The sequence below is a fragment of the Mesorhizobium sp. B2-3-6 genome (assembly GCF_006442305.1).
Classification (GTDB): Bacteria; Pseudomonadota; Alphaproteobacteria; order Rhizobiales; family Rhizobiaceae; genus Mesorhizobium.
The window spans coordinates 676,114-787,240 of the sequence record NZ_VFVW01000001.1 but is presented as its reverse complement, the minus strand read 5'-3'; the positions used below and the strand labels follow the sequence as shown (position 1 = coordinate 787,240).

The window sequence follows — 111,127 nt, the reverse complement described above, 5'->3', positions numbered from 1 at the left end:
TTTTGTCTTCTCCAGCGATTTCGTTTCCGCCGCACGGGCCGCGCTTGCCGCCGGCGCGCCGATCTTCTGCGACGCCGAAATGGTCTCGCACGGCGTCACCCGCGCCCGTCTGCCTGCCGGCAACGAGGTGATCTGCACCTTGCGCGACCCGCGCACGCATGAAATCGCCAGGACGATCGGCAACACACGTTCTGCCGCCGCGATCGACCTGTGGGGCGAGCGCATCGCCGGTTCGGTGGTGGCCATCGGCAATGCGCCGACCGCACTCTTCTATCTTCTGGAGAAGCTGCGCGACGGTGCGCCGAAACCGGCCGCCATCATCGGCATGCCGGTGGGCTTCGTTGGTGCCGCCGAATCGAAGGACGCGCTGGCGCAGAATTCCTACGGCGTACCCTATGCAATCGTGCGCGGCAGGCTTGGCGGCAGCGCCATGACCGCGGCAGCCCTCAATTCTCTCGCGAGGCCCGGCCTGTGAACGCGCTCCCCAAAACCGGCTCGAGGGGCCGCCTGGTCGGCGTCGGTACCGGTCCCGGCGACCCGGAACTGTTGACGCTGAAGGCCGCGCGTGCGCTGGCCGAGGCCGATGTGGTGGCGTATTTCGCCAAGCGCGGCAACAACAGCAATGCGCGCGCCATCGTCGAGACGCGCTTCCGGCCCGACATGCTGGAGCTGCCGTTGCTCTATCCCGTGACCACGGAGATCGACAAGGATCACGACGATTACCGCGCGCAGATATCGGCCTTCTACGAGGAGTCCGCCGAGACCGTTGCCGGTCATCTGGATGCCGGTAGGATGGTCGCCGTGCTGTCGGAAGGCGATCCGCTCTTCTATGGCTCCTACATGCATCTGCATGTGCGCCTCGCCCATCGTTTTCCGACCGAGGTCATTCCCGGCGTTACCGCCATGTCGGGCTGCTGGTCGGCGACCGGCCTGCCGATCGTTCAGGGCGACGACGTGCTGACCGTGCTGCCGGGCACGATGAGCGAGTTCGAACTGACCCGGCGCCTCGCCGACACCGATGCCGCCGTCATCATGAAGGTCGGCCGCAACCTGCCCAAAATCCGGCGGGCGCTGGAGGCCACCGGCAAGCTGACACGCGCCGTCTATGTCGAGCGCGGCACCATGCCGGGCAGCGTCTCGATGCGGCTCACCGACAAGCCGGACGACAAGGCGCCCTATTTCGCCATTGTGCTCGTCGCCGGCTGGTCCGGACGCCCTGTCGCGTCGGCGGGTGGCGCATGAGCGGCCGCCTCACTGTCATCGGGCTCGGACCTGGCAACGCCGATCAGGTGACGCCGCAGGCGAGCCACGCCGTCGCCGAGGCAAGCTTCTTCTACGGCTACAAGCCCTATCTCGACCGGCTGGAATTGCGCCCGGACCAGACCCGCATCGCCTCCGACAATCGCGAAGAGCTTGCCCGCTCCAACGAGGCGCTGGCGAAGGCGGCCGAAGGTCACAATGTCGCCGTCGTCTCCGGGGGCGATCCAGGCGTCTTCGCCATGGCGGCGGCCGTCTGCGAGGCGATCGAAGCCGGCCCCTCCGAATGGCGCGCCATCGACCTCGCAATCGTGCCTGGCGTCACCGCCATGCTCGCTGTCGCTGCCCGCATCGGGGCACCGCTCGGCCATGATTTCTGCGCCATCTCGCTGTCCGACAATCTGAAGCCATGGGACTTGGTCGAACTGCGCCTGCTGGCGGCCGCCGGCGCCGGCTTCGTCATCGCGCTTTACAATCCCATCAGCAAGGCGCGCCCCTGGCAGCTTGGCCGCGCCTTCGAATGTCTGAAGGCCATTCTGCCGGGCACCACGCCCGTTATATTCGGCCGTGCCGCAGGCCGGCCCGATGAGCGCATCGAGGTGTTCCTGCTGGCGGATGCCGATGCCGACAAGGCGGACATGGCAACCTGCATCATCATCGGTTCGCCGGAAACCCGGATCATCAGGCGCGGTAACAGGCCGGCGCTGGTCTACACGCCGCGCTCTGCGGCAGGCTCGACAAGATGATCGACCATGTCGGCAAGCTGATCGACGGTCGCAGCCGAAGGGATCTCCGGCAGCACAGGCCTGCGCACCATGACGACGTCGAGGCCAAGCGCCCGCGCCGCGGCGATCTTGCCATAAGTCGCCGCGCCGCCGCTGTCCTTGGATACAACGATGTCGATGCCGTGCCGCTGGAGCAGCGTGCGTTCCTCCGCCTCGCGAAACGGCCCGCGCGCCAGGAGATAGGTGGCATTGGGCACTGCCAGCTTCGGCTCGACCGGATCGACGCTGCGGATGAGATAGTGGTGCTGGGGCGCGGCTTCGAAAGCCGCGACCTCCTGCCGGCCGAGAGCCAGGAATACACGGCGCGGCGCCGGTCCAAGCGCCTGCACGGCATCGCCTGTCGTATAGACCTGCGTCCAGCGATCGCCCTCGACAGGCTCCCAGCCGGGACGGCGCAGAGCGACGATCGGCACCCCAGCCATGCGCGCGGCCTGCGCCGCATTGGCGGAAATTCGCGCCGCGTAGGGATGCGTGGCGTCGATCAGCAGCTCGATGCTTGTCTCCTTGAGATAGGCGGCCAGACCATCGGCGCCGCCGAACCCTCCACTGCGTACCGGCACGCCCTGCGTCACCGGGCTTTCGGTGCGGCCCGCCAGCGACAGCATCACCGAGTAACCGGCTGCCAGTTTTCCAGCCAGTTGCCGGGCTTCGGTGGTTCCGCCGAGGATCAGAATGCGGTGGGTCATCATGCCTGCTAAGAGTCTACGCGGCGCCAACCAAAAATGGCTCACCATCGTTGGCATAGGCGAGGACGGTGTAGCCGGTCTCGGCGACGAGGCCAAGCAGCGGATCGCCGACGCTGAAATCATCTTTGGCGGCAAGCGGCATCTGGCGCTCGTCTCATCATTCGCCAAGGGCGATCCGCGCCCATGGCCGGTTCCCTTCGATGCCAAGATGCACGACGTGCTGTCGCTCGCCGGCAAGCGCGTTTGCGTTCTTGCCTCCGGCGATCCCTTTTTCCACGGCGTCGGCGTCACCCTCGCCCGCAAGGTCATGCCGCGGGAGATGCATGTCATTCCCGCGCCGTCGGCCATTTCGCTGGCGGCCGCTCGCCTTGGCTGGGCGCTGCAGGACATCGAAACCGTCTCGCTGCATGGCCGCCCCATCGACCTGATCCGGCCATTGCTGCAACCCAACGCACGCATCCTGGCCCTGACATCCGATGCCGATGCACCGGCGGCGATCGCCCGCCTGCTCACCGAGCTTGATTTCGGCGCCTCGCGGCTGACGATCCTGGAGGCATTGGGCGGGCCGAACGAGAACCTGCGCACGGCCCGGGCCGATGCCTTCAACCTCGAAACCATCAATCCGCTCAATGTGCTGGCGCTCGAAATTCAATCTGGTCCGGATGCGCGTATCCTGCCTTTGACATCAGGCCTCGCCGATCATCTGTTCGACCATGACGGCCAGATCACCAAGCATGAGATCCGCGCCATCACGCTGTCGGCGCTGGCGCCGAGGCGCGGCGAACTGCTGTGGGATATTGGCGCCGGCTCCGGTTCCATCGGCATCGAATGGATGCTCACCCACCCTTCGATGCGCACTGTTGCCATCGAAGCCGACCCGATCCGCGCCGCCCGCATCGGCCACAACGCTGCTGCCTGCGGCGTTCCCGGACTCATCGTAGTCGAAGGCAGCGCACCCAAGGCGCTTGCAAGGCTCGATACGCCAGACGCGATTTTCATTGGCGGCGGCGGCAGCGACGCCGGCGTGCTGGCCGCCGCCATCAAGGCGCTGCGCACCGGCGGCCGCCTCGTTGCCAATGCGGTGACGCTGGAAATGGAGACGCTGCTTCTTGCCCGTCATACCGAGCTCGGGGGCGATCTGACCCGCATCGCCATATCCCGCGCCGCGCCTGTCGGTTCGATGCAGGCCTGGCGGCCGGCGATGCCGGTTACCCAATGGAGTTGGATCAAGCCATGATGGTCGCGGGCATCGGCAGCCGAAAGGGTGTAAGCGTCGAGGACGTGCTTGCCGCGATAGAAACCGCGCTCGAAGCGCACGGGCTGGCGATGACGGCGCTCTCGTCGCTCGCCACCGCCATGCTCAAGAAAGATGAACAGGCGATCGCTGCCGCAGGTCGCACACTCAACCTTCCCGTCATCGTCGTCGATGAGGCAGCGCTTAAAGCAGCGTCGACGAAGGCGCTCAGCAACTCCAGCCTCTCGCAGGATCTGGCCGGCACAGCATCGGTGTCCGAAGCATCGGCGCTGGCCGTCGCCGGCGAAGGCGCCAGGCTGCTGGGACCACGCATCGTACTCGGCCCGGTCACCTGCGCCATTGCCATCAGCGGAGACGCGGCATGACCGTGCATTTCATCGGCGCCGGTCCGGGCGCCGCCGACCTCATTACCCTGCGCGGCGCGCGGCTGCTGGCAAGCTGCCCGGTCTGCCTCCATGCCGGCTCGATCGTGGCGCCCGAATTGCTGCAGCATTGCGCCCCGGGAACGACGCTGATCGACACCGCGCCGATGTCGCTCGACGAGATCGAGGCCGAATATCTGGCCGCCCACAAGGCCGGCCATGATGTCGCGCGGCTGCATTCCGGTGACCTGTCGGTATGGAGCGCGGTTGCCGAACAGATCCGCCGGCTGGAAAGGCACGGCATTCCCTACACGCTGACGCCGGGCGTTCCCTCTTTCGCTGCCGCGGCGGCTGCTCTGCGGCGCGAACTGACCATCCCTGAAGTTGCGCAGAGCCTGGTGCTGACCCGCGTCTCCGGCCGCGCTTCAAAAATGCCGCCTGGCGAAACGCTGGCCGGCTTCGGCCGCACCGGCGCCACGCTTGCCATTCATCTTGCCATCCACGCCATCGATCGCATCGTCGCCGAGCTGACGCCGCTCTATGGCCGCGATTGCCCGGTGGCGGTCGTCTTCCGTGCCTCCTGGCCGGACGAGCGCGTGCTGACCGGCACGCTGGAAACCATCGAGGCACAACTGGCCGCCGACCCGATGGAGCGTACGGCCATCATCTTCGTCGGCCGCTCGCTGGCGGCGGAAGGCTTTGGCGAGAGTTCATTGTACGACGCGCACTACCAGCGGCGTTTTCGCGGACGGGACGGATTGTGAGCGACAGCACCAAAAATAAGGGCGAGAACGCCGCGCTCCAACAGGCGCTTGCCCGGCTGAACTTCAAGCCGCGGACGCTTGAGCCCGGCCATGTCTGGCTCGCCGGCGCCGGCCCCGGCGATCCCGGCTGCCTGACGCTGGAAGTGCTGGCGGCGCTGAGTGAGGCGGATGCGCTGGTCTACGATGCGCTGGTCTCCCCGGACGTCGTCGCGGTTGCCGAAAACGCCGAGCTTTTCTTTGCCGGCAAGCGCGGCGGAAAACCCTCGATGAAACAGGACGACATAACCGCCCTGCTGGTCCGGCTGGCGCGCCAGGGCCGCCGCGTCGTCAGGCTGAAGGGCGGCGACCCCTATATTTTCGGCCGTGGCGGCGAAGAGGCGCTGGCGCTGGCGCGGGAAAACATCCCGTTCCGCGTCCTGCCCGGCCTCACCTCGGGCCTCAGCGCGCTGGCCGCCACCGGCATCCCCGCGACCATGCGCGGCATCAACAAGGCGGTAATCCTGGCGACCGGCCATGCCGCCGGCACCGATGACGATCTCGACTGGGCCGCGATCGCGCGCACCGGCCAGCCTGTCGTGGTCTACATGGGCATGGCCAATCTGCCTGTGATATCGGCCGCATTGCTCGACGGCGGGCTGGCGCCATCGACGCCGGCGGCGGTGATCGTCGCCGCGACGACGCCGCAGGAGCGCATCGTCGTCGCCACGCTGGCCACCATCGCCGAGGAAGCCGCCGCCGCCGGCCTGTCCGCACCGGCGCTGATCGTCGTCGGCGGCATCGTCGCCATGCGCGCGGCGCTGGCGGGTGCATCGTGAGCGCCCGCGCGATCATCGTCGGCGCGCCGCGCTCCGGCTCGGGCAAGACCAGCGTCACCATCGGCATTTTACGCGCACTCACTCGGCGCGGCCTGAAAGTACGCGGCGCCAAGTCTGGCCCCGATTACATCGATCCCGGCTTCCACACCGCCGCCACCGGCCTGTCCGGCGTCAATCTTGACAGCTGGGCGATGTCGCCGTCGCTGCTCAACGCACTGGCCGTAAATGCCGCCGACGACGCCGATTTTGTTATCCTCGAAAGCGCCATGGGCCTGTTCGACGGCATTCCGGCCGCGCCGGGCCGCAGCGGTTCGGCGGCCGATCTCGCGCGGCTCTACGGCCTGCCGGTGCTGCTGGTGCTGGACGTTTCCGGCCAGTCGACCACGGCAGCGGCCGTCGCCAAGGGGTTCGCCATCTACGATCCGGAGGTTCGCATGGCGGGCATCGTGCTCAACCGGCTGGGCAGCGAGCGCCATCGCCGGCTGTCCGGCGACGCCATCGAGGCGATCGGCCTGCCGGTCGTCGGCGCCATCCTGCGCGATCCCACGCTCAACTTGCCCGAGCGCCATCTCGGCCTCGTCCAGGCCGGTGAATATGATGACCTGATGGCGCATCTCGACCGGTTGGCCGACATGGCGGAAAAGTCGCTCGACCTCGACGCCGTCATGGCGCTGGCAACACCTCTCGCCCCGGAGCCCGGCAGCTTCGACGATGCGCTGCAGCCGCCCGGCCAGCGCATCGCACTTGCCGAGGATGCCGCCTTCACCTTTCTCTATCCGCACGTCGCGGCCTACTGGCGCAAGGCCGGCGCGGAGATCGTTCCGTTCTCGCCGCTCGCGGACGAGGCGCCTGACGACAGCTGCGACGTCTGCTGGCTGCCTGGCGGCTATCCCGAGCTTCACGCCGGCCGTCTCGCCGCCGCTGCGAATTTTCGGAAAGGAACGGCAAGGTTCGCCGGGACGAAGCCCATCCATGGTGAGTGCGGTGGCTTCATGGTGCTTGGCGAAGCTCTGGAAGATGCATCTGGCGAAACGCACAAAATGCTCGGCCTGCTCAGCCATTCAACCAGCTTCGCCAGGCGCAAGATGAACCTCGGCTATCGCGAAGCGCGGCTGCGCGCCGACTGTCCGCTCGGCCCGCGGGGCGCGCTGATCCGCGGGCACGAATTCCATTATGCGCAGATGACGGCGGCCGGCGATGACGAGCCCCTGGCCGACCTCGCCGACGGGCAAGGCAATCCGATCGGCGCCTCGGGCTACCGGCGCGGCCAGGTCAGCGGCACCTTCTTCCATGCCATCGCAAGGGGCTGAGGCATGAAGTTCCCGAAGGTCACCCTTTCGCCCCGGCAAATCCCCAGCGATGTTGCCCTCTGCCTGGTCTTCTTCACCAGGCTGCCCTTGCCCGTCATCGACTTTCGCGGCCGCAGCCTTGCCGCCGCGATCTGGGCCGCCCCGGTCGCCGGCCTCGTCGTCGGCCTGATCGGCGCCATCGTCTTTGCCACGGCGGAACGGTTTGGCCTTGCCATCGGGTCGGCGGCAGCCCTTGCCCTGGTTGCAACCGCGGTCACCACCGGCTGCCTGCACGAGGACGGGCTGTCCGATGTCGCCGACGGTTTTGGCGGCGGCAACACGCGCGGTCGAAAGCTGGAGATCATGCGCGACAGCCGAATCGGCGCCTACGGCGCCATGGCGCTGGCGCTGTCGCTGCTCATCCGCTGGAGCGCGCTGTCGGAATTCGTCGATCCCACACAAGCTCTCTTCGCGCTCCTGGCCGCCCATGCGGCCTCGCGCGGCGTATTCGGCACCTTCATGCATCTCTTGCCCCCGGCGCGCGACGATGGCCTCTCGGCCGGCGCCGGCACCGTCTCGCGGGAAATTGCCCTCGCCGGCGCCGTGCTCGGCGCCATCCCGCTCCTCCTGCTCGGGCTTGGCGGCGCCATCGCGGCGCTTATCCTGCTCGGACTGCTGTTTGCCGCCTTCCACGCGCTTTGCCTCAACCAGATCGGTGGCCAGACCGGCGACACGATCGGCGCTATGCAACAGGTGAGCGAAATCGCGGTGCTGCTCGTCGCTTCCGTAGCCCTTTCCTGACTCTGTTTCGGAGAATTTCCTTCGATGGCTTTCAAATCCCTAGATGAACTGCGCGCTGCTTGCCTCGACCTGCCTGATGGCGATGACGCCGCCGCGAGCGCGGTCGCTCGCCGCCAGGACACGTTGACCAAGCCGCAGGGCAGCCTCGGCCGGCTTGAGTCCATCGCCGCGTGGCTGGCGCGCTGGCAGGGCCGCGACATGCCTAGGCTCGAGCGGGTGAAAGTTTTCGTCTTCGCCGGCAACCACGGCGTTACCGCCCAAGGCGTGTCGGCCTATCCTTCGGAAGTCACGGTGCAGATGGTGGCGAATTTCGCCGGCGGCGGTGCGGCCATCAACCAGCTCGCCCGCATCGCAGGCGCCGAACTCGATGTCATTCCGCTCGATCTTGACCATCCGACCGGCGATTTCACGCAAACGCCGGCGATGGACGACAAGGCATTTCTTGCCGCCGTCTCGGCCGGCTACGATGCGGTGACTGATGATCTCGATCTCGTCTGCTTCGGCGAGATGGGTATCGGCAACACCACGCCGGCCGCCGCGATCTCGGCGGCGCTGTTCGGCGGCGGTGCCGAAAAATGGACCGGACGCGGCACCGGCGTCGACGATGCCGGCCTCGAGCGCAAGGTGGTCGCCATCGAATCGGGCCTGGAGCGCCATGCCGCTGTTCTTGCCGATCCACTGGGGATTGCCATGGCGCTCGGCGGCCGCGAACTCGCCGCCATCTTCGGCGCCACGCTTGCCGCCCGTCACATGGGCATACCGGTGCTACTTGACGGCTTCGTCTGCACCGCAGCCGCAGCACCTTTGGCAAAGCTGCACTCCACAGGCCTTGCTCATACGATCGCCGCCCACGTCTCGGCTGAATCGGGTCACCGCGGCCTGCTCGAAGCGCTCGACCTGCCGCCGCTGCTCGACCTCGGCATGCGGCTCGGCGAAGGCTCCGGCGCTTGCCTCGCCGTCAACATCGTCCGCTCGGCGCTGGAGTGCCATGCGAGGATGGCGAGCTTTGCCGAGGCCGGCGTGTCGGAGAAGTAACATCTTCCGGTTGTAGCGATTCTCGAATAGATCTGGTGGATGAAAAAGCTTCACCCGGCTGCCGCTGCTATGACTATCGCCGTGCTGCTTGCTGGTGTGCTTCGGCACAGTGGATATTCAACTTACGGCCCGATCGACACCGCAATTCTCGTTGTTTTTCTGGTTTTCTTCTGGTGGCTCATCAGCGATTTCTCAGGCGGAAAGGCCGCCATTGATGCCGACGACGGTCGGAGCGCGGACAACGGCATGGCTTTTCGGTTCGGCAGGTTTCTGAGCCGCGTTTTTCGGCGTGGCCAATCGTAGTCTTTGACCAAGCTGCAAAGTCCCGCGTCTCACCTGGCCAACGGCGGCCGGGTTGCGAAGGCAGCCAAACACTGATGAACGAGCGCGGCAATTGAACCGGCCTATTCAGGGTCTTTCCACCAAGTCTTTGAAGAATTTGGTGGGTGCGCACAGGATTGAACTGTGGACCCGCTGATTAAGAGTCAGCTGCTCTACCAACTGAGCTACGCACCCACTCGACCGGCAAAAACCGGCGTTGGCGGGCATATAGCCGCCGATGCCGGTCCTGTCCAGCCCTGCCGGAATCATTTCCCGACAAATCGCCGAAGTGACGCAGATGGTCAGACGAACAGCTTGCCTTCCGCCACCTTGACCGCGTTGCCACCGATGCGCGCCGAGACCAGTTTTCCGCCCTGTACACTTAGTTCCAGGCGGATACGCGAGGGCCGCCCCATCTCCAGCCCCTGTTCGATCCACAGCTGCGAAACGCCATCCGTCGGAGCGTCGAAATGCATGACGGCGCCGGCGAAAGCCGCCGCCGCCGAGCCGGTCGCCGGGTCCTCGTAGGAAGGCGTGCCGGGCACGATCATGCGCACATGGAAGGCGCTCTCGTGGTTCACCGTCTCTCGGCAATAGACATAGGGACTGGCAAAGGCCCATTCGCTCTTGCGGGGCGCCAGTTCCGACCAGGCCTGGTTGTCGAGCCGGATCCGGCCGGCCGCCTCCAGATTGGCCACCGGTATGGTCACATAGGGCACGCCGGCTGACCAGAACGCGACGCGGTGATTCTCGAAACCGATCTCGTGCGGCGCCAGGCCAAGGGCGGCGCCGATCGCCACCGGGTCGGCTTCGAGCTTCAGCGGCTCCGGCAGCTTCGCCAGGTCGAATTCGGCGAAGGTGGCGCCATCGTGCTTGCTGACGGCACAGCGCACCGGGCCGATGTTTTCCTCCAGCACGAAAATGCTCGCAGCGCCGTCATTGTCGGCCATTTCAGCGAGCGCGATATCGGCCAGTTCGGCCAGCGCGATCGCCGAGCCCACGGTCGGGTGGCCGGCGAAAGGCATTTCATAATCGGGCGTGAAGATGCGGATACGGGCGCGGTGCTTGGGATTGTCCGGCGGCAGCACGAACACCGATTCCGACAGGTTGAACTCTCGTGCGATGGCCTGCATCGCAGCCGTGTCCAGTCCGCCGCTGTCCAACACCACCGCCAGCGGGTTGCCGGCCAGCCGATCGGTCGTAAACACATCGTAAAGCAAGTAATCGCGTCTCATGGAGGAAACCTTCCGCTTTGATCCGAATTTCTGCCTCAATCCCAACATGAGCGAAATTTAATTTGATATTCGAACCATTAGCACTGATCTGTGCACTCATAGGGACTTATTGCGCTTCAGGGGGTCCGGCGTGGACCAGATTGTCAATCTGCCAAAGACGGAATCGGATTCCGCCATCGAGACCGCGCTCGGGCTCGACCAGACGGGGCGGCGCAAGAATCGCCGCCGCGGCTGGCTCTATGCGCTGCTGGCGCTGATCGTCCTTGTCGCGGCTTTTGCCGGCTACCAGTGGTATGCCGGCTCGCCGGTCAAGATCGACTATACGACGGCGCCCGCCGCCAAGGTCGACCTCACTGTCGAGGTTTCGGCGACCGGCACCTTGCAGCCCCTCACCCAGGTCGACATTTCCAGCCAGCTCTCGGGCATCATCCGTTCAGTCTCGGTCAACGAGAACCAGCAGGTCAAGAAGGGCGATGTGCTGGCCGCGCTCGACACCGCCAAGCTGCAGGTGCAGATCGAACGCGCCGAGGCATCCGCCAAGGCGGCCGCCGCCAATGTCGCGGACGCCACCGTGACGCTGGCCGAGAATGAAAGCGCGCTCGTGCGCGCCGCCGCCCTCACCAAGCGCGGCATGGCCACCGACCAGTCGCTCGAAGCGGCGACCGCGACCCGCGACCGTTCGAAGGCAGCGCTCGATAGCGCCGAGGCCAATCTCGCCATCGCCAACGCCGACCTGAAATCGCAGCAGACCGACCTTGCCAACAGCACCATCTATGCGCCGATCGACGGCATCGTGCTGACGCGCTCTGTCGACCCCGGCCAGACGGTCGCCTCCTCCTTGCAGGCGCCGGTGCTGTTCATCATCGCCGCCGATCTCAGGAACATGGAACTGGTGGCGGCGGTCGACGAAGCCGATATCGGCGCGGTGAAGCCGGGCCAGCATGCCCGCTTCACCGTGGACGCCTTCCCGGAGCGGCCGTTCGACGCCGAGATCCGCGACATCTCCTACGCCTCGGTCACCACCGACGGCGTCGTCACCTACAATGCGCGGCTCGAGGTCGACAACAACGAGCTGTTGCTGCGCCCCGGCATGACCGCCACTGTTTCGGTCGTCACCCGGCAGGCTAAGGACGTGCTGACCGTCCCCTCCTCCGCCTTCCGCTATCGTCCTGCGCAGCAGGCCGCCCGCGGCTGGAGCCTGAGCGACCTGTTCACCGGCCGCATGGGACGTCCCGGCGGCAATCGCCAGCGCCAGGCGGCAGCGCCGCCGACCGACGGCTCACGCATGCTCTACGTGCTGGAGAAAGGCCGTCCGCATCCGGTCAACGTCAGGATCGGCTCGACCGACGGCGAGCTGACCGAGATCACCTCGGGCCTGTCAGAGGGGGCGCAGGTCATCACGGCCTCGCAGCAGCGGAGCTGACTTCGTGGCGATGGGCGCCCCCCTCATCACCTTCGACAAGGTCTGGAAGAGCTACGGCCATGGCGAAGCCAAGGTACACGCGCTGGCCGGCGTCGACCTGGCGATCCGGCGCGGCGAATTCGTCGCCATCATGGGCCCGTCCGGCTCCGGCAAATCGACGGCGATGAACATCATCGGCTGCCTCGACACGCCGACCGCCGGCACCTATTCCTTCATGGGCGTCGATGCTGGCCGGCTCGACCGCAACCGCCGCGCCATGCTGCGCAACCTCTATGTCGGCTTCGTCTTCCAGGGCTATAATCTGCTGGCGCGCACCACGGCGGCGGAAAATGTCGAACTGCCGCTGATCTATCGCGGCGTGGCCAGCCGCGAGCGCCGCGATCTTGCCATGCAGGCGCTGGCGCAAGTCGGCCTTGTCGGTCGCGAGCATCACACTCCGGCCGAGCTTTCCGGCGGCCAGCAACAGCGCGTGGCGATCGCGCGCGCCATTGTCACGAGGCCGACGCTGCTCGTCGCCGACGAACCGACCGGCAATCTCGACACTGCCCGCACGCACGAGATCATGGAGTTGCTGACGCAACTGAACAAGGAGCTTGGCCTGACCATCACCATGGTCACCCACGAGGCCGACGTCGCCGAATATGCCGAGCGCACGGTGCGCTTCCTCGACGGCCATGTCGCCTCCGACACCATGACCGTCGAGGTGGCCTGACATGCTCTGGGAAACCGTCCGCCTCTCCTTGCGCTCGATCCGCCGCAACATGCTGCGCTCGTTCCTGACCTTGCTCGGCATCGTCATCGGCGTCGCCGCGGTCATCGCCATGCTCACCATTGGCGCCGGCACCACCGCCAAGGTCAAGGACGACATCGCCAAGCTCGGCAGCAATCTTCTGGTTGTGCGCTCCGGCCGCCCGGCCGGTCCCGGCGGCCCGGGCGGGCTCGACCAGGTCGTCCGTCCGCTCACCGAAAAGGATCTTGCCGCGCTCATTGCCCATCTGACAGGCGCACGGGCCATTTCGCCGGCCTCGCAGAAGCAGGTCCGCGTCATCTTCGGTACCGAGAGCCTGACCTCCGGCGTCACCGGCACCGACAGTGCCTATCTCGATGCTCGCGACTGGAAACTGGTCTCAGGCCGTTCGTTCAGCGAGTCCGAGACCCGCTCGGGCACCGGCGTATGCCTGATCGGCGAGACGGTGCGCCAGCAGTTCTTCGGTGCCGGCGACCCGGAGGGCGAAATCATCCGCGTCAACCGCACCTCCTGCAAGATCATCGGCCTGCTCGAGCCGAAGGGCTATACCGGCTTCGGCCAGGACCAGGACAATGTCGTGTTGATGCCGCTGCATGCCTATCAGCGGCGCATTGCGGGCAACCGCAACATCGACAACATCTACGTCGCCGCCGACGACCGCACCCCGACCAGCGAGCTGCAGCCGCGCGTCGAGGATATTCTGCGCGACGCCAGACGCCTCACGCCCGACCGCGAAAGCGATTTCGCGATCCGCGACATGACCCAGATCGCCGATGCCATGGCCAGCGCCACCACCACCATGACCGGCATGCTGGGCGCGGTCGCCGGCGTCAGCCTGCTGGTCGGCGGCATCGGCATCATGAACATCATGCTGGTGTCGGTCACCGAGCGCACCCGCGAGATCGGCATCAGGCTCGCCATCGGCGCGCATGAAAAGCACATCCTCATCCAGTTCCTGGTCGAGGCGACGGTGCTGTCGCTGCTCGGCGGCATCATCGGCATCCTGATCGGGCTCTCGCTGGCCGGTCTCGCCTCGGCGACGCTGGCCATTCCCTTTGCGCCGAGCCCGGCAGTCATCCTGCTCGCCGTCGGCTTTTCCGCGCTGATCGGCATGGTCTTCGGCTTCTTCCCGGCGCTGCGCGGCGCCAGGCTCGACCCGATCGACGCGCTGCGGCATGAATAAGGCGATTGGAAAGCAAAGGCGCGGCTACGACGCTGTTTCCCAGGGATTAATCGTATTCAATCCGGCGGCCGCGAATGGACTGGTGTCGCGGGTGGCGACCGTAAGACCGTTTGCTGCGGCCGTGGCCGCGATGTAGGCATCCGCATTGCCGATCGCCTTGCCTGAGGCTCTCGCCTTTACCATGAGGTCGGCATAGGCGCGCGACGCGTCGAGGTCGAAAGGCAGAATGCGGCCTGCAAACAGTGGCAACACATCCCGATCGAGACGATTGTCCGCGCACGCACCCGATGTTTGGGGTTGCAGGCAGCCACTCAGACCTTCGTATGCCGGCATTGGCGATCAGCACGGAAGGTAAGGTTTAGTCCGCGTTCGCAAAATGCCACTCGATCAGCGGCTTCATGTGCGGCATCAGCCCGTGCGGCAGGTCGGCGGCGTGGCGGATGATGACCGGACCGACGATCTCCGGTTCGGCCTCGGTTGCGACGAAGGCCGAGATGCGCCGCGCGATCTCCTCGGCGGGCTCGGGAACCCGGTATCGGCGGAAGATCACCGTGCCGCTTTCCGTCGACAGGGCATGGTAATGCAGGCCGCGTGCGGCGCCTGAAATGTCGAGGCCGGTTTCTTCCCGCACCTCGCGGATCATATTGAAATCGACATCGACGAGGCCATCGCGAAAATCGGCCGGTTCGAAGGAACCGGCGGCGAAATAGACGCGGCCGGCAGTAACGGTGTGGGCGGCCATGCGAATCGCCACCAGCGCATTGTCGCCGGCCACGAGCATGGCATGGGCATAGGCGTGCTCGGCGCCCGAATTCTCGCGCCGCTTCCGCCAGAGCATGAAGGTGGAGTAGTTGACCGCGTGGCACCGGCCGACGAGGCGATTGTCGCGCCAGGCAAGTCGCGAGAGCAGCACCACGGGACCGTCGAACAGCGCGGGGTTGGCCGCGATCTCGTGCTGCCAGTTCGCGGCGATCGCCTCGGCATTGTCCAGCGCGAAAGGATGCGGGCCGGGGTCGAGCCTGACATCGACGGCGTCGACCGGCAAAATGACATTGCGCGGCAGGTCGAAGCTCACGGTTCAGGCCATGTCCAGCGTGATCGCCACCGGACAATGGTCCGATGCCTTCGGCCGGTCCCAGCCGGCGCGCGGAAAGCGCTCCACTTCCTGGCCGGCAGGAAAGATCGTGCGCCAGGGCTGGCCGTTGCGGATGATGTCCGGGACGGCGGTGGCGTTCTTAGCCGCCAATCCCTTGGACAGCAGGATATAATCGAGCTGGCACAAATGCCGCTCTTGCGGCCCACGCGTGTGGTAGAAGGTCCAGCGGTTCATTTCCGGCCGCCTCTCGACCACGTTTTCGCAAAAACCGCCGGCCGTCAGCACGTTGATGCAGGACAGGTTCTCGTCGACCACCTCGAAACGATAGCCGTCGAATTCGTCGCCGGCGATCTTCACGCGCTGGCGGTAATCGTTCATGTCGCCGCAGATCGCCCAGCGCTTGTCGGCTGCATGATCCGCCCCGAAGCGCTCCTCGATGATCCGGCGCACCGCCTGCGCCTCCGCGATGCGGATCGGCATCGTCGCTTCACGCCCGTCGAGCCCGTTGCGGGGCGAGCCCATCGACTTGAAGTGCACGAGATAGAGCGTCAGCGGCGAGCCGCCCACGGTAATGTCCACTTCCAGGCAGTCGCGCCGGAAGATACGTTCATTGGGCTGGTTGCCGAGCGCCGCCAGCTCCGGCGTGTGCAGCCCGAACTGTTCATAGGTCACATAGGCGTGGCTGGTCATGCGCACGAATTCGATGGGCTGGCCCTGCGCGGTCTCGCTGCGCATCATCACGGCGACGTCGATGCCGCGCGAATCATTGCCGGCAGCGGTGTACTTCTGGCGGTAGCCCTGCCCCACCATCTTGAAAAGATAGCCATATTCGAACGCCTTGAGGGCTTCGATATTGTCGACCTCCTGCATGCAGATGATATCCGCGCGCGTGGCCGCTATGGCCAGCGCCGTCAGCTGCCGCATGTCGTCCGACTGCGCGATGGCGCGGGCCTGCTCCAGCATCTTGTACTCGGCCTCGCTCTGGATATCGAAGAGAGCCAGCGTCCGGTCCTCGTTGAGCTGGTTGCGGTATCCGGAGAAATCGAACCTGTTCATCAGGTTCTCGACATTGAAGGTTGCAAGACGCAGCGACATATCATGACCTTTGCCCGCAAGCGCGGCAGAAAACAAGGCCGGGCAACCACCAGCTGGAATCGATTGATCCTGGCGCGCCTCGCGCCATGGTTGAGGGAACCTTTCCGTTCATCCGCCGTTCAGACGCAAAGACCCACAGTGGGCCCATCCCAGGGTCGGCGTGGGGCCTGTTCTCTTGGAGAAGTGCAATGAACGCGCTCTTTTCTTCCACAGTCAAATCCGGGCTGATAGCGCTCGGTATCTTCTCCGGCATCACGGCACCATCCGCTGCCGGACCAATCCTTCAGCCGGAGCTGTCGATCCCAGCCAGCACCGCGGCGCCGACGGTCACGCCTGTGCGTGACAGCTGGGCCGGCGGCAACAACCGGAGCTTCAACAACGACTGGAGATGGCGCCGGTCGGGCGGGTGGAACCACGGCAATTGGAACCGCGGCGATTGGGGCGGCCGTCACTGGAGCGGTCGTCACTGGAACGGCGGCGATGATTGGCGTTGGCGCCGCCACCATTATCGCGGCCGCTACTATGATGACAGCGCCGGCGCCGCGATCCTGGGGCTTGGCTTGGGGCTCGGCCTCGGCAGCATGTACAACAACTACAATTACTACGATGCACCGCCGCGCCGCTACTATCGCGCCGGCCGGCTGTCGAGCGCCCATGTCCGGTGGTGCTACAACAGATACCGCTCGTATCGCGCTTACGACAACACCTTCCAGCCCTATAACGGCCCACGCCAGCAGTGCTACTCGCCCTATCGCTGAGCCAGGCCGCACAATCCTGCAATAAAAAACGGCGCCGCGCGGCGCCGTTTCTTTTGGAGCGTGGATCGCTCAGTTCTTCGCCTTGTCGACCAGCTTGTTCTTGGAGATCCACGGCATCATCGCGCGCAGCTTGGCGCCGACTTCCTCGATCTGATGGCTGTCGTTGTTGCGGCGGATGCCCTTGAAACGCGACAGGCCGGCACGGTATTCCTGCATCCACTCCGAGGTGAACTTGCCGGTCTGGATATCCTTCAGCACCCGCTTCATCTCGGCCTTTGTCTCTGCGGTGATGATGCGCGGCCCCGAGACATATTCGCCCCATTCGGCGGTGTTCGAGATCGAGTAATTCATGTTGGCGATGCCGCCTTCATAGATCAGGTCGACGATCAGCTTGACCTCGTGCAGGCACTCGAAATAGGCCATTTCGGGCGCATAGCCGGCTTCCACCAGCGTCTCGAACCCGGCGCGGATCAACTCCACCAGGCCGCCGCACAGCACGACCTGCTCGCCGAACAGATCGGTCTCGCATTCCTCGCGGAAATTGGTCTCGATGATACCCGAACGGCCGCCGCCGACGCCGCAGGCGTAGGAGAGCGCGAGGTCGAGTGCGTTGCCCGAAGCATCCTGGTTGACGGCGACCAGGCACGGCACGCCGCCGCCCTTCTGGTATTCGCCGCGCACCGTATGGCCGGGCCCCTTCGGCGCGATCATGACGACGTCGACCGTCGACTTCGGCTCGATCAGGCCGAAATGCACGTTGAGGCCATGCGCGAAGGCGATTGCCGCGCCGTCGCGGATGTTCGGCGCGATCTCGTTTTTGTAGATGTCGGCCTGCAATTCGTCGGGCGTCGCCATCATCATCAGGTCGGCCCATTTGGCGGCGTCGGCCACGCTCATCACCTTGAGCCCGTCGGCCTCGACCTTCTTGGCGGTCGCCGATCCGGCCTTGAGGCCGATGGCGATCTCCTTGGCGCCGGAATCCTTGAGGTTGAGCGCATGCGCCCGGCCCTGGCTGCCATAGCCGATGATGGCGACCTTCTTGCCCTTGATCAGGTTGAGATCGGCATCACGATCGTAATAGACGCGCATTTTTGTCTTCCTTCCCGTTTGAAGATCAGAGGCCTTGCGGCCCGGTTTTTGCTCCGAAAAGAGCGAGAAACTGCTGCGTCGCGCGGACGGCATCACCGCCGATCGCCGCCTCAGTCAATTCCAGCCGGTCGCCAAGCAAGAGACGGATCTGCACGTCGCGGGCGACCAGCCCGAAAAACGTACGGAACGCCGTCTCGGCGTCCGAGAAATCGAGCAGCCCGGCCTGGCGGCCGGCCTCCAGCACCGGCTTCAGGCGCTTGGCGAGGGCAAAGCGCCCGTTCTCCAGCACCACCGCGCCAAGATCATCCTTGCCCGAACCGGCATGGCCGACCGCCACCCGGTTGAGTGCGATCGAAGTGTCGCTGGAAATGACCTTCAGCCAGTCGGAAGCAAATCGCTCCAGGCTCGCGGCCAACGACGCAAGGTCGAGCCCCCTGCCGTCGACCGCCGTCACCCGCACCTTCGAGGCCTGCCATTGCACCGTCGCCGTCAGCAGTCCGTCGCGGTCGCCGAACCATTTGTAGAGCGTTTCCTTGGAGCAGCTCGCCCGCCGCGCCACTGCGGTCATGGTCAGATTGTCGCCCTCTTCGACCAGCAGGCGGAGCGCTGCATCCAGGACCGCCTTCTGACGCTCCGTCAGCGCTTCGCCGTTGTCGATATCGGCATTTGCCTGCAACACGCTCTGTTCCCGTTTGATGGTAGAGCTGTAGATCGCCCGAGCTCAGTACCGTACGTTACGGTTCGGCATATTGCGCAATCCGAAGATCGGCGCAAGGCCAAAATGACGAAATGTCTTTCCCGTGTCCCCGCAGCCGCGCAACGCGTATGTTCAGTCGCCGGCTGGCGGATCGCGCAACCGCCCGAGCAAGGCCGATACCGTGTTCAGTTCTTGCGGCGAGAGCTTGTCGCCAACCAGCTCCGCGATCGACCTGCCATAGACGGCCCACATACGGCGGCGCGTCTCTCGTCCCTTGGCCGTGATGCGGACGGTTTGGCCGCGGCCGTCATCAGCCACCGGAAGCTTCTCGACAAACCCATCGGCTTCAAGTCGGGCCAGCAGCCGCGAAATATTGTACTGCGCGAACAGGGTTCGTTCGATCAGTTGGAACGGCCGCAAGCCGCCCTCGCCCGCCTCAGCGAGTTCGTGCAGCACGTCATACCAGGCAAGCGGCGGCAGGCCGCCTTCCTTCAGCGCGTCTTCGGCACGTTCCACCAGTTGGCGCGATACCCGCATCAGGCGTGCCCAGGTCTTGATGGCCTCCGGCGAAGGCATGGCTGTCTCGATCATGACGGCACCATAAGAGATAGATGCAATTGCATCAAGCTTGACGATAAATGCATTTGCATCTAGATAGATGCGAATGCATCGATCGAGAGGCAAATCCGATGAAACATGCCAACACCCTCATTCTCGTCAGCCATCCCCTTTGCCCCTATGTCCAGCGTGCGGCGATCTCGCTGGCCGAGAAAGGCGTGCCGTTCGAGCGCGTCGACATCGACCTCGCCAACAAGCCGGACTGGTTCAAGGCGATCTCGCCGCTCGGCAAGGTGCCGCTGCTGCGCGTGCAGCGGGGGAACGATGAAACGGTGATCTTCGAATCCGCCGTCATCCTCGAATTCCTCGAAGAAACTGAGGCCAATCCTCTCCACCCCGCCGACCCCTATGCCCGTGCCCGGCATCGTGCCTGGATCGAGTACGGCTCAGCCATCCTCAACGCCGTCGGCCGGTTCTATTCGGCGTCGACCGAGGCAGGATTCCTTGCCGAGTCTCGGACGCTGTCGGAAATGTTCGATCGTGTGGAGACCGAATTGGCGGGCGAAGCCGGCCGGACTGGACAATGGTTCGAAGGCGGGCGCTTTTCGCTCGTCGACGCAGTCTACGGCCCTGTCTTCCGCTACATCGATACCTTCGACCGGATCGGCGATTTCGGCATTCTGGACGGCAAACCGCTCGTCCAGGCCTGGCGCCAGGCATTGAGTGGACGCCCGTCCGTCAAGCATGCCGTGGCGCAGGACTATCCACTGCGCCTGCATGCCTTCCTGCGGGCGAAGGGATCGTATCTTTCGACGGTCATTCGCAAGAACGATCCGGCCAGCGCGCTTCCGCCAGCCCAGTTCGCCTGAACGGATGGACCACCGTGCCGGCCACCATTGAGGCGAGGAACTGCGGCGAATGCGCGGCGTCGCGGCGCCACCCCGCGGCTTATGCCTGGGCGGCATCAAAATCCGCACGCGCTTCGCGCACCGCATCATGGTTGAGTTCGGCCCATAGGATCAGTTGATGAAAGGCGCCGAACATCGAGCGCCCGAGATCGGTCAGGCTGTATTCAACGCTCGGTGGTTTGGTCGGGAACACTTCACGATGCACATAGCCGTCGCGCTGCAAATCATGCAGTGTCTGGGTCAGCATGCGCTGCGAAATGTCGGGCACCAGCCGCCGCAACTCACCGAAGCGATACGGCCTTTCAGCCAGCGCCATCACCAGCAGCGATCTCCATTTGCCGCTGACGCCCTGGATGACATTGCGAACCGGACAGTCGGCAAAATTACCGCCCCCGCTCATCGCTTTGTAGGTCTCCAGCTTCGATTTCAGATTGGTGACCTTGCCGTCCATCGCTGGTTCCCTGGATGTGCCTACCTCCCGAAAAACTGCCTCCTTTACGGTGGCAGGTCAATTCCTATTTTAGTGCTAGTCTCTTTCTGAGACCACTAGAGCACCCACCGCTTCGGCACAAATCAGGATCTCCGATGACCGAAACCCTTCTCGTCACCGGCGCCTCCGGCCAGCTTGGCCGCGGCGTCATCCGCTATCTCCTGGACGCGCATAAAACTCCGCCTGCAAAGATCATCGCCACCACGCGCAATCCCGAAAGCCTGGCAGATTTGGCGGTGCGCGGCGTCGTTGTCAGGGCCGCAGACTTCAACGACTCCGCTTCGCTGGAAACCGCGTTCAAGGGTGCCGACAAGGCGCTGATCATTTCGACCGGCGATCTCGATCTCAAAAGCGGCAAGCGCCTGAAGCAGCACGAGAATGCAGTCGCGGCGGCCAAAAACGCCGGCGTTTCGCACTTGCTCTACACCTCGATGCCCAACCCGGAACCGGTGTCGCCGGTCCTGTTTGCCGGTGACCACTACAGCACCGAGCAGGCAATCAAGGCGAGCGGCATCCCCTACACGATCTTCCGCAACGGCTGGTACCAGGAGAACCTGTTCATGGCGCTGCCGCACGCGATCGCCTCGGGGCACTGGTACACGTCCGCCGGCGAAGGCCGCATCGCCCATGGCGCACGCGACGACATGGCAGCGGCGATCGCCGCCGGTGTCGCTTCCGGCTCGACCGACAGCAAAACGTACACGCTGACTGGCCCGCAAGCGTACACGACGGCCGAGATCGCCGCCCTCGTCAGCGAAGTCACCGGCAAGCCGCTCGATGTCATGCAGGTTTCGGATGATGTCCTGACGGAAGGGGTAAAGGCATCAGGCGTTCCCGAGGATTTTGCCGGCGTCATCGTTTCCTTCGACGTCAACACGCGTGCCGGCCGCATCGCCATGGTGACGGACGCGATCGAGATGCTTTCCGGCAGGACGCCAAGGACGTTGAGACAATTCCTCGAGGCGAACAAGGCTGCCCTGGCAGGTTGAAATCCACGCGGCGGGAAGTCTGTTCTCGACTTTCCGCCCCTACTTCGATGTTTTGATCAGGCCGTGCCGAATAAGGCTCTCTCCGGTCGCAGCCAGCGCGTCTTCGCGCGAACGCGGCTTCCAGCCGAGCATGCGAACCGCCTTGGCATTGGTGGCATTCTTGACCTTGCCCAGCTCAGGCACGAGCTGCGCGACTTCCGGATTGAACAGTCCCACCATGCGCACCAGCCAATCGGGAAGCTCTCTGGTCGAAACGCGCTTCGCCGCGTTGCCGAGCCGCTTTCTCAAGGTTTGCGCGATTTCCCGCACGGTCATGAAATCGCCGGCCACCGCCAGGAAGCGCTCGCCATTGGCAGCTGGATCGGTCATGGCGCGGACATGCAGGTCCGCCACGTCGCGTGCATCGACGGCGCCGAAGGACAGGCGCGGCAGCCCCGGCATGGCTCCATTCATCATGCGTTGGACAAATTCGGTGGAGGTCGAATGGTCGGAGCCAAGCACAGGCCCGAAGATGCCGACGGGGTTGACGGCAGCAAGCTCCAACCCGCCACCCTCGGCGGCGATAAAATCCCAGGCCGCGCGCTCGGCGAGCGTCTTCGACTTCACATAGGCGCTGACCCTTCCCATCGGATCGGTCCAGTTCTCCTCGGTGAACGGACGGCCGTCGGGCGGCATCTTGCCGTAGCCGACAGCCGCGAAGGAGGACGTCAGCACGACGCGTCTGACGCCGGCATCTCGTGCCGCCCGCAGCACCCGCAACGCGCCTTCACGGGCCGGAATGATCAGCTCGTCATCATGCTTGGGCACGCCGGGCGGGAACGGCGAGGCGACATGCAGGACATAGTCGCAGCCTGCAGCGGCTAGCGGCCAGCCGGCATCGCTCATGAGATCGGCGATTGCAAAGGAGAGCCTGTCATCCGGCTCGACGCCACCTGCCTTGAGCATGGCCAGGACATCGGCTTGCCGCCCGGCCGAGCGCACGGTGGTGCGCACGCGGTAGCCCGCCTTCAGCAGTTCAAGGATACAGCGGGCGCCGAGAAAGCCAGATCCGCCGGTGACAAGCACCAATTCGCCGCTCATGCCCGTCCCCCGAAGCGTCAGCCCAAGGCGATCGAGACAGTCAGATCGCCACCTGCGTGCCGATCTCTACCACACGGCCGGTCGGTATCTGGAAATATTCGGTGGCGTCGGCCGCCGTGCGCGCCAGCCCGATGAACAGCCGGTCCTGCCACACCGGCATGCCGGAATTGGGCGAGGCTTTCAGCGAGCGCCGGGACAGGAAGAAGGACGTCGTCATGATGTCGAACTTCCAGCCTTGCTTGCGGCAGATCGCCAGCGCGCGCGGGATGTTGGGCTGCTCCATATAGCCGAAGGTCAGCGTCACCCGCATGAACAGCTCGTTGACCGTCTCCATCTTGACCCGGTCGCTGTCAGGCACCACCGGCTGCGGCGCGGTTACCACCGAGAGGATCACATTCTGCTCGTGCAGGACCTTGTAGTGCTTCAGGCTGTGCATCAGCGCGGTCGGCGCGCTGAGCGGATCGCTGGTCAGGAACACCGCGGTGCCGGATACCAGCTGCGGCTTCTTCTTCAACAGATTGCCGGCCAGGAAATCGAGCGGGATCTCGTTGCGGCGGGTCTTGTCGAAGAGATAACGGCTGCCGCGCACCCAGGTCCACATCGCCAGAACGATGGTGAAGGCCACCGCCAGCGAGGCCCAGCCGCCTTCGAACACCTTGACGATGTTGGAAGCAAAGAAACCGACATCGATGAAACCGAACAAGGCTGTCATCGCGACCGCCACCCACAGCCGCCATTTCCAGATGCGGGTCATGACGACAAACAGCAGCACCGTGGTCACCAGCATGTTGCCGGTCACCGAGATGCCGTATGCCGAAGCCAGCCTGCTGGATTCGCCGAAGCCCACCACCAGCATCATCACCACCAGCGCCAACAACAGGTTGACGCGCGGCATGTAGATCTGGCCGGACTGTTTTTCCGACGTGTGCAGGATTTCCAGCCGTGGCAGCATATTGAGCTGAACCGCCTGCCTGGTCAGCGAGAATGCGCCTGAAATCACCGCCTGGCTGGCGATGACCGTCGCGGCGGTCGCCAGCACCACCATCGGGATCAGCGTCCAGCCTTCGTTCATTTCGAAGAAGGGATGCCCGACCACGCCGTTCTTGGCCAGCACGAAGGCGCCCTGGCCGGCATAGTTGAGCAGCAGGCAAGGGAACACGATCGCCAGCCAGGCGAGCACGATCGGCTTGCGGCCGAAATGGCCGAGATCGGCATAGAGCGCTTCGGCGCCGGTGACCGCAAGGAAGATGGCGCCGATGGTGACGAAGGCGACATCGGGCGAATTGATCAGGAAGGCGACGATATAGTGCGGGCTGATCGCCCACAGGATTTCCGGATCGGCGATGATATGGTTGAGGCCGGACAGGCCGATAGCCAGGAACCAGACCGCGGTGATCGGGCCGAAGATCAGCGCCACGCCGCCGGTGCCGAAGCGCTGCACCGAAAACAGAACCGCCAGGATGACCAGTGTCAGCGGCACGACATAAGGCTGGAAGGTCGGCGTGACGACATTCATGCCCTCGACCGCCGAGAGCACCGAAATTGCCGGGGTTATGACGGCGTCGCCGAAGAACAGCGAGGCGCCGACGATACCGATGCCCAGGATGATCGCCGAGCGCTTCGGGAAACTGCCGCGCGCCAATGCCATCAACGACAGCACGCCGCCTTCGCCGCGGTTGTTGGCGCGCAGCACGAACATGATGTATTTGATGGTGACGATGATCGTCAGTGACCAGATGATCAGTGAGAGAACGCCAAGAATGTCGCCACGGTCGGCCACTTCGCCGCCCGACGACGCCACCAGCGCCTCGCGGAACGCGTAGATCGGGCTGGTGCCGATATCGCCGTAAACAACGCCGAGCGCGCCGAGCATCAACACCTTGGTGCTGTGCTGCTCGATTTCAGGATGGCTCGATTGTTCGACGGTTTCTGCCTCACTACCAGTGTTGGCAAGGGCCATGAACGACACTCCGATAAGCGGGCGGTGCTCTACGCTTGCTGCGATGCAATATCAAGTACCGTCGCGTTATGGCTGCCATGCTTTGCACGCGAGGCTGCCACCATTACCACCCGCAAGCCCTGAGAAAGCGGCCCACCGTGCCGGCCATGCCATACTCCAACGCGTCGGCTGTCAACCCATGTCCGATCGACACTTCGGCCAATGCCGGAACGCGTCGCGCCAAGGCCGGCAGGTTGCTCACCGTCAGATCGTGCCCGGCATTGACCTCAAGGCCCGCAACAAAGGCCGCATCGGCCGTTTTTCCCAGTCTTTCCAGCTCCTTGGCCGCCTTGGCGGAATCGGCATGGCAACTGCCATAAGGTCCCGTGTAAAGCTCGATGCGGTCGGCGCCGGTATCGCGCGCGGCGTTTATGCCGGCAGGATCCGCATCGGAGAACAACGAGACCCGGAAACCGCCCTTCTTCAGGCGTCTCACGATCGGTGTCAGGAACGCTGCATCGGCGATGAAGTTCCAGCCATGGTCCGACGTTGCCTGGGAGGGATCGTCGGGCACCAGGGTCACCTGTTCCGGCTGGTGCTTTTCCACGAGCGCCAGGAAATGCTCGGTCGGATGGCCCTCGATGTTGAATTCGGCCCGCGGGAACTCATCGTCGATCAAGGCCCTGATCTCAGGCAGGTCTGAAAGGCGGGTATGGCGCTCGTCCGGGCGAGGATGCACCGTCAGCCCATGCGCTCCCGCCGCAAGCGCGATGCGGCCAAGCCTGATCACATCAGGCCACGGCAGGTCGCGCCGGTTGCGCAGCATGGCGATGGCGTTGAGATTGACGGAAAGCTTTGCGGGCATGGCTTCGGATCCTGCTCGATTTCGGCGCATCTATACCGCCTTTGACGGGAACAGATAGGGGGTTTCCGGTGTTCCAGAAGATCGGATGACGTTTGTGAAAGGATACGATCCCTTGAATTTCCTCGAAGCCGTGCCGGCAATCCGGCGCATCGATACGGACCGTGAGGATCTCTTCGCCATCGATATCGTCGGCCATGTCTCGGCGGCCGACGCGGAAAACCTGTTCGGCCTGCTCGAAGCGGCTTACGCGCTTCACCCGCGAATCGATGTGCTGGTGCGCGTGATCGATCATGACGGCGTCGACTGGAGCGACATATCGGACGAGACGCTGCGACAGGGCGCGGTCCAGGCCGCAGAGCATATCGGCCGTTGTGCCGCGATCGGCGAGCCGGACTGGACGGCGCAGGCGCGAGACTTCCTCCCTACCCCGCCGCCGGTCGAACTCAGGCATTTCAAAGACGAGGCCGATGCCTGGCAATGGCTCGGCGCCAGGCAACTGGGCTCCGCTACCTGACGATCGTCAACCGTTCGGCCGCCCGGGTGATCGCGGTGTAAAGCCAGCGCTGGCGCGTTTCCTTGAACGCCCAGCTTTCGTCGAACAGCACGATCTCGTTCCACTGCGACCCCTGCGCCTTGTGCACGGTCAGGGCATAGCCATAGTCGAAATCATCGAACCGCTTCTTCTGCTGCCACGGGATATCGGCGTCGGGATCCTCGAACGCCGCCTTGAGCAGCTTGATCTTGGCGACACCGCGGTCCGGATCATCCTCTTCGGGCGACACCAGAAGGTTGATGCCAGGTTTCACCGTCTCGCGCGACGAGGTCATCACCTTCCACAGCGAGCCGTTGAGCAGGCCCTTGGCCGGGTCGTTGCGCAGGCACACCAGCTTGTCGCCGGCCTGCGGATAGTCGGCATTGAACCCCTTGAGCTCGCGCAGGCGCTGGTTGTAGCGGCGGCGCGTGCGGTTGGTGCCGACCAGCACCTGGTCCGCCCTCAGCACTAGGTCCTGGTTGACGTCTTCCTTGCCGATCACCTGCGCCGTGCCGTAGTCGCCGCGCATGAATTCGCGCCCCTCGCGCACGTCGAGCGCCAGCCGCAGGATCGGATTGTCGCGCGCCTGCCGGTGGATTTCGGTGAGCAGGAAATCCGGCTCGTGGTCGGTGAAGAAGCCACCGCCCGAGATCGGCGGCAACTGGCCGGGATCGCCCAGCACCAGGATCGGCGTGCCAAAGCTCAAGAGGTCACGGCCAAGCTGCTCGTCGACCATCGAGCATTCGTCGATGATGACCAGTTTCGCACGCGAGATCGGGCTCTGCCGGTTGAGCGAAAAAGTCGGCGACATCGACGTCTTGCCAGTCACCTCGTCTTCGACCGATTCCTCCCCCTTCGGCCTGTAGATCAGCGAATGGATGGTGCGGGCATTGACCGCGCCCTTGGAGCGCAGCACCTGCGCCGCCTTGCCGGTGAAGGCGGCGAACTGCACCTGGCCGTCGACATGTTCGGCGAAATAGCGCGCCAGCGTCGTCTTGCCGGTGCCGGCATAGCCGAACAGCCGGAACAATTGCGGCTTGCCGGTCTTGAGCCAGCGCGCGACCGCCTGCAGCGCCTCGTCCTGTTGGGGTGAAAATTCCATCTGATCGTGTGACCGGATTCGCAAGGGAAAGACAAGATGGCGGCCACCGCCATCGAGGCAGCCGGCGGCAAACAAGGTTATCAGGCGAGGACGGGAACGTAAAGGGAACGGGCGGCGTGTCCGCACGATCACCTGACGGCGTGCGGATCGTTCTCCAGCAGGATCGGCTTGCCGTGCGGCGTGGCATGCGCGGCGCGCTCCCAGGCCCGTGCCATCGCATCGACATCGGGCTTGGCGGCCAATCCTTTCGACGCCAGCAGCGTTTCCAGCGCCGCCAACCAATGTTCGTAATAGTCATGGCCGTCAGCCCCGGCGCCGGGTTTCTTCACTTCGGCCGACAGTGCCTGCGCCCACTCGCTCCACGAAAACAGGCCCTTGTCGTGCAGCGCCACCGTCATCGCGAAGGCTTCGGCCTGCCAGGGCTCGGCGAAGACGGGCGCATCGAGGCCGGCGGGCAGACCGGCAGGCCCGTTCGCCTCAGGCCGGTTCAAGATAGTTCTCCCAGGCATCGATGGACACGGTCAGCGTCGGATCGGCCCCGTCGCCCCAGATCTCGGCCCCGTCGAAAACCACCGTATAGACCCATTGCGGGTTCTCGCCCTGCCCATGCGCGTTGGTGTCGGGGAATACAAAGCCGTCGCGCACCGCTTCGATCCTCCCATGCTTGCCACGCGCGTAGCGCGGCAGCCTGGTGTGGCCGGTCGGATTGAAATTCCTGGTCCGCACGCGGTCGCCGGCCCTGAACCGCGGCGCCGTTTCGACCGGCCGGTTGCACGGAGCGCCCTTGGCCAGCACGGCCGGAACGTCATCGGTCTTCAGCACTCTTTTGGGCGTCGCCGCCGCATCGATCGCCTCGCCTGCCTTGAGATCACGCTCGCTGACGAAACCATGGCGCTTGAGCAGGGTTTCCAGCGCCTTGATCCAGATCTGGTAGTAGCTGGAGGCATAATAGTCGGCCGGATGCAGCGATTCCCGCGCATGCCGGCTCTCATCGATATTCCAGGCGCCCATGGCGCCGGCGGTGAGCGTCACGCCGAGCGCCCGCCGCTCCCAGTCGGTATGGAAATACGGCTCGTCCCGTTCCGGCGCCACCGGCCCGAATCCCATCTGTCCGCCGACATCCTGCGGGCCGTTCATGCCGGATCCCCCGTTTTTTCCGGTTTTTGGGCTAGCACAGTGCCGATCATCGCATCGCGGCTTACCAATTCGGACAAGCGCTCCTCACTCCAGCCTTCGGTTCCTTGAGGCCGCATCGGGACGACGAGATAGCGTAACTCCGCGGTCGAATCCCAGACGCGTATCTTTGTCGAGGCCGGCAGCGTCAGCCCGAATTCCTCAAGCACGCCGCGCGGATCGATGACCGCGCGCGAGCGATAGGGCGGCGCCTTGTACCAGACCGGCGGCAGGCCGAGCACCGACCACGGATAGCAGGAGCACAGCGTGCAGACGACGAGATTGTGAGTCTCTTCGGTGTTGAACACCGCCTGCATGTGCTCGCCTTGCCGGCCGGTATAGCCCAGCGATCCGATCGCCGCCGTAGCATCGCGCTTCAGCCAGTCGGCAAAAGCGGGATCGCTCCAGGCCTTGGCCACCACCCTCGCGCCGTTGCGGGGACCGATCTTAGTCTCGTAGGTATCGACGATGACATCGATCGCGGCCGGATCGATCAATCCCTTGCGGGTGAGAATGGTTTCCAGCGCGCGCACGCGAGCGGCAAACGGATCGAGTTCGTTGTCGTGGTCATGATCGTGGGACATGGCCACAAACTACGGCTGCGATCCGCCGGCCGCAAGCATGACGACTTGGGCCAGTGGGCGCGACGCGGATACACTACTCCGCGGCCGTCTTTTGCGGCTCGCCTCGGATTTCGTCATCATCGTCGAACAGCGAAGGCTGATCCCCCGCTTCGACCAGATGCAATTCGGGCTTGCGCTTCGGCATCAGCCCGACCAGCCAGCCCGAGAAATTTTCCATGTAGACATAGATTACCGGTGTGACGAACAGCGTCAGCGCCTGCGAGGCGAGCAGACCGCCGACAACGGCGACGCCCAGCGGCTGGCGCAGCTCCGCGCTGGCGCCCGTGCCGAGCGCGATCGGGAACGTGCCCATCAAGGCGGCCAGCGTCGTCATCATGATCGGCCGGAACCGCATCAGGCAGGCCTTGTGGATGGACTCGGTGGCCGACATTCCTTCTCGTCGCAATTCGAGCGCGACGTCGACCATCATGATGCCGTTCTTCTTGACGATGCCGATCAGCATCAGGATGCCGATCACCGCGATGACGGACAGGTCCATGCCGGCGAAGCGCAAGGCGACAACCGCTCCCAGCACAGCCGATGGCAAGCCTGTGAGGATCGTGAGCGGATGGATGAAGCTCTCATAGAGAATGCCAAGCACGATATAGATGGTCAGGATCGCGCCGCCGATCAGCAGGCCCTGGTTGGCGAGCGAATCCTGGAAGGTCTTGGCTGTGCCGGCAAAGCTGGTCGAGATCGTCTCCGGCATGCCGATCTGCTCCTTGAGCGCGTCGATGCGGCTCACGCTGTCGCCGAGCGCCACGCCTTGCGGCAGATTATAGGAGATCGTCACGGCCGGAAGCTGGCCGAGCTGGTTGACCGTCAAGGCGCCCGCCGTGCGATCGACCCGGGCGAAGGCGCCAAGCGGAACCAGGGAGCCGCTCGCCGTCCTCATCTGGATGGCCAGCATCCGCTCCGGCGACCACTCGATCGTGGGATCGAGCTCGGTGATGACTTCGTAGCTGTCGGCGGAGCCGAAGATCGTCGAAACCTGGTCGGTGCCGAACCCGCCATAAAGCGCCGAGCGCAGTGTGTCGGTGTCGATGCCGAGCTGGGCCGCCTTGTCGCGATCCACCACCAGCGTCGCCTGCAGCGCATTGTTCTGCAAATCGCTGGTAACGTCGGTGAAAGTCGCATGATCGGCCGCCATCGCATCATTCAGTTTCTGCGCCCAGATGTCTGTCTGGCCGGTGTCGAGGCCCTGAACCACGAGCTGGTAGGCGCTGGCAGCCGAGCGCGAACCCAGCCTCAGATTCTGCACAGGCTGCATGTAGGTCTCGATGCCCGCGACGCCGGCCAATTGCTTGCGCAGATCCGCAAGCACCTTCTCGATATTGGGCCGCTGGTCCTTGCCCTTGAGCTGGACGAAAAGCTGCCCCTGGTTGAGCGCATTGTTGCCGCTGCCCGCCGACCACGCAACATGGTCGACATAGGGCGAATGCGAGAACACGCTGGCCACCTGCCCCTGCAGCTTTGCCATGGCGTCGAACGAGATGTCCTGGCGCGCAATGGTCGTCACCGATATCTGGCCGATATCCTCCTGCGGGAAAAAGCCCTTCGGCGAGACCTCGATCAGCCACACCGACGCCGCCGCGGTGCCTATGAAGACCAGGAACACCAGGAAAGTGTGCCGCAGACAGAAGCTCAGGATCCGGTCGTAGCCGCGGGTGATGAAATCGCGCCTGTGGCCATCGCCATGCGCCTCGCGGTCGGCCTTGGTCACCGACAGCAGCCGCGAGCACAGCATCGGCGTCAGCGTCAGCGACACGAACATCGACGCCAGGATGGCGACCGTCACCACGACGGCGAACTCGTTGAAGATGCGCCCGATGACGCCGCCCATCAGAAGCACCGGGATGAACACGGCCACCAGCGAGATCGAAATCGAGATAATGGTGAAGCCGATTTCGCGCGCGCCCTTCAGCGACGCATCGAAAGCCGACAATCCGTCCTCCTCCATGTGACGGAAGATGTTTTCCAGCATCACGATGGCGTCGTCGACGACGAGGCCGACCGCAAGCGTCAGGCCCATCAGCGAAATGTTGTCGATGGAAAAGCCGAACAGGAACATCGCGCCGAGCGTGGCGATCAACGAGATCGGCACCGCCACGGCCGGGATGATGGTCGCCGTAACGCGGCGCAGGAACACGAAGATCACCATGACCACCAGTGCGATGGTCAACAGCAGCGTGAACTGCACGTCGTCCACGGCCTGGCGGATCGAGGTCGAACGATCGTTGAGCAGCTTGATCTGGGCGGCGGCCGGCATCTGGTCCTGGAAGGACGGCAGCATCGCCTTGACCTTGTCGACGACGTCGACAGTGTTGGCGTCGGGCTGGCGCTGCACCGCCATGATGATCGCGCGCGTGCCGTCATACCAGCTCGCAGTCGTCGTGGTCTGCACCGAATCAACGACGCGCGTCACCTCGCCCAGCCGCACCGGATGACCGTTCTTGGTGGCGATGATGAGGTTGGAGAATCCGGCGGCGTCAGTCAGCTGCGTATTGGCCGTGATCGTCAACTGCTGTTTGTTGTTCTTCAGAACGCCCAGCGGGGTGTTGGAGTTGGCGGATGCGATCGCCGCCTGCAGCTGGTCGATCGAAATGCCGCGCGCGGCAAGCGCGGTCGGGTCGATCTGGATGCGGACTGCATATTTCTGCTGGCCGAAGATGGAGACCTGCGCCACGCCGTCGATGGTCGACAGCGACGGCGAGATGACGTTTTCGGCGAAAGCATCGAGATCGGTCAGCGGAACCGTATCGCTGACCAGCGACATCAAAAGGATCGGCGCGTCGGCCGGATTGACCTTGCGATAGCTCGGCGGCGAGGTCATCTGCGGCGGCAGCGATCTTTGCGTGCGCGCGATCGCTGCCTGCACGTCCGCGGCCGCGGCATCGATGTCGCGGTTGAGCACGAACTGGATGGCGATCGAGGTCTGGCCGAGCGAGTTAGTGGTCGAGATCGAATCGATTCCGGCAATGGTGGCGAATTGCTTGATCAGCGGCGTCGCCACCGACGTTGCCATCGTTTCCGGCGAGGCTCCGGGTAGCTGAGCCGAGACGTTGACGACAGGGAATTCGGCACTGGGCAGCGCGGCCACCGGGAGGAACTTGTAGGCAAAAAGCCCGCCCAGAACGAGGGCGAACGACATCAGGAGGGTGGCGACAGGCCTGCGAATGCAGAACTCGGAGATCATTGGGCCGCCTCGCCGGCCTTGTCCGCTTGCGCGATCTTGGGTGCTGCCTGGTCGCCGGATCCGGCGGATGCCTTGCCTTCGTGCACGGCAGCCCCGTTCTTCAGTCGCGTCTGGCCTTCGATAACAACCTTCTCGCCGCTTTTCAGGCCATCGCTGATGGCGGCGCTCTGACCCACGGTCAGCGCCACTTGCACCGGCCGCATTTCGACTGTGTTGTCAGGCTTGACCACATAGACGAACGGCCCCTTCTGGCTGGGCTGCACCGCGACCGTGGGGACGGACGTCATCTGCGGCATGATGCCGGCGTCGAGCACGACATTCACATATTGGCCCGGCCACAGCGACAGATCGGCGTTGGGTATGCTGGCTCGCGTTGCAATGGTGCCGGAAGCGGTATCGACGCTGGAGTCGACGAAATCGAGCGTGCCCTTGCCAATCGGTGTCGGGTCCCCGTCCTGGGTCAGGGTCACTGCCCCTTGCTGTGGCTTTGCCAGTGCCTTGTGCAGCAGCGCAAGGTTGCTTTCGGGCAGATTGAAGTTCACCTGCAGCGGATCCATCTGGGTGATGGTGACGAGCGGGGTCGAGGTGCTGCTGCTGCCATTGCTCGTGGTCACGAGATCGCCCACGGCAACGTTGACCGCGCCAAGCCTGCCGGAAATCGGCGCGGTGATCCTGGCAAAGCCAAGCTGGACATTGTCTGCATCGATTGTCGCCTTGTCGGCATCGACAGTCGCTGCCGCCGCCTTCTGCGCGGCAACGGCCTGGTCGTAGGTCTGCTGCGTACCGGCCTGCTTGGCGACAAGATCCTTGGCGCGCTGAAGATCGGAATTCGAACTGGCAAGCAGCGCCTGATCCTTGGCGAGCGTCGCCTGATCCTTGGCGAGCTGCGCCTTCAAGGCACGGTCATCCACCGAAAACAGGAGATCGCCGGTTTTCACCATCTGCCCGTCCTTGACGTCGATCGACACGATCTGGCTGGACACGCGCGCGTTGATGCTGACCACGGCGGGAGAGGAGACGAAGCCGATGGCGTAGCGCCGGACCGGGAAATCGGCCGTCGTTGCCGTGGCCGAGATGATCGAGGCCGAACGGGCGCCAGTGCCGCCGGCCGCCTGCTTGGCCCCTGCCTGCGGATCCTGCCTATCCGGCGTCGGCTTGTCCGACGCGACCTGCTTTGCACCGATGATCTGCCGGGCCCTGCTCAGCGTGTCGGGAGACAGATAGAGACAGGCCGCGCCTACGCAGGCGACCGCAAGCAATGAAAGAATGACTTTTCCACGCATCGACAAAAGACCCTCTCCGTCCGACACGCCATAGCCAGGTGGTCGTATTCTAGCTCAAATCACGACTGCCTGCCGCGATTTCGCTGAATAGATAGGACAGGGCTTTGGCGGAAAAGGGCCAAAACACGGCATTACGAAGATTTAATGTGCACTGCACAATGGATGGGCTGGCCACCATGATCGCGTGCAAAAGGCGGATCGCGAACCTGGACAACTCACCGCAGCATCGGCCAAAGCGTCGCGGCCAGCAACACGCCCATGGCGATGTTGAACCACTTCAGCCGCACTGGATCGGACAGGAAACCGCGCAGCGCCGTGCCGAATCCCGCCCACACTGAAACGCTCGGCAGGTTGACGATGGTGAAGGCCACCGAGATCAGCGCCACCGACAGGAACGGATGCTCCGGATTGGAGTAGACGGCCATGGCGGTGATCGCCATCACCCAGGCCTTGGCATTGACCCACTGGAACGCCGCCGCCTCGATGAAACGCATCGGCCGCGCCTTCGTCTCGCCTTTGCCGCTGAGCGAGCGTGACATGGCGATTTTCCAGGCAAGGTAGAGCAGATAGGCGGCGCCGGCGATCTTGAGCGCGGTGTGCAGCGCCGGGAACGCCGTCAGCACGGCGCCAAGACCAAGGCCTACCGCCAGCAGCAAGACAAGAAACCCGATGCTGATGCCGAACATATGCGGCACGCTCCTCACCAGGCCGAAATTCACACCTGAGGCGAGCAGCATCAGATTGTTAGGCCCGGGCGTGATCGAGGTCACGAAGGCGTAGACAAGCAAGGCGAGGAATGCGTCGAGCGACATGATATCCTCCCAGATAAGCCAGTATTATTGTCTCTTCCAACGACCGCACAAATGCCACCCTCGGCCGGTGGCCGATCCCGTCGTCACGCTGTGGAGAAACTTACCGGTGCTACATCCCCTGCGGGCCACGGTTCATCGCCGCCACGCCGGTGCGGCAGATCTCTACCAGGCCGAGCGGCTTCATGATGGCGATGAACTGGTCGAGCTTGGAGCCCTTGCCGGTGATCTCGAAGATGAAATGCTCGGTGTTGGCGTCGATGACGCTGGCGCGGAAGGCATCCGCCAGGCGCAGCGCCTCGACGCGGGCCTCGCCGGTGCCGGCGACCTTGACCAGCGCCAGTTCCCGCTCCAGCGGCCGCTCCTGGCCGAACTCCTGCGAGCGCACGGTGAGGTCGACGACGCGGTGGACCGGCACGATGCGCTCGAGCTGGTGCTTGATCTGCTCCAGCACATGCGGCGTGCCGCGCGTCACGATGGTGATGCGCGACAGATGTTTCTCATGCTCGGTTTCCGAGACTGTCAGGCTCTCGATGTTGTAGCCGCGCCCGGAAAACAGGCCGATGACCCGGGCAAGCACGCCCGGCTCGTTGTCGACCAGCACGGAAAGCGTGTGGTTCTCGGGCTTTTCCGTTTCCTTGGCGATGAAATAGGCGGAGCCGGTCGGTTGTAGCTGTGCGTTCATGATGTGAATCTCGACTTCAAACTCTTGGATCTAATCTCTGTTTACGCACGGCTTCTCGCGACAGCCCTGCCTCTGTCCGCTGCTAAACCAGTTCCCTGCCCTTGGCGTCGATGGCGTTGGCCACCGCTTCGTCCGTCGCCTCGTCCGGCAAGAGCATCTCATTGTGCGCCTTGCCCGACGGGATCATCGGGAAGCAGTTGGCGAGCGTCGCCACGCGGCAGTCGAACAGCACCGGCTTTCTGACCGAGATCATCTCCTTGATGGCATCGTCCAGCTCGTCCGGCTTGTCGCAGCGAATACCGTGGCCGCCATAGGCTTCGGCCAGCTTGACGAAATCAGGCATGGCTTCGGTGTAGGAATGCGACAGCCGGTTGCCGTGCAGCAGCTGCTGCCATTGCCGCACCATGCCCATATACTGGTTGTTGAGAATGAAGATTTTGATCGGCGCGTCGAACTGCACCGCGGCACTCATCTCTTGCATCGTCATCTGCACCGAAGCGTCGCCGGCGATATCGACGACCAGCGCGTTCGGATGCGCGATCTGCACGCCCAGTGCCGCCGGCAGGCCGTAACCCATCGTGCCGAGCCCCCCGGACGTCATCCAGCGGTTCGGCTTCTCGAAATGGTAGTGCTGGGCCGCCCACATCTGGTGCTGGCCGACCTCCGTCGTGATGTAGGTGTCCATGTCCTTGGTCAGGGCATAGAGCCGCTGGATGGCATATTGCGGCATGATCACGTCGTTGTTCATCTTGTACGCGAGCGAATCGCGCGCGCGCCATTTGGCGATCTGCTCCCACCAGGGATAGAGCGCCTTCTTGTCGGCCTTGGCGGTTGCCCGCCACAGCCGCACGAGATCCTCCAGAACCCGGCCGACATCGCCGATAATGGGCACGTCGGTGTGGACGTTCTTGTTGATCGAGGACGGATCGATGTCGATATGGATCTTCTTCGAGTTCGGCGAGAACGCGTTGAGCCGGCCGGTGATGCGGTCGTCGAAGCGCGCACCGATGCAGACCATCACGTCGCAGTCATGCATGGCCATGTTGGCTTCGTAGGTGCCGTGCATACCGAGCATGCCGAGCCAGTTCTTGCCAGATGCCGGATAGGCGCCGAGCCCCATCAGCGTCGAGGTGATCGGGAAACCGGTGAGGTCGACCAGTTCGCGCAGCAGATGGCTCGCTTCCGGACCGGAGTTGATGACGCCGCCGCCGCTGTAGATGATCGGTTTCCTGGCACCGGCCAAAAGCTCGACCGCCGCCTTGATCTTCTCCAGATCACCCTGCACCTTCGGCTGATAGCTGGTGCGTGGCGCGGTTTGCGGAGAAACGTAAAAACCCTTGGCGAACTGCACGTCCTTCGGGATGTCGACCACGACAGGACCGGGACGGCCGGTGGTGGCGACATGGAAGGCCTCATGAATGGTTGCGGCAAGCTCGTTGACGTCCTTGACCAGCCAATTGTGCTTGGTGCAGGGGCGCGTGATGCCGACCGTGTCGCACTCCTGGAAAGCGTCCGAACCGATCAGCGAGGTCGGCACCTGCCCGGTCAGGCACACCAGCGGGATCGAATCCATCAGCGCGTCCTGCAAAGGCGTCACCGCGTTGGTCGCGCCCGGACCCGATGTCACCAGCATGACGCCTGCCCTGCCGGTCGAGCGCGCATAGCCCTCGGCCGCGTGGCCGGCGCCCTGCTCGTGCCTCACCAGGATGTGCTCGACGTCGTCCTGCTGGAATATCTCGTCATAGATCGGGAGAACCGCGCCGCCCGGATAACCGAAGACATGCTTGACGCCATTATCCTTCAGCGCCTGCACCACCATTTCGGCGCCAGTCATTTCGCGCCGCTCGCTCTGTCCGTTGCTCATCGGTTTGGTCCCGTACTGTCCGCCATCTGGCGATTTGCTGGTCGTTTAGTCGTGTTTCAGGCAATAAAAAAGGCCCCCGAGGGAGCCTGTGTGTTGCGCATGGGAGGTTTTCGCCCGGCGGTTACACCGCCTTGCCCACGCGCCTTCCTACGAGAATGAGTGCCTTTTTCATGGTGGCGAACCATAAGGGTGAAAGCAGCCGTTCGTCAATGGGGTCGATTCCGCTTTCATGCCGGCTTGCCCGGTGCATGGCACGAAGCACGCGCACGCCGTCATTTAGACCCGGCTCGACGTCGGGTCGCTGGTCAAACCCTTGAAAACAAAGCGAACTATTTGGCGACGTGACGCGGCCCATGGTTTGCCACGATACTGCCCGAGGCCGGACCCCAAGCTCGGCAAAGGCAGCTCGCAACGAGGCCGATCAACAAAAACGCGGAGGAAACTGATGCTCGACAAGGCCCCGAACAGGAAGCTTTCCGACCTTCTCGAACGATTTGGCGCGGCCCTTGCCGCCGGCGACGTCGACAAGGCGGTCGAATGCTTCCAGGAAGATTGTTATTGGCGCGACCTCGTCACCTTCACCTGGAACATCAAGACCATGGAAGGCCGCGATCAGGTGCGTGACATGCTGGAAAGCCAGCTATCGAAGACGAAGCCATCACATTTCGCCATCGCCAGGGGCGAGGACGCGACCGAGGCGAACGGGGTGATCGACGGCTGGATCAGTTTCGAGACGAATGTGGCGCGCGGCTTCGGCCATATCAGGTTGAAGGACGGCAAGATCTGGACGCTGCTGACCACGATGGTCGAGCTGAAAGGCTATGAAGAGCCGGCCGGCTTCGCCCGGCCCATGGGCGCCAAGCACGGCTCCGGCAGGAACCGCCCGACCTGGAAGGAAGAGCGCGAGAAGGAAGCGGCCGAGCTTGGCTTCAAGACGCAGCCCTATACGGTCATCATCGGCGGCGGCCAGGGCGGCATCGCGCTTGGCGCACGGCTCCGGCAGCTCGGCGTGCCGACGATCATCATCGAGAAGAATGAACGTGCCGGCGACAGCTGGCGCAAGCGCTACAAGTCGCTCTGCCTGCATGATCCGGTCTGGTATGACCATTTGCCCTACATCGATTTTCCCCGGAACTGGCCGGTTTTCTCGCCCAAGGACAAGATCGGCGACTGGCTGGAAATGTACACGAAGGTGATGGAGCTGAATTACTGGTCCTCAACCGAGGCCAAGAGCGCTTCCTATGACGATGAGAAGAAGGAATGGACGGTTGTCGTCCACCGCGACGGCAAGGACATCACGCTGAAGCCGAAGCAGCTGGTGCTGGCCACCGGCATGTCCGGCCGTCCCAATCTGCCGAAGTTCAAGGGCATGGAGAATTTCAAGGGGGATCAGCACCACTCCTCCAAGCACCCCGGCCCCGACCAATATGCCGGCAAGAAGGTTGTCGTCATCGGCTCGAACAATTCCGCGCACGACATTTGCGCGGCGCTGTGGGAAGCCGGCGTCGACGTCACCATGGTGCAGCGATCGACCACCCACATCGTCAGGTCCGACACGCTCATGGATATCGGGCTTGGCGCGCTCTACTCGGAGCAGGCGGTGCAGAATGGTATGACCACCGCCAAGGCCGACCTCATCTTCGCCTCCCTGCCCTACAAGATCCTGCACGAGTTCCAGATTCCGCTTTATGAGAAGATGAAAGAGCGCGACGCGGCGTTCTACAAGGGCCTGGAAAAGGCCGGCTTCATGCTCGACTGGGGCGACGACGGCTCCGGCCTGTTCATGAAATATCTCAGGCGTGGCTCCGGCTACTACATCGATATCGGCGCTTCGCAGCTGATCATCGATGGCGCCATCAAACTCAAGAGCGGCGTCGATGTGGCCGAGATCAAAGAACATTCCATCCTGCTCAGCGATGGCACCGAACTGCCGGCGGACGTCATCGTCTACGCCACCGGATACGGCTCGATGAATGGCTGGGCGGCGGAGCTGATCTCAAAGGAGGTTGCAGACAAGGTCGGCAAATGCTGGGGACTCGGCTCGAACACCACCAAGGATCCCGGCCCATGGGAAGGTGAGCAGCGCAACATGTGGAAGCCGACGCAGCAGGAGGCGCTCTGGTTCCATGGCGGTAACCTGCACCAGTCGCGCCATTATTCGCAGTTCCTGTCGCTGCAGTTGAAGGCCAGGCAGGAAGGCATTGCGACGCCGGTCTATGGGCTGCAGCAGGTTCACCACAAGGGATAAGCCAGATCGTGGCGAAAAACCGAGGGAGGCGCGGTTTTGGACCGCGCCTCCCTTTCCTGATCGGTGCGATCGGCTACGCCGCCTGGTCGGCCGCGAACCGCGCCACCACGCGTTCTAGCAACGGCACATAGTCGCGAAACGTGCGCGTCCTCATGTCGGCGACCTTGCCGCCCTCGTCCCAGATGCGGACGCGCACCGCCTCTTCGTGAAACGGGTTCTTGCGGAACCCGGCCACCTCGTCCGGGCTCATCGGCCCGCCCTGCAACGACAGCGTATGAACCGAAGCCGGCGACAGCTTGTCGAAATAGGTCGGGTCGGTGGCGCAGAGATAGCGCTTGGCCGAGACATGCAGCCTGACGCATTCGACGATGACCGGCGGGAAGAACGGCGCCAGCACCTCGCCGCCGGCCTCGTCATGGTGCTTGTCCTCGACGTCATCGGGCGAATAGGTACCGAACTCGCTGGTGTAGTGGCCGATATCGTGCAGCAGGGCTGCTGCCACCAGTTCTTCCGGCGCACCATCCTGCTCTGCGAGCCAGGCGCCCTGCAGCATATGCTCGGACATCGTCACCGGCTCGCCGAGATAGGATTCGGCTCCCCGGCGCTCGAAGATATCGGCGATGAATTCGACGATGTTGCCGGCGTTCAGATCATGTGCGTTCATTCCGCCGCCTCCTTGAAACCGTGCTCGATCGCCGCCAACGTCGACAGCAGGCCGTCCTTGTCGGCATAACAGCCCTGCAGCCAGCGTTTGCCGGTTCCCGAAAACGCCTTGCGCGCATGCATGACGCGGGTGTTGTCGACGATGAAGGCCTGCCCCGGCTCAAGCTTGAACGTTACTTCGAAAGCCGGATCCTCGATCAACTCCGCAAAGCGGCGATAGGCGGCGTAGTAGGCATCCATCTCGGCGAAAGGCACGTCGACGGTCGGCGCCAGCGAGCGGTTGTTGAAGCGGATGCAGATCAGTTCGCCGTCCGGCCCGAGTTCGATCATAGGCCGCTTCGCCTGCAGCCGCACGCCGGTCGATCCGGCATATTCGAACCGGGCAGGATGCGAACTCAGGAGTCGGAAGCCTTCGGGGTTCTCGGCCTGCAGGGCGGCCGCCACGGCGAACCCGTCGACCACGCTGGACTCACCACCCTCCACCGTGTTCTCGATACAGGACAGGATCTGCAGCGTCGGCACCGGGTCGCGATAAGGATTGTCGGTGTGCGCCTGGAGGCCGAGATTGGTGTAGGCCAGATTGTTCGGATTGACCTCGGCGCGCACTTCGAACCAGCGCCCGTAATTGGTCTCCCTGATGTAGCCGAACAGGTCGGAGACCTTGCACAGAGCGCCGGATTCGGCCGGCAGTCCGTCCATCACTGCAAAACCGTAGGCCCTCACCGCCAAGAGCCATTCCCGCAGCACACTGCGGCTGCGGCTTGCCTTCGGATAACCGGCGCGCGGCACCGAATTCTGCATCGTCGCCCTTGTCCAGCGCTGCACCGCGTCGGCGGTCCATCCGGACTGACGGGCCTCGGCGCGATCATAGGCATTGGCTCGAAGCCACGCCTCGGGAAAGCTGACCGTCTTCTTCTCGGGCACGAATCTGATCTCCACGGCATTGCCCTTGATCGAAGCGGCACCGATCCGCGTCTCGGCTGGAATATCGAGGATGGTGATCAGTCGCTGGCCGTTGCCGGCGCTGCGTGTCTTGTCGTCGAGTGCGTTGTCGCGAAGCCACATGGCATGGAACCGGCAGCGTGTGCCGTCCTTCCAGCCCAGTTCGATCATTCTTCCTGCGTCGCCTATCAGCGCATCGGTCAACATGGAGATGTTCCTGTCCATTGCGCCCCGCAGTCCGCTCAGCGGGGCCTCGATTGCATGTTGATCGAGCGAAAGGTACAATTGAAATTATCATTTTTCGGTCAATGGCTGCAAAATCGTAATGCCTGCGAGAACCATCCCCACCTTGCCCCCACTCGACTGGCTGCGCAGCTTCGAGGCAGCGGCGCGGCTTTCGAATTTTACGGCGGCGGCCGCCGAACTCGGCCTGACCCAGGCGGCCGTCAGTCAGCATGTCCGGCTCCTCGAGGATCGGCTGAAGACGCGTCTGTTCTCACGGCTGGCGCGGGGCGTCGCACTGTTGCCGGAGGGCGCCGCCTACTTGCCCCACATCCAATCAGCCTTCGCCACCATCGGCAGCAGCACGGCGGAACTGTTCGAGCCCCGCGCCGTCGAGACCGTCACCTTGCGGGCGCCGATCTCTTTCGCTTTGCTGGTGCTCGTTCCGAAGCTGCCCGACCTTGCCAAGGCGCTGCCGCGCATCCATGTCGACCTGGTGACGATCCATCGCCCGACCGACTATGACCTGCCGGGCTCAGCGCTGGACATCCGTTTCGGCAACGGATCCTTTCCCGGACGCCTGGCCGACAGGCTGACCGCCGAGCGGCTTGTGCCGGTGGCCGCCCCGGCCTTGGCCAGTGATGCCGACTGGACATCCCTGCCGCTGCTCCTGGTCGCCGGTGCGCGCGAGATGTGGGCGGAATGGTTCGCCGCGGCGGGATTGGCCGGTCACCCCAGGCGCTCGCATCGCTTCGACAGCTTCGTGGCTGCGATGGAGGCTGCGCGAGCCGGCGCGGGCGTGCTTCTGGGCTCGCGGCCGCTGATTGACGCGGCACTCGAAAGCAAGGCCCTGGCCAGGCTTTCCGATTTCGAGCTCCCGAGCACATCGGGGCATTTTCTGACCAAGGCACCGATCGCGCGACTGACCGGTGCCGAGCAGGATTTCCGCCAATGGCTGCTGTCGCGCCTCGGCGAGCCATCTCCGACATGACGTTCACCGGCCGATGCGCTTCCAGTAGATGAGCGTGCCGGTCAGCCCGCCATGGGGCTTCAATGCATAGTCCGGTATTTCCCCGGTCAGCGTGAAGCCCAGCCTCTCATAGAGCCCGGACGCCCCCTCTTCGGTCGCCGTATCCAGAACCAGAAGCGTGCGGCCCCTCTCCACCGCAAGGGCCTCGGCCGCTTGCATCAGGCGGGTCGCCACGCCTTTGCCTCGACGATCGAGGCGCGTCATCAGCTTGGCGATCTCGGCCCGGTGCGGCTGGTTGGGCGGACAGTCGAGCAGCAGCGTGACCGTGCCGACCAGCGTGTCTGCCTCCCACGCGCCAAGCACCACCCGCTCACCTCTTGCGGCCGCCGTCAGCGACGTGTCCCAGAACCTGCGGGCGGTTTCCGGCGCCAGCGGATGCATGAAGCTCACCGACCCGCCCGCGGCAACCGTTTCGACCAGAAGATCGCCAAGCAACGCCTGTGTCCGCGCGTCCTGCGTCAACATTCTGATCTCGATGGAATGCATGCTCGTTCTGCCTGGCTGAGATGGAAGGATCGATACGGTCGAACTGGCGTCAATCGAAAGCGCTGAATCGCTTTCCCTTGCGCGCCGTCTTGATCGCGGCGATGCGTTCGGTGTCCTCTTCCTGAAGGTGGCGTCCGCGTTCGAGGAGTTCGAGCGTGTATTCCTCATAGGTAAGTCCCAGCCGTTCCGCCTTGTCCACGCGCATCAGCATGACGTCGCGGCTCGGTGCTTTCCACGCCTTGGCATGCGCGGCCTGCCAGGCCAGGAAAATATAAGGATCGCCCTTGCCCCATGGCGGCCCCTTGTAGTCGTCGAGCGGCGGTCCCCCATTGTGGGAGCGCTTTGGACGTCTCGGCATGATGTCAGGCCCTGACCAGCGCGACGAGATAGTCGGCGCCCGCCTCGAGTGCATGGAAGGTGCAGTCCGACGGCGCGCCAAGCGCCAGACAGTCGCCGGGCTCGAGCCTGTGCACCAGATCGCCCTCGGTGAATTCCAGCCGTCCGGAGATCAGCCATATCTGCTGTTTGATGAAGGCGTAGGATGCCGCGGGCAGGCTGACCTTGGCGCCCGCCGGCAGATGAACCCTGATCAGTTCGAGCGGCATGTCGCCGGCCGGCGAAAGATGCCGCCTGACATAGCCGGTGTCGGGATCGCGCCAGACGGGCTGGTCGCTCGCCCGCAGCAAGCCGCCGCCCTGCAATTCCGCGCGTGCGATAAGGGTCGACAGCGTCATGCCGAAGGCGGCGGCGATCCGCACCAGGAGCGCTGCCGTCGGGCTGGTCATGCCGCGCTCGATCGTGCTCAGCATGGCTTTGGAGACGCCGGAGCGCTCGGCGAGTTCGGCCAGGGACCAGTCCCGTATCGTCCTCTCGGCGTGTATCCGTCTGCCGATTGTGGAGGAGATATCGTTCGCTATATCATTCATTCGTCTATTATAGCGAAAACTGATAACTGGAAAAGAGCCTTGTCGCGACAATTTTCGCCGGCTTCTTAATCCTCCCTACACCATCCGGCCACACTCGACCTTAACCCCGTTCCTGTAGGCTTCGACGTGAGGGAAAATGGGGATTGGCCTGTCCATGTATGTCGAACGCGAAGCCTCGGTCGGAGAACCGACATCGCAGGAGCGCCGCAACGCCGAACAGAACGACAGGCGCATCCTGGGCAATGTCGTGCAATGCGACGGCGCCCGCGCCACCATCAGCGCCTTTGCGGACGACGTCGACGGCGCGGTGACCGGCCTGTGGACGGTCGGCAAGATGATCTCGGTCAATCTCGGCACGACACGCACCGTCGGCCTGGTCTATGCGATCGGCAAGTCGGATCGCGCCTGGAACAGCGAAGGCCAGAACGCCATCGAGGTCAGCATCGAGCTGATCGGCGAAGTGCGCGACGGCGCCGAACCCGGCTCCAAGCCGATCTTCGACCGCGGCATCACCACCTATCCCCATATAGGCGCCATCGCGCACCGCATCCGCAGCCGTGACCTGCAGGCCGTCTACGATCTGGCCGGGCGTCATTCGATCACCATCGGCTCGCTGTCGCAGGACGAGGCGATCGCCGCCAACATCGCCATCGACGACACGCTGGCGCGCCACTTTGCCATTGTCGGCACCACCGGCGTCGGCAAGTCCACCGCCGTCTCGCTGCTGCTGCGCAAATCGATCGCGGCGCGGCCGGATCTGCGCATCCTGATCCTCGATCCGCACAATGAATTCGCCGCGTCGCTGCCCGAATATTGCGTCAAGGTCGATTCCAAGACGCTCGACCTTCCGTTCTGGATGTTCCGGCTCGAGGAATTCGCCGAGGTTCTATTTCGCGGCCGCGAGACCGTGCCCGACGAGATCGATGCGCTGCGCGACCTCATTCCGCTCGCCAAAAACCTCTATCGCAACCCCAATTCCGGTGCCTATCTCAGGCGCGGCAGCGATGCGCTGACCGCCGATACGCCAGTGCCCTACCGCATTGCCGATCTGCTCAAGCAGATTGACGAGCGCATGGGCATGCTCGAAAGCAAGAACGAGCGCCCGACGCTCAAATCGCTGAAGACGCGCATCGAATCGGCGGCAGCCGATCCGCGCTACCGTTTCATGTTCAACTCGCGCCTGATCGAGGACACCATCCACGAGACGATCGGCAACATCTTCCGCGTGCCGCATAACGGCCGCCCTGTGACCTGTTTCGAAATGGCCGGCATGCCGTCCGAAGTGGTCAATTCCGTCTGTTCGGTGCTGGCGCGCCTGGCGTTCGACCTTGCGCTGTGGAGCGAGGGCAAGCTGCAGCTCCTATTGCTGTGCGAAGAAGCGCATCGCTACATGCCGGCCGATGCGCGCCTCGGCTTCGCGCCGACAAGGCACGCGCTGTCGCGCATTGCCAAGGAAGGCCGCAAGTATGGCTGCTATCTCGGCGTCGTCACCCAACGCCCGGGCGAACTTGACCCGACCATCCTGTCGCAATGCTCGACTTTTTTCGCCATGCGGCTCGCCAATGAGCAAGACCAGGCGATCATCCGCTCGGCCATCGCCGACTCGTCCGCCTCCACGCTTGCTTTCCTGTCGTCCATGGGCCAGCGCGAAGCCATCGCCTTCGGCGAAGGCGTGGCCACGACGATGCGGCTGAAGTTCGAGAGACTGCCGGCTGAACTGATCCCCGGCACGGCGAAGCGCGAACAAGCCATGTCGTCGAAAACCGGCGACGATGTCGATCTGGTGACGATAGTGGAACGGCTTCGCAACGTTCCAAAGCCGCAGCAGCAGGCGATGGCCTTTGCCGAAGTGGTCGATTCTGGCCGCCAGGCTGGCGATCCCGACTACCGCAAGCCGCCGGCCGCACGCGTGCAATCGGACGATGATTTCGACATGCGCTACGGCCTAAAGCCCGCCACCTTCGGCATGCGCCCCCAGAACGATTGAGCCTGCAAGCTCTCTGACGACCGGCCGGGAAGCCGCACACAAGCTTCCAAAGGCTTCACATCATCGAACCAGCTTGGTCAAATCCCGAAAGGGAATTCATCAGGCCGGATTGAATGGCGTGGTTTCGAGAAGCCGGAGCGGAGCGGACATTCAGTCCGTGAGCACCGGAAGTCGAAAAAGCCGCGTCAGGCAACCGGCCTCGTGAATTCTTCTTCGGGATTTCAGGCGCAGACGCGGTTGCGGCCTTGCCTCTTGGCCTCGTAGAGCTGGCGGTCGGCGCGGCGATAGAATTCTTCCGCCGTCTCCTTGCGGTCCCAAACGGCAAGGCCGACGCTGGTGGTGATCTTGAGCCGGACATTGCCGGAGAGAACCGACATGTTGGCGATCGCCTTGCGGATACGCTCGGCGAATTTCGACAACAATTCCGCCTCCATGTTGGGCGTGACCACGGCGAATTCCTCGCCGCCCAATCGCGCCACCACGTCATGGTAGCGCGTCATGTCCTTGAGACAGCTGGCGACGGCCTTGAGCACCTCGTCGCCGACGTCGTGGCCGTGTGTATCGTTGACCTGCTTGAAATGATCGAGGTCCAGGATCATCAGCCCGACGGGTTTCTCGATGCGCTTGAACTCCTCGAGATATTCCTTCAGCGCGTCGTCGAAATAGCGCCGGTTCTGCATGCCGGTCAGGCTATCTGTCAGCGCCGCATGTTCGAACGTCTCGGAGCGGGCGCTCAGTGACACGGTCATGGCCCGCAGCTTGCCTTCCTCCGTCGCCTGCCTGCGGATCAGCGGGTAGATGAAGAAGATGCCGAAGAACAGCGCGGTCGCGAGCAGCACGCCCGTCGCGAAAAGCAGCTTGTTGAGGTAGATGACCTTGTCCAGGCCGGAGGCCGTGTGCAGTTCGGTGGCAAAGGATTGCAGCAGTCCATAGGCATGCAGCGTCACCAGGCCGGCGGCCAGGATCACGAAGATAAAGACGAAAAACGCCGATTCCGCCTTGTGGAAACGCATCTGCTCCCCGATGGAAAAATGCCCATCTACCTTATGGCATGGCGGGCCTTACGGAGGGTTAATTTGGACAACCACAACGAGAACCTTTCCGTGAAGGAAAGGCTTTCTAGGTTGCATTAGCAACAAGCGTTTGGATCGTGGTTTCGATATCGTCACCAGGATGCAATCTTTGCCATTCCGGTCCTAGCTGGTGCCGAAACCAGGTCGTCTGCCGCTTGGCATATTGCCTGGTTGCGATCTTGGCGCGCTCAATCGCCTCGGGAAAACCCGATTGTCCGGCCATCGCCGCTTGCAGTTCGCGAACGCCGATCGCCTTCATCGCCGGCAATTGCGGATCGAGACGAAGCGATGCGAGTTGCCTGACTTCGTCCAGTGCGCCCTTGGCCAGCATCTGGTCGAAACGCCTTTCGATGCGTCCGACCAGCGCGGCCCGGTCCGGCTCGATGACGAAGAAGCGGGCCGTCTGTCTGTCGATGAGCGGCCGGCCCCGCGCGGCCTGCCAGTCCAGGATCGAGCGGCCGGATGCGTCGAGCACTTCGAGCGCCCGCACGATGCGCTGGCTGTCCGTGGGCTTCAACTGCATGGCTGCTCTGGAATCCTCGCGCATCAGGATGCCATGCAGTTTGACGGCGCCTTGCTCCTTCAACTCGTAGCGCCAACGGTCGCGTACCTGCCGCGGAATGTCGGGCATTTCCGAAATGCCCTCGGCCAAGGCGCGAAAGTAAAGGCCGGTGCCGCCGACGAAGATCGGTCGCCGCGAGAGCGCGCCGTCTTCGATCAGCCTCGTCACGTCGCGCAGCCACGCCCCGGTCGAGTAGGCGGTGCCGGGATGGACATGCCCATAGAGATAATGCGGTGCCCGAGCGAGGTCCGCCGCCTCCGGCCGGGCAGTCAACACGTCGAGAACCGAATAGGCTTGCATGGAATCGGTGTTGACGATCACGCCGCCTATACGTTCGGCCAGGTCGAGCGCCAGCGCCGACTTGCCGCTGGCGGTCGGCCCGGCTATCAGGATCGCATTCTTCACGCGGCCTTCGCCCGCATCCGCACCGGAATTATCGATGCCGCTTATCGCCACGCTTGTTTCCCATCCCGCCGATCGTGCCTTGTCGCCATCGCTTGCGAATATGGCCTCACGGTCGGTGGGCGCAAGCACTGTTCGCTGGATGGCCGAAGACATTGCCTGCGATCTCGCACTGCCAGCGAATGCACAAGCCGACGAGGCGGCCGCCAATCTGCGCGCGGCGCTGGCCGCCGAGCCGATCGACGTGATCGTCCAGCAGTCGGCAACGCGCCGCAAGAAGATCCTCATCGCCGACATGGATTCGACCATGATCGACCAGGAATGCATCGACGAGCTAGCCGACGAGATCGGCGTCAAGGAGCACGTCGCGGCGATCACCGCACGATCGATGAATGGCGAGATCGCCTTCGAGCCCGCCCTGCGCGAGCGCGTGGCGTTGCTCAAGGGGCTCGATGCGGCCGTGGTCGATCTGATCGTTGCCAACCGGTTGACATTGGCCTCCGGCGGCCGCGCGCTGGTGCAGACGATGCGGGCCAACGGCGCCTGGACCGCACTAGTCTCGGGCGGCTTCGAGGTCTTTACCTCACGCATCGCCGCCATGCTCGGCTTCCATGAAAACCGCGCCAACCGCCTGCTCGAACAGGATGGCCTCTTTGCCGGGTTGGTCGGCGAGCCGATCCTCGGCCGCGCCGCCAAGGCCGAGGCGCTGATCGAGATCACGGCGCGTCTCGGCCTCACCCCGGCCGATGCCATTGCTGTCGGCGACGGGGCCAACGATCTCGACATGATCCGCCTTGCCGGCACCGGTGTTGCGCTGCATGCCAAACCGATGGTGGCTGCACAGGCAAAGGTTCGCATCGACCATGGCGACCTGACCGCATTGCTCTATCTGCAAGGCTACGGGCAGGAAGAGTTCGTCCAATGAAACCAATGCGCACCGAGCGCCTGATCCTGCGCAACTGGGAGGATCGCGACCGGGAGCTGTTCCATCGCATCAATTCCGATGAACGCGTGATGGAGTTCTTCCCCTTCCGTCGCGGCCGCGCCGCAGCAGACGCCAAGATGGACGAACTGCGGGCCATCATCGATCGGGACGGCTATGGCTTTGCCGCCGCCAAGGTCGCCGCATCAGGTCAATGCATCGGCTTTGTCGGTATCACCGGGACCGACCATCTGCCGTTCCTTCCCGCCGGGACCGTTGAGGTCGGCTGGCGGCTGGCGCCCGAATTCTGGGGCAAGGGTTATGTCACGGAAGCTGCCGAGGCATGGCTGGCCTACGGCTTCGAAAAACTCGGCCTTGGCGAGATCGTCTCCTTCGCGGTCGAGAACAACCGCCGCTCCACTGCCGTCATGAAGCGCCTCGGCATGACCGCCGATCCCTCGGCCAACTTCGACCACCCCGGCATTCCCGACAGCCACCCGGAGCTGAAGAGGCATGTGTTCTACAGGCTGACGAGCGCGGATTGGCGGAAGAATCGTCGCTGATCAATGCCTGTCAGGTGGAAATTCGTCGCCGGACTGTGGCGATCTGTCTGCGACCCGCCCCAGCATTTTCGCGAAATCGCCCGGTGACGCGTCGCCGGCACGACGACGCAGGAAGTCAGCTGCCGCTTCCATTGCCCCGACCTTTTGCGCCACAGCCGACGCAATCCATTGATTGAGCGACACGCCATCGGCCTTCGCGAGGCGCGCGGCTGCTTCCTTAACCGACTGTGGCAGTTTCAGCGGATAAGTCGCTTTGCTCATGTACGAAGTCCTTCCAAGAACTCGGCCGGGCTCACAAGCAGTACATCAAAACGGCCTGCCGCAGCTAGGAAGTCCCGGCGATTGTGAGTCACCAACGCATCGGCCCGGCCGTTGATCGCTGCTTCAAGCACCATCTCATCCTTCGGATCGTTCAATTGCGGCCGCCAGAGAAAGTGCAGCTCGACCGGCTCAGCCAGCAATGCAAAGCCGGCCAGCAAACGGCCCAGATCCGGCGCGGACAACCCGTGAGCCGCCACCTGCTCGGGTCTGGCCAGCACGGTTTCATATTCAAGAAACAGCGCTGTCGTCACTAATGGGCGAATTTGCCGATCCGCAATCAGCTGCAGGATGGCGAAAGACGCGCCATTCCTGCTTCGCAAGCCTGCCGTCAAAACGTTTGTGTCCAGTACGATCCGCCTCACAAGTCAAAATAGTACATCCCATGGGATGTTACAATATGACCATCGTTAGCGATCCTCAGTCCATCCGGATCGTCACAAACCTCAGCTCACCGGTCTTGGACGCCAGCATCAACAGTGCGTTCTTGCGTCCCTGCTCCTTCAGCGCGCCGATCCGGTCCATCACATCCTTGGGCGTGGCAACCGATTCCTGTGCAATTTCGGTGATCACCTCGCCCGGCTGGATGCCGCGTTCAGCCGCGGCCGAATCCTTGGCGACATCGGTGATGACGACGCCCGAAACATCGGCGGCGATGCTGAACTTCTTGCGCGTATCGTCGTTCAATTCGCCGACGGTCATGCCGAGCACCGAGGCCGTCGAAACCGCCGGCGCCTTGTCGCCTTTGTCCTGGTCGGTGTTGCCGTTTTCGCCGCTGGCGAGCTTCTCGCTGTCCTCGAGCCGGCCAAGTGTTACCTTCACCGTTTGCTCGACACCCTTGCGCACGATCAGCACGTCGACCGCCTTGCCGACCGGGCTCTCCGCGACCACACGCGGCAGGTCGCGCATTTCGTGGATGTCCTTGCCGTCGAACTTGATGATCACGTCGCCGGCCTGGATGGTGCCGTTGTCGACCGGTCCACCCTTGATGACGCCGGCGACCAGCGCACCCTTGGCGGTCGCCATGCCGAGGCTCTCGGCAATATCGTCGGTCACCGGCTGGATGCGCACGCCAAGCCAGCCGCGCCGCGTTTCGCCATATTGGCGCAGTTGCTCGACAACGCCCGATGCGAGCTGCGAGGGGATGGAGAAGCCGATGCCGATCGAGCCGCCGGACGGCGAAATGATCGCCGTGTTGATGCCGATGACCTCGCCGGCGCTGTTGAACAGCGGCCCGCCCGAATTGCCGCGGTTGATCGCGGCATCGGTCTGGATGAAATCGTCATAGGGGCCTGAATTGATGTCGCGGTTACGCGCCGAGACGATGCCGACCGTGACCGTGCCGCCGAGGCCGAACGGATTGCCGATCGCCATCACCCAGTCGCCGACGCGCATCTTGGTGGAATCGCCGAACTTCACCGCCGTCAGCTTGTGGCCCTTCGGATCGACCTTGAGCACCGCGACATCGGTCTTGGTGTCGGTGCCGACCAGCGTCGCCTTCAGCGTGACTCCATCGGAGAAATTGACCTCGATATCGTCGGCATCGGCGATGACATGGTTGTTGGTGACGACGATGCCCTGCTCGGCGTCGATGACGAAACCGGAGCCGAGCGACTGCACTTTCTGCGAGCCATTGTCCTTGTCGCCGCCACGGTTCTTGAAGAAATCGTCGAAGAAATCCTGGAACGGCGAGCCTTCGGGAAGCTGCGGCATCGGCACCGCGCCCGGACCTTCCGTGCCCTTCACCGTCTGCGACGTCGAGATGTTGACCACCGCGCCGAGCAGGCCTTGCGCCAGGTCGGCCACCGAAGCAGGCCCGTCGGCGGCCATTGTCGACGTCACGAAGGCCGGAACGGCCACGGTGCCCAGAAGAAGCGCTGCCGCGCCAGCGACGAACGTGCGTCGAACCGCGCGCAAAAGGGTGTTGGATGTCATCGAGAAGCCTCCCGGCACTTCTGAAAGAGAAAAGCGCTTCGACGGAAACGCCGTGTCGCGCCATGATGGCAAGAAATAGGGCACGTTTGCGGCTATGGCTATTGGCAGAGTGTAAATCCCGCGTTTTTGCACACCCCCCTAGCCGCCGCGGACCAGCCAGACGATACCGACGCCGGCGCCAATCGCCACCAGCCCGGCAATCCGCAATGCATTCTCCGGCAATGACAGCACCTCGCCCGCCAGTTTCCTGGCGAAACCGGGAAAGCCGCCATAGACCAAGCCCTCAATGACGAGGACCAGGCCTATTGCCGCCAAGAAATCCTGCACCGGCCGCTACTGGCCGGTGCCGGGCGAAGTTGCGGGTGCGGTCGCCGGTGCGGCAGGAGGTGCCGGTTGCGGAGCCGCCGGCCTTGCCGGCGCCTCCTTTCCGTCAGGGTCGCGGAAGAAACGGAAGAACTCCGAATTCGGCGACAGCACCATTGTCGTGCCGGTGTTGTCCAGCGCCGTGCCATAGGCGTTCATCGACCGGTAGAAATCGAAGAACGCCGGATCGCGCTGATAAGCCTCGGCAAAGGTGGCGCTGCGCTGCGCCTCGCCCTCGCCGCGCAGGATTTCGGACTCCTTCTGCGCTTCCGCGATGATCTCGACCACCTCACGGTCGGCGCGGGCCTTGATGCGCTGCGCCGCCTCATTGCCGCGCGCCCTCAGCCTTTCGGCCTCAGCCAGACGTTCCGCCTTCATGCGATCGAAGGTCTGCTGCGAGACTTCGGCGGTGAGGTCGGTGCGGCGGATGCGGACATCCTCGATCTGCAGGCCGAGCGAGGTGGCGTCGGGCCGTAGCTGATCGCGCACTTCGCGCATCATCACCGCGCGCTCCTCCGAAAGGGCGGCCTCGAAGTCTCGCAGACCGTAGACCCGGCGCAAGGCAGCGTCGAGACGCGTCCTCAGCCGGGCTTCGGCGAGCTCGATCTGGCCGGATACGGCGGCACGGAAGACACGCGGATCCGAGATTCGGTAGGCGATGAAGGCATCGACCTCATAGAACTTGCCGCCCGAGACCTGGACGCGGATGTTGTCGAGGTCGAAGCGCAGCACCCGGTTCTCGATCAACTGCACCGTGTCGGCGTCGAAGAACGAGAACGGCGCCTTGAAGTAGATGCCGGGTTCGGTCTTGACGTCGACGATCTCGCCGAACCTCAGCACCAGCGCCTGCTGGCGCGCATTGACCACGAAGACCGACGAATAGAGCAGGAACAGGATGACCGCCGCGATGACGACGATGACGGGAAGACGGTTGGCCATCACTGGTTACCTCCCGTCGTCGCGCCAAGCGGAGCCGGAGCCGGCGCTTTCTGCTGCAATGCCGGCAGCGGCAGATAAGGGACAACCCCCTGCCCGTTGCCTTGCTCGACGATCACCTTGCCGGAGTCCTTCAGCACCTTCTCCATCGTTTCCAGGTAAAGCCGCTTGCGCGTCACGTCGGGCGCCTTGGCATATTCGTCATAGACGGAGATGAAGCGCTGGGCCTCACCTTCGGCCTCCTGCACCACCCGGTTCTTGTAGGCGGCCGCGTCTTCGCGGACCTGTGCGGCCTCGCCGCGTGCCTGGCCGAGCTTCTGGTTGGAGTACTGGTTGGCCTGCTCGACGAACTTATCCTCGTCCTGCTCGGCGCGCTGCACCTCGTCGAAGGCGTCGGCGACCTCACGGGGCGGCGCCGCGTCCTCGATCGAGATGGCGTTGACCTGAAGCCCGGCCTTGTAGCCGTCGAGCGTGGTCTGGATGATCTCGCGCACCGAAGCCGCTATGCCCTGGCGATCGTCACGGAAGATGTCCTGCGCCGGCCTGCGGCCGACGGCCTCGCGCATCGCGCTCTCGGCGACCTGCCTCAGCATGCCGTCCGGGTCGGAGACGTCGAACAGATAGGCGCGGGGATCGGAGACCTGATAGGCGACCGAGAACTGCACGTTGACGATGTTCTGGTCGCCCGAAAGCATCAGCCCCGACGTGTTGCCGCTGGAGGCGCCACCGCCAATGTCGACGAGCTGCTCGGAAATCTTGGCCGTTTCGACGGTTTCGAGCGGCCACCAGTGGAAATGCAGGCCGGGCTGCGACAGCTCGGCCTTCGGCTTGCCGAAGCGCAGCTCGACCGCGACCTCATCGGGCTGCACGGTGTAGACTGCCTGGAACGCCCATAGCACGACCAGCGCCGCGCCGATCAGCCCGAATATGGCCGGACTGGCGCCGCCACCGCCGGGCAACGCACGCCGCAGCCTGTCCTGGCCACGGCGGATGATGTCCTCGAGGTCGGGAGGCGAGCCTTGCGGTCCGCTTGGCCCCTTCGGTCCCTGCCCCCAGGGTCCCTGATTGTTGCCGCCGCCGCCCCATGGGCCGCCGCCACCGCCACCTTTGTCGTTCCAGGGCATGAATGTCCTTTCGCTTGGAATTCCCTCAAGCGCCGGAATTTCGGCGCAAATCCAGTCTTGTTCTTCTATAGGGACGCCACGGCATGCTTTCAACGCGATGCTCTGCCGGCATCATCGGTTTTGGGCCGGTCGCGACCCTTTGTCGTCTTTAAACGCCTTTTTTCTTTCAATGGCTCTCGCGGCGTCGCTCGTAAACCGTATAGCGCGTCGCGTGGCTGTCCTTTTCGCCGACCGGGATCTCCTGCGAACTGACTTCGCGCCAGCGTTTCGGATCGATCGGCGGGAAATGCGCGTCGCCGTCGACAGCGGCCAGCACATGGGTGACATGCAGCCGGTCGGCTAGCGGTAGCGCCTGCGCATAGATTTCGCCGCCGCCGATCACGCAGACCTCGTCCACCCCGCTCATGCAGCGCCCCCGCACATCAGCCAGCTGGATCGCGTTCTCAAGCGTATGCGCCACCTCGACGCCGTCGGCGCGCCAGGTCTTGTCACGGGTGACAACGATGTTCAGCCTGCCCGGCAGCGGCCGGCCGATGCCTTCATAGGTCCTGCGGCCCATGATGATAGGCTTGCCCATCGTGTCTGCCTTGAAGCGCTTGAGATCGGTGGAAAGCCGCCAGGGCAGCCCCCCGTCCCGCCCGATGACGCCGTTCTCGGCGATGGCGACATAGATTGCCACGTGCATCAGTTGCCGTTCCCATTGTCGGATGGATCGAGGATAAGGATGTCGATGTCGCGCTCTGGATAGAAGTCCTCAGCCGTCATCTCGAAACTCGTCGGCCCGACCTTCCTGACATTGTCGCCGCAGAACGAGACCAGGGCTTTGGGATTGCCCTTGTCGACGGTCAGCTTGAACTTGCCGATGCTGCCGGCCGCCCAGTTGCCGCCGGTGGTCAGGATGTAGGCGATGCGGCTCTCGTAATATTTTGGATAGCCGTCGGGATCGTTCTTGGCAGCCTTGCGCACTGCGTTCTCGAACGTGTCGTCCATGCAGTAGCGGGACTTGTAGGCGGCGTACTGTCCCTGGAACTTGCCGTCGTAGAAGAAGCTGACCGACGAGGTGCCGCCGACGCTCGGTTTGTAGCGGTGGGAAACGTGGACGTCCTTGTTGGCCGGAAAGGTCGAGCGCCACCAATAGGTCGAGCGCAATTGCCAGAACGGTGCATAATTGGGTTTCGCGCCAGGGCTGTCATCGACAGTGTCCTCGATGATGATGCCGCGGGTGACCCAGTCGTCCGCCACCGTTTGCGGCAGCTTCCCGAGCGCCGCCTTTGCCGCTTCGCCGAATGGGTTGAAAGGCACGTTCTGCGCCTTCAGGTCGGCACCGATGTCGATGCCGAGCGCGAACGCCTTCTGCTCGAGCTCAGGCTTTGCCGCCACGCCGTCGATCGTCACCTCGAAGCCAAGGAAATTGTCGCTCTGGTTTTCGGGGATCGCCGGCATCTCCTCGGGATCGCCGGAGATGTCGGGCATTGGGAAGGCGACGATCGCGTCGACGTCCTTATCGGTGTTGTTGTGGAAGACGTAATCCACGGTCACCTTTTCCGGCGAGATGAAGAGGTCCTCGCTCTGCATCGCCACGGCATCGCTGCGCGACAGCACCAGGCCGCCGGTGCCGAGTTCGGCAACGGAATCATTGGCGAACGCGGGTGCGGCCGACAAGGCCAGCACCGCCGTCAGAACATATCGCAACATGAAAGCCCCTCGGCGAGAATGTCGCGATGACCCTAGCGGTTTCAACGTGGCGTTTCAAAGCCCTTCCGCATCCGCGCCACGCCAGTCTGGACTAAAGGGTTGCGATCGGGCAGGAGTTCGCTTCATGCGCAAGCTTCTCGTCATCGGCATCGGCGCCGGCAATCCCGACCATATGACCGTGCAGGCCATAGACGGCCTCAATCGGGCCGACGTGCTGTTCATCCCCGACAAGGGTGCGAAGAAGAACGATCTTGCCGAACTGCGCCGTCACATCTGCGACCGCTTCGTCACCAACCCGAATTCACGCCGCGTGGAATTCGACGTGCCCGTGCGGGCCGAACCGGCGCCTTCCTATCGCTCGACTGTCGATGACTGGCACGAGGCAATCGCCGCCATCTATGAAGACCTGATCCGCGAAGAGATCGCCGAGGATGGTTGCGGCGCCTTCCTGATCTGGGGCGACCCCTCGCTCTACGACAGCGCGCTGCGCATCCTGGAGCGCGTACGCCTCAGGGGCAACGTCGCCTTCGAACTGGAGGTTATTCCCGGCATCACCGCCATCCAGGCGCTCGCCGCCAGCCACGCGACAGCGCTGAACCGCATCGGCGATTCCATCCTGATCACCACCGGCCGCCGGTTGACGGAAGAAGGTATGCCGCAAAATGCCGGCAGCGCCGTCGTCATGCTTGACGGCAAATGCGCCTTCAACACGCTCGCCGACCAGGATCTTTTCATCCAATGGGGCGCCTATCTCGGCACGCCGGACGAAATCATCGTCTCCGGCCGCCTCCGCGACGTCGGCGCCGAAATCGAGAAAATCCGCGAGCAGGCCCGCGGGGAAAAGGGCTGGATCATGGATACGTACGTGCTGAGGAAGGTAGGGGAGTAGGGCAGTAAGGCAGTAAGTGAACGAGACATCGGGAGCCGGAACACAAGAAAGCACACGAAAAATTCGACGCGCCCGAGTTGGTCTGCCCTACTGCCCTACTGCCCTACTGCCCTACCCCTCCTCAATCTCCGCCTGCAACGCCTCCATATGCGTCGCGGCCGCCGAAGCCGCCGCGCGTTCGATGGCGCGGAAACGGCTGACTACGGCCAGGCCCACCGCCGTCAGTTGCGCGCCGCCGCCCTTGCGGCCGCCGGTCTGCGCGGCCACCAGCGGCTTGCCGAACACCCGGTTCATGTCCTCGACCAAGTCCCACGCATGCTTGTAGGACATCTCCATGCCGCGCGCGGCGGCCGAGATCGAACCGAAGGCGGCGATCTGCTCCAGCAATTCGATCTTGCCCGGCCCGATGCGCCCGTCGGGGTCGAGGTTTATCCGCAAGCTCAGCGACGGCATTGTCTTCCTCCGCGATCACGCCGCCATGTTAGAGCGTCCCTGGCGGCCTCGCTATTCCAAATCGATATAGCGCAGAGACCCGCTCGTCGTCTCAGCCGTCCGCCTCCGCGGGCAGCCCGCCCCCGGTGTTTGCCTGGTCGAAACTCACCGTCTTGATCACGGCGAAGACCTGTCCGCCGAGCCGCAGCTTCAGAACCTGCCGCGACTGTTCGGTGACCCGTGCCAGCACGGTCGCGCCGTTGCAGTCGATACCGATCTCGACCGTCGGCCCCTCGCCCGGCCTGATCGCGACGATCGTGCCGGCCAGGATGTTGAGCGCGCTGAGACCCGACGGCCGTTCGGTGGCGATCATGACGTCGCGCGCGCGGACGCGGATACGCACCGGCGCGCCCACCATCGCCGCCAGCTTGGGCACGCGTATCTCGCCGGCGTTCGAGCCAAGCACCGTCATGCCGAAAACCTCGTCATGCTGCAGTACGCTGGTGTCCAGCACCGCGCCGCCCTCGCCGCGCTCCTCCGCCGGCAGAAGGTCCGGCCTTTGCATGACAGCCGTGGTCGGGCCGCTGGCGGCAAGCTTGCCTCGCGCCAGCATCACCACGTCGCTCGCCAGCCGCGCCACCTCGGCGATCGAATGGCTGACATAGACGATCGGGATCTTGGTCTCGTCGCGCAGGCGCTCGACATAGGGCAGGATTTCGGCCTTGCGCGCCTCGTCGAGCGAGGCCAGCGGCTCGTCCATCAGCAACAGCCGGGGGCTGGCGAGCAGCGCCCGGCCGATCGCGACGCGCTGCCTCTCGCCGCCCGAGAGCTTTGCCGGCCGCCGCGCCAGCAGCGGCTCGATGCCGAGCAATTCGACGACGGCGTCGATCTCGGCATAACGCTCCGCCGCCGGCGTGAACCAGCGGCCATAGCGCAAATTGCTCGCCACGCTCATATGCGGAAACAGACGCGCGTCCTGGAACACCATGCCGATCCGGCGCCTGTGCTTCGGCACGAAAATGCCCTTGGCCGTGTCGACCAGCACACGGCCATCGACCTCGATGCGTCCCTGGTCGGGCCGGATCAGCCCGGCAATCATATTGATCAGCGTCGTCTTGCCCGAGCCGGAGGGCCCGAACAGCGCCGTCAGCCGCCCGGCGCTCTCGAAGCGGATGTCGAGGGGGAAATCGCCGAGCCGATGGCGGATGTCGACAAGGACCGTCATTCGATGTCCATCCGCCGGCCGACGCGCCGCGCCAACACTTCCGAGGCCACCAGGGCGGCCATCGAGATGACGATCGAGATCAGCGTCAGCCGAAGCGCTCCGGCATCGCCGCCCGGCACCTGGGTGAACGTGTAGATTGCCGATGGCAGCGTCTGCGTCTCGTTCGGGATGTTGGAGACGAAGGTGATCGTCGCTCCGAACTCGCCCATCGCCTTGGCGAAGGAGAGGATGGCGCCGGCGATCAGCCCGGGCAGGATCAGCGGCAAGGTGATGGTGCCGAACACCCATGGCGGGCTGGCGCCGAGCGTTCCGGCCGCCGCCTCCATCTTGCGGTCGACGGCCTCGATCGACAATCGGATCGCCCGCACCATCAGCGGAAAACCCATGACGCCGCAGGCAAGAGCCGCACCCGTCCAGCGAAAGGAAAAGACGATGCCGAAATGCTCGGCCAGGAATGCGCCGGCCGGCCCGCGCTTGCCGAAGGTCAGAAGCAGGAGATAGCCGGTCACCACGGGCGGCACGATCAGCGGCAGGTGCACCAGCCCGTTGAGCAGCGTCTTGCCCCAGAAGCGGCCGCGCGCCAGGAGCAGCGCTATCGCTATGCCCGGCGGCAGGCTGGCGATCATCGCCACTGTCGCCACCTTGATGGACAGCCGGACCGCATTCCATTCGTCGGGAGTGAGGTCCAGCAGCCAGTTCATGCGCAGGTGGCTATCCTAGTTGACAGGCGCAAGGACCGTGAAACCCTGCTCCCTGAATAGATCCGATGCCTTTGCCGTCCGCAGGCACTTCAGGAAGGCAGGCGTGTCCTTGTCCTTCGAATCAGCCGTTTGGGCAACCGGATAGATGATCGGCGGATGTGAATCCTCGGGGAAAACACCAACCACCTTGACGCCCTTTTCGGCATGCGCGTCCGTGGCATAGACGATGCCGAGAGCCGCTTCGCCCGTCGAGACCAGCTTGAGTGCCGCACGCACATTCTCGGCCTGCGCCACCTTGCCCTCGACCGAGGACCAGACGCCGAGCGATTCAAGCGCGGCCTTGCCGTATTTGCCGGCCGGCACAGCCTTGAGGTCGCCCATGGCGAGCTTGCCGTCGCCGACCAGCTTGGCCAGATCAAAACCCTTTTCGATCTTGGCTTCAACGCCCGAATCCTTCGGCGCCACCAGCACGATCTGGTTGCCGAGCAGCTTCACTTCGGTAGCGGGCTTGGTCAGCTTCCTGTCGGAAAGATACTTCATCCAGTCGAGATCGGCCGAGATGAAGACGTCCGCCGGCGCGCCGCTTTCGATCTGCTTGGCGAGCGCCGAACTCGCCGCGTAGGAGATGGTCGCCGCTTCGCCGACATCAGCCGCGCAGGCCTTGTTGACCGCGTCGAGCGCGTCCTTGAGGCTGGCGGCCGCAAACACCACGACCTCGTCTTGCGCGCGCGCCGCCGGCACTGCTGCCGTCCACGCCGCCGCGAAGCCGCCAATGGCGACCGCCGCCACTGCAAAACCGTTGCGCGTCATGAACTCTCCCTGAGTTGACATCCGGCCTGCTCGAAGCCTGCCATCCGATATATCCGGATGAATATAACAAGGAAAGGTTTTTCGCACAGCGTCGCCATTGAATGCGCGGCGTCCTCGCGACCTGCGATAGACCAGCACGGATACAGCGAAAGGCAGACGAAGACGTCACAAGAAAATCGGCACCCGTTGCCCTCGACGGAACCAACGCTGAAATCCTCTAAAGCGCGTCGTTCCCCCAAAACTGCGGTCACTTTTGGGCGACATAGCTGTCGCCGCCGTGATCTATTGGGAGAGGCGAGACAATGTCTAAATGCAGATAAGTGTGTGTCGAAACGAGCCTTCCGGCGTCTTCACCATCCGCACTTTGCAGACATACCGCGTCTCGCTTGATATGGCGCTTGCGGGAAGGTCATTCCCCTCTGCGTCAGCGGGCTTGCAAGTCGCGCGGGGACAGTTTGGCAGCTTCGCAGCTGGATCGTCGCAGAACGGCTTCATGCTGTTGTTGATGCATTCACACCCGCACTCGGCAAATGCGTGGGCATTGAAAGCGAAGACAAAGACGAGCGCAAATACCGCTGCTGACAGTCGCATGGACGCCTCCCCGGAAATCTCCTGGCCTGAGGGTAAGGTCGACCGATCTTGTCGAAAAGATATCAAAACGACGTACCGGCGAGGCACCACCATCGCCACGGCCTCGAGACATCAAGGTCGGCAAGGTTGCGCCGGCGGTTCAGACCGCGATCGGCGCCTTGATCGTCGCGTCGGCGACATAGTTTTCCAGCCGGAAATCCTCGAAGCGGAAGGCGAAGAGATCCTTCACTTCAGGGTTGATCCACATGGTCGGCAGCGTTCTTGGCGTGCGCCGAAGTTGCTCGCGCGCCTGCTCGAAATGGTTCGAATAAAGATGCGCGTCGCCGAGCGTATGGACGAAATCACCGGGCTTCAGGCCGGTCACCTGCGCCACCATCAGCGTCAGCAGGGCGTAGGAGGCGATGTTGAACGGCACGCCGAGGAAGATGTCGCCGGAACGCTGGTAAAGCTGGCAGGAAAGCCGGCCTTCCGAGACGTAGAACTGGAACAGGCAATGGCATGGCGGCAACGCCATCGCCTCCACCTCGGCCGGATTCCAGGCCGAAACGATCAGCCGCCGCGATTGAGGATTGCGGCGTATCTCTTTCACAAGATTGTTTATCTGATCGATCGACCCGCCATGGCCGTCCGGCCAGGAACGCCACTGCTTGCCATAGACGGGGCCAAGGTCGCCATTCTCGTCAGCCCATTCGTCCCAGATGGAAACGCCATGGTCGGTCAGATATTTGATATTGGTTTCGCCGGCCAGGAACCACAAAAGCTCATGAATGATCGATTTCAGGTGCAGCTTCTTGGTGGTGGTGACGGGAAAGCCGCGCGCCAGGTCGAAGCGCATCTGGTAGCCGAACACGGAGCGCGTGCCCGTGCCCGTGCGGTCGCCGCGGTCGGCGCCATGATCCAGCACGTGCTGCAGAAGGTCGAGATACTGGCGCATCGGTTCGGCTCGATTCGATTGTGCGAGCATTATAGCTGCTAGACAGGCGGCCGAACACATCAAAACGGCGCAGGCGACGCTTGCCTCATCACTGTTTCGGCGTCTGCGCCGACATCCAAGCAAACTGGCCGCAGCCTCGGTGTCCGTCTTGCAACGCCGGCAATTGGCGAAACCATCGGTGACAGCATTCCTCTCCCCGTCTCTATACGGGGAGAAGATGGCGGCAGCCAGATGAGGGGCAGCACAAGCCGTGCCCGTTACAAACCAGCGGCGCGCCTCAGCAACCGCGCGAGCACGGAATTCTCAGAGCGAACCGAGCTTTCCCAGGTCCTTGGCAACGAGGTAGTAAAAAGTCACTCGATTCTTGGTGTTGTCTGCGGCCATCGCCTTGCAGGTCTTCTCGATCGCAGCATCTGCCTTCGCCGCATCGGCGACGCCGAGCTTCTTGCCGACCCAGTTTTCCCGGACGCGCTCGAGTTCTTTGGGATCGGTGCAGGACACCAGCGAGGAGTCGCGGTTCCTGAGCGCGATGCCCAGATGCTTGACGATCTTCTCAACAATTTCCGCACTCGCCGCGGCGTCGTATTTCTTCACGTCTGCAAGATAGTCGGCCATCAAAATTCCCCTCGTCGGCGCCACGGATCCGGTCGATGAGGGCTGTGGCGCGCTCCGCAACTCGTGCGCTCGGTCGGTAACTCCTCACCGCGGCAAAGCTTCGGTTGAGACCGTTCCCAAGTCAACCCTGCCGCGTCGCATTTTGACACAGGGACAAAGCACATTGCGGTCTTTCATTTCTGGCGATGGACCCCTATATTCGCTTCGTCGGCTTGACCGACTATGGCGATAAACTGGCGATGAAATAAGCCGTTCGGACCCGGGGGCGGTACCCGGCGCCTCCACCAAAAACCGCTCTGGAAGACGGAGCGGCTTTTGCTGGGGGCGAAATAGGATCGACGAAGGTGTAAAGATCGTACTTTTGCCCGGCATTGTACCACCGTCATCGGGCTAAACTTATAGTTGCCAACGACAACTATGCGGAAGCACGTCTCGCTGCTTAATGCAGTGCGATAGCTTCAAATCAAGCCCTAGGGGTTCGCACTTCTAGGCGGGGTTCGGAGGTACCTGGCAACAGAAACCTCCACTTCTCCCCCTTTTCATCGGCATCACGCGCAACGGCACGCTCGGGCCGGCTAGACTTCGGTCGGCCCATGGGAGGCGACGCAGTGGAGCCGCGTGCCTCCTTCGACATGGGTAAAAAATGCAAAACAATTCCGACCGATTCTTCGTGCTGACCGGCGGTCCGGGCTCCGGCAAGACCGCACTGATCGAAGCCTTGCGCCGTGCAGGGTTCGCCACCTCGGTCGAGGCCGGACGCGGCATCATTCGCGACCAGTCCGCCATTGGCGGCTCCGCTTTGCCTTGGAGCGATCGCGCATTGTTTGCCGAATTGATGCTGTCCTGGGAGATGCGCTCGTACCAAGCCGCGATCGAACAGGAAGGACCGGTCTTCCTCGATCGTGGCGTGCCCGACACGCTGGGCTATCTCCGCCTCAGCGGTCTGCCGGTGCCCGATCACGTCGGCATCGCAGCGAAGCGTTGCCGCTACAACCCTCGTGTCTTCGTTGCCCCGCCTTGGCCCGAAATCTTCACGCAGGATGAAGAACGCAAGCAAACGCTCGACGAAGCCGAGCGTACCTGTCACGCGCTGGTCGGCGTCTATGCCGAACTCGGTTATGAACTGGTACGGCTGCCCCTGGCGCCTGTCGAGACACGGCTGCGCTTCATGCTGGACGAAACGGGATTGGCATGAAAAAGGCCGGGATCGCCCCGGCCTCTTTCAATTTCCCGGCCTCTTTCAATTTATTGGCGATTGCCTACTCCGCCGGCGCTTCGACAGCCTCGCGCGAACGGCCGAGCGTGATCTTGGCCAGGGTGAAGGAGATCACCGCGCAGAGCGTGATGCCGGCGACCATCGGCAACGGCGTGCCGTCGAAAAAGATGCCCGCGACACCCATGGCGAGCGCACCGATGGCGAAGTGCAGCGTGCCCATCAGCGCCGAAGCCGTGCCCGCGATCTCGCCATGCTCCTCCATGGCCAATACCGAGGTGGTCGGAATGACCAGGCCGAGAAAGCCATAGCCGACGAACAGCAGCGCCGCCATCACATCCAGCCGGTCCACACCGGAAGCCATGACAGCGAACAGTGCCACCATCGTCGTGGCGTAGCCGGTCACCGCCACCCACACCACCCGCTTGAGCCCGAAACGCTCGGAAAGCAGGCCGGTGAGCTGCGACATGCCGATGAAGGCGACGGCATTGATCGAGAAGAACACGCTATAGACCGAAGGCGACAGGCCGTAATGGTCGATCAGGATGAAGGACGAGCTCGACAGATAGACGAAGAAGCTCGCAATGCCGAAGCCCGCGATCGCCACCAGGCCGAGGAAATTGCGGTCCCCCATCAGGAAACGGTAGCCTGAAAGGGCGGTGCCAAAGGAAGAACCGGCGCGTTCTTCAGCCGGCCGCGTCTCCTTGAGCGAGGTCGCGAGCAGGATGGTTGCCAGCACCGCTGCGGCCGTGACGGTCCAGAACACGGCGCGCCAGCCGAAACTCTCGATGATCTGGCTGCCGGTCAGCGGCGCCAGGATCGGCGATACCGAGAACACCAGCATCAGCAACGACATCAGCTTGGCGGCTTCGTTGCCAGTGTGCAGGTCGCGCACGATCGCGCGCGGAATGGCCATGCCGGCGCTGGCGCCAAGGCCCTGCAGGAAACGGAAGGCGATCAGCCATTCGATGGTCGGCGCCAATGCCGAACCGACGCCGCCGACCATGAACAGCGCAAGACCGCCATAGAGCGGCAGCTTGCGTCCGACCATATCGGAGATCGGCCCGACGACGATCTGGCCGAAGCCCATCGACAGGAAGAAGATCAAAAGGCTCATCTGCACGGCTGCGGTGCCGGCGTTGAGATCCGCGCCGATCGAGGGCAATGCGGGCAGATACATATCGATGGCGAAGGGCCCGATGGCGGACAACAGGCCGAGCACGACCGCGATGCGGAGGAATTTGGGACTCATGATGTTGGCTTCTTTCGAATCTGGTTGCCGCCGCAAGGCGACGTCTGACCCCAGGACGTTCGATCCCGTGGGATTCCGACTCTCCGAGAGCGAATTGTTCGCCTGTCCAGAGGTGAACCCCTTATAGCGTGTCCACAAATTTAGACAGTCTTGTCTAAATCGTCAATCACCTCTATATAGATTTTCATGAGACCGGGTGTTTCTCCTGACAGTTTCCCGCCACGCAGCCACGAGGCCAAGCGCATCTCGGTGGTCGACGCAGCCGCTTCCGTGTTCTGCCGCGAGGGCTTTGCCGGCGCCAATATCGACCTGATCGCCGCCGAGGCGGGTGTCTCGCGCCAGACCGTCTACAACCACCATGGCGACAAGGAAAAGCTCTTCATCGCCGTAGTCCGCGATCTCACCGAGCGCTGCAATGCCGGCATCTTCGCCACCATCGCCACGTTCCCGGACCAGCCGAGGGATCTGGAAGCGGATCTGATCGGCTTTGCCGTGCGCCTGAACCAGAACTGCATCTGCAACCGCGACGGAAAATTCCTGCGCAAGCTGATCCAGACCGAAGGCGAGCGCTACCCCGAACTGTTCGCCGAATGGCGCGAACAGGGTCCTGGCAGGACATGGCCGGCAATCGCCGCCCGCTTCGCCCGCCTTGCCTATGGCGGTTACCTCGCGATCGACGACCCCGACGTCGCGGCGCGGCAGTTCCTCGGCCTCGTCAATGCTGAATTGCAGACGACCTTCATGCTCGGCGGCACCCCGGCCGAGGACGAGGTCGTGCAATCGGCGACAAATGGCGTGCGCACCTTCCTGCGCGCTTTCGGCAAGCGCCCCTCCCCGACCGGCGTCAAGAAACACGCCGCGCTTGCCAACGCGTGACATTTGCGGGTGACGCAAGCCGGCTTCCGCGATCAAATCTCGGCAATCGTCCTCGCTTCCTCGCGGCGGCGGTCTATATGCGGTTTACGCCGCGCTCAAGCTTGATTACAGCTATGCGGACGATTCAACGGAACCCGACCGCCACATGGCCGACGACCACATCCGCTATGACATTCTGGCCCAGGAGGCGTTGCGCGGCGTCATGCGCAAGGTCCTGGCCGAGGTCGCGCGCACCGGCCTCCCCGGCAACCATCATTTCTTCATCACCTTCCTGACCGGCGCGCCGGGCGTGCGCGTGTCTTCGCGGCTGCGCGAGCGCTATCCGGAGCAGATGACCATCGTCATCCAGTTCCAGTATTGGGACCTGAAGGTCACCGAGACCGGTTTCGAGGTCGGGCTCTCCTTCTCGGACGTGCCGGAAAAACTCGAAATCCCGTTCTCGGCGGTGCGCGGCTTCTACGATCCGTCGGTTAACTTCGAACTCGAATTCGACGTCAAGACCGAAGGCCAGTCAGATGACGAACCAGCTTCCCAGCCGGCGTCCGAACCGCTCGCCATCGTCTCCGAGAAAAAGCCGAAGGCGGAGAAGAAGGCCGCCGAACCCGAGAAGAAGGCGGCCGATGCCGATGCCGCCAAGGGCGCCGAAGTCGTCTCGCTCGACGCCTTCCGCAAGAAATAAGCCTTCGGGTCGCGCGTCATGGCCGACATCGTCAATCTGCGCCAGGCTCGCAAGCAGAAGGCAAGGCTGGAGAAGGAACGCACGGCCAGCCAGAACCGCGCCCTGTACGGCCGCTCCGGGGCAGAGAAGGAACGCGACCGCCTGGTTGCCGAAAAGGCCGAGTTCTTCGTCGCGGGCCATCGGCGTCAACCGTCGCCCGATCCGGACCCCAAATGAGCTCCAGGTGAGCCCGGTCGAAAAACGCTCGGTGACGATCCGTGGCCACCGCACCAGCTATTCGCTCGAAAAGCCGTTTTTTGACGACCTTGTCGCCATCGCCGCCGCGCGCAATCTGACCCTTGCCGCGCTGGTCGCGGAAGTCGACGAAAACCGGCCGCGTGACACCAATCTGTCCTCGGCGCTCCGGATCCATGTACTGGCCTGGGCGAAGCGCGGCCGCGCCTGACGCCTGGCTCCGTCAGGCAGTGCCTTCCTGTTTCCCGCGGCGGGTGCCGAACCCCAGCAGGGCCGTGCGATCGCGCTCTTCCGCCTGCTTCCTGGATCTGACGCGCATCAGGTCCTTCCAGCCGACGTAACCGACCAGCGTTCCGTCGTCGCGTGCCACGACCGGCAGATGCGACACGTTGGCCGTCAGGAGCTTGTCCGACAGGCCTTCCAGATATTCATCGGGATAGGCAAGCGTCACCTTGCTGCCGGCCAGCAAGTCGCCGAGCGTCGTCGTCCGGTGCTTGCCGGCACGCCGCCAGCGCAGAATCGCCGGTGGATCGATGAGGCCGAGCACCTGCCTGTTGCCGTCAATGACCGGGAAGCTCGGATGACGCGTCTCCGGCGCAGTCAGGAATGCCGCTGCGCCATGCAGCGTCATCGTCGCCGGCACGCTCTGGACCTGCGTGGTCATCACTTCATGCACCCTGGTCAGCGCGAACGGATCGACCCGGTATTCGCGCACCAGATGATGCCCTCGCCTGGCGATCTTCTCGGTCAGGATGGAACGTTTCATCAAAAGCACCGTCACCGCATGGGCGGCGGCGCAGGCCGCGATCAGCGGCACCAGCACATGCGTGTTGCCGGTCAATTCGACCGCGAAGAAGGTCGCCGTCAGCGGCGCGCGCATCGTGCCGCCCATGGTCGCCGCCATCGCCAGCAGCGCCCAGAAGCCGGGATCGGCCGCCGGCAGGAAGCCGGCGAGCACCGCGCCCATCGCGCCGCCCATGATCAGCAGTGGCGCCAGCACGCCGCCCGACGTTCCCGAGCCCAGCGCCACCGACCAGATGACCGCTTTCACCACCAACAACAGGAGTGCTGCCGTCGCGATCGTACGGCCGTCCAGCATGGTGGATATGTTGTCGTAGCCGACGCCGAGCGCCTGCGGCTCGATCAAGCCGCCAATGCCGACGACGAGGCCGCCGAGCATCGGCCACCACATCCAGTGGATCGGCAGCTTCTGGAAACCGTCCTCGCAGGCATAGACCATCTGCGTCAGCAAGGCAGACAGGAGGCCGGCGGCAACGCCGATCAGGACCCAGCCGCCAAGACCGGCAAAGGAAATCGCCATGCCGCCCTGAAACGGAGAGATCGGTCCTGGCATGTGCAGCATGGTGCGCTCGACCTCCGCCACGATGGCAGCCACCGCCACCGGAATGAAGCTGCGCGGCGTCCACTCGAACAGAAGCAGTTCCACCGCCAGCATGATGGCGGCGATCGGCGTTCCGAACACGGTGGTCATGCCCGCGGCAGCGCCCGCCACCAGCAGCGTCTTGCGCTCATTGTCGCTGACCGGCAGCATCTGCGCGATCAGCGAGCCGATGGCGCCGCCGGTCATGATGATTGGGCCCTCGGCGCCGAACGGGCCACCGGAGCCGATCGAGATCGCCGACGACAGCGGCTTCAGCACCGCGACCTTGGCGTCCAGCCGCGAGCGCCCGAGCAGGATCGCTTCGATCGCTTCTGGAATGCCGTGGCCACGGATCTTCTCGCTGCCGTAGCGCGCCATCAGGCCGATGATGAGTGCGCCGATCACCGGCACGGCGACGGCGGCATAGCCAAGCGGCGTGTCCTCCAGTTTCAGATCGGCGAGCGTGAATTGACCGAAATAGGCGACGTTGGTGGCGAGCCGGATCAATTTCAGCAGGATGATGCCGGCAAACAGCGCGGCCGTCGCCACCACCACCGCGATGCCAGCGATCAGCAACACCCTGGCGTCGGTGGTGAAATCGCGCAGATGTCCGGGACTGCCCTGTTCGGTCTTCATTGCCTGCCTGCTTTCCGTGGCGTGTCGCTGTTGGAGGATCGGCAAACCGTCAAAACGGCTTTGCCGGCGGCTATGTATCGTAATACGATATAAATATTCAAGCGGGCTTGGCCCGAAATCGTTTGAGCTTTGGCCGGAATGACAACACATGTCTGGTATGTCGCATCCGCAAAAACCCCGCCCCGCCATCAGCCAGGCCGATTACCAGCGGCTGTCGGAGTTCCGCTATCTGATCCGCCGCTTCCTGGAATTCAGCCAGCTACAGGCCGAAGACGCCGGTCTGACGCCGCGCCAACATCAGGCACTGCTCGCCATAAAGGGTTTTCCCGGCGGAGGCCCGGTAGCTATCGGCGACCTCGCCGAACGCTTGCGCATCCGCCATCATAGCGCCGTCGAACTGGTCAACCGCCTGTGCGAGGCCGGGCTGATCGTCAGAGATCAGGACAAGGAGGACCAGCGCAAGGTGCTGCTGCAACTGACCGAGCGGGCCGATGCCTGCCTCGCCGACTTGTCGGCCGTGCATCTCGACGAGCTTTCGCGCATCGAACCCATGCTGAGGAGCGTGCTCGCCCGAAAGGACCGCGACACGCTCTAGAGACAAGTTTCGCAACCTAGCTGAATGGAGGCTATGCCATGTACAACATCTGGTTTTCCAAGGCAGTCCCGGTTTCCACAGGCGTTACTGGCGACGTTCGAAATCTGTCCAATGCCGAACAAGCTCTCGACCTTCTTACCAATCACTGGCGCGATGCGGGAAGCATCAAGCATAAGGCTGCGCTGCGGGCGTGCCGACAGGCCATGAACGGCGGCGTATCGGCCGATACCGCCAGGGATGCTTTTGTCGAAGCCGCGAGGGAAGCGCGCATTCTGGTCGAATAACTGCCGCGCATGGCCCGGGCGTTGTTGGCCCAACCACAGGCCCGACATACCGTCCTCGATCGACGGTGAGCGCACGATGAGATCGCGACAGCCGTCAGCAACGCGCCGTCGTCCATTCAACTCTTGCGAAGCCCGGCTACCATCGGGAAGATGGGACATAAGGGGCCGCATAAAAAAATTCCGGAAACCCCGAATCCTTTGGCTCCGCCGCTTCGTCTCGGACATGAGCGACCTGCAAGGTGCAGGGCCGGCAAAGGAACAGACAAGATGAAACACCATTTGATACGTTACAGGACCAAACCGGAGCTGGTCGACGAGAACGAGCGGCTGGTCAAGGCCGTGTTCCAGGAATTGCGGGATAAATCGCCCGAAGGGTTTCGCTACATGACATGGCGGTCCGGCGACGGTACCTTCTTCCATCTGGTCGAGGCGGCAACCGAGGAGCAGGCCGGCACCCTTCCGGGGCTAGCGGCATTCGCGACTTTTCAGAACGGCATCAGGGATCGCTGCATCGAGCCTCCGCATCGCGAGGCGATGACGGTGGTGGGCAGTTACCGGATGCTGGACCACTAGAGCAGTTCACCGTTTCATGGAAACAGCGAACCGCCCTAACTCTTTGTTTTGACGCAATTCTGGACAGAAAACCGCACACACTTTTCTTGGAATTGCTCTAGGCGCGGTCAAGCGATGTGGAGAACGGCGGGCGTATGAACATCCTCATTCCTGGCGGGCACCGCGCGCTCATCGAACGCCTGCTTGGGGAGTTGCGCCCAAAGCTGCACCGCTATTGCGCGCGCATGACGGGTTCCGTCTTCGACGGCGAGGACGTGTTGCAGGAAGCGCTGGCCAAGGCGTTCGAGGCTTTGCCGAACGCCGGCCAGATCGCAAATCCGGAGGGCTGGCTGTTCCGCATCGCGCACAACACGGCACTCGATTTTCTGCGCCGGCGAGCCCGCGAAAAGGCCTTTTCCGATGAGGATCCGGACACGATCGTCGACCCGGCCAACGCCACCTTCGACCGTCAGGCCGCTGCCGCCGGCCTGCACACCTTCATGCGCCTGCCCGTCGCGCAGCGCAGCAGCGTCATCATGATGGACGTTCTGGGTTATTCGCTGCAAGAGATCAGCGCCGCGCTGGACACCAGCGTCCCGGCCGTCAAGGCGGCGCTGCATCGTGGCCGCGGCCGCTTGCGCCAGCTCGCCGCCGAGCCCGAGGATCGGCCGGTTCCCAGGCTGGGCGTCTCTGAACGCCTGTTGCTCGAAGCCTATATCGATCGCTTCAACGCCCGTGATTTCGACGCCGTGCGCGACATGCTCGCCGATGAAGTTCGCCTGGAGCTGGTGGCCAGGACGCGGTTTACCGGACCCAAGGAAGTGGCTACCTATTTCCACAACTATTCCCGCCTCCGCGATTGGCGTTTCGTGCCGGGATTCGTCGAGGACAGGCCGGTGGTCCTCGTTCACGACGGCAACGACCCGGCTGCGCGACCAGCCTATTTCATCCTGCTGGTCTGGCAGGAGGGCAAGCTTGCCGCCATCCGCGATTTTCGTCACGCCCGCTACGTCGCCGACAGCGCCGAACTGCTCGTTCTTTGAACGATCGAGGGAAATCCCCTGCCCTACTGCCCTACTGCCCTACTGCCCTACTGCCCTACTGCAAAGACTTCAGCAAATTGTCGATCGTAGACGGATTGAACTGCGGTTTGGCCGGAGGCGGATTGTCGTTGGCCACCGGCGGCGGCGCCCGTTCCGGGTTCGGCGCCTGCTCGGCGCCCTTGCGCTCTGCTTCCAGCCTTGCCTTCTCCTGCGAGGCGGTCCGCATCGCCTCCTCGGCCTTTGCCTTGGCATCCGCCTCGGCTTTGGCCTTTGCCTCGGCATCCGCTTTGGCCCTGGCCTCTGCTTCGGCCCGCGCCTGAGCTTCCGCCTCGGCTTTCGCCTTGGCGTCGGCCTCGGCCTTCAGCCGCGCCGCCTCCTCCTGCTGTCGCAGCTCCTCGGCCGCCTTGTCGCGCTGGTCCTGCAACGCAGCGTAATAGCGCACCTCGCGCCGCAGCCGCTGCTTCTCCAGCAACGCGGCCTGCATCGCCTCGACCCGCTGCTGCTCCTTCTCGAGCGCGCGCTGGGTCAGGAACTGCGCCAGCGGTTCGCTGTCGAACTGCCGTTTGACGGCGCCGAACGGCCCCTCGACGCTGAAATTCATCGCCGGTTCGGAACCGACGAGCGCTTCGTCGCCGGGCCGGTAGGTGACCGCGCCCTTGGCGGAGACCGTATCGGCATTGAGGTCCGCCGTGATGTCGGCGGACAAGGTCGCCGAAGGATTTTCGAGGCTGATCGGCGGCGCTCGCAGCGTGCCACCTGCAATGGTGAAGGCGATGTCGGTATCCTTTGCCGCGAAACTGCCATCTGCCGCGATAGCGGGCGCGAAGCCGGCGGTCTTGGCTGCATCGATATCGCGGCCGATCGCGTCCGCCTTGGCGAGGAAGGTGCTGAACGCATTGGGATTGACGCCGGCGACCGTGACGCCCTTCAGCGCCGCCGTGCCCGAACCCGACAGAGCGGCAACCATCGCGTCGACCGATTTGCCACTTGTCGAAAACGCCGCGGAGACATCCCCCTTGCCGCCGATGCCGGCATCCGGCAGCAAGGCTGGCAGATCGGCGTCCGCGAGCTTCATCTGGCCGGTGAAAAGCCCAGTGCCGTCATTGTTTTTCAATTCGAACAGGCCGGTCAGCGCACCGCCAAGGAATTTCGCCTTGAGATCGGACACGCGGATGCCTTCCTGGTCGAGCTTCAGCGACAAGGCCGCGTCATAGGCGGTCGCGAATGGCCCTGCGGCAAGGGAAGCCGTGGTCAAGTCGAGATCGGCCGTGAATGGAAGGCTGGATTTCTGGCTGAACGGGGCCGACGGCCACACACCGCCGTTGTTGTCTCCGCTCTTGTCCGTGAACGCGGAATCGCCGAACAGCGCCACCGCCATCGGGTCGAGATCAAGTTCGTCGAGCGCCAGCGAGCCGGCCAGATGCGGCACGCCATCTTTGCCGTCAATCCCCTCCTTGACGTCGATGTTCACGTCACCCGACACCGCAGATTCGTTGATGGCGGCGTTGAGGCCGGAGAGCACCAGTAGGCCGTTGCCGTAATCGGCCTGCGCGGTGAGCGACGTCGACGTGCCTGTCCCCATGCCCGGCAGGCCTATGCCCGATGTCATCAGCCAGGGCTCGATGTCGGCCGTATCGAGGCTGACCTTGCCCTTCGCGACCGGACCTTGCGGCGTGTCGGCTACGGTGCCGTCGAAACCGGCGTTGAAGTCGTTGCCGGCAAGGCTGAAGCTCGTCGCCAGGCCGCCGCCCAGCGTGCCCTTGGCCTGGATGTCGGTGCTTGCCTCGCCGAGCATGCCGAGCGGCAGCGCCGGCAAGCCGTAAAGTGCCAGCAGCGCTGTGGCGTCGGGGTTCCTGGCATTGAAGGTCAGCGCCACAGGCGCTTCAAGAAGCTTGTCGACCGCTCCCTTCCCCGACAGCGAGGCGGAAAAGGACGATCCGCCGGCCTTGCCTTGCCCGCTCACAGCAAGCCCCGTTGTGCCGTCGCCATTGTCGGCGGCACTCACCACAAGATCGACGCGTGAATCCTGGAACAGGTCGGGATAGGCTGCGGCGCGGCTAGCCAGTCCCTTGAGCACGGCGTTGTCGGCATAGTGCTGCGCCGCCACGTCTAGCAGCGGCTTCAGGTCGACGGCGACCACGGAGGCGTCAAGCTTGCCGGTCGGGCTCGCCGGAAAATCCTTGATCCGGCCTGTGGCGCTGATCGACGCGCCGGCCAGCCCGCCCACCGACAGTCGGTCGATCTCAAGCAGCCCGTCGCGCAGCCTGAGCGCGGTGTCGACCGTGTCGGCGGACAAGCCTCCGGCACTGACCGGTCCCGCCTTGATCTGGAAATCGAGGTCGCGGTCGGCAAATCGGTTGGCGCCCTTGTCACTGATGAAGATCGAAGCGAAGGCCGCCAGCCCGTCGACATCGAGATCGCCGCCTTCCAGCCGCATCAGCACCGAGGGCCTGGCGTCGTCGGGCTGGCTGGAATCGATGCGGCCGGAAAACGTCGCTTTGCCCAGGACCAGTTCGAGATCGCTGAAGGCCTGGCGCTTTTCGGAGAGATCGACTTTAGCCCGGAAGCCGGCGGCGGGCAGACGACGGATCGCCTCGTCGACGTCCTTCGACAACCAGGCAGCGAAGCCGGAAGGCTGCGCCACCGCCAGCAGCAGCGAACCGGTGAAGCCGAAATGGTTCTCGACGCTGAGCAGGCCGTCGGCCTCCAGCGTGGCGCGGCCGGGCAGTGTCGCGGCGAGCGATTTCACCGACCAGCCGCCATCGACCGGCTCGGCGGAAAGATGAACGTCGCGAACCGTGGTGTCACCGGCCACCACGGCCGGCAACCTGACCTCGACCGTTCCGGGAATGGTCGGCTTAGGCAGGTCGAGCAAGGCCTGTTCCAGTCCGGCAATGCGCTGATCCAGTGTCAGGCCGGCGCCTGCCGCCGCACCCACGGCCTCGTCGAACTGCACCTGCGCGCCATTGGCCTCGATGGCGAAGCTCGGCTTCTGGCCGAGACCGACCGAGGCCTTGCCGTCGGCGGTATAGGGATTGTCGAGCGGTCCGGTCTCGAAGCGGAATTCATCGATGCCGAGCTTCTGGTGATCGAGCGCGAATTTGCCGTTAACCCGAAAGCCGGGATCGGACTTGCCGGTACCGACCTTCACCGTCTCGCCATCGGTGCCCCGCAACTGGGCTGAGTTCTTGTCGGCGCCGGAAATCTTGAACTGTCCGGAGTAGATGGCGGCTCCGTTGACGATGCCGGCATTGCCGTCGGTTTCGATGACCAGCGGATAGGCGTCGGGATCGGCCTTGAGCCGAAACCGCATCTGGCCGTTGGCTTCGGCCTTGCCGGTAGTGGCGGCAACCGTCGTGCGCAGGCCGTCGAACCTCAACGTGCCATCCATGCGCCACGGGCCCGCCAGCGATTTGGCCGAAATGGTCGAATTGATCTCGGACATGGTGTGGCTGCGTCCGCCGGCGGCATGACGCAGCTCGATCTGCCCTTCCGTCACCGTCAGCTTCTCGATCGAGATCTGGTTGAGGTTGAAGGGCGAGGACGGCCGCATCGCCCAGTCGACGGTACCATTGGCGGCGATGTCGATCGTCGCTTTCGGCCGCACCAGCCGCATGTCGAAAATCAGCACCTCGCCACGCAGGAACGGCGCCAGTTCCGCATCCATCGAAAACGTCTCGACGGTCATCGCCGGCTGGCCGGCGGGGCCGCCGGCAACGGCGACATTGGAGAAGGTTACCGACGGAAACGGCAACAAGCGCGCCGTGGCGTCGCCCTGCACGGTCACCTTGCGGCCGAGAATGGCGCTCGCTTCGCGCTCGAACTGCGCCCGATAGCCGGACCAGTCGACAAAATACGGCCCCACCAGCGCCGCGCACAGCACCAGCACGAACAGGCCACCAAAGATCACGAACAGGCGTGCGAGCATCAGTTCCGAACGGTTTGGTTGAAATCAGCCGCACTCTACCTGCATCCGCGTGTCGATAAAGAGGCAATTCGATCGTCGTCGGCGACAACCATGGACGGCGTTCGATGTTGCGCGGTCGCTCTTGATCGCGATACCTTGCTTTGGGCGTCCTCGCCCTGTTCCGGTCGCGGCGTTTTCCGATCCGGGATCGTCTGAAACAATCCTGGAAAAGCGGAGAATTGGGGATGTCGGGGAAGAACTGGGACCGTGTGCCGATCGATGCGCAGAGCGTCGACGCGCCGCTTTCGCAATCAGCGATTTTCCTTGTCGTCACCATAGCCGATGAACAGCCGGTTCTCGCAAGGGTTTGTTCCGTGCTCGGCGACCTTGACGACCTGGTCAAGACTGTCGGGTTCCGCGACCTCGGCGGCCGCCTGTCGTGCATTGCCGGGATCGGCCGCGACCTCTGGGATCGGCTCAGCCCCGGCCGGCGGCCGGCGGAGTTGAAGCGGTTCGCGCCGATCACGGGAGCGGTTCACGCCGCGCCCACTACGCCGGGCGACCTTCTCTTCCATATCCGCTCCGAGCGGCCCGACATGTGCTTCGAGTTCGAGCGTATCCTGCTGGACAGGCTTGGTCCCGGCGTGACCGTCGTCGACGAAGTCTCGGGCTTCCGTTATTTCGATGCCCGCGACCTGCTCGGTTTCGTCGACGGCACAGCCAACCCCACCGGCCTCGATCTGCCCGCCTCGGCGCTCGTTGGCGACGAAGATCCCGATTTTGCCGGCGGCAGCTATGTCGTCGTTCAAAAATACCTGCACGATCTCCAGGCGTGGGCGCGAATCCCCACGCCCGTGCAGGAGGCGATCATCGGCCGAACCAAGATCGACAACATCGAAATCGATGATGACGGCGCGCCGCGCAAATCGCACAAGTCGCTCGCCACCATCGAGGATGCCGACGGTAACGAACATGACATATTGCGCGACAACATGCCCTTCGGCCGGCCGGGGCAACGGGAATTCGGCACCTACTTCATCGGCTATTCGAGGTATCTCTGGGTGATCGAGAAGATGCTGCAGCGCATGTATATCGGCGACCCGCCCGGCGCTTACGACCGGCTGCTTGATTTCTCCACCCCTCACACCGGCACGACATTCTTCGCGCCGACACGGCCGATGCTGCAGGTACTTGCCGAAGCAGCGCCAGGGAAGTTGGCCACTCGGTAAACGACGCACACAGCAAAGCGGCGCGCTGCGGAGATCAGCACGCGATCATCGGCGTCATCTGTGCGAATTCAACGCGCGTCGCGCTTTGCCTGCGCCACCTTGGCCGCCTTGCGTTGTCGGCCGAGCTCGGCCGGCCGAACCAGATTCGGCGTCCTCTGGTTTGCCACCGCTCGCATGCCCTTGTGCGCAGTGCGCGCGTTGAACGCTGGACCATCCGTCGGCGCTTTCTGCTTCAGGGCCAGCGCCTTGCGCGCGCTGTCGACCAATGAGACGCGCGCCGTCAACTGGCGGCGCCGTTCGGCCTCGCCATTCAGCCGCCGCATGGCCATCGCCAGCACCGCAAGCTTCACCTGCGAGCCGCCGTCGGCCTTTGAAGCCACAGCCCCTTTCGGTGTGCCCTTGCCCCGGATTTCGCGCCGGCGTCGATGCGCCTCGGTCTGCGCCTTGTCGCGCCGCTCCCGCAGGCGTTTGACGAGGCCGGACAGATCGGCGTCAGAAAGGTCCTGGACCGCCGGATGGTGCGATTTCTCCACCAGCTCGTGTTCGTCGGCACTCAGCGCGCGCGCTTCTTCCTTGCGTGAAATCGCCATGACACCACTTCTCCGCTTGGGTCGCCCATCTTCTGGGCCTTCAGCACGCGGAGTCTCGGCCCGATTGGAGGTGGGGTCAAGACGAGCCTATGACGGTGCCTGCTCGGCAGCCGGCAGGATCTTGCCCGGGTTCATGATATCGAGCGGATCGAGCGCCTGCTTGATCGTGCGCATGATGTCGACGCCGTGGCCGAGCTCATGGCGCAGGAAGCCGATCTTGCCCTGGCCGATGCCGTGCTCGCCGGTGCAGGTGCCCTCCATGGCGATGGCCCGCATGTTGAGCCGCGCCACGAATTTCTCCGACAGCGCGATTTCCTTCGGGTCGTCCACGTCCATCAGCACCAGCACGTGGAAATTGCCGTCGCCGGCATGGCCGACGATCGGCGCGACAAGCCCCATTTCGGCGATGTCGGCCTCGGTTTCGGTGACGCATTCGGCAAAACGCGAGATCGGAACGCAGACGTCGGTCGACAGGCCCTTGGCGCCTGGCCGCAGCGTCAGCGACGACCAATAGGCGTCATGTCTGGCCTTCCAAAGTTTGGTGCGCTCCTCGGCGACACTGGTCCACAGGAACGGTCCGCCGCCATTCTCCTCGGCGATCATGCCGAAGGTCTCGGCCTGCTCGGCAACGCCGGCATCGCTGCCATGGAATTCGACGAACAGGCACGGGCTTTCGGGATAGTCGAGCTTGGAATAAGCTTTCATCGCCCGCATCTGCAGCGCGTTGACCAGTTCGATGCGCGCCACCGGAATGCCCATCTGGATCGTCGCGATGACGGCGTTGCAGGCCGCTTCGACGCTCGGAAACGGGCAGACACCGCCGGAAATCGCCTGCGGAATCCCTTGCAGCCTCAAGGTCAGCGAGGTGATGATGCCGAGCGTGCCTTCCGAGCCGACCAGCAGCCGTGTCAGGTCGTAGCCGGCCGAGCTTTTTTTTGCCCGCTTGCCAGTGGTCACCGCCTCGCCATCGGCCATGACGGCCGTCAGCGACAGCACGTTCTCGCGCATCGTACCGTAGCGCACCGCGTTAGTGCCTGAGGCCCGTGTCGCAGCCATGCCGCCCAGCGAGGCATTGGCGCCGGGATCGATTGGAAAAAACAGGCCGGTGTCGCGCAGATGCCGGTTGAGATCCTCGCGAGTCACCCCGGGCTCGACCGTGCAGTCGAGATCCTGAGGATTGACCGATAGGATCCGGTTCATCCGCGAAGTGTCGACCGAGATGCCGCCGCCCGGCGCGTTGGTGTGGCCTTCGAGCGAGGAGCCGACGCCGAAGGCGATCACCGGCACGCGGTGCGCGGCGCAGGCGCGCACGATCTCCTGTACCTCGGCGGTCGTTTCCGGGAAGACGACGCCGTCCGGTGCCTGCGTCGGGATGTAGGTTGTCGTATGCGCATGCTGGGAGCGAACCGCCTGGCCGGTCTGAAAGCGCTCGCCAAACCGCTGCTTGAGGATGCCGAGCACGGCGGCGATGCCTTCTTCGTTGCGCTCGACCGGATTGAGGTCGCTCAGGGCCATGAATTCCTCCGCGAATGGACCAGTGTCCATGCTTGTCATGCATTTATGGATGATGCCTAACGCAATTCCAGGAAAAGTGTGAAGCGGTTTTCCCGGGAAAAGCGCCTAGCGCTTTCCCTGGGGAATTGTATCAAAGAGGCGGTCCGACGTTTCCGTGGAACGATGAACCGCTCTTACAACCACGCTCTGTCCAGCACCAGAACAAGGAAGTTGCCATGCCGATCCCCGCCCCTTTTGTTTCTCAGCCAATGGCTATCGAGAAGGACTGGATCGATTATAACGGCCATCTCAACATGGCCTACTACAACGTCCTGTTCGACCGCTGTTCGGATGAAGCCTTCGAGGCGATGGGCATGGGGCTGGATTATGTCAAGAACCGTCGCCTCACCATCTACACCGCCGAAGTCCATGTCTGCTACGTGCAGGAACTGCATCTCGACCACAAGGTCACGGTCTCCTTCCAGCTCATCGACCATGACGAGAAGCGGCTGCGGTTCTACCAGGAAATCCGCCATGCCGACGGCTGGCTCGCCGCCACGTCCGAGCAGCTTGCACTGCATGTCGACATGTCCGGCCCCAAGGTAGCCCCCTTTCCCGCCGACGTGCTGGCCAAGATCGAAGCGATGCGCGCCGCTCACGCAGCCTTGCCGATGCCCGAACGCGCAGGCCGCTCGATCGGCATCAAACGCAAGACGGCTTGAACCCGCCCGGGGCCCGCGTTAACCTTACCGAGGTTTTAACGGGAACAAGCCGATTGGACCGTTGCGCGACTCAGCGGGCCGTTCGAAAACGATCCGCATCGAAGTAGCGACACGGGCGGCGGGGCATAGCCGATTCAGGGGACGTGCATGAAAACCGATATCAAAGTCGAGGTGGACAGGCTCGCCGCCGATCCGCGCATTACCGACTATGATTTCTGGCGCTCGCTGAAGAACGTCAACAACGAGATCTTCCACATCGCCAACAACAATGAGCCGATCCCCTTCGACATGATCCGCTGGCGCGTCATCCTTAAGCAGGCCCGCATGAAGCGCGGCCACGCCTGACGCTGCGGGTAGAGCGGCCACTTCCGTTGACGACATTCCAGGGGTTTGACCTCAACCCTGTCGCCTGATCGCCGCCAGCGGCGAGCGCGCCACCACCGGCGATGACTGGATGATCGCCGTGTTGGTCATCGCGTAGGGAATGATGCGGTCGATCACCCGTTCGAGTTCGGCCATTGAGCCGACATGCGCCAGCGCGATGAAACAGTCCTCGCCGGTTACCCGGTCGCATTGCGCGATCTCGGGCAGGTCGCGGATGATCTCGGCCACGACGGCGAGCTGCCCCGGCACCGGCCGGATGCGCAGCCATGCCGACAGGTTCAGGCCAAGCGCCGCCGGATTGATCCGCACGCAATAGGCTTCGATGACGCCGCTCTCCTGAAGCTGCTTGATGCGCTCGGACACGCTCGGCGCCGACAGGCCGACGGCGCGCGCCAGCTCGGCCGTGCTGGCGCGCGCATCTTTTTCCAGCAGGCGCAGTATCTTCAGATCGACCGCGTCGAGGTCGAGATTTTCGTTTCGAAGGCGCTTCATCAAAAACTCCTTGCATCCGGAAAGCGACCGAGGTCCCTGAACGACCACTGCCCATATCAGACGGAAAAAATACCTGCGATACTGATCCGATGAACGATCGGACGCAAGTCCAAACCTCGCCCACAGGTGCGGCCTTTACCAGCCTGCCGACATCGCTGCCGCCGCATGTCTGGTTCTGCGTCAGCGCCGTGTTCCACTATCTCGGCCCTGCCTTCGCCGTGCTTTTGTTTGCGCAGATCAGCGTGCTTGGCATGGCCTGGCTGCGCATCGCCACCGCCGCGTTGATCTTCGCGCCGCTGACGCGTCCGTGGCGAACCTTCGCCCAGGCCGATCGGTCGACACGGCTGCTGCTGCTCGCCTTCGGCGTCTGTCTGGCAGTGATGAACTGCTCCTTCTATCTGGCGCTCGACCGCCTGCCGATTTCGCTGGTGGCCGCGATCGAATTCGTCGGCACCATCGGCGTCGCGCTGGTCGGTCTCCGAAGCGCGCGCAATCTCGCTGCCCTTGCCGTCGCCGTGGCCGGCACCTTGCTGCTGATCGACGTCAAATGGTCCAGCGATCCTATCGGCCTGTTCTGGGCCTTCCTCAACGGCGCGCTGTTTGTGGGCTATATCGTGCTTGGCCACCGCGTCGCCGCTTCAGGCGCCGGCGGCGGCATTGCCGGGCTCGGCGCCGCGATGGCCGTGGCCTTCCTGGTCGTGCTGCCGATCGGCCTCACCGACGCGTTGCCCGCCTTTTTCTCCGCGCCGCTGCTGCTGGCGGCCATCGGCGTCGGCATCTGCTCCTCGGTCATCCCCTATATCTGCGACCAGCTCGCCATGGCGCGGCTGCCGCGGTCGAGCTTCGCGCTGATGCTGTCGCTGCTGCCAGTCACCGCGACGCTGATCGGCATTCTCGTGCTGCGCCAGATCCCCGGCATCAGCGACTGCATCGGTATTGCGCTGGTGGTGGCCGGCGTCGCCTTGCATAGGCCTGCGAGCACGCAGTAGATCCTCCGCTAAGCCAGTTTCTCCTTCAGGAAGGCGACGGTCCGGCCCCAGGCGAGATCAGCCGCCTTCTTGTCATAGCGCGCTGCCGAAGTGTCATTGTTGAAGGCGTGATTGGCGCCTTCATAGACATAGACCGTGTATTCGACATGCGCGGCATCGAGTTCCTTCTTGAAGGCGTCGATGCCGGCATTGGTCCGTTCGTCCAATCCGGCATAGTGCAGCAGCAGCGCCGCCTTTATCTTGGAAACGTCCGCGGCCTTCGGCTGCATGCCGTAATAGGCGACACTTGCCGCCAGATCAGGCGCGTTCACGGCGAGCATGTTGGCCGTGCCGCCGCCCCAGCAGAAACCGACGACACCGACCTTGCCGTTGCCGTCCTTGTCGGCCTTGAGGAAAGCCACCGTCGCGACGCCATTGGCGACGGTCTGCGCCGGATCCAGCTTGGTGAACATGTCGCGCGCCTTGTCCTCGTCGGCGGGCGTGCCGCCGAGTGGCGATAGGAAATCCGGAGCGAGCGCCACGAACCCCTCCAGCGCCACGCGCCGGGCGACGTCGCGTATATGCGGGTTGAGCCCCCTGTTTTCGTGGATGACGATGACGGTGCCGAGCTTGCCCGCCTGGTCCGCCGGCTTGACAAGATAGCCCTTCATCTCGCCGCCGGCGCCAGGATAGGCGATGTCCTGGCCTTTCACGCGGGGATCGTTCTCGGCGACGATGGCCGCCTGGGCGGAATTCGCCGCCAGCATCGGTGCGATCGCCGCGGCCGCCGCCCCTGACCCGGCAAGCCGGGTCAGCTGCTCCATGAAGCGGCGGCGATCGAGTGTCAGATGCGTGTATTCGTCATAGGCATCGATCATCGCCTGGGTGATCCCAGGCTTTGCGGGTCTAGTGGCGGCTGCTTTGGTCATGGCGCATTCCTCGGCTTCAAGCTTCAGTACCGGAGCTACATAGGAGCGCGGCTGGCCCGGTCCAGCCTGGATGGGCGCTGCGGCGAGCATTGCCCGCAGCCGGCAATGTCGGCGCCCACATCACATTTTGGTCATCGCCATGAATCCTGCAGGCACCTGCCACAACAATAAGGGAAACTGCGTGCTACCGATGCGCCGTGCCATCCCGTCCCGACCAGAAGGAGCGCCGCCGATGACCATGCCGATCCTCACCAGCGCGTTCGTCCTTGCCCTGGCCGCCGCTCAGGCATTACGCTTCAGGCTTGCGGACGCAGGCAGGCGGTCGATGATCGAGCTTCGCATCGGCCGGGACCACTGCACGGACCCGAAATTCCCAAATTTGAGGTGAGACCATGAACGTCCAGGATATCGTCAACACCGTCTCGCAAAAGGCGGGCCTCGACCAGGCAACGACCGAGAAAGTCGTCGGCACCATCTTCTCGGTGCTGGAGCACGAGGCGGAAGGCACCAAGGTTTCGGGTTTCTTCGCCAAGATTCCCGGCGCCGATGATCTCGCCCGCCAATACGACGTCATGGCCGCCGGCGCGGCCGGCGGTGGTGGCCTGCTGTCGTCGCTGCAAGGCGCGCTGGGCGGTGTTCTCGGCGAAAAGGCCGGCGCACTGATCAACGGCGTCGCCGCGCTCAAGGCTTCCGGCCTCGACATGGCGCAGATCAGGCAGGCCGGCGCCACGCTGATCCAGCAGGCCGAAGCCGCCGCCGGGCCTGATCTCACCAATGAAGTGCTCGGCTCGGTACCCAGCCTGAAGAGCCATCTCGGAATCAGTTAGGGCGCGATCCTGCGAGACCGCACCCGTTCCTACTTCGGCAGCGCATACGCCATCACGTAATCGCCGGGCTTGGTGCCGACCGAGCCATGGCCGCCGGCGACGATGACCACGAACTGGCGCCCGTCAGCCACCGTATAGGTCATCGGCGTCGATTGCCCGCCGGCTGGCAGGCGCGCCTGCCAGAGCTGCCTGCCTGAGGTCAGGTCGTAGGCGCGCAGGTAGTCGTCGACCGCGGCGCCGAGGAAAGCCACCCCGCCGGCGGTGATCATCGGCCCGCCAATGCCGGGCACGCCGACCTTCAGCGGCAAAGGCAGCGGCGTCATGTCGTAGACCGTGCCGTTCCTGTGCTTGTAAACGATCTGTCCGGTCCTGAGGTCGGCGCCGGCGACATAGCCCCATGGCGGCGCCTGGCACGGAATGCCGAGCGGCGACAGGAACGGTCCCATCACCACCGCATAAGGAGCGCCGTCATTTCGGTTCAGCCCCTGCTCGCTGCCCTTGGCGTCGCCTGGCGGCGGCACGTCCGCGCGGGGCACAAGCCTGGAGGTGAAGGCGAGATAGGTCGGCATGCCGAACAGCACCTGCCGGGCCGGATCGACCGCCACGCCGCCCCAGTTGAAGACGCCGAAATTGCCGGGATAGACCAGCGTGCCCTGCAGCGATGGCGGCGTGTAGCGGCCCTCATAGCGCAGCCTGTGCAACGCAATCCGGCACGCCAGCTGGTCGAACATGGTGATGCCCCACATGTCGGCATCGGTCAGCGGCGGCGGATTGAAGGAAAGGTCCGACACCGGCTGCGTGGGCGATGTGTGGTCGCCTTCGATGGCGCCGCCGGGCGCCGGCACTTCCTTGACCGGGATGACCGGCTCGCCGGTGCGCCGGTCGAGCACGTAGAGGTCGCCCTGCTTGGTCGGCCCGACCAGCGCCGGCACGACCGTTCCGTCGGTCTTGGTGATGTCGACAAGGCTCGGCTGCGCCGGCACATCCATGTCCCAAAGGTCATGATGCACGGTCTGGCGCACCCATTTCAATTGCCCCGTATTGAGGTCGAGCGCGGTGATCGAAGAGGAGAATTTCTCGACATTGGCGCTGCGGCCGGCGCCGAGCTGGTCCGGCGTCTGGTTGCCGAGCGGTATGTAGAGCAGGCCGAGTTTTTCGTCGGCACTCGGCGTCGACCACATGTTGGGCGAATTGGCGGTGTAGGTCTGGCCTGCCGCCAGGGGCGTGGTCTGGTCGGGATTGCCGGAATCCCAGTTCCAGATCAGCGCGCCCGTGGAGGCATCGAAGGCGCGGATGACGCCGGAGGGCTCCTGCGTGGAATAATTGTCGTTGACCGCGCCGCCGACGATGATCTTGTCGCCTGATATCAGCGGCGCCGATGTCGAATAGTAATAGCCGGACTTGGGATAAGGCATGCCGGTCAGAAGGTTCAGCGTACCGCCTTCGGCAAACGCCTGACAGACCTGACCGTTGGCGGCGTCGAGTGCGATCAGCCGCGCATCCGAAGTCGGCAGGTAGACACGCGCGGCGCAAGGCTGCCCGGCACCAATCTTGGCATCGGCGTAATAGGAGACGCCGCGGCAGGTCTGGTGCTGGCGGTCCTTGTCGAGCATGACCTGGGGATCGTAGCGCCACTTCTCCTTGCCAGTGGCGGCATCGATGGCGATGGCGAAATTGTGCGGCGTGCAGATGTAGAGCGTGTCGGCGATCTTCAGCGGCGTCACCTGATAGGTGGTCTCGCCGACGTCGTCGGGACCTTTCACATCGCCGGTGCGATAAGTCCAGGCCGGCTGCAGGTTGGCGACGTTCTCCGGCGTGATCTGGTCGAGCGGCGAATAGCGCTGGCCATAGGGCGTGCGGCCGTAGAAGTGCCATTCGCCGGCAGGTATGTCGCCGCCGAGATCGGCCGCCGGGGTCACCTTGTCGATGTCGAGATTGCCGGCAATATCCTTGGGATCGGTCGTCATTGAATAGCCGGCGACCGCCAGCGACGCCAACACGGCGAGAATGAGCGGCGCGCGGCCATCGGGACCAACAAGGCCCCGCCTCGCCCACGGCGTCAGCAGCCACAACGCGACGAGCACGATGATGCCGCCGCGCGGCCCGAGTTCCCACCAGTCGAAGCCGATTTCCCAGACCGCCCAGGCAAGCGTGCCCAGCACGATCGCGGCGTAGAGCCAGAGCGCGGTGGATCTGCGCCGGTAGAGCAGCCATGCTGCGATGAGGAAGGCGATGCCTGATATGATGTAGTACCAGCTACCTCCCAGTGAAGCCAACCAGATGCCGCCGGCGCCAAGCGCGAGGCCGATGAGGAGGAGAATGAGGGAGGTGATGGTGACAGCCAAGATGATACTCCTTCGACTGTTGCGCGCCTCGAGGCGGCCGTGGGCAACAGGATCCCCTCCCTGCCCTTTGCGCAGCTTTCCCTCACCCGCCCTGCCTGTCAAGCAGGCCGGAAACAATCAGGGGTGGAACAAAACGTAGACAGTTCTGGTCTTTCTCCGCCGAATCACTACATTCGGGGGCGATGTCCGGCTTTTCCGAAGACATGCCCTTTTTCGATGAACCCGATGCGCGGCCCACCGCCCCGTCGGGCATCGCCGCGCGCGCCATGGCTGCCCGCAGCGGCCACAACAACGCGCCCGACTATCTCAAGGGGTTGAACCCCGAGCAGCGGCTGGCGGTGGAAACCACCGAAGGTCCCGTTCTGGTGCTGGCCGGCGCCGGCACCGGCAAGACGCGCGTCTTGACCACCCGCATCGCCCACATCCTGGCGACCGGAAAAGCCTTTCCCTCGCAGATCCTGGCCGTGACCTTCACCAACAAGGCCGCACGCGAGATGAAGCAGCGCATAGGCATCCTGATCGGCGAAGGCAATGTCGAGGGCATGCCCTGGCTCGGTACCTTCCACTCGATCGGCGTCAAGCTCCTGCGCAGGCACGCCGAGCTTGCCGGGCTGAAATCCGACTTCACCATCCTCGACACCGACGACGTCGTGCGGCTGATCAAGCAATTGATCCAGGCCGAGGGCCTCGACGACAAGCGCTGGCCGGCCAAGCAGTTCGCGCAGATGATCGACGGCTGGAAGAACAAGGGGCAAGGCCCGGCTGATATCGCCGAGGGCGATGCGCGCAGTTTCGCCAACGGCAAGGGCCGCGAGCTCTACAAGGCCTATCAGGAGCGCCTGCAGACGCTGAACGCCTGCGATTTCGGCGATCTGCTCTGCCACCCTATCCGCATCTTCCGCGCCAATCCGGACGTGCTGAAGGAGTATCATAAGCGGTTCAGATACATTCTCGTCGACGAGTACCAGGACACCAACACCGCGCAATACATGTGGCTGCGGCTCCTGGCGCAGCGGCCAAATAGCGGGCGTAGCGCGACGTCTACGGATTTGCATTCGGCCGAAGGCCGCAAGCCCGACCGGGCGTCCGAGCCTTTGCGAAGCCCCTCCCGCGACGCCGAAGGCGCGCAGAAAAGAGGGGTCGGGCCCGCGCCGGCAGGCGCGGAACAGCCCGTGAGCGAAAACAAAGTAAACATCTGCTGCGTCGGCGACGACGACCAGTCGATCTATGGCTGGCGCGGCGCGGAGGTCGACAACATCCTGCGCTTCGACAAGGATTTTCCCGGCGCCACCATCATCCGGCTGGAGCGCAATTATCGTTCCACCGCGCATATCCTCGGCGCCGCTTCGCACCTCATCGCCCACAATGAAGGCCGCTTCGGCAAGACGCTGTTCACCGATCGCGACGATCCCGAGGATGGCAAGGTCAACGTCCACGCAGCCTGGGATTCCGAGGAGGAAGCGCGCGCTGTCGGCGAGACCATCGAGGCTTATCAGCGCCAGAAGCACAATCTCAACGACATGGCGATCCTGGTGCGGGCGTCCTTCCAGATGCGCGAGTTCGAGGACCGCTTCGTCACGCTCGGTCTCAACTACCGCGTCATTGGCGGCCCGCGCTTCTATGAGCGCATGGAGATCCGCGACGCGCTTGCCTTCTTCCGCGTCGTCGCGCAAGGCGCCGACGATCTCGCCTTCGAGCGCATCGTCAATGTGCCCAAGCGCGGCCTCGGCGAAACCACCATCCGTCAGATCCACGACACGGCCCGCGCGCTGCGTGTACCGATGCTGGAAGCCGCTGCCAAGCTCGCCGAGAGCGATGAATTGAAGCCCAAGCCGCGCGCCGCATTGCGCGAGGTCGCCGCCAATTTCGAACGCTGGCAGAAGGCGCTGGAAACCACGCCGCATACTGAGCTCGCCGAGACCATCCTGGAAGAGAGCGGCTACACCGACATGTGGAAGAACGACCGTTCGGTCGAGGCGCCCGGCCGGCTGGAAAACCTCAAGGAGCTGATCCGCTCCATGGAGGAGTATGAATCGCTGCGCTCCTTCCTCGAACATGTCGCTCTGGTCATGGATGCCGAGCAGAACGCCGAACTCGACGCCGTCAACATCATGACGCTGCATTCGGCCAAAGGCCTCGAGTTCGAGACCGTTTTTCTCCCGGGCTGGGAGGAAGGCCTGTTCCCGCACCAGCGCGCGCTGGACGAAGGCGGCCGTTCCGGCCTGGAGGAAGAGCGCCGGCTGGCCTATGTCGGCGTCACCCGTGCCAAGAAGAACCTGCACATCTGGTTCGTCTCCAACCGCCGCATCCACGGCCTGTGGCAATCGACGATTCCCTCCCGCTTCCTCGATGAACTGCCTGAAACCCATGTCGAAGTCGCCGAAAGCGGCAACTCCTATGGCGGCTACGGCAATTCCTATGGCGGCGGCTCGTTCGCTTCCGGCCGGGGCGGCCAGGGGGCAGGAAGACAGAACCCCTATGGCGCCTCGCGGTTCGACAATGTCGGCGCCGAAAAATCCGGCGCCTTCTCCAACAGCTACGCCACGCCGGGCTGGCAGCGGGCGCAGCAGAACCGCACCGAGGCGACCGATCGCAACTGGGGCTCGCGCTCCGGCCACCAGGTCGAGCGCATCGGCTATGGCGAGACCGACAGCGGCTACGGCGCCGGCCGCACCTCGATCAAGGGCCGCACCATCGACGGCGAACTGGTCGCCAAATCCGTCGCCGACACACCGTCCCCCTTCAACGTCGGCGACCGCGTCTTCCACCAGAAATTCGGCAACGGCAACATCGCGGCCATCGAGGGCAACAAGCTGACCATCGACTTCGACAAAGCCGGCCAGAAACGCGTGCTGGACGGATTTGTCGCGGCGGTGTGAGAAAAATGGACACTGGCTCGGGTAAGGAGCTGGCCGAAAAATCCTGAGGTTTTCTTGTGAAATCGAAGTAGATTTTGATGCTAATTATATTTGCGATTTCACAGCTAAAATTGATTGGAATCAATTCCAATAGCGTGGACGTCCGGAGTGAAAGGAACTTTCGGTAACCACCCGGGCCGGACCGCTCAATCCACCTTCTTCTCGCCCGCCTCGCCAGCCTTGACGATATCGCCGGTGGTGAACAGGATTTCCTTCAGTTCCGCGCGCCAGTCCTGCTTCCGACGCAGCAGGAATTCGAGGTCCATGCCGAAATGCTTGAACTCCTCGCCTTGCGCGTTCTTCATGATGGCGCGGGCCTGCGGGTCCTTCTCCACCGACATGCGCTGTTCATACCAGGAGATCGCTTCCGCTTCCTCGATCAGCGAGGTGATCATGCGGGCGAAGGTTCGCACCTCCTGCGACAATTCTTCGGGCGGTTCGTGGTACTGGTCGAAACCCATGTGGTCGTCCTCCCTCAATGGCTCGCAATGCGAGCAGGCACCGGCCGTGCCATGAATGCATGAGAGGTGCAGCAGGTTCCGGATCGCACCCACAATTCAGGACGATGAGAGGAATAAGCTATCTCACGAGACCGGCGCCGCCCCGCCCTGTTCGGTGCGGCGCGCGATGAATTCATCGAGCACAGCCGACGTGGCAATGGCCGTCGCCGGCGGCTCGAAATCGGCGAGGATGCGCTTCCAGATACCGGTGGCGCGTTCGGTTGCGGTCTTGGAACCGGCCTGCGTCCAGTTGCCGAAATTCGACCAGTCGGCCACCAGCGGCTCGTAGAAAGCGGTGCGGTAGCGCGCCATGGTGTGACCTGCCGAGAAGAAATGGCCGCCGGGCTGCACTTCGGCGATCGCCTCGAAGCCGATGGCATCGTCGTCGCCGGGCGTGGCGGCGCACAGTTCAGCCACCGTCTGCAACGCCTCGATGTCGGTGACCAGCTTTTCGAAGGAAACGCTCAGCCCCCCCTCCAGCCAGCCGGCGGCATGGATGCACACGGTGGCGCCTGCCAGCACCGAGCCCCACAGCGCAAACTGCGTCTCATGCGCCGCCTGCGCATCGGAGATGTTGGCCGCGCTGCCGCCGCCCGAACGCCACGGCAGGCCGGTGAAGCGCGCCAGTTGGCCGGCTCCGAGCGTCGCCTTGATATGCTCCGGCGTGCCGAAGGCCGGCGCGCCCGATTTCATGTCGACATTGGAGGAGAAGGAGCCGTAGACGACAGGAGCGCCCGGCCGCACGATCTGCGCCAGCGTCAACCCGGCCAGCGCCTCGGCATGCTGCAGCGTCAGCGCGCCGGCCACCGTGATCGGGGCCATCGCACCCGCCAGGCAGAAGGGTGTGATGATCAGGACCTGGCCCGCCCTGGCGAAGTCGATGATGCCTTGCGCCATCGGGATGTCGAGCTGGCGCGGCGAATTGGTGTTGATGACGGTGTAGCAATGGGCGCCCGAGCGGAACTCGTCCTCGGACAGCCCGCGCGCCAACCTGATCATGTCGAAACTATCGTCGACCTGCGGGGTGCCGCGCGCGAAGATGAAGGGAAGCTTGTCCGACAGGGTCAGTTGCGCCCGGTTGACGGCGTAGTGGCGAAAACGGTTGTCGATGTCCTGCGGCTCGACGCAAGGTCCCAGCATGTGCAGCACGTCGAAATGCTGCACCAGCTTGATGAACTCCTCGAAGGCCGCCAGTGTGCCTGGTCGGCGGCCGCGTTCGAGGTCAGTGACGTTCGGCGCGCCGCACCCGGCCAGGAAGGTCATCGACCCGAGTTCCAGCGTCAGATCGCGGGAGCGGTCACCGGCATGGGTCTGGATCGATTTTGGCGCCGAGGCCAGTGCAGCCGCCACCATGTCGCGGCCGATCCGCACCATGTCGGTTTCGGGGTCGATCAGGGCGCCGGCGCGAGCGAGCAGGTCGCGCGCCTGCGGCAGCAGAACCTTGATGCCCAGCTCTTCCAGCACGCGCAGCGCCGTGTCGTGGATCGAGGCGACGTGGTCGTCCGAAAAGATTGGCTGCGGCAGGAACGGGTTCTTCAGCGAGCGGTAATTGGGCCGGCGGCTGCTCTCGCTGCCGGCCTCGCCGATGCGTCCTCGCCGGCGCTCGCGCCTGCCTTCGCGTGCCGCGTCATCGATCATCCGGAAACCTCCTCATTGCCGCATCGCCTTGCCCAAGGGATCGTAGGGCGAAGCCGGAATGACACGCGCCGGCCGCTCGGTGCCGACAATGTGCACGCAAAGCGCCGTTCCTTCCTCGGCAAAATCGCCATCCACCAACGCTAGCGCGACGCTCTTGCCGATCGTGTAGCCAAAGCCGCCGGAGGTGACGAAGCCGACGCGCCGAGCGCCGTGCCAGACCGGCTCGAAGCCGCTGGCGTCCGCGTCGATGGCATCGACTTCCAGCGTCACGATCCGTCGTGCAACACCGGCCTTGCGTTCCTCCAGCGCCGCCTCGCGGCCAATGAAATCGCCCTTGTCGAAAGCAATGAAGCGGTCGAGCCCTGTCTGGCCGGGCGTGTAGCCTTGCGTGGATTCACGCGACCAGATGCCGAAGCTCTTTTCCAGCCGAAGCGCGTTGAGTGCGTAATAGCCAATCTCGGCGAGGCCGAGATCCTCGCCGGCGGCAAGCAGCGTTTCGCGCAATGTGGCATGCATGGTGGCCGGGCAGTTGATCTCGAAGCCGAGTTCGCCGGCGATGGAGAGGCGAGCCATCCTTGCCCGCACCATGCCAATGTCGAATTCGCCGCATGCCATGAATGGCAATGCTTTGGGGGAGATGTCCTGGTGCGTCGTGCGCTCGACGATCTTTCTGGCATTGGGGCCGGTGACCAGAAAGCCCGACATCGCATCTGAAATATCGGTGACGCAAACGCCTTCAGCCATATGCGCTTCGAACCAGCGCATGTGGAATTCGCGCAGATAGTAGGAGCCCATCAGCCAGTAGTCGCCATTGCCCCAGTTGAAGACGGTGAGATCGCCCTTCAGCCGCCCGTCCGGCCCGAGCATCGGCGCCAGCCTCGCCTGTCCCGCCTTCGGCAGCCTGCAGGCCAGCAGCCTGTCGAGCCAGGCCTCCGCGCCCGGTCCCGTGATCGCGTAGCGCGCATAGGCCGAGATATCGATGAGGCCGGCGGCGCGCCGGACTTGCAGCGCCTCGTCACCGACGATGTCGAAGGCGTTGGAGCGCCTGAGCGTCGTCTCCTCGCGGAATCCCATCGGCGCGAAATAGGCGGGGATTTCCAGCCCCCAGGAAGCCGTCCATTCGCAGCCCGCCGCACTCATGCCGTCATAGGCGCCGGGGCGTTTCAGCGGCCGGCCCGCAGGCAGCCGTTCGTTGGGAAAGGTCATGACGAAACGACGAGAATAAAACTGTCGCGTCGTCTGCCTGAGATATTCCCGGTTTGCGGCGAAGGCGCCGTAGCGGGCGATGTCCATGCCGAAAATGTCGGCCTGCGGCTCGCCGTAAATCATCCACTCGGCCAGCGACTTGCCGACGCCGCCGCCCTGGCTGAAGCCGGCCATGACGCCGCAGGCGACCCAGTAATTCTTCAGGCCGCGGACCGGCCCGACGATCGGATTGCCGTCCGGGGTGAAGGTGAAGGCGCCGTTGACCCATTTGCGGATGCCTGCCGTCGCCAGGCAAGGGAAGCGCTCATGCGCCTTGGCAAGTTCCGGGCCGATGCGGTCGATGTCTTCGGGGATGAGCTCGATGCCGTAATCCCACGGCGCGCCGTCCATGTTCCAGTGCTTCGGGTTCTGCTCGTAGACGCCGAGCAGCACGCCCTTGCGCTCCTGCCGCAGATAGGAAAAGCCGTCGAGATCGACGGCCAGGCCGATCTCCTTGTCGAGGGCAGCGACTTCCGGAATGTCCTCGGTGACGAAATAATGGTGCTCCATCGGCGTCACCGGCAGTTCAACCCCGGCCATGCGGCCGAGTTGCTTGGCCCACAACCCGCCGGCATTCACGACATGCTCGGCGGTGATGGTGCGTTGCTCTGTGACGACATCCCAATGGCCGTCGGCGCGCGCCTTCAGCTCGACCACGCGGTTGCGCAGGATCACGTCGGCGCCGCGCTTCTTGGCGGCACCGACATACGCATGCGTCGTGCCGTAAGGGTCGAGATGGCCCTCGTTGGAATCGTAGAGGCCGCCAAGCACGCCGGTGACGTCGACGATCGGGCAGATCGCCTTGATCTCGTCAGGCGTCACCAGCCGGGCGGTCTCGATGCCGACCGACTGGAATACCGCCCAGGCCGATTTCAGCCACTCCCAGCGCGCCGGATCGCTGGCGATGTTGACGCCGCCGGTCATGTGCAGGCCGACGTCCTGGCCGGATTCGGCCTCGATCTCTCGGTAAAGGTTGATGGTGTAATCCTGCAGCGCGGCGACATTGGGGTCGGCATTGAGCGCGTGGAACCCCGCCGCCGCATGCCAAGTCGACCCCGCCGTCAGTTCGGCGCGCTCGATCAGCGCCACATCCGACCAGCCGAACCGCGCCAGGTGATAGAGCACCGAAGCGCCCACCACTCCTCCCCCGATGACGACTGCGCGGTAGTGAGACTTCAAGGCTTCCCTCCCCGGACTGTCCGAAACCGGCACCATATACGTACTGTACATAAGTGTCTAGTACTGCGAACAGCTCCTGGACGCTGTCGAACCTGTGTTGGAACGATCGATTTTCCGGCGCGGCCGCACTTCCCCAGCAGCGTCGCGGCGGGCCGACGCGAATGCGTCACCAACTGTCATGCAAGCATCATGTTCGCGCCTTAGACCGCTTGCCGAGGGCACAAGCGGCCCTCCAGGGCGGCAGCCTCGCCGCCGCCAGGCAACCTCAGAATTCCGCCGTCCCGGCGCTTTGTCATCAAGGGGATATCCATGACGCATCTACGCTCATTCTCGTTGCGGCTGCTGGTCGCCGCGCTGGCGGCCTCGGCCGTTTCGCTGCCCGCCTTCGCCGACAGCTCGGCCAGCGTCGGCGGCGCCAGTTTCGTCAACAAGGGGCTGGTGGGGGTTGGCCGCATCCCGGCCGGCCAGCGCGACAGGTTCGGCGAGACCTTCGGCTCCGGCTCCGGCATGTCGATCGACACCGCGGGCTGGACGCATGATGCCGGCACCTACAGAGGCTCGCTGTGGCTGCTGCCCGACCGCGGTTATAACGTCGTCGGTACCACCGACTACCGGCCGCGCCTCAACACGATCAACATCGAGTTCGCCCCGGTGGCGCCAGGTGCCGCGCCCGCGGCCGGCCAGGAGCAGACCGGCGTCAAGGCGACGCTCGCCGACACCATGCTCCTGACCGACGACAAGGGCGCCGACGCCAGCGGTCTCGACCCGCTGAACGGCGTGCGTCCCGCCGCCGGCGACATGCCTGTCCTGCCGCAGGCCGACAATGGCAAGCTCGCGCTCGACAACGAGGCGATCGTGCGGCTGCCCGACGGCACCATGCTCGTTTCCGACGAATACGGTCCCGACATCTACCGCTTCTCCGCCGACGGCCGTCTGATGTCGGCGACCCAGCCTCCGGCCGCGCTCGTGCCGATGCGCCACGGCACGGCCAATTTTGCTTCCGACAATCCGGGCCCAGGTGCTGCCGAACCCGACCCAAAGGATCCCGAAACCGGCCGCCAGAACAATCAGGGCCTCGAAGGCATGGCAATGACGCCGGACGGCAAGTTCGTGATCGCGGTCTTGCAGTCGGCGACCCGGCAGGACGGCGGCGATTCGGCCTCGACGCGCCAGAACACCAGGGCGCTGATCTATGACGCCTCCGATCTTGCCCATCTCAAGCTGGCACATGAATATGTCGTGCCGCTGCCGGTGTTCAAGGACGCCAAGGGCAAGACCAAGGTGGCTGCGCAAAGCGAGATCGTGGCGCTGTCGGACACGGCTTTCCTGATGCTGGCGCGCGACAGCGGCAATGGCCAGGGCCTGAAGGGCGAAGAGTCGCTGTATCGCAAGATCGACATTGTCGACCTTTCCGGCGCGACCGACATCGCCGGCGGTCCCTTCGATGCCGCCGACAAGCCGGTGGCGCCCAAGGGCGTGCTCGATCCGTCGGTGACGCCGGCAAGGCTGACGCCGTTCATCGACATCAACGACAAGGCCGAGCTTGCCCGCTTCGGCCTGCACAATGGCGCGCCCAACGACAAGGACAACCTCTCGGAAAAGTGGGAAGCGATGTCGCTGGCGAGCGTGCTCGATCCGAAGCTGCCCGACGACTATTTCCTGTTCGTCGCCAACGACAACGATTTCCTCGCCCAGGACGGTTTCCAGGTCGGCGCGCCCTACAAGGCCGAGGACGGCGCCGATGTCGACACCATGTTCCTTGTCTTTCAGGTCACGCTTCCCGGCCTCGCCAGGAAGTAAGCATCTTGCAGGAGGCGCCGCCTGGCGCCTCCTGCCCGACAAGCTTGATCGGATGCACGACGGCGTGCCTTGCCCGCCGTCGCTCCTTTCGCAAGGGTGCATCCCGGTCGGGCCTGCGGTATCCTGCGTGCCGGACTCAAAAGAACCAGCTTTGCCGGATGCCCGCCATGGATGAAAAGATGCCCGCGCGCCGGCGCACCGGTGACCTGACCAGCGGCCCCATTCCGCGCACGCTCCTGCTGTTCGCCCTGCCGGTGCTCGGCTCCAACGTGCTGCAATCGCTCAACGGCTCTGTAAACGCCGTCTGGGTCGGCCGCTTCCTCGGCGAATCCGCGCTCACCGCCACCTCCAATGCCAATCTGGTGCTGTTCCTCATCCTCGGCACCGTGTTCGGCATCGGCATGGCGGCCACCATACTGGTGGCGCAATCGGTCGGCGCCCGCGACCTACCCGAGGCGCGCCGCATCGTCGGCACCAGCGCTACCTTCTTCTTCTTCGTCTCGGTGTTGTTCGCCGTCTGCGGCTGGATCTGGGTAGACGCCATTCTGGGCGCGCTCGGCACACCGCCCGACGCCTTGCCGCTGGCGCGCTCCTATTTGCGCATCATCTTCGTGGCCGTGCCGATGATGAACCTTCTGTCCTTTGTGATGACGGTGCTGCGCGGCGCCGGCGATTCGCGCACGCCGTTCTTTTTCATGGCGCTAGCCGTCGTGCTTGATATCATCTTGAACCCACTGCTCATCCGCGGCATCGGGCCGTTTCCAGAGCTCGGCATCGCCGGCTCGGCAACCTCGACGCTTGTCGGCCAGACGGTGAGCGTCATTGCCATCCTGATCGTGCTCTATGTCCGTAAGCACCCGCTGCGTCTGGCCGGCGCCAATCTGGCGCTGCTGCGGCCGGATCCCGCCTTGCTGCGCGTCGTCGTTTTCAAGGGGGTGCCGATGGGTTTGCAGATGATCGTGATTTCGGCCGCGGCCCTGACGGTGATGGGCATCGTCAATTCCTACGGTTCGCAGGTGGCCGCCGCCTACGGCATCGCCGCGCAGTTATGGACCTACATCCAGATGCCCGCGCTCGCCATCGGCGCGGCCGTGTCCTCGATGGCGGCGCAGAATGTCGGCGCCGGCCGCTGGGACCGCATCAGCCGCATCGCAGCGTCAGGCGTCGGCTTCAACCTGGTGCTGACCGGTGCTCTCGTGGCACTTCTATGGGTCTTCGATCGCTCGATCCTCAGCCTGTTCCTGAGCCGCGACAGCGCGGCGATAGACATCGCCGCTCACATCAACAACGTCGCGTCCTGGTCGTTCATCCTGTTCGGCGTCACCATCGTGCTGTTCGCCACCGTGCGCGCCACGGGCGCCGTGATGCCGCCGCTGGTCATCCTGGTGATCTCGGTGCTGGTCGTGCGCACCGGCTTTGCCTATTTCATGCGGGATGTGATCGGCGAGGAAGCGCTGTGGTGGAGTTTCCCGGCCGGCTCGATCACCTCCCTGCTGCTGGCCGCGGCCTACTACCGTCTCGGCGGCTGGCGCACCCTGCACATGATCGAGAACCGGCCGGCCGCCGGCGAGCCGCCCGACACCGGGCTCGGCGTGCCGCGCCAGCGCGCGCATTTTTCCCCAGAGACGCCGAACGGCTGAAGCTGGCCGCTCTCAAGGCCTGTTTTTCAACCCAAAGCCCAGCGCGACCAGCGCAAACACGATGATCATGCCGGCGAACGCCAGGCTGGCCGCGATGGGGCTGGCATAGGTCGAGATGATGCCAATACCGATGACGGGCAAGGCATTGCCGATAAAGCAGCAGATGAAGAAGCTGGATACCACTTCGGCGCGGCGATCCTCCGGTGCGATCTCGTTCACCACCTGCAGGCTACCACGATAGCCGAGTGCGGCCGTCACGCCGCAGCAGGCGGTGGCGGCGATCATCAGCGCCATCGACGCCAGCATCTGCGCCGCCACCACCATGAGGATGCTGGGAATCATCAACGCCAGCGCGGTCAGCATGGCCTTGCCGCTCTGCATTTGCTTCAGCGCTACGATGCTGAGCGCGGTGACGATCGCCAATTCGAAGAACAGCGCACCGGCGACAGCATGGTTCGTCTCATGCAGTTGCTGCGCCAGGATGCTTGGCGCCACCGCGGCATAGAAGCCGACCAGCGCCATGGCGCCGAAACCGGTCACCGCCGGCGCGACGAAGCGCGCGCGGATTTCATCCGGCACGGCAAAGTGCGGCCGCATGGAAATCTGCCCGAGGCCGCCAGGCTCCGCCACCGTTTCGCGTGTACGCCAGACCAGGATGGAGACGATCACAAGCGCCGCCAGATAAACGATGAAGACCAGGCGCAAGGGCCACGGTTCATACTGCGCCAACAGTCCCGAGACGAGTGCGCCGAAACCGAGGCCCAGGAAATTGGTGCTGGTGGCAATGACGCTGGCGCGCGCCTTGTCAGCGCCGGGGAGAAGCTCGGCGATCCATGCCGTTCCGGTCCCCGCGCCGACACCGATGCCAAGCCCGCTCAGGACGCGCGCCACATCGAGCAGAACGACATTGTTGGCGAACAGAAAGACAAGCGCGCTGGCGACGGCGACGATCATGGCCGCGAGAGCGGCAGGCCGGCGCCCAACGACATCCGACGCGCCGCCCAACATCAGCAGGGCGCCGAGATTGCCGACGACATAGACCGCGTAGACCAGCGTCAGCGTGATCTGTGAAAAGCCGAACTGCTGCTTGTAGATGATGTACAGCGGCGTCAGCACCGTGCTGCCGGCAAACAGAACGGCGATCATTGTGGCAACCACCGGAATTGCGAGAGCCTCGCCGCCTGCTTCGTTGCGCGAATGCGCCAAGTCACGAATGGCCATGGCCAAACCTCTTCATCAGTTTCAGGGATCGCGACCTTAACGCGCCCTTACTCCCGACGTTCCGGCCGGCCGGCGGGCTCCTGACAGCATGACGGACGTTGTCTGGACCGGGAAACCCGTTGGCTGAACAGGCTCGTGTCGGAGCCGATGGTTCCGATCCGTCACGACATCCTGTCGTGTGACCCCGCTGCAATCCGTTATTTGCAGGAGAAACCTGGTGCGATCTTGCACTTCCCGGGACGCGGTTTGTGCGGTGGGCGATGGTGCGGAGGACGGTGCGGCCGATGCTGCCAGTGCGGCGGACCATGCGGCGGGCGCACGATGATCACTGGCGGGCGAACGACATGGGCCCGCGAGAGATAGCCGGAACTGGCCCAGCCGCTGAGGCCGCCGCCATGGATTCTGCACCAACCCGGCTGGCAGCCGGTGACGTTCACCCTGTAGCCGACTGGCAGCGTCCCCACCTTGGCATATCCCGCCCCGGGCCCGGAGCGCACGTTGAGGTTGGTGGTGGTGTGGGCGCTGTAGGCGAACGCGGCGGCCGACGTGCCGAGGATGGCGGCCAGAATGGTCGCGAGGCAGAGCAGAAATCGAAATCTCATCAGTCACTCCATTCGATCGCTCGGCCTTATGTGATTCAGCCGAGGCTGTCTTCGATGGAGGACTGTGGCAAGAAAAGTCAACAATTTGCCACAGCAAACCATTGCCGCGAGCCGGCCTGGCGGGAGAGTTTCCCCTGATATAGTTGAGAAATTCCCCGGATGGCGTTTATCGGCCTGACAACATCAGCTAACGATTTACCATCTTCAACGATCGACACCGGACATAGGGCGCAAATCATGGGCAAAGGCAGGGTCGAGGCATTCACCGACGGCGTCGTGGCCATCATCATCACCATCATGGTGCTTGAACTGAAGGTGCCGCACGGCGAGGATCTCTCGGCCTTGCTGCCGCTATGGCCGATCTTTTTCAGCTACGTGCTGTCCTTCATCAACGTCGGCCTTTACTGGAACAATTTGCACAATATGTTCCACACCGTGCAGCGGGTCGACGGCCGCGTGTTGTGGGCGAACCTCAATCTCCTGTTCTGGCTGTCGCTGATGCCGGTGACGACGGCCTTCATGGGCGAAAACCATTTCGCGCCGGTGCCGGTCGCCGTCTACGGCGCCGATCTTGCGCTGTGCGCCATCGCCTACTTCATTCTCGTCGTGACGCTTCACCGATTGCACGGCAACGATACGGCCTTTGCCAGGGCGATCGGCAACGACCGCAAGGGCAAGATCTCGCTTGTCGCCTATCTCTGCGCCATCCCGCTGACCTTCATCAGCCAGTGGATCGGCGTCGCGATCTATGTACTGGTTGCCCTGGTCTGGCTTGTGCCGGACCGGCGTTTCGCACGCGTGATCGAAAAATAGGGATCTATTCGCGCATCGCTTTCAGCTTCTCGGCCACCGACGCGGCAAGATCGGCGTAGCGCTCTTCCAGCCGTTCCGCCGCCTTGATGACCGCAAAGTCATGGCCGAACTTTTCCAGCGCCATGCGCAGCTTCTCGACGAAATCCGCCTGTTTTTCCAAGGCGGAAAACAGCGTCTTCACCTGTGCTTCGTTGATCTCGGGGTTTGCCAGCATCTGCGGCACTTCGCGGTTCATCTGATCGCCGATGGTGGTCTGCTGCTTCAGGATTTCGATCCAGTCCGTCAATCGGGAAATCTCCTTTTTGCGAGGCACCATGCGCAGTCTCGGCTGGGCCGGTCAACCCGGCCCAGCAGGCTGCTGAAGCGCAGCCAGGCGCGTGGAGGCTTGCGCCAGCCCGCTCCGGCGCTAAGTTCGGCGCCATCGCAAGAAGGAATCCGCCGCCCATGCTGACCGACGCAGAACTCCAGACCGCTTTGCCCGCGCTTGGTTCGGGCAATGCCGCCGTCGTTACCGGTGCTGCCAGCGGCATTGGTCTTGCGGCCGCGAAGCGGCTGGCTCTCATGGGCATGAAGATCGTGCTCGCCGATATCGCCGGCCCGCGTCTTGACGACGCGGCCCGTGTTGTTTCCGCGATCGCCGGCGACGATGCCGTGCTGGCCGTCGCCGCCGACGTTTCGACGGCGCATGACGTGGATCGTCTCGCCGAAAGAGCCTTTGGCGCCTTCGGTAATGTGTCGCTGCTGATGAACAATGCTGGTATCGGCAACAACCCGGGCAAGCCGTGGGAGAACCGCGACGCTTGGAAGCAGCTGCTGGACATCAATTTCTGGGGTGTCGTGCATGGCGTCGAAGCCTTCGTGCCCCGCATGCTGGCGGCCCGCCAGCCGGGCCTGATCGTCAACACCGGCTCCAAGCAAGGCATCACCACGCCGCCTGGAAACCTTGCCTACAACGTCTCCAAGGCCGGCGTGAAGACCTTTACCGAGGGACTGGCGCATGCCCTGCGCAACGAACCGGGTGCCCATCTGTCGGCGCATCTGCTGATCCCGGGCTTCACCTATACCGGCCTGACCGAGGGTGCGACCGAGAAGCCGGCCGACGCCTGGACCGGCGAACAGGTCATTGATTTCATGCTGGAATCCCTGACAAAGCGCGACTTCTACATCCTGTGCCCTGACAACGAGGTGACGCGTCCGCTGGATGAGAAACGCATGGCCTGGGCGATCGGCGACATCATCGAAAACCGCCCTGCTCTGTCGCGCTGGCACCCCGACCACAAGGATGCCTTCGCGGCATTCATGAAGCAATGAGCATGTCCGAAAAATGAGAGCCGGTGTTCGGATCGGGTCGCATTCGAGCAACGACGGAACCCTTGGGGGTTAACCGGTTTCAGCCGGTGCTTCGAGCCACCTGCTTTTTCGGTTTGCTCTTTGACGCCACGGCTTTCTTGGCAGCTACGGCCGCGATTTTCTCGTCATGCCGCTTCGCTGCCCGCTCGCATTTGGCACGGATCTCCTGGACCTCGGCTTCGGTCAGATGCTCGATACCGATGAAGGTGTTCTTGGCTTCGCTGACCCGGATCAACTCGTCCAGTTTGGCCTGGATTGCCGCGCCGTCTCGATTCTGGGTGTTTTGGATGAGAAACACCATCAGGAAGGTGATGATCGTCGTCCCGGTGTTGATCACCAGTTGCCAAGTGTCCGAGAAGGCGAAGAGTGGGCCGCTTACTGCCCAGATGATGACGATCAGGCAGCAGAGTGCGAATGTCGGCGACAGCCCCGCAAGGTGGGCTACCCGGTTGGCGATTTTGGTGAAGAGCTTCTCGATCATGGGGTCCCTCAAACAGCGCCGCGCCGTGCGGTACGCCGGAAGGAACAACCGGCGGCCATATCGGGTTCCCATCGGAAAGAAATACAACCGCCGCAATCGAATGCACGCATCAAGGGAATCGGAAGGACAACACACTTTATCGGTTTGGTGTCACAGTAACGGTGCAGGCAAAACAGGCCTGTTCCTTCCGCTTCACAGCGGTTTACCTCCAGCCCCTTCCGTTGCGCCACCCCCGCATGACGGAAGGGGTTCAGTCCGGAGCGCTCGCACAGTGGTTCCCTGAAGCGCGCCTTTGGCGCAAATGCGCGTGCTCTTCAGCCGCGCCGGCGTCACTCACGCGGCGTGATTTTCCCAGCGGTCCAGGAAGGTCTCGATGGTCATGGCCTGCATGTCGGGAACGGCGCTGGCGAGCTTTTCGACCGGCCAGTCCCACCAGGCGAGAGCCTCGATCCGCGCCGCGACATCGGCTGCGAAGCGCGGCCGAAGCGGCTTGGCCGGCACCCCGGCGACGATCGCATAAGGCGGCACGTCATGCGTGACGACGGCATTGGCGCCGACGACGGCGCCATTGCCGATGGTGAGGCCGGGCATGATCACGGCCCCGTGGCCAATCCACACGTCATGGCCGATGCTCACCGCCTTCGCCTGGCGTCGTTCGCGGAAGACGGCATCGACGCCCAGCCAGCGGAAATATTCGTTGGGCCGGTAGCTGACCTTGTGCTGGGTCAGCCGCTCGATCGGATGATCCAGTGCATTGATGCGGCTGTTGGCGGCAATCGAGCAGAATTTGCCGATGCTCGTGTAGATCGCCTCGGCGTGCCGCTCGAAGTAGGAAAAATCGCCGACGCTCACTTCGCGCAGTACCACCCGCTCGCCGATCGAGGCGTAGCGGCCCAGCTTGCATGCTTTCAGCTCCGCCGTCGGATGGATACGCGGCTCGGGATCTTTCAGCACGAGATTTTCGGAACGGTCCATACGGGCGGCTTTACGTCAGGGCAATAGCTCCCGCAAGCCGGGAGCAATTGTCGGTCGGGTCAATTGCACGGAAAAACGGATCCATCTATTTCGGTTTGCCCTTGGTCCACACCACGTTCTGGCCGTAGAGCGGCACGGTGGTGACCGACATTTTGGCCGAGCCGTTCTGCACCTGGCGCGAATGCGAGAGGTAGATCAGCGTCTCGTTGGCCTTGTCGTAGATGCGGTTCACCACCTGCTTCTTCCAGATCAGGCTGATGCCTTGCTTGAACACCTCCTCGCCGCCTTCGCTCATGTCGATGTCGCCGATGGTGATCGGACCGGTCTGGCGGCACGAAATCGAGGAATCGGAAGGATCCTCGAACCAGTTGCCCTTGTGCAGGCGGTCGATGATGCCGCGGTCGAAATAGGACACGTGGCAGGTGACGCCGTCCACCTTCGGGTCCTTGATCGCTTCGACGATGATGTCGTTGCCGAGCCAGTCGACGCCGACCTTGCCGACTTCATCGGCGACTGCGGCACCGGCGCCAAGGACAAGGCACGCGGCCAGGGCGCCGCCGATCAGATTTCGCCCAATCAGTCGTTGCAAGATAGCCTCCGAGGTTCAAGTTTGCCGGTCTCAGGTGGGGCGAAGGACGTTGCATTGCAAGCCGGCGGCCCCGATCAAAACGCCGGCATAGGTCACGGCCGGTTGCGTCAACGCGGCACCTTTGCGTGTACCCGGTCGAACCGCTAAGACTGTTCGCCGAACCGAGGGCTGCCTGGCCATGACCGGCATGCCGATGAAATTACAAGACGGAATCCTGCGGATGATGCGCTCAATACTGGTCGGCATTCTCGTCCTGATGGCGGCCGGCATAGGCTGGCTGACCTTCGACTGGTATCGCGGCCACTATGGCGGCGAGCCTTTCGGTGCCGCCTTTACGCTGGTCGACCAGAAAGGCGCGCCGATCACCGAAGCCGCCTTCCGGGGCCACCCCAGCGTCGTCTTCTTCGGCTTCACCCATTGCCCAGAGGTCTGCCCGACCACGCTGTTCGAACTGTCCGGCTGGCTGAAGACGCTTGGTGACGACGGCAAGAACCTGCATGCCTACTTCGTCTCGGTCGATCCGGAGCGCGACACCCCCGCGGTCATGAACGCCTATGTCAGCAATTTCTCTGACCGCATCACCGGCATATCGGGCGACCCGGACAAGGTCCACGCCATGGCGAAGTCCTTCGGCATCTACTGGAAGAAAGTCGACACCGGCGACGGCGACTACACGATGGACCATACCGCCTCGGTGCTGCTGCTCAACGGCAAGGGCGATTTCGCCGGCACGATCGCCTATGGCGAAAGCGCCGACACCGCGGTGGAAAAGCTCAAACGCCTCGCGGCCAAGGGCTGATGCGAAATCCATGACCCAGACGCGGCTCCATTTCACCGCCGGCAAGATCGAATCCACCAGAATTTTCGCCGCCCTCGATGCCGCCTTTGAGGACGAAGGCTTGCCGATAGCCGTGCTGGAGGTCGATGAGGACGCGGACATTCATGAAGTCTCTCTCTATGCCGACGGCGATGTGGATGCGGTCGAGGCGCGGGTGAAGGACATTCTGGCAGGGCTAGCCCTGTCCAGGCCGGTCGAGCGCGAGACCTTGCCCGATATCGACTGGGTGGCGCGCTCGCTGGAAGGGCTGAAACCGGTGCGTGCCGGCCGTTTCTTCGTGCATGGCGCGCATGATCGCCGCAAACGCCACAGTGGCGAGCTTGCCATCGAGATCGAAGCGGGGCTGGCCTTCGGCACCGGCCACCACGGCACCACCGCCGGATGCCTGGAAATGCTGGAAAAGGTGACGCGGCGCGAGCGGCCGCGCAACGCGCTCGATCTCGGCACCGGCAGCGCGGTGCTGGCCATCGCTGTGGCCAAGCTCTTCCATATTCCCGTGCTTGCGACCGACATCGATCCGGTGGCGGTAAGCGTTGCCGCCGCCAATGCACGGCTCAACCACGTAAAGGCGCTGGTGGAGACGGTGACCGCGCCCGGATTCCACCATCCGATCTTTGCCAGGCGTGCGCCTTTCGACCTGATCATCGCCAACATATTGGCGCGGCCGCTGATGCGGCTTGCTCCGGAAATGGCGCGACACATCAGCCTCGGCGGCTCGCTGGTGCTGTCAGGCATTCTCGACCGGCAGCGCGACGCGGTGATCTCCGCCTATGTCGGCCAGAGTTTTCGCCATGTCAGAACGCTGCACCGCGAAGGCTGGGTGACGATCCATCTCAAACGGTGACGCAGCCCCGTCTGGCCCTGCTGAAAATCGATTCCGGTTTCCAGCTCCATGCGCTACGGTCGGGCACTATCGAGGGAGACGCCACCATGTTCCAGACCTTTGATTCCGCTGGCAATCCGGCCGTCGGCAGACCGCGCGTGGCGCTGCTGCGCCAATGGCTGGCGGAAAACGGCCTGGATGGATTTGTCGTTCCCCGCGCCGACGAGCATCAGGGCGAATATGTCGCCGACCGCTCGGCGCGGCTGAAATGGCTGACCGGCTTCAGCGGCTCCGCCGGCGTTGCCATCATCCTGCGCGACCGCGCCTTCATCTTCGTCGACGGACGCTACACGCTGCAGGTGCGCGGCGAGGTTGATCTCGGTATCTTCTCGATCGAGAGCCTGGTCGACAATCCGCCTGCAAATTGGCTCAAGGATAACCTCGGCAAGGGCGCGCGGCTCGGCTTCGACCCCTGGCTGCACACGATCGGCGAGGTCAAGGCGCTGCGGGCCTCGGCCGAAAAGACCGGCGCTGTGCTGGTGCCGCTCGAGACGAACCCGATCGACATAATCTGGAAGGATCAGCCGGAACCACCGGTCGCTCCCATCGAACTCCATCCCATCGGTTTTGCCGGCGAGCTCGCCAAGGACAAGCTGGCGCGGCTGGCGGCGGCGATCGGCAAGGAGGGCGCCACCCATGCGGTGCTGACGGATCCCTCCTCGATCGCCTGGGCCTTCAACATCCGTGGCGGCGACGTACCGCACACGCCGCTGGCGCTCGGCTTCGCTGTCCTCGCTGCCGACGGACGGCACCGGCTATTCATGGACAGCCGAAAATTCTCCCGCCAGGTTGCGGCGTATCTCACCCAGCTTGCCGAGCCCCATGAGCCCGGTGAATTCGAGGCCGCGGTCGTGGCGCTGGCCAAGAGCGGCGCGAAAATCGCGCTAGACCCCGTTTTGGCCGCCTACAGGCTGCGCATGCTGGTCGAGGACAATGGCGGCGAGGTGATTGCCGCTCCCGACCCGGCCCGCATCCCGCGCGCCACCAAGAACCAGGCCGAGATCAACGGCTCGCGCGCCGCGCATCGGCGCGATGGCGCGGCGGTGGCGAAGCTTTTGTGCTGGCTCGACCGCCAGAAGCCCGGCTCGCTCGACGAGATCGCGGTCGTCACCCGGCTGGAAGAGACGCGCCGGCAGACCGGCGAGGAAACGCAAATGCCGCTGCGCGACGTCTCCTTCGACACCATTTCGGGCGCCGGCCCGAATGGCGCCATCATGCACTACCGCGTCTCACGCGCCACCAGCCGCAAGCTCCAGGCCGGCGAGCTGTTCCTGCTCGATTCCGGCGCCCAATATCAGGACGGCACCACCGACATCACCCGCACCGTGCCGATCGGCCAGCCGACCGAGGAAATGCGCGAACGCTTCACGCTCGTGCTGAAAGGCATGATCGGCATTTCCACGCTGCGTTTCCCCGCCGGCACGCGCGGCTCGGAAATCGACGCCGTCGCCCGCATGGCGCTGTGGAAGCACGGCTGCGACTTCGCCCACGGCACCGGCCATGGCGTCGGCTCTTATCTGGCGGTGCACGAAGGCCCGCAACGCATCGCCCGCACGGGCACCGAAAAGCTGCTCGAAGGCATGATGCTGTCCAACGAGCCGGGCTATTACAAGGAAGGTTCTTACGGCATCCGCATCGAGAACCTCATCCTGGTGACGCCGGCCGAGCAGATCGACGGCGGCGACATCGCCATGCACGGTTTCGAGACGCTGACCCTGGCGCCGATCGATGTCAGGCTGGTGCGCTCGGATTTGTTGACCCGCGACGAGCTGCATTGGCTCGACACCTACCACGCCCGCGTGCTGGCCGAGATCGGCCCGATGCTCGACGGCGAGACGCTGGCCTGGCTGGAAAAGGCAACGGCGCCGTTACCGCATGGCGCTAAGATTTGAGTGCGTCTAAGGCGGCGCCAGCGTTCGAACGATCGCGCCCGGAACTCTACCCCACAAACTGCCGCGCCAGGATCAGCATCGCCGCACCAGCCAAAAACATCGCCATCAGCCCGCCGCGCAGCGAAACCATGGCGGTGACAACCAATGCCGCCCATTCCGCCGGTCCGGCATTCAACAGTTCCGGCGCCACCAATGTCGTCAGCACCGCCGCCGGCACCGCGTTGAGGCCGGCCTCGACGCGCGGATGGATATTGTCGAAGCGCGAGATGACCAGATGCCCGCCGATCCGCGTAAGATAAGTGGCGATCGCGCCGGCGATGATGATCCAGAACGTCGTGCTCATGGCCGTGCCTTCACGCCTGAGTGGTGGGGCGGCAGGATGACGGCCAGCAGCACGCCGGCGATGGCGCCGATTGAAACGTGCCAGGGTGAACCTACCATCTTGTAGGCGACGATCGAGGCGCAAGCACTGGCGACGACCACCGGCAGCCACAACGGCCGCTTGCGGAAGCCCATCACCAGGCCAAGGAAATAGATCGGCAGCAGGAAATCGATGCCCAGCGCATGCGTGTCGGGGATGAGCTTGCCGAACACCGCGCCGAGCGCGCTTTCGATCACCCAGAATACATAGACCGGCAGGCCGAGCCCGAGATACCAGGCGAAGCCGACCGTCTCGCCGGACTGCGCCCTCGCCTCGGCGACGGCGAACTGCGGATCGGTGAGGATGAAGAAGCCGACCGCTTGGCTGACCACGGGCCAGTGCGCTATGCGCCGGCCGATACCGGCCGAATAGAGCACGTGGCGAAAATTGACGGCGAAGATTGACAGCACGATCAGCCACGGCGCGACATGCTGGCCGAACAGCTCGATGCCGACCATCTGGCTGGCGCCGCCGAAGATCATCGCACTCATCAGGAAGGCTTCGAACACCGAGAAGCCATTGTCGACGGCCAGCGCCCCGAACAGCACCCCGAACGGCGCCGACGCCACAACGACCGGCATGGAAAGCCGCACGCCTTGCCAGAAATCGCTCTTTGCGCCGTTCTCGGAAATTGCATCCGACACCATGGATAACTCCCAGGAGAATGGCCTGATCTAGGTAGCGTGGCCCGCCTTGTCACACGAATTCGGTTGAGCCCAACAATCAGCGGAAATGATTGCCAGGACCAATCCTAGCCCTGCGCCACCTTGCCCTCTATCGCCCTGCCCCAGTCGAGCAGCGGCTTGGCGCGCATGGTGAAATCGACCAGCTCGTCGACCAGCGCCGCCGTGTGGATCCCCGCCGGATCGATGACATGCTGGACGTAGAAATGACGGTTGCGGATGGCCTCGGCCAGATCGGAATCGCCGACATGCTCGAAGCCCCGCGGCGTGCGCTTCATGCGGCCCTCCGTCTCGAATTCCAGACCGTTCTTCTTCAAGGCGCCCACCAGGGCGCGGAACCTGTCCGGCCTTGCCGCGATGGCCTTGCGCATGGCGAGCAACAGTTCCGGGGCGGGCTGCCACCAGGCAATGTCGGCGAAGCAGCGTTCCAGCCCAACGTGGACATAGAACACGCCCTGCTCCATCTTGGTGCCGTCGGGCGACAGGATCGCCGACAGATGCCGGTTGTAAGGCCGCTTGTCCTTGGCGAAGCGCACGTCCCGGTTGATCCGGAACAGTGATTTCTTGCGGTCGCCCTTGAGGCCGAGCCCGGCCTCGCCGAAACGGCGTGTGAGCGTCTCCACCAGATCGCCCAGCGGATCGCGCAATTCCTGTTCGAACAGGTCGCGATTCTCTACGAACCACTCGCGACTCTGGTGGAAATCAAGTGCCTTCAGGAACGGAATAGCCTTTTGGCCGAACCCCTTGAATTCGCCTGACATCATGCCTTGCCGATCCGCTGCAGCCACGCGTCCTCGTCTATGACCTCGATGCCGAGTTCACTGGCAAGCTTGAGTTTCGAGCCGGCGCCGGGCCCCGCCACTACCAGATCGGTCTTGGCCGAAACCGAGCCCGCCACCTTGGCGCCCAGCCGTTCGGCCATCGCCTTGGCTTCGGAACGCGTCATCTTTTCCAGCGAGCCCGTGAACACGACGGTCTTGCCCGCGACCACGCTGTCGGCCGAGACGGTGACGACATACGGCTTCGGCCTGACCTGTTTAAGCAACGCCTCAAGCACGTCGTCATTGCGCTCATTGCCGAAGAAATCGGCCAGCGCGTTGATCACCGTATCGCCGATGCCGTTGATCGACGGGAAGACACTATGCGGATCGTCAGCCGCCGCGGTCTCCTTGCCGACGCGGATCAGTTCCTCGATTGTCGAAAACGTCCGGGCAAGCACGGCCGCCGTCGTTTCGCCGATATGGCGGATCCCAAGCGCAAAGATGAAGCGGTCGAGCTCGGGTTCGCGGCGCGAATCGATCGCCGCAAAGAGCTTGTCCAACCCTTCATAGTTGCGGTCCTCGACGCTGCGCACGTTCTTGCGCGTCTTGCCCGACGCCGCCTCGCGCTGCCTCGCCTGCTCCTCGCGCCGCTCGGCCAGCGCCTTGGTGACGGCGGGACGCCGATCCCTGAGCGTGAAGATGTCGGCGGCCGTCTTGACCAGGCCCGCATTGAAGAACAGGTCGATGTTTTCCGCGCCTAGTCCCTCGATATCCATGGCCCCGCGCGACACGAAGTGGCGCAGCCCTTCCACGGCTTGCGCGGGGCAGATCAGTTCGCCCGTGCAACGCCTGCGGGAATCCTCCTTGCCGGTCTTCTCGTTGATTTCGCGCGTCGCCGGCGAGCCGCAGATCGGGCAAGTATGTGGGAATTCGTAAGGCACGGCATCCGGCGGACGCTTGTCGACGACGACACTGACGATCTGCGGGATGACATCCCCTGCCCGCTGGATCACCACGGTGTCGCCGATGCGCACGTCGATGCCGTCGCGGATCGGCTGGCCGTTGCTGTCGAAACCCTTGATATAGTCTTCGTTGTGCAGCGTGACGTTCTCGACCACGACGCCCCCGACTGTCACGGGCGCAAGCCTCGCTACCGGCGCCAGCGTGCCGGTGCGCCCGACCTGGATATCGATCTTCTGCACGGTCGTCATCGCCTGTTCGGCCGGAAATTTGTGCGCGATGGCCCAGCGCGGTTCGCCGGTGACGAAGCCCCACCGGCGCTGCAACTCCAGTTGGTCGACCTTGTAGACGACGCCGTCGATGTCGTAGCCCAAGGAAGAACGCTGTTCCTCGATGCGGTGATAATGCGCGATCAGCTCGCCGACCGACCTCGCCCGCACCATCAGCGGGCTGACTTTGAAGCCCCATTCCGCGAATTTCTGCACCGAATCGTATTGTGTCGGAGCAGGGTCGGCTGTCGTGTAGCCCCAGGCATAGGCAAAGAATTTGAGGTTCCGGCTGGCGGTGACCGATGGATCCTTCTGGCGCAGCGACCCAGCCGCCGTATTGCGCGGATTGACATAGTCCTGGCCGCCGGCGGCCGCCGAGCGTTGCTTCAGCGCCTCGAATTCCGCATAGGTCATGTAGACCTCGCCGCGTATCTCGATGATTTCGGGCCAGCCCGAGCCTTTCAGCCTGCCGGGAATATCGGCGATGGTCCTCAGATTGGCGGTGATGTCTTCGCCGACAGCGCCATCGCCGCGCGTTGCGCCCTGCACGAACACGCCGTTCTCGTAACGCAGCGAGGCCGACAGGCCGTCGATCTTCGGTTCGGCCGTGAAGGCGATGTCGAGATCCTTGTCGCGGTCGAAGAAGCGCCGGCCGCGTTCGATGAAATCTGCGACGTCCTCGTCGGTATAGGCCTTGGCGAGGCTGAGCATGGGCACGGCATGGCGCACCTTGGCAAAGCCTTCCGCCGGCGCGGCACCGACCCTGCGCGATGGCGAATCCTCGCGCACCAGGGCGGGAAAGCGCTGCTCGATGGCGAAGTTGCGCCGGGTCAGCGCATCATAGGCGGCGTCGGTGATAACAGGCGCGTCCTCGGTATGGTAGCGGCGGTCGTGCTCCGCGATCTCCTGCGCCAGGCGCTTCAGCTCCGCTTCGGCTTCGCTCTCACTGAGTGAATCGACTGGTCTTTCAGACATCGCACGGCTTCCCTGACCAATGCACGCCGCCCAAAATATGGTGCGATTTTGGGGCAACGACATGCACAAAACAATAACCAAGGCGCAGCGCACTTTGGTTGGGCGCCACTATAAATCAGGATTTGGCAGGAGGGAGCCGGCCTGCGAAAAAATCATTCCTGAACAGCAGGATGCAGCCATATCCTGACTCGCCTTCACGGGAAACGAGCTTTCAGGCAGCCGCCGTATTCTCCCGCAGCAATCTCTCGGCGGCCGCGCGCGCTTCGTCGGTGATGGTGGCGCCGGCCAGCATGCGCGCGATCTCTTCCTGGCGCGCCGCCCGGTCCATTTCGGCGATGCCGGTCGCGACCTTGTCGGTGCTGCCGGACTTGGAGATCAGGAAGTGCGTCGCCGCGCGGGCCGCCACCTGCGGCGCATGGGTGACCGAGAGCACCTGCACGCGCCTGGACAATCTTGCCAGCCGCTGGCCGATGGCATCCGCGACGGCGCCGCCCACCCCTGTGTCGATTTCATCGAAGACCAGCGTTGGCGCCGAGCCCCGGTCGGCCAGCGCCACCTTCAGCGCCAGTAGGAAGCGCGAAAGCTCGCCGCCGGAAGCAACCTTCATCATCGGCCCGGGTCGCGTGCCGGGATTGGTGCGCACCCAGAACTCGATCTGGTCGATGCCCTCTTCCATGCGGCTCTCGGCCTCGCTCTTCATCTCGACGATGAAGGCGGCGCGTTCGAGCTTAAGCGCCGGCAGTTCGGCCATCACCGCCTTGGTCAGCCCGACCGCCGCGGCATGGCGAAGCGAGGACAACTGCGCGGCGGCGATATCATAGGCTTCGCGCGCTGCGGCCGCCTGCTTTTCCAGCCCATGAAGGCGCTCCTCGCCGGCATCGAGATCGGCAAGATCGGCAACCATCGTGTCGCGCAATTGCGCCAAATCATCGACGGCAACGCTGTGCTTGCGCGCTGCCGCGCGCAGCGAAAACAATCGCTCTTCCGCCTTTTCCAGCCGCTGTGGATCATATTCGGTGGCGCGCAAAGCCGCCTCGACACCCGACTGCGCCGCGTCGAGCGACAGCATCGCCTCATCCAGCGACTTGACCACTTCGTCGAGCAGCCCGGGGGCCTCGCCGGCCTTGCGCTGCAACCGCCTGAGCAGGCTGGCCAGTTGCGGCAAGGGCGAGGATGGACCCGAAAGCACGTCCTGCGCGTCGTGGATTTCGGAGGCGATCTTCTCGGCCCGCATCATGTGGGCGCGCAAGTCGGCAAGCTCAGTCTCCTCACCCGGCTGCGGATCGAGCTTGGTCAGCTCCGTGACCGCTGCGCGCAGGTAGTCCGCTTCGCGCGCCGCCGCCGCCACCTTGGCACGATGGCGCGAGAGCTCCTGCTCGCAGGCGCGCCAGTGCCGCCAGGCCTCGGCCGTCGACCGGACGGCGCCGAGATGGCCGCCGAAGGCGTCGAGCACGTCGCGATGCGCGCCGGGATCGACAAGGGCGCGTTCGTCATGCTGGCCGTGGATCTCGACCAGCGCGCGGCCGACGTCGCGCATCAGCGTCACGCTGGACGGCTGATCGTTGACGAAGACGCGAGTGCGGCCGTCCGCCGTCTGCAAGCGGCGCAGGATGATGTCGCCGTCGTCCTCGATGGCATTCTCGGCAAGCAGCGCGCGCACCGGATGGTTGCGCGGCACGTCGAACACGGCAATCACCTGGCCCTGTGCCGCGCCGTGGCGCACCAGGGAAGCGTCACCGCGAGCCCCAAGCGCCAACGACAGGGCGTCGAGCAGGATGGATTTTCCGGCGCCGGTCTCGCCCGTCAGCACCGAGAGACCGGGCTGGAAGTCGATATCCAGCTTCTCGATCAGGACGATATCGCGGATCGACAGCCTGGAAAGCATCGTTACGCCTGCATCAGGCGCCGGTGATCAGTTTCCCGGCCTTGGATATCCACGAGCCGGCATTCTCGCGCGGCGCAAGCCCGTTGCTCTGCAGGAGCTTGTAGGAATCCTTGTACCATGGGCTGTCGGGATAATTGGTGCCGAGAACGGCGGCGGCGGTCTGCGCCTCCGAAGTCAGGCCCATCGCATAATAGCTCTCGGTCAGGCGCGCCAGCGCCTCCTCGACGTGGCGGGTGTTGGAATAATTCTCGACCACATTGCGGAAACGCTTGACCGCGGCGATGTATTCGCGACGTTCGAGATAATAGCGGCCGATCTGCATCTCCTTGCCGGCGAGCTGGTCGTTGGCGAAGCGGATCTTTTCCTTGGCGTCATCGACATATTCTGAATTAGGCCAGCGCGTCACGAGATCCTGCATGGTCTGCACGGTCTGGCGCGCTTCCTTCTGATCCTGCGTCACGTCCTTGATCTGGCGGTAGTAGCTAAGGCCGATGATGTACTGCGCATAAGCCGCGTCATCCGTTGACGGATACAGCGTCAGATAACGCTTGGCCGACGAGATCGCTTCGTCGTAGCTGCCCTTGCGATAGTCG

General features: G+C 63.9%; 111 protein-coding genes, 1 tRNA gene, 1 other RNA gene and 1 pseudogene (2 of these 114 running past the window's edge). 48 read left to right on the top strand and 66 right to left on the bottom strand.

What is annotated here, in order from left to right:
• The 3 genes in view from FJ953_RS03845 to FJ953_RS03835 are tightly spaced (each overlapping or abutting the next) and all read left to right on the top strand, a layout consistent with a single transcriptional unit that may run on beyond the window.
• Nucleotides 1-475 carry the 3' portion of a precorrin-8X methylmutase gene (locus tag FJ953_RS03845; protein WP_140495569.1) on the top strand. 158 nt of this gene lie to the left of the window's left edge, so the window shows 475 of its 633 coding nt (coding positions 159-633); its start codon lies off the left edge, out of view; the stop codon is at nt 473-475.
• A complete protein-coding gene (locus tag FJ953_RS03840; RefSeq protein ID WP_140521148.1) occupies nt 472-1,242 on the top strand; it encodes a precorrin-2 C(20)-methyltransferase in 771 nt (256 codons plus the stop codon). The genes FJ953_RS03845 and FJ953_RS03840 overlap by 4 nt, the downstream gene beginning before the upstream one ends.
• Nucleotides 1,239-2,003 carry a precorrin-3B C(17)-methyltransferase gene (locus FJ953_RS03835; RefSeq protein WP_140495567.1) on the top strand — a complete coding sequence of 255 codons (765 nt, stop codon included), beginning with the start codon at nt 1,239-1,241 and terminating at the stop codon, nt 2,001-2,003. Before FJ953_RS03840 ends, FJ953_RS03835 begins: the two co-directional genes overlap by 4 nt.
• On the opposite strand, the gene FJ953_RS03830 is transcribed toward FJ953_RS03835, so the two are convergent.
• Entirely contained in the window at nt 1,967-2,728 is a 762-nt protein-coding gene (locus FJ953_RS03830; protein WP_140623192.1) for a cobalt-precorrin-6A reductase, read from the bottom strand. The two genes, FJ953_RS03835 and FJ953_RS03830, sit on opposite strands and share 37 nt — an antisense overlap.
• Nucleotide 2,729: 1 nt before the next feature.
• Here FJ953_RS03830 and cbiE point away from each other — a divergent pair, with 1 nt between their 5' ends.
• From cbiE to FJ953_RS03790, 8 genes are read left to right on the top strand one after another with little or no spacing between them, the layout of a single operon-like run.
• Complete coding sequence (gene cbiE, locus FJ953_RS03825) at nt 2,730-3,965, top strand: precorrin-6y C5,15-methyltransferase (decarboxylating) subunit CbiE (protein ID WP_140623190.1); 1,236 nt, start codon at nt 2,730-2,732, stop codon at nt 3,963-3,965.
• Nucleotides 3,962-4,348 (top strand): cobalamin biosynthesis protein, encoded by a 387-nt coding sequence (locus FJ953_RS03820; RefSeq protein WP_140623188.1) that lies wholly within the window; start codon nt 3,962-3,964, stop codon nt 4,346-4,348. The genes cbiE and FJ953_RS03820 overlap by 4 nt, the downstream gene beginning before the upstream one ends.
• Entirely contained in the window at nt 4,345-5,109 is a 765-nt protein-coding gene (cobM, locus tag FJ953_RS03815; RefSeq protein WP_140623186.1) for a precorrin-4 C(11)-methyltransferase, read from the top strand. Before FJ953_RS03820 ends, cobM begins: the two co-directional genes overlap by 4 nt.
• Complete coding sequence (gene cobA / locus FJ953_RS03810) at nt 5,106-5,924, top strand: uroporphyrinogen-III C-methyltransferase (RefSeq protein WP_140495562.1); 819 nt, start codon at nt 5,106-5,108, stop codon at nt 5,922-5,924. The genes cobM and cobA overlap by 4 nt, the downstream gene beginning before the upstream one ends.
• On the top strand, nt 5,921-7,234 hold the full coding sequence (locus FJ953_RS03805; protein ID WP_140623185.1) for a cobyrinate a,c-diamide synthase: 1,314 nt from the start codon (nt 5,921-5,923) through the stop codon (nt 7,232-7,234). Before cobA ends, FJ953_RS03805 begins: the two co-directional genes overlap by 4 nt.
• 3 nt (nt 7,235-7,237) lie before the next feature.
• On the top strand, nt 7,238-8,014 hold the full coding sequence (gene cobS, locus FJ953_RS03800) for an adenosylcobinamide-GDP ribazoletransferase (RefSeq protein WP_140516437.1): 777 nt from the start codon (nt 7,238-7,240) through the stop codon (nt 8,012-8,014).
• Between the two features lie 24 nt (nt 8,015-8,038).
• On the top strand, nt 8,039-9,049 hold the full coding sequence (gene cobT, locus FJ953_RS03795; protein ID WP_140516439.1) for a nicotinate-nucleotide--dimethylbenzimidazole phosphoribosyltransferase: 1,011 nt from the start codon (nt 8,039-8,041) through the stop codon (nt 9,047-9,049).
• A gap of 39 nt (nt 9,050-9,088) precedes the next feature.
• The gene (locus tag FJ953_RS03790; protein ID WP_140516441.1) at nt 9,089-9,352 is read left to right on the top strand and encodes a hypothetical protein; all 264 of its coding nucleotides are present in this window, start codon (nt 9,089-9,091) and stop codon (nt 9,350-9,352) included.
• 137 nt (nt 9,353-9,489) lie between these two features.
• On the opposite strand, the gene FJ953_RS03785 is transcribed toward FJ953_RS03790, so the two are convergent.
• Together FJ953_RS03785 and FJ953_RS03780 are read right to left on the bottom strand one after the other, a co-directional pair.
• Nucleotides 9,490-9,565 (bottom strand) — tRNA-Lys (locus tag FJ953_RS03785).
• A 107-nt stretch (nt 9,566-9,672) separates the two neighbouring features.
• Entirely contained in the window at nt 9,673-10,605 is a 933-nt protein-coding gene (locus FJ953_RS03780) for a PhzF family phenazine biosynthesis protein (RefSeq protein ID WP_140495414.1), read from the bottom strand.
• A gap of 130 nt (nt 10,606-10,735) precedes the next feature.
• Here FJ953_RS03780 and FJ953_RS03775 point away from each other — a divergent pair, with 130 nt between their 5' ends.
• Genes FJ953_RS03775 through FJ953_RS03765 form a run of 3 tightly spaced genes read left to right on the top strand, consistent with a single transcriptional unit; the run spans nt 10,736 to nt 13,959 of the window.
• Nucleotides 10,736-12,028: an efflux RND transporter periplasmic adaptor subunit gene (locus tag FJ953_RS03775; RefSeq protein WP_140623183.1), complete on the top strand. Its 1,293-nt coding sequence runs from the start codon at nt 10,736-10,738 to the stop codon at nt 12,026-12,028.
• A 4-nt stretch (nt 12,029-12,032) separates the two neighbouring features.
• Entirely contained in the window at nt 12,033-12,740 is a 708-nt protein-coding gene (locus FJ953_RS03770; RefSeq protein WP_140516445.1) for an ABC transporter ATP-binding protein, read from the top strand.
• A gap of 1 nt (nt 12,741) precedes the next feature.
• On the top strand, nt 12,742-13,959 hold the full coding sequence (locus tag FJ953_RS03765) for an ABC transporter permease (RefSeq protein WP_140521160.1): 1,218 nt from the start codon (nt 12,742-12,744) through the stop codon (nt 13,957-13,959).
• Between the two features lie 24 nt (nt 13,960-13,983).
• Here FJ953_RS03765 and FJ953_RS03760 read toward each other — a convergent pair.
• From FJ953_RS03760 to FJ953_RS03750, 3 genes and pseudogenes are all read right to left on the bottom strand, one after another.
• Nucleotides 13,984-14,232: pseudogene (locus FJ953_RS03760) on the bottom strand (PIN domain-containing protein); the annotation flags it as partial.
• An 85-nt stretch (nt 14,233-14,317) separates the two neighbouring features.
• On the bottom strand, nt 14,318-15,034 hold the full coding sequence (locus tag FJ953_RS03755; protein WP_140495404.1) for a hypothetical protein: 717 nt from the start codon (nt 15,032-15,034) through the stop codon (nt 14,318-14,320).
• Nucleotides 15,035-15,037: 3 nt separating this feature from the next.
• Nucleotides 15,038-16,150, bottom strand: a complete 1,113-nt coding sequence (locus FJ953_RS03750; protein WP_140564195.1) for an endonuclease/exonuclease/phosphatase family protein — start codon at nt 16,148-16,150, stop codon at nt 15,038-15,040.
• A 188-nt stretch (nt 16,151-16,338) separates the two neighbouring features.
• Here FJ953_RS03750 and FJ953_RS03745 point away from each other — a divergent pair, with 188 nt between their 5' ends.
• Nucleotides 16,339-16,908: a BA14K family protein gene (locus FJ953_RS03745; RefSeq protein WP_140495400.1), complete on the top strand. Its 570-nt coding sequence runs from the start codon at nt 16,339-16,341 to the stop codon at nt 16,906-16,908.
• Between the two features lie 69 nt (nt 16,909-16,977).
• Here FJ953_RS03745 and ilvC read toward each other — a convergent pair whose 3' ends face one another.
• The 3 genes from ilvC to FJ953_RS03730 all read right to left on the bottom strand — a co-directional run bounded on the left by ilvC (nt 16,978) and on the right by FJ953_RS03730 (nt 19,285).
• A complete protein-coding gene (ilvC, locus tag FJ953_RS03740; RefSeq protein WP_140495398.1) occupies nt 16,978-17,997 on the bottom strand; it encodes a ketol-acid reductoisomerase in 1,020 nt (339 codons plus the stop codon).
• A 25-nt stretch (nt 17,998-18,022) separates the two neighbouring features.
• Nucleotides 18,023-18,676, bottom strand: coding sequence for a TetR/AcrR family transcriptional regulator (locus FJ953_RS03735; RefSeq protein WP_140516455.1), 654 nt, complete (start codon nt 18,674-18,676; stop codon nt 18,023-18,025).
• Nucleotides 18,677-18,826: 150 nt separating this feature from the next.
• Entirely contained in the window at nt 18,827-19,285 is a 459-nt protein-coding gene (locus FJ953_RS03730) for a MarR family winged helix-turn-helix transcriptional regulator (RefSeq protein WP_140516702.1), read from the bottom strand.
• Between the two features lie 98 nt (nt 19,286-19,383).
• Between FJ953_RS03730 and FJ953_RS03725 the strand changes: the two genes are divergently transcribed.
• Nucleotides 19,384-20,121, top strand: coding sequence for a glutathione S-transferase family protein (locus FJ953_RS03725; RefSeq protein WP_140623179.1), 738 nt, complete (start codon nt 19,384-19,386; stop codon nt 20,119-20,121).
• A 79-nt stretch (nt 20,122-20,200) separates the two neighbouring features.
• Here FJ953_RS03725 and FJ953_RS03720 read toward each other — a convergent pair whose 3' ends face one another.
• Nucleotides 20,201-20,611 carry a helix-turn-helix domain-containing protein gene (locus FJ953_RS03720; RefSeq protein WP_140495388.1) on the bottom strand — a complete coding sequence of 137 codons (411 nt, stop codon included), beginning with the start codon at nt 20,609-20,611 and terminating at the stop codon, nt 20,201-20,203.
• Nucleotides 20,612-20,745: 134 nt separating this feature from the next.
• Between FJ953_RS03720 and FJ953_RS03715 the strand changes: the two genes are divergently transcribed.
• A complete protein-coding gene (locus FJ953_RS03715; RefSeq protein WP_140564197.1) occupies nt 20,746-21,639 on the top strand; it encodes an SDR family oxidoreductase in 894 nt (297 codons plus the stop codon).
• A 39-nt stretch (nt 21,640-21,678) separates the two neighbouring features.
• Here the strand turns inward: FJ953_RS03715 and FJ953_RS03710 are convergent, their stop codons facing one another.
• From FJ953_RS03710 to FJ953_RS03700, 3 genes are all read right to left on the bottom strand, one after another.
• Nucleotides 21,679-22,719, bottom strand: a complete 1,041-nt coding sequence (locus FJ953_RS03710; protein ID WP_140623177.1) for an aldehyde reductase — start codon at nt 22,717-22,719, stop codon at nt 21,679-21,681.
• A 40-nt stretch (nt 22,720-22,759) separates the two neighbouring features.
• Nucleotides 22,760-24,679: a potassium transporter Kup gene (locus FJ953_RS03705; protein ID WP_140495382.1), complete on the bottom strand. Its 1,920-nt coding sequence runs from the start codon at nt 24,677-24,679 to the stop codon at nt 22,760-22,762.
• A 103-nt stretch (nt 24,680-24,782) separates the two neighbouring features.
• A complete protein-coding gene (locus FJ953_RS03700; RefSeq protein WP_140564199.1) occupies nt 24,783-25,523 on the bottom strand; it encodes a pyridoxine 5'-phosphate synthase in 741 nt (246 codons plus the stop codon).
• A 112-nt stretch (nt 25,524-25,635) separates the two neighbouring features.
• Here FJ953_RS03700 and FJ953_RS03695 point away from each other — a divergent pair, with 112 nt between their 5' ends.
• Nucleotides 25,636-26,037: an STAS/SEC14 domain-containing protein gene (locus FJ953_RS03695; RefSeq protein WP_140521265.1), complete on the top strand. Its 402-nt coding sequence runs from the start codon at nt 25,636-25,638 to the stop codon at nt 26,035-26,037.
• Here the strand turns inward: FJ953_RS03695 and FJ953_RS03690 are convergent.
• The 9 genes from FJ953_RS03690 to FJ953_RS03650 form a co-directional block, all read right to left on the bottom strand.
• Nucleotides 26,030-27,157 (bottom strand): ATP-dependent RecD-like DNA helicase, encoded by a 1,128-nt coding sequence (locus tag FJ953_RS03690; RefSeq protein ID WP_140623175.1) that lies wholly within the window; start codon nt 27,155-27,157, stop codon nt 26,030-26,032. The two genes, FJ953_RS03695 and FJ953_RS03690, sit on opposite strands and share 8 nt — an antisense overlap.
• Before the next feature lie 128 nt (nt 27,158-27,285).
• Nucleotides 27,286-27,648 carry a nitrile hydratase accessory protein gene (locus FJ953_RS03685; RefSeq protein WP_181168352.1) on the bottom strand — a complete coding sequence of 121 codons (363 nt, stop codon included), beginning with the start codon at nt 27,646-27,648 and terminating at the stop codon, nt 27,286-27,288.
• Nucleotides 27,635-28,294, bottom strand: coding sequence for a nitrile hydratase subunit beta (gene nthB / locus FJ953_RS03680; protein WP_140559565.1), 660 nt, complete (start codon nt 28,292-28,294; stop codon nt 27,635-27,637). The genes FJ953_RS03685 and nthB overlap by 14 nt, the downstream gene beginning before the upstream one ends.
• Nucleotides 28,291-28,914, bottom strand: a complete 624-nt coding sequence (gene nthA, locus FJ953_RS03675) for a nitrile hydratase subunit alpha (RefSeq protein ID WP_140559564.1) — start codon at nt 28,912-28,914, stop codon at nt 28,291-28,293. Before nthA ends, nthB begins: the two co-directional genes overlap by 4 nt.
• A gap of 73 nt (nt 28,915-28,987) precedes the next feature.
• Nucleotides 28,988-32,149: an efflux RND transporter permease subunit gene (locus FJ953_RS03670; protein WP_140623173.1), complete on the bottom strand. Its 3,162-nt coding sequence runs from the start codon at nt 32,147-32,149 to the stop codon at nt 28,988-28,990.
• Nucleotides 32,146-33,432: an efflux RND transporter periplasmic adaptor subunit gene (locus tag FJ953_RS03665; RefSeq protein ID WP_140623172.1), complete on the bottom strand. Its 1,287-nt coding sequence runs from the start codon at nt 33,430-33,432 to the stop codon at nt 32,146-32,148. The genes FJ953_RS03670 and FJ953_RS03665 overlap by 4 nt, the downstream gene beginning before the upstream one ends.
• A 215-nt stretch (nt 33,433-33,647) precedes the next feature.
• Nucleotides 33,648-34,244, bottom strand: a complete 597-nt coding sequence (locus FJ953_RS03660) for a LysE family translocator (protein WP_140516483.1) — start codon at nt 34,242-34,244, stop codon at nt 33,648-33,650.
• 109 nt (nt 34,245-34,353) lie between these two features.
• Nucleotides 34,354-34,926, bottom strand: a complete 573-nt coding sequence (gene ilvN, locus FJ953_RS03655; protein ID WP_023676680.1) for an acetolactate synthase small subunit — start codon at nt 34,924-34,926, stop codon at nt 34,354-34,356.
• Nucleotides 34,927-35,008: 82 nt separating this feature from the next.
• Complete coding sequence (locus tag FJ953_RS03650; protein WP_140516486.1) at nt 35,009-36,790, bottom strand: acetolactate synthase 3 large subunit; 1,782 nt, start codon at nt 36,788-36,790, stop codon at nt 35,009-35,011.
• Between the two features lie 445 nt (nt 36,791-37,235).
• On the opposite strand from FJ953_RS03650, the gene FJ953_RS03645 reads away from it, so the two are divergent.
• Nucleotides 37,236-39,038 (top strand): NAD(P)/FAD-dependent oxidoreductase, encoded by a 1,803-nt coding sequence (locus FJ953_RS03645; RefSeq protein WP_140623170.1) that lies wholly within the window; start codon nt 37,236-37,238, stop codon nt 39,036-39,038.
• 73 nt (nt 39,039-39,111) lie between these two features.
• On the opposite strand, the gene FJ953_RS03640 is transcribed toward FJ953_RS03645, so the two are convergent.
• On the bottom strand, nt 39,112-39,702 hold the full coding sequence (locus tag FJ953_RS03640; protein WP_140495362.1) for an HD domain-containing protein: 591 nt from the start codon (nt 39,700-39,702) through the stop codon (nt 39,112-39,114).
• Nucleotides 39,699-40,850 carry a gamma-butyrobetaine dioxygenase gene (locus FJ953_RS03635; protein WP_140564205.1) on the bottom strand — a complete coding sequence of 384 codons (1,152 nt, stop codon included), beginning with the start codon at nt 40,848-40,850 and terminating at the stop codon, nt 39,699-39,701. Before FJ953_RS03635 ends, FJ953_RS03640 begins: the two co-directional genes overlap by 4 nt.
• A 118-nt stretch (nt 40,851-40,968) precedes the next feature.
• Here FJ953_RS03635 and FJ953_RS03630 point away from each other — a divergent pair, with 118 nt between their 5' ends.
• Entirely contained in the window at nt 40,969-41,856 is an 888-nt protein-coding gene (locus FJ953_RS03630) for a LysR family transcriptional regulator (RefSeq protein ID WP_140559560.1), read from the top strand.
• Between the two features lie 3 nt (nt 41,857-41,859).
• Here the strand turns inward: FJ953_RS03630 and FJ953_RS03625 are convergent, their stop codons facing one another.
• The 3 genes from FJ953_RS03625 to FJ953_RS03615 are packed head-to-tail and all read right to left on the bottom strand — an operon-like array spanning nt 41,860 to nt 43,307.
• Nucleotides 41,860-42,381 (bottom strand): GNAT family N-acetyltransferase, encoded by a 522-nt coding sequence (locus tag FJ953_RS03625; protein ID WP_140495357.1) that lies wholly within the window; start codon nt 42,379-42,381, stop codon nt 41,860-41,862.
• 49 nt (nt 42,382-42,430) lie between these two features.
• Entirely contained in the window at nt 42,431-42,739 is a 309-nt protein-coding gene (locus tag FJ953_RS03620) for a hypothetical protein (RefSeq protein ID WP_140623168.1), read from the bottom strand.
• A gap of 4 nt (nt 42,740-42,743) precedes the next feature.
• Nucleotides 42,744-43,307 carry an XRE family transcriptional regulator gene (locus FJ953_RS03615; protein ID WP_140623166.1) on the bottom strand — a complete coding sequence of 188 codons (564 nt, stop codon included), beginning with the start codon at nt 43,305-43,307 and terminating at the stop codon, nt 42,744-42,746.
• A gap of 154 nt (nt 43,308-43,461) precedes the next feature.
• Between FJ953_RS03615 and FJ953_RS03610 the strand changes: the two genes are divergently transcribed.
• Complete coding sequence (locus tag FJ953_RS03610) at nt 43,462-45,294, top strand: ATP-binding protein (protein ID WP_140553686.1); 1,833 nt, start codon at nt 43,462-43,464, stop codon at nt 45,292-45,294.
• 221 nt (nt 45,295-45,515) lie between these two features.
• Here the strand turns inward: FJ953_RS03610 and FJ953_RS03605 are convergent, their stop codons facing one another.
• On the bottom strand, nt 45,516-46,307 hold the full coding sequence (locus tag FJ953_RS03605; protein WP_140495351.1) for a GGDEF domain-containing protein: 792 nt from the start codon (nt 46,305-46,307) through the stop codon (nt 45,516-45,518).
• Between the two features lie 106 nt (nt 46,308-46,413).
• Nucleotides 46,414-47,379 carry a tRNA (adenosine(37)-N6)-dimethylallyltransferase MiaA gene (miaA, locus tag FJ953_RS03600; protein WP_140495863.1) on the bottom strand — a complete coding sequence of 322 codons (966 nt, stop codon included), beginning with the start codon at nt 47,377-47,379 and terminating at the stop codon, nt 46,414-46,416.
• On the opposite strand from miaA, the gene serB reads away from it, so the two are divergent.
• Nucleotides 47,369-48,256 carry a phosphoserine phosphatase SerB gene (gene serB, locus FJ953_RS03595; protein ID WP_140516503.1) on the top strand — a complete coding sequence of 296 codons (888 nt, stop codon included), beginning with the start codon at nt 47,369-47,371 and terminating at the stop codon, nt 48,254-48,256. The genes miaA and serB overlap by 11 nt on opposite strands.
• Complete coding sequence (locus FJ953_RS03590) at nt 48,253-48,816, top strand: GNAT family N-acetyltransferase (protein ID WP_140623164.1); 564 nt, start codon at nt 48,253-48,255, stop codon at nt 48,814-48,816. Before serB ends, FJ953_RS03590 begins: the two co-directional genes overlap by 4 nt.
• Here FJ953_RS03590 and FJ953_RS03585 read toward each other — a convergent pair whose 3' ends face one another.
• From FJ953_RS03585 to FJ953_RS03550, 8 genes are all read right to left on the bottom strand, one after another.
• A complete protein-coding gene (locus FJ953_RS03585) occupies nt 48,817-49,077 on the bottom strand; it encodes a toxin-antitoxin system HicB family antitoxin (protein WP_140495345.1) in 261 nt (86 codons plus the stop codon).
• On the bottom strand, nt 49,074-49,499 hold the full coding sequence (locus FJ953_RS03580; protein WP_140495343.1) for a putative toxin-antitoxin system toxin component, PIN family: 426 nt from the start codon (nt 49,497-49,499) through the stop codon (nt 49,074-49,076). The genes FJ953_RS03585 and FJ953_RS03580 overlap by 4 nt, the downstream gene beginning before the upstream one ends.
• Before the next feature lie 55 nt (nt 49,500-49,554).
• The gene (locus FJ953_RS03575) at nt 49,555-51,069 is read right to left on the bottom strand and encodes a DegQ family serine endoprotease (RefSeq protein WP_140559553.1); all 1,515 of its coding nucleotides are present in this window, start codon (nt 51,067-51,069) and stop codon (nt 49,555-49,557) included.
• Between the two features lie 138 nt (nt 51,070-51,207).
• Nucleotides 51,208-51,396, bottom strand: a complete 189-nt coding sequence (locus FJ953_RS03570) for a DUF2065 domain-containing protein (RefSeq protein ID WP_140559552.1) — start codon at nt 51,394-51,396, stop codon at nt 51,208-51,210.
• Between the two features lie 6 nt (nt 51,397-51,402).
• Nucleotides 51,403-52,371, bottom strand: a complete 969-nt coding sequence (locus FJ953_RS03565) for a protease modulator HflC (protein ID WP_140521174.1) — start codon at nt 52,369-52,371, stop codon at nt 51,403-51,405.
• Nucleotides 52,371-53,492, bottom strand: a complete 1,122-nt coding sequence (gene hflK / locus FJ953_RS03560) for an FtsH protease activity modulator HflK (RefSeq protein ID WP_140495337.1) — start codon at nt 53,490-53,492, stop codon at nt 52,371-52,373. The genes FJ953_RS03565 and hflK overlap by 1 nt, the downstream gene beginning before the upstream one ends.
• A gap of 166 nt (nt 53,493-53,658) precedes the next feature.
• The gene (locus FJ953_RS03555; RefSeq protein ID WP_140495334.1) at nt 53,659-54,177 is read right to left on the bottom strand and encodes a dihydrofolate reductase; all 519 of its coding nucleotides are present in this window, start codon (nt 54,175-54,177) and stop codon (nt 53,659-53,661) included.
• Complete coding sequence (locus FJ953_RS03550) at nt 54,177-55,187, bottom strand: DUF4424 domain-containing protein (protein ID WP_140495332.1); 1,011 nt, start codon at nt 55,185-55,187, stop codon at nt 54,177-54,179. The genes FJ953_RS03555 and FJ953_RS03550 overlap by 1 nt, the downstream gene beginning before the upstream one ends.
• Before the next feature lie 124 nt (nt 55,188-55,311).
• On the opposite strand from FJ953_RS03550, the gene cobF reads away from it, so the two are divergent.
• Nucleotides 55,312-56,076 (top strand): precorrin-6A synthase (deacetylating), encoded by a 765-nt coding sequence (gene cobF / locus FJ953_RS03545; protein WP_140495330.1) that lies wholly within the window; start codon nt 55,312-55,314, stop codon nt 56,074-56,076.
• A 111-nt stretch (nt 56,077-56,187) separates the two neighbouring features.
• Here cobF and FJ953_RS03540 read toward each other — a convergent pair whose 3' ends face one another.
• The 6 genes from FJ953_RS03540 to FJ953_RS03515 all read right to left on the bottom strand — a co-directional run bounded on the left by FJ953_RS03540 (nt 56,188) and on the right by FJ953_RS03515 (nt 61,384).
• Nucleotides 56,188-56,529 (bottom strand): winged helix-turn-helix domain-containing protein, encoded by a 342-nt coding sequence (locus tag FJ953_RS03540; RefSeq protein WP_140495328.1) that lies wholly within the window; start codon nt 56,527-56,529, stop codon nt 56,188-56,190.
• A gap of 91 nt (nt 56,530-56,620) precedes the next feature.
• Nucleotides 56,621-57,733 carry a molybdenum ABC transporter ATP-binding protein gene (gene modC, locus FJ953_RS03535; protein ID WP_140521175.1) on the bottom strand — a complete coding sequence of 371 codons (1,113 nt, stop codon included), beginning with the start codon at nt 57,731-57,733 and terminating at the stop codon, nt 56,621-56,623.
• Entirely contained in the window at nt 57,730-58,434 is a 705-nt protein-coding gene (modB, locus tag FJ953_RS03530) for a molybdate ABC transporter permease subunit (protein ID WP_140521176.1), read from the bottom strand. The genes modC and modB overlap by 4 nt, the downstream gene beginning before the upstream one ends.
• A gap of 15 nt (nt 58,435-58,449) precedes the next feature.
• A complete protein-coding gene (gene modA / locus FJ953_RS03525) occupies nt 58,450-59,244 on the bottom strand; it encodes a molybdate ABC transporter substrate-binding protein (RefSeq protein ID WP_140521177.1) in 795 nt (264 codons plus the stop codon).
• Between the two features lie 730 nt (nt 59,245-59,974).
• Nucleotides 59,975-60,769, bottom strand: coding sequence for a thymidylate synthase (locus tag FJ953_RS03520; RefSeq protein ID WP_140521267.1), 795 nt, complete (start codon nt 60,767-60,769; stop codon nt 59,975-59,977).
• Nucleotides 60,770-61,072: 303 nt separating this feature from the next.
• Nucleotides 61,073-61,384, bottom strand: coding sequence for a DUF2853 family protein (locus FJ953_RS03515; RefSeq protein ID WP_140495320.1), 312 nt, complete (start codon nt 61,382-61,384; stop codon nt 61,073-61,075).
• Between the two features lie 167 nt (nt 61,385-61,551).
• On the opposite strand from FJ953_RS03515, the gene ssrA reads away from it, so the two are divergent.
• Both ssrA and FJ953_RS03505 read left to right on the top strand, forming a co-directional pair.
• Nucleotides 61,552-61,912, top strand: a transfer-messenger RNA (tmRNA) gene (gene ssrA, locus FJ953_RS03510).
• A 115-nt stretch (nt 61,913-62,027) separates the two neighbouring features.
• Entirely contained in the window at nt 62,028-62,579 is a 552-nt protein-coding gene (locus FJ953_RS03505) for an AAA family ATPase (protein ID WP_140521178.1), read from the top strand.
• Nucleotides 62,580-62,643: 64 nt separating this feature from the next.
• Here FJ953_RS03505 and FJ953_RS03500 read toward each other — a convergent pair whose 3' ends face one another.
• Nucleotides 62,644-63,849, bottom strand: coding sequence for a multidrug effflux MFS transporter (locus tag FJ953_RS03500; RefSeq protein WP_140516527.1), 1,206 nt, complete (start codon nt 63,847-63,849; stop codon nt 62,644-62,646).
• 186 nt (nt 63,850-64,035) lie between these two features.
• Between FJ953_RS03500 and FJ953_RS03495 the strand changes: the two genes are divergently transcribed.
• The 4 genes from FJ953_RS03495 to FJ953_RS03480 all read left to right on the top strand — a co-directional run bounded on the left by FJ953_RS03495 (nt 64,036) and on the right by FJ953_RS03480 (nt 65,849).
• Entirely contained in the window at nt 64,036-64,725 is a 690-nt protein-coding gene (locus tag FJ953_RS03495; protein WP_140521179.1) for a TetR/AcrR family transcriptional regulator, read from the top strand.
• Between the two features lie 145 nt (nt 64,726-64,870).
• A complete protein-coding gene (locus FJ953_RS03490) occupies nt 64,871-65,404 on the top strand; it encodes an SspB family protein (protein WP_140495312.1) in 534 nt (177 codons plus the stop codon).
• Nucleotides 65,405-65,422: 18 nt separating this feature from the next.
• Nucleotides 65,423-65,620 carry a DUF4169 family protein gene (locus FJ953_RS03485; RefSeq protein ID WP_140495310.1) on the top strand — a complete coding sequence of 66 codons (198 nt, stop codon included), beginning with the start codon at nt 65,423-65,425 and terminating at the stop codon, nt 65,618-65,620.
• Between the two features lie 7 nt (nt 65,621-65,627).
• Complete coding sequence (locus FJ953_RS03480) at nt 65,628-65,849, top strand: ribbon-helix-helix domain-containing protein (RefSeq protein WP_140495308.1); 222 nt, start codon at nt 65,628-65,630, stop codon at nt 65,847-65,849.
• Between the two features lie 12 nt (nt 65,850-65,861).
• On the opposite strand, the gene FJ953_RS03475 is transcribed toward FJ953_RS03480, so the two are convergent.
• On the bottom strand, nt 65,862-67,655 hold the full coding sequence (locus FJ953_RS03475) for a chloride channel protein (protein ID WP_140623162.1): 1,794 nt from the start codon (nt 67,653-67,655) through the stop codon (nt 65,862-65,864).
• Between the two features lie 148 nt (nt 67,656-67,803).
• Here FJ953_RS03475 and FJ953_RS03470 point away from each other — a divergent pair, with 148 nt between their 5' ends.
• The 4 genes from FJ953_RS03470 to FJ953_RS03455 all read left to right on the top strand — a co-directional run bounded on the left by FJ953_RS03470 (nt 67,804) and on the right by FJ953_RS03455 (nt 70,129).
• Nucleotides 67,804-68,250 (top strand): MarR family winged helix-turn-helix transcriptional regulator, encoded by a 447-nt coding sequence (locus FJ953_RS03470; protein WP_140623160.1) that lies wholly within the window; start codon nt 67,804-67,806, stop codon nt 68,248-68,250.
• 38 nt (nt 68,251-68,288) lie between these two features.
• Entirely contained in the window at nt 68,289-68,534 is a 246-nt protein-coding gene (locus tag FJ953_RS03465) for a DUF982 domain-containing protein (protein ID WP_140495302.1), read from the top strand.
• 267 nt (nt 68,535-68,801) lie between these two features.
• On the top strand, nt 68,802-69,107 hold the full coding sequence (locus FJ953_RS03460) for a hypothetical protein (protein WP_140495300.1): 306 nt from the start codon (nt 68,802-68,804) through the stop codon (nt 69,105-69,107).
• Between the two features lie 134 nt (nt 69,108-69,241).
• On the top strand, nt 69,242-70,129 hold the full coding sequence (locus tag FJ953_RS03455; protein WP_140623158.1) for a sigma-70 family RNA polymerase sigma factor: 888 nt from the start codon (nt 69,242-69,244) through the stop codon (nt 70,127-70,129).
• Between the two features lie 55 nt (nt 70,130-70,184).
• Here FJ953_RS03455 and FJ953_RS03450 read toward each other — a convergent pair whose 3' ends face one another.
• A complete protein-coding gene (locus tag FJ953_RS03450; protein WP_140623156.1) occupies nt 70,185-74,057 on the bottom strand; it encodes an AsmA family protein in 3,873 nt (1,290 codons plus the stop codon).
• A 224-nt stretch (nt 74,058-74,281) separates the two neighbouring features.
• Here FJ953_RS03450 and FJ953_RS03445 point away from each other — a divergent pair, with 224 nt between their 5' ends.
• Complete coding sequence (locus FJ953_RS03445; RefSeq protein WP_140623154.1) at nt 74,282-75,265, top strand: Dyp-type peroxidase; 984 nt, start codon at nt 74,282-74,284, stop codon at nt 75,263-75,265.
• A 68-nt stretch (nt 75,266-75,333) separates the two neighbouring features.
• On the opposite strand, the gene FJ953_RS03440 is transcribed toward FJ953_RS03445, so the two are convergent.
• On the bottom strand, nt 75,334-75,855 hold the full coding sequence (locus FJ953_RS03440; RefSeq protein WP_140559544.1) for a hypothetical protein: 522 nt from the start codon (nt 75,853-75,855) through the stop codon (nt 75,334-75,336).
• Between the two features lie 87 nt (nt 75,856-75,942).
• Entirely contained in the window at nt 75,943-77,370 is a 1,428-nt protein-coding gene (locus FJ953_RS03435) for an FAD-linked oxidase C-terminal domain-containing protein (protein ID WP_140516545.1), read from the bottom strand.
• Between the two features lie 215 nt (nt 77,371-77,585).
• Here FJ953_RS03435 and FJ953_RS03430 point away from each other — a divergent pair, with 215 nt between their 5' ends.
• On the top strand, nt 77,586-78,071 hold the full coding sequence (locus FJ953_RS03430; RefSeq protein WP_140495288.1) for a thioesterase family protein: 486 nt from the start codon (nt 77,586-77,588) through the stop codon (nt 78,069-78,071).
• Between the two features lie 147 nt (nt 78,072-78,218).
• Nucleotides 78,219-78,416, top strand: a complete 198-nt coding sequence (locus tag FJ953_RS03425; RefSeq protein WP_140495286.1) for a hypothetical protein — start codon at nt 78,219-78,221, stop codon at nt 78,414-78,416.
• 51 nt (nt 78,417-78,467) lie between these two features.
• Here FJ953_RS03425 and FJ953_RS03420 read toward each other — a convergent pair whose 3' ends face one another.
• Nucleotides 78,468-78,947, bottom strand: coding sequence for an Lrp/AsnC family transcriptional regulator (locus FJ953_RS03420; RefSeq protein ID WP_140495284.1), 480 nt, complete (start codon nt 78,945-78,947; stop codon nt 78,468-78,470).
• A gap of 89 nt (nt 78,948-79,036) precedes the next feature.
• Here FJ953_RS03420 and FJ953_RS03415 point away from each other — a divergent pair, with 89 nt between their 5' ends.
• The gene (locus FJ953_RS03415; RefSeq protein ID WP_140623152.1) at nt 79,037-79,936 is read left to right on the top strand and encodes an EamA family transporter; all 900 of its coding nucleotides are present in this window, start codon (nt 79,037-79,039) and stop codon (nt 79,934-79,936) included.
• An 8-nt stretch (nt 79,937-79,944) separates the two neighbouring features.
• Here the strand turns inward: FJ953_RS03415 and FJ953_RS03410 are convergent, their stop codons facing one another.
• Nucleotides 79,945-80,844, bottom strand: a complete 900-nt coding sequence (locus tag FJ953_RS03410; RefSeq protein WP_140623150.1) for a dienelactone hydrolase family protein — start codon at nt 80,842-80,844, stop codon at nt 79,945-79,947.
• A gap of 232 nt (nt 80,845-81,076) precedes the next feature.
• On the opposite strand from FJ953_RS03410, the gene FJ953_RS30370 reads away from it, so the two are divergent.
• Together FJ953_RS30370 and FJ953_RS03405 are read left to right on the top strand one after the other, a co-directional pair.
• Nucleotides 81,077-81,232 carry a hypothetical protein gene (locus tag FJ953_RS30370; protein ID WP_181171994.1) on the top strand — a complete coding sequence of 52 codons (156 nt, stop codon included), beginning with the start codon at nt 81,077-81,079 and terminating at the stop codon, nt 81,230-81,232.
• A 4-nt stretch (nt 81,233-81,236) separates the two neighbouring features.
• A complete protein-coding gene (locus FJ953_RS03405) occupies nt 81,237-81,671 on the top strand; it encodes a hypothetical protein (RefSeq protein ID WP_140516555.1) in 435 nt (144 codons plus the stop codon).
• A gap of 29 nt (nt 81,672-81,700) precedes the next feature.
• Here the strand turns inward: FJ953_RS03405 and FJ953_RS03400 are convergent, their stop codons facing one another.
• The gene (locus FJ953_RS03400) at nt 81,701-84,016 is read right to left on the bottom strand and encodes a glucose/quinate/shikimate family membrane-bound PQQ-dependent dehydrogenase (protein ID WP_140623149.1); all 2,316 of its coding nucleotides are present in this window, start codon (nt 84,014-84,016) and stop codon (nt 81,701-81,703) included.
• 182 nt (nt 84,017-84,198) lie between these two features.
• Here FJ953_RS03400 and FJ953_RS03395 point away from each other — a divergent pair, with 182 nt between their 5' ends.
• On the top strand, nt 84,199-86,895 hold the full coding sequence (locus FJ953_RS03395; protein WP_140623147.1) for a UvrD-helicase domain-containing protein: 2,697 nt from the start codon (nt 84,199-84,201) through the stop codon (nt 86,893-86,895).
• 185 nt (nt 86,896-87,080) lie between these two features.
• Here the strand turns inward: FJ953_RS03395 and FJ953_RS03390 are convergent, their stop codons facing one another.
• The 3 genes from FJ953_RS03390 to FJ953_RS03380 form a co-directional block, all read right to left on the bottom strand.
• On the bottom strand, nt 87,081-87,395 hold the full coding sequence (locus tag FJ953_RS03390) for a hypothetical protein (protein ID WP_140567336.1): 315 nt from the start codon (nt 87,393-87,395) through the stop codon (nt 87,081-87,083).
• Nucleotides 87,396-87,518: 123 nt separating this feature from the next.
• Nucleotides 87,519-89,072 carry a trimethylamine methyltransferase family protein gene (locus FJ953_RS03385; protein WP_140623145.1) on the bottom strand — a complete coding sequence of 518 codons (1,554 nt, stop codon included), beginning with the start codon at nt 89,070-89,072 and terminating at the stop codon, nt 87,519-87,521.
• A gap of 12 nt (nt 89,073-89,084) precedes the next feature.
• Nucleotides 89,085-91,496, bottom strand: a complete 2,412-nt coding sequence (locus FJ953_RS03380; protein ID WP_140623143.1) for an FAD-dependent oxidoreductase — start codon at nt 91,494-91,496, stop codon at nt 89,085-89,087.
• Nucleotides 91,497-91,805: 309 nt separating this feature from the next.
• On the opposite strand from FJ953_RS03380, the gene FJ953_RS03375 reads away from it, so the two are divergent.
• Together FJ953_RS03375 and FJ953_RS03370 are read left to right on the top strand one after the other, a co-directional pair.
• Nucleotides 91,806-93,296, top strand: a complete 1,491-nt coding sequence (locus FJ953_RS03375) for an esterase-like activity of phytase family protein (protein WP_140516565.1) — start codon at nt 91,806-91,808, stop codon at nt 93,294-93,296.
• 167 nt (nt 93,297-93,463) lie between these two features.
• Nucleotides 93,464-94,936, top strand: coding sequence for an MATE family efflux transporter (locus tag FJ953_RS03370; protein WP_140495264.1), 1,473 nt, complete (start codon nt 93,464-93,466; stop codon nt 94,934-94,936).
• 12 nt (nt 94,937-94,948) lie between these two features.
• On the opposite strand, the gene FJ953_RS03365 is transcribed toward FJ953_RS03370, so the two are convergent.
• Both FJ953_RS03365 and FJ953_RS03360 read right to left on the bottom strand, forming a co-directional pair.
• Nucleotides 94,949-96,157, bottom strand: a complete 1,209-nt coding sequence (locus tag FJ953_RS03365) for an MFS transporter (RefSeq protein ID WP_140623141.1) — start codon at nt 96,155-96,157, stop codon at nt 94,949-94,951.
• Nucleotides 96,158-96,354: 197 nt separating this feature from the next.
• Nucleotides 96,355-96,759: an SH3 domain-containing protein gene (locus FJ953_RS03360; RefSeq protein WP_140521197.1), complete on the bottom strand. Its 405-nt coding sequence runs from the start codon at nt 96,757-96,759 to the stop codon at nt 96,355-96,357.
• Nucleotides 96,760-96,996: 237 nt separating this feature from the next.
• On the opposite strand from FJ953_RS03360, the gene FJ953_RS03355 reads away from it, so the two are divergent.
• Nucleotides 96,997-97,572 carry a TMEM175 family protein gene (locus tag FJ953_RS03355; protein WP_140495258.1) on the top strand — a complete coding sequence of 192 codons (576 nt, stop codon included), beginning with the start codon at nt 96,997-96,999 and terminating at the stop codon, nt 97,570-97,572.
• Between the two features lie 4 nt (nt 97,573-97,576).
• Here FJ953_RS03355 and FJ953_RS03350 read toward each other — a convergent pair whose 3' ends face one another.
• Entirely contained in the window at nt 97,577-97,858 is a 282-nt protein-coding gene (locus FJ953_RS03350) for a hypothetical protein (RefSeq protein WP_140557550.1), read from the bottom strand.
• A gap of 158 nt (nt 97,859-98,016) precedes the next feature.
• Here FJ953_RS03350 and FJ953_RS03345 point away from each other — a divergent pair, with 158 nt between their 5' ends.
• Complete coding sequence (locus FJ953_RS03345) at nt 98,017-98,883, top strand: SDR family NAD(P)-dependent oxidoreductase (protein ID WP_140623139.1); 867 nt, start codon at nt 98,017-98,019, stop codon at nt 98,881-98,883.
• Between the two features lie 79 nt (nt 98,884-98,962).
• On the opposite strand, the gene FJ953_RS03340 is transcribed toward FJ953_RS03345, so the two are convergent.
• The 3 genes from FJ953_RS03340 to FJ953_RS03330 all read right to left on the bottom strand — a co-directional run bounded on the left by FJ953_RS03340 (nt 98,963) and on the right by FJ953_RS03330 (nt 100,967).
• Nucleotides 98,963-99,403 carry a low affinity iron permease family protein gene (locus FJ953_RS03340; RefSeq protein WP_181165307.1) on the bottom strand — a complete coding sequence of 147 codons (441 nt, stop codon included), beginning with the start codon at nt 99,401-99,403 and terminating at the stop codon, nt 98,963-98,965.
• Nucleotides 99,404-99,736: 333 nt separating this feature from the next.
• Nucleotides 99,737-100,378, bottom strand: a complete 642-nt coding sequence (locus tag FJ953_RS03335; RefSeq protein ID WP_140557546.1) for a DapH/DapD/GlmU-related protein — start codon at nt 100,376-100,378, stop codon at nt 99,737-99,739.
• Nucleotides 100,379-100,463: 85 nt separating this feature from the next.
• The gene (locus FJ953_RS03330; protein ID WP_140630936.1) at nt 100,464-100,967 is read right to left on the bottom strand and encodes a CreA family protein; all 504 of its coding nucleotides are present in this window, start codon (nt 100,965-100,967) and stop codon (nt 100,464-100,466) included.
• Nucleotides 100,968-101,187: 220 nt separating this feature from the next.
• Here FJ953_RS03330 and FJ953_RS03325 point away from each other — a divergent pair, with 220 nt between their 5' ends.
• From FJ953_RS03325 to FJ953_RS03315, 3 genes are all read left to right on the top strand, one after another.
• Nucleotides 101,188-101,766, top strand: coding sequence for an SCO family protein (locus FJ953_RS03325; protein ID WP_140495247.1), 579 nt, complete (start codon nt 101,188-101,190; stop codon nt 101,764-101,766).
• Between the two features lie 10 nt (nt 101,767-101,776).
• The gene (locus FJ953_RS03320; protein WP_140557545.1) at nt 101,777-102,649 is read left to right on the top strand and encodes a 50S ribosomal protein L11 methyltransferase; all 873 of its coding nucleotides are present in this window, start codon (nt 101,777-101,779) and stop codon (nt 102,647-102,649) included.
• A gap of 86 nt (nt 102,650-102,735) precedes the next feature.
• Nucleotides 102,736-104,580 carry an aminopeptidase P family protein gene (locus tag FJ953_RS03315; RefSeq protein WP_140623137.1) on the top strand — a complete coding sequence of 615 codons (1,845 nt, stop codon included), beginning with the start codon at nt 102,736-102,738 and terminating at the stop codon, nt 104,578-104,580.
• A 46-nt stretch (nt 104,581-104,626) separates the two neighbouring features.
• On the opposite strand, the gene FJ953_RS03310 is transcribed toward FJ953_RS03315, so the two are convergent.
• The 6 genes from FJ953_RS03310 to FJ953_RS03285 form a co-directional block, all read right to left on the bottom strand.
• Nucleotides 104,627-104,923, bottom strand: a complete 297-nt coding sequence (locus FJ953_RS03310) for an AzlD family protein (protein WP_140521204.1) — start codon at nt 104,921-104,923, stop codon at nt 104,627-104,629.
• Entirely contained in the window at nt 104,920-105,648 is a 729-nt protein-coding gene (locus FJ953_RS03305) for an AzlC family ABC transporter permease (RefSeq protein WP_140623135.1), read from the bottom strand. Before FJ953_RS03305 ends, FJ953_RS03310 begins: the two co-directional genes overlap by 4 nt.
• 104 nt (nt 105,649-105,752) lie before the next feature.
• Complete coding sequence (locus tag FJ953_RS03300; protein WP_140521269.1) at nt 105,753-106,445, bottom strand: TIGR02453 family protein; 693 nt, start codon at nt 106,443-106,445, stop codon at nt 105,753-105,755.
• The gene (gene ligA, locus FJ953_RS03295) at nt 106,445-108,649 is read right to left on the bottom strand and encodes an NAD-dependent DNA ligase LigA (RefSeq protein WP_140521206.1); all 2,205 of its coding nucleotides are present in this window, start codon (nt 108,647-108,649) and stop codon (nt 106,445-106,447) included. Before ligA ends, FJ953_RS03300 begins: the two co-directional genes overlap by 1 nt.
• Nucleotides 108,650-108,860: 211 nt before the next feature.
• Nucleotides 108,861-110,534, bottom strand: coding sequence for a DNA repair protein RecN (gene recN, locus FJ953_RS03290; protein ID WP_140623133.1), 1,674 nt, complete (start codon nt 110,532-110,534; stop codon nt 108,861-108,863).
• Nucleotides 110,535-110,547: 13 nt separating this feature from the next.
• Nucleotides 110,548-111,127: the 3' portion of an outer membrane protein assembly factor BamD gene (locus FJ953_RS03285; protein WP_140623132.1), read on the bottom strand. 290 nt of this gene lie beyond the right edge of the window; only the last 580 of its 870 coding nucleotides appear in the window; its start codon lies beyond the right edge, outside the window; it ends in the stop codon at nt 110,548-110,550.

Bases quoted from the DNA above. Each gene is read 5' to 3' on its own strand.
- FJ953_RS03835 (WP_140495567.1), top strand. From the start codon at position 1,239: ATGAGCGGCCGCCTCACTGTCATCGGGCTCGGACCTGGCAACGCCGAT.
- FJ953_RS03830 (WP_140623192.1), bottom strand. From the start codon at position 2,728: ATGACCCACCGCATTCTGATCCTCGGCGGAACCACCGAAGCCCGGCAA.
- cbiE (WP_140623190.1), top strand. From the start codon at position 2,730: ATGCCTGCTAAGAGTCTACGCGGCGCCAACCAAAAATGGCTCACCATC.
- FJ953_RS03820 (WP_140623188.1), top strand. From the start codon at position 3,962: ATGATGGTCGCGGGCATCGGCAGCCGAAAGGGTGTAAGCGTCGAGGAC.
- cobM (WP_140623186.1), top strand. From the start codon at position 4,345: ATGACCGTGCATTTCATCGGCGCCGGTCCGGGCGCCGCCGACCTCATT.
- cobS (WP_140516437.1), top strand. From the start codon at position 7,238: ATGAAGTTCCCGAAGGTCACCCTTTCGCCCCGGCAAATCCCCAGCGAT.
- cobT (WP_140516439.1), top strand. From the start codon at position 8,039: ATGGCTTTCAAATCCCTAGATGAACTGCGCGCTGCTTGCCTCGACCTG.
- FJ953_RS03790 (WP_140516441.1), top strand. From the start codon at position 9,089: ATGAAAAAGCTTCACCCGGCTGCCGCTGCTATGACTATCGCCGTGCTG.
- FJ953_RS03780 (WP_140495414.1), bottom strand. From the start codon at position 10,605: ATGAGACGCGATTACTTGCTTTACGATGTGTTTACGACCGATCGGCTG.
- FJ953_RS03765 (WP_140521160.1), top strand. From the start codon at position 12,742: ATGCTCTGGGAAACCGTCCGCCTCTCCTTGCGCTCGATCCGCCGCAAC.
- FJ953_RS03750 (WP_140564195.1), bottom strand. From the start codon at position 16,150: ATGTCGCTGCGTCTTGCAACCTTCAATGTCGAGAACCTGATGAACAGG.
- FJ953_RS03745 (WP_140495400.1), top strand. From the start codon at position 16,339: ATGAACGCGCTCTTTTCTTCCACAGTCAAATCCGGGCTGATAGCGCTC.
- ilvC (WP_140495398.1), bottom strand. From the start codon at position 17,997: ATGCGCGTCTATTACGATCGTGATGCCGATCTCAACCTGATCAAGGGC.
- FJ953_RS03730 (WP_140516702.1), bottom strand. From the start codon at position 19,285: ATGATCGAGACAGCCATGCCTTCGCCGGAGGCCATCAAGACCTGGGCA.
- FJ953_RS03725 (WP_140623179.1), top strand. From the start codon at position 19,384: ATGAAACATGCCAACACCCTCATTCTCGTCAGCCATCCCCTTTGCCCC.
- FJ953_RS03720 (WP_140495388.1), bottom strand. From the start codon at position 20,611: ATGGACGGCAAGGTCACCAATCTGAAATCGAAGCTGGAGACCTACAAA.
- FJ953_RS03715 (WP_140564197.1), top strand. From the start codon at position 20,746: ATGACCGAAACCCTTCTCGTCACCGGCGCCTCCGGCCAGCTTGGCCGC.
- FJ953_RS03710 (WP_140623177.1), bottom strand. From the start codon at position 22,719: ATGAGCGGCGAATTGGTGCTTGTCACCGGCGGATCTGGCTTTCTCGGC.
- FJ953_RS03705 (WP_140495382.1), bottom strand. From the start codon at position 24,679: ATGGCCCTTGCCAACACTGGTAGTGAGGCAGAAACCGTCGAACAATCG.
- FJ953_RS03700 (WP_140564199.1), bottom strand. From the start codon at position 25,523: ATGCCCGCAAAGCTTTCCGTCAATCTCAACGCCATCGCCATGCTGCGC.
- FJ953_RS03690 (WP_140623175.1), bottom strand. From the start codon at position 27,157: ATGGAATTTTCACCCCAACAGGACGAGGCGCTGCAGGCGGTCGCGCGC.
- nthB (WP_140559565.1), bottom strand. From the start codon at position 28,294: ATGAACGGCCCGCAGGATGTCGGCGGACAGATGGGATTCGGGCCGGTG.
- nthA (WP_140559564.1), bottom strand. From the start codon at position 28,914: ATGTCCCACGATCATGACCACGACAACGAACTCGATCCGTTTGCCGCT.
- FJ953_RS03670 (WP_140623173.1), bottom strand. From the start codon at position 32,149: ATGATCTCCGAGTTCTGCATTCGCAGGCCTGTCGCCACCCTCCTGATG.
- FJ953_RS03665 (WP_140623172.1), bottom strand. From the start codon at position 33,432: ATGCGTGGAAAAGTCATTCTTTCATTGCTTGCGGTCGCCTGCGTAGGC.
- FJ953_RS03660 (WP_140516483.1), bottom strand. From the start codon at position 34,244: ATGTCGCTCGACGCATTCCTCGCCTTGCTTGTCTACGCCTTCGTGACC.
- ilvN (WP_023676680.1), bottom strand. From the start codon at position 34,926: ATGAACGCACAGCTACAACCGACCGGCTCCGCCTATTTCATCGCCAAG.
- FJ953_RS03650 (WP_140516486.1), bottom strand. From the start codon at position 36,790: ATGAGCAACGGACAGAGCGAGCGGCGCGAAATGACTGGCGCCGAAATG.
- FJ953_RS03645 (WP_140623170.1), top strand. From the start codon at position 37,236: ATGCTCGACAAGGCCCCGAACAGGAAGCTTTCCGACCTTCTCGAACGA.
- FJ953_RS03640 (WP_140495362.1), bottom strand. From the start codon at position 39,702: ATGAACGCACATGATCTGAACGCCGGCAACATCGTCGAATTCATCGCC.
- FJ953_RS03635 (WP_140564205.1), bottom strand. From the start codon at position 40,850: ATGTTGACCGATGCGCTGATAGGCGACGCAGGAAGAATGATCGAACTG.
- FJ953_RS03630 (WP_140559560.1), top strand. From the start codon at position 40,969: ATGCCTGCGAGAACCATCCCCACCTTGCCCCCACTCGACTGGCTGCGC.
- FJ953_RS03625 (WP_140495357.1), bottom strand. From the start codon at position 42,381: ATGCATTCCATCGAGATCAGAATGTTGACGCAGGACGCGCGGACACAG.
- FJ953_RS03620 (WP_140623168.1), bottom strand. From the start codon at position 42,739: ATGCCGAGACGTCCAAAGCGCTCCCACAATGGGGGACCGCCGCTCGAC.
- FJ953_RS03615 (WP_140623166.1), bottom strand. From the start codon at position 43,307: ATGAATGATATAGCGAACGATATCTCCTCCACAATCGGCAGACGGATA.
- FJ953_RS03610 (WP_140553686.1), top strand. From the start codon at position 43,462: ATGTATGTCGAACGCGAAGCCTCGGTCGGAGAACCGACATCGCAGGAG.
- FJ953_RS03605 (WP_140495351.1), bottom strand. From the start codon at position 46,307: ATGCGTTTCCACAAGGCGGAATCGGCGTTTTTCGTCTTTATCTTCGTG.
- serB (WP_140516503.1), top strand. From the start codon at position 47,369: ATGCCGCTTATCGCCACGCTTGTTTCCCATCCCGCCGATCGTGCCTTG.
- FJ953_RS03590 (WP_140623164.1), top strand. From the start codon at position 48,253: ATGAAACCAATGCGCACCGAGCGCCTGATCCTGCGCAACTGGGAGGAT.
- FJ953_RS03585 (WP_140495345.1), bottom strand. From the start codon at position 49,077: ATGAGCAAAGCGACTTATCCGCTGAAACTGCCACAGTCGGTTAAGGAA.
- FJ953_RS03575 (WP_140559553.1), bottom strand. From the start codon at position 51,069: ATGACATCCAACACCCTTTTGCGCGCGGTTCGACGCACGTTCGTCGCT.
- FJ953_RS03565 (WP_140521174.1), bottom strand. From the start codon at position 52,371: ATGGCCAACCGTCTTCCCGTCATCGTCGTCATCGCGGCGGTCATCCTG.
- hflK (WP_140495337.1), bottom strand. From the start codon at position 53,492: ATGCCCTGGAACGACAAAGGTGGCGGTGGCGGCGGCCCATGGGGCGGC.
- FJ953_RS03555 (WP_140495334.1), bottom strand. From the start codon at position 54,177: ATGCACGTGGCAATCTATGTCGCCATCGCCGAGAACGGCGTCATCGGG.
- FJ953_RS03550 (WP_140495332.1), bottom strand. From the start codon at position 55,187: ATGTTGCGATATGTTCTGACGGCGGTGCTGGCCTTGTCGGCCGCACCC.
- cobF (WP_140495330.1), top strand. From the start codon at position 55,312: ATGCGCAAGCTTCTCGTCATCGGCATCGGCGCCGGCAATCCCGACCAT.
- FJ953_RS03540 (WP_140495328.1), bottom strand. From the start codon at position 56,529: ATGCCGTCGCTGAGCTTGCGGATAAACCTCGACCCCGACGGGCGCATC.
- modC (WP_140521175.1), bottom strand. From the start codon at position 57,733: ATGACGGTCCTTGTCGACATCCGCCATCGGCTCGGCGATTTCCCCCTC.
- modB (WP_140521176.1), bottom strand. From the start codon at position 58,434: ATGAACTGGCTGCTGGACCTCACTCCCGACGAATGGAATGCGGTCCGG.
- modA (WP_140521177.1), bottom strand. From the start codon at position 59,244: ATGACGCGCAACGGTTTTGCAGTGGCGGCGGTCGCCATTGGCGGCTTC.
- FJ953_RS03520 (WP_140521267.1), bottom strand. From the start codon at position 60,769: ATGCGCCAGTATCTCGACCTTCTGCAGCACGTGCTGGATCATGGCGCC.
- FJ953_RS03515 (WP_140495320.1), bottom strand. From the start codon at position 61,384: ATGGCCGACTATCTTGCAGACGTGAAGAAATACGACGCCGCGGCGAGT.
- FJ953_RS03505 (WP_140521178.1), top strand. From the start codon at position 62,028: ATGCAAAACAATTCCGACCGATTCTTCGTGCTGACCGGCGGTCCGGGC.
- FJ953_RS03500 (WP_140516527.1), bottom strand. From the start codon at position 63,849: ATGAGTCCCAAATTCCTCCGCATCGCGGTCGTGCTCGGCCTGTTGTCC.
- FJ953_RS03495 (WP_140521179.1), top strand. From the start codon at position 64,036: ATGAGACCGGGTGTTTCTCCTGACAGTTTCCCGCCACGCAGCCACGAG.
- FJ953_RS03490 (WP_140495312.1), top strand. From the start codon at position 64,871: ATGGCCGACGACCACATCCGCTATGACATTCTGGCCCAGGAGGCGTTG.
- FJ953_RS03485 (WP_140495310.1), top strand. From the start codon at position 65,423: ATGGCCGACATCGTCAATCTGCGCCAGGCTCGCAAGCAGAAGGCAAGG.
- FJ953_RS03475 (WP_140623162.1), bottom strand. From the start codon at position 67,655: ATGAAGACCGAACAGGGCAGTCCCGGACATCTGCGCGATTTCACCACC.
- FJ953_RS03470 (WP_140623160.1), top strand. From the start codon at position 67,804: ATGTCTGGTATGTCGCATCCGCAAAAACCCCGCCCCGCCATCAGCCAG.
- FJ953_RS03465 (WP_140495302.1), top strand. From the start codon at position 68,289: ATGTACAACATCTGGTTTTCCAAGGCAGTCCCGGTTTCCACAGGCGTT.
- FJ953_RS03460 (WP_140495300.1), top strand. From the start codon at position 68,802: ATGAAACACCATTTGATACGTTACAGGACCAAACCGGAGCTGGTCGAC.
- FJ953_RS03455 (WP_140623158.1), top strand. From the start codon at position 69,242: ATGAACATCCTCATTCCTGGCGGGCACCGCGCGCTCATCGAACGCCTG.
- FJ953_RS03450 (WP_140623156.1), bottom strand. From the start codon at position 74,057: ATGCTCGCACGCCTGTTCGTGATCTTTGGTGGCCTGTTCGTGCTGGTG.
- FJ953_RS03445 (WP_140623154.1), top strand. From the start codon at position 74,282: ATGTCGGGGAAGAACTGGGACCGTGTGCCGATCGATGCGCAGAGCGTC.
- FJ953_RS03440 (WP_140559544.1), bottom strand. From the start codon at position 75,855: ATGGCGATTTCACGCAAGGAAGAAGCGCGCGCGCTGAGTGCCGACGAA.
- FJ953_RS03435 (WP_140516545.1), bottom strand. From the start codon at position 77,370: ATGGCCCTGAGCGACCTCAATCCGGTCGAGCGCAACGAAGAAGGCATC.
- FJ953_RS03430 (WP_140495288.1), top strand. From the start codon at position 77,586: ATGCCGATCCCCGCCCCTTTTGTTTCTCAGCCAATGGCTATCGAGAAG.
- FJ953_RS03425 (WP_140495286.1), top strand. From the start codon at position 78,219: ATGAAAACCGATATCAAAGTCGAGGTGGACAGGCTCGCCGCCGATCCG.
- FJ953_RS03420 (WP_140495284.1), bottom strand. From the start codon at position 78,947: ATGAAGCGCCTTCGAAACGAAAATCTCGACCTCGACGCGGTCGATCTG.
- FJ953_RS03415 (WP_140623152.1), top strand. From the start codon at position 79,037: ATGAACGATCGGACGCAAGTCCAAACCTCGCCCACAGGTGCGGCCTTT.
- FJ953_RS03410 (WP_140623150.1), bottom strand. From the start codon at position 80,844: ATGACCAAAGCAGCCGCCACTAGACCCGCAAAGCCTGGGATCACCCAG.
- FJ953_RS30370 (WP_181171994.1), top strand. From the start codon at position 81,077: ATGACCATGCCGATCCTCACCAGCGCGTTCGTCCTTGCCCTGGCCGCC.
- FJ953_RS03405 (WP_140516555.1), top strand. From the start codon at position 81,237: ATGAACGTCCAGGATATCGTCAACACCGTCTCGCAAAAGGCGGGCCTC.
- FJ953_RS03395 (WP_140623147.1), top strand. From the start codon at position 84,199: ATGTCCGGCTTTTCCGAAGACATGCCCTTTTTCGATGAACCCGATGCG.
- FJ953_RS03390 (WP_140567336.1), bottom strand. From the start codon at position 87,395: ATGGGTTTCGACCAGTACCACGAACCGCCCGAAGAATTGTCGCAGGAG.
- FJ953_RS03385 (WP_140623145.1), bottom strand. From the start codon at position 89,072: ATGATCGATGACGCGGCACGCGAAGGCAGGCGCGAGCGCCGGCGAGGA.
- FJ953_RS03375 (WP_140516565.1), top strand. From the start codon at position 91,806: ATGACGCATCTACGCTCATTCTCGTTGCGGCTGCTGGTCGCCGCGCTG.
- FJ953_RS03370 (WP_140495264.1), top strand. From the start codon at position 93,464: ATGGATGAAAAGATGCCCGCGCGCCGGCGCACCGGTGACCTGACCAGC.
- FJ953_RS03365 (WP_140623141.1), bottom strand. From the start codon at position 96,157: ATGGCCATTCGTGACTTGGCGCATTCGCGCAACGAAGCAGGCGGCGAG.
- FJ953_RS03360 (WP_140521197.1), bottom strand. From the start codon at position 96,759: ATGAGATTTCGATTTCTGCTCTGCCTCGCGACCATTCTGGCCGCCATC.
- FJ953_RS03355 (WP_140495258.1), top strand. From the start codon at position 96,997: ATGGGCAAAGGCAGGGTCGAGGCATTCACCGACGGCGTCGTGGCCATC.
- FJ953_RS03345 (WP_140623139.1), top strand. From the start codon at position 98,017: ATGCTGACCGACGCAGAACTCCAGACCGCTTTGCCCGCGCTTGGTTCG.
- FJ953_RS03340 (WP_181165307.1), bottom strand. From the start codon at position 99,403: ATGATCGAGAAGCTCTTCACCAAAATCGCCAACCGGGTAGCCCACCTT.
- FJ953_RS03335 (WP_140557546.1), bottom strand. From the start codon at position 100,378: ATGGACCGTTCCGAAAATCTCGTGCTGAAAGATCCCGAGCCGCGTATC.
- FJ953_RS03325 (WP_140495247.1), top strand. From the start codon at position 101,188: ATGATGCGCTCAATACTGGTCGGCATTCTCGTCCTGATGGCGGCCGGC.
- FJ953_RS03320 (WP_140557545.1), top strand. From the start codon at position 101,777: ATGACCCAGACGCGGCTCCATTTCACCGCCGGCAAGATCGAATCCACC.
- FJ953_RS03315 (WP_140623137.1), top strand. From the start codon at position 102,736: ATGTTCCAGACCTTTGATTCCGCTGGCAATCCGGCCGTCGGCAGACCG.
- FJ953_RS03310 (WP_140521204.1), bottom strand. From the start codon at position 104,923: ATGAGCACGACGTTCTGGATCATCATCGCCGGCGCGATCGCCACTTAT.
- FJ953_RS03305 (WP_140623135.1), bottom strand. From the start codon at position 105,648: ATGGTGTCGGATGCAATTTCCGAGAACGGCGCAAAGAGCGATTTCTGG.
- FJ953_RS03300 (WP_140521269.1), bottom strand. From the start codon at position 106,445: ATGTCAGGCGAATTCAAGGGGTTCGGCCAAAAGGCTATTCCGTTCCTG.
- ligA (WP_140521206.1), bottom strand. From the start codon at position 108,649: ATGTCTGAAAGACCAGTCGATTCACTCAGTGAGAGCGAAGCCGAAGCG.
- recN (WP_140623133.1), bottom strand. From the start codon at position 110,534: ATGCTTTCCAGGCTGTCGATCCGCGATATCGTCCTGATCGAGAAGCTG.